Here is a 112,433-nt window from a genome sequence, read left to right as displayed (position 1 = left end):
CAAAAGCCGACTTGGCGACCCGGTCGCGGTCCCACTCCCCGGTACCGCCGCCCTCGACGAAGCGCGAGCCGACGACGACGTCCAGCGTCTCGTCGCCCTCCAGCGCGTCGAGCATCCGCGGCAGCAGCGTCTCGTCATGCTGCATGTCGCCGTCGATCACCGCGACGACCGGCGCGGCGGTGGCGCACATGCCCTCGATACAGGCCGAGGACAGGCCGCGCCGGCCGATCCGCTGGATCACCCGCACGCGCGGATCGGACCGGCCCAGCTCGCGGGCAATATCGGCGGTGCCGTCGGGACTGTTGTCGTCGACGAAGATCGCTTCCCAGGACCGCCCCGCCAGTGCCTGGTCCAGCTTCGCAACCAGCGCGGCGACGTTCGCGCTCTCGTTGAACGTCGGGACGACGACTGCGAGTTCCAGACGGTCAGGGATCACACGAGCGCCCGCATCACGACGTCGCCCATCTCGCGCGTCGACAGGTTGCCGCCCAGGTCCGCGGTCCGCGCGCCGGTGTCGAGCGCGGCCGCCACCGCCGCCTCGATCCGCTGCGCCGATGCCTCGTCGTCCAGCGAGTGGCGGACCAGCATCGCCGCCGACAGGATCGCGGCACAGGGATTGGCCTTGCCCTGCCCGGCAATGTCGGGCGCCGATCCGTGGATCGGCTCGTACATGCCGGTATCGCCCGACCAGGCGCGCAGCGAGGCCGAGGGCAGCATGCCGATCGATCCGGCGCACATGCTCGCCTGGTCCGACAGGATGTCGCCGAACAGATTGCCGGTGACGATCACGTCGAACTGGGTCGGCGCCCGCACCATCTGCATCGCGGCATTGTCGACATACATGTGGGTCAGCGTAACGTCGGGATAGTCCGCCGCCATCGACGTCACCACGTCGCGCCAGACCTGCGAGGTCTCCAGCACGTTCGCCTTGTCGACCGAGCACAGCTTGCCCTTGCGGCGCTTCGCCATCTCGAACCCGACCGTGGCGATGCGGCGGATCTCGCTTTCGTCATAGCGCATCAGGTCGTGGCCCTCGCGAAGGCCGGCCGCATTGGTGCGCTGACCCTTTTCGCCGAAATAGACGTCGCCGGTCAGCTCGCGGACGATGACGATGTCGAGGCCGTCGACCACCTCGGGCTTCAGCGTGGACTCGCTCGCCAGCGCGGGAAAGATCGTTGCCGGGCGGATATTGGCGAACAGGCCGAGTTCGGACCGCAGCGAAAGCAGCGCCGCCTCGGGGCGAAGCGCGCGCTCCAGCTTCTCGAAGCGCGGATCGCCGATCGCGCCGAACAGCACGGCGTCGGACCGCTTCGCCAGATCCAGCGTGGCTTCGGGAAGCGGATGGCCCGACGCGAGATATCCCGCGCCCCCGACCGGCGCCTCCTGATAGTCCAGTCCGGGCCTCACCGCCTCAAGGATGCGCCGCGCCTCCGCGGTCACTTCGGGCCCGATGCCGTCTCCGGCCAGCACAGCGATCAGCGTCATCGACACTCCTTCACTCGTCTGCCCGCCCCGCACCGGGGCGGTGAATTTCCCGAGCGCCCTTTGCCGATCCCGCGGCGTTAGGCAACCGCCCGCTTCAGCCGGTCGACCAGCCGTGACCGCGCCGCGAGCACTTCGGCATCCCGGCCGATCAGCACATCGCGTTCGAGGAAATGGCCGGTGATGCGCAGGCCCGCCAGGATATCGTCCCATTCCGCCGCGCCGCCCTGAGTCAGGAAGCCGGGGAGCGGGAACAGCCGATCCTCATAGCCATAGGCGCCGCCGACGCTCACCGCGCTCCCGCTGCGCGGGCTGACAAAGGCGAGATCGCTCGTGGCGCCGGTCGCGGCGCAGCGCTCCAGGTCGAGGCCGAACCCCAAATCTGCCAGCAGCAGCAGTTCGTACCGAACCAGCGCCACTGCCCAGCCCCGGGCGGCGGGCGCAGCCTCGACGGCCGAGAGCACCCCGTCCAGCGCGCTGTGGAGACGCGGATAGGGCTGGCCGTCGGGAAGCGCCGCGGCGGTAAGCGCGGTCGCCCAGTCGAGGGCAGCGGCTGGCAGCGGCTCGCGGAACAGCGGCGCGCGACTGTGGATGAGCTCGACGGTCAGGCCCGGCAGCTGATCCTCGGTCCGCGCGCGCCAGTCGCCCAGGATCAGGTTCGCCGGCTGGAGAATGGGCCGCAACGCCCGCGACCGACCGCCGCGGACATAGCCCGGCTGCAACCCGTCGCTTTCGGTAAGCGCCCGGACGATGGCGCCATGTTCGCCGTGCGCGCGTATTGCGAGGACGATGGCTTCGGATCGAAGATGCATCGGATCGGCCGCGTCCCTGCCGCAGCCGCCCGGTCAGCTGCCGGTGGCGGCCGTCTTCGGCGTCGCCGTCAGCTTGTCCTCATTGTCCTTCATCAGCTTGTACGCCTGCTCGTACCACTGGGTGCCGGGATAGTTGGCGCCAAGGACGGCGGCCGACTTCTGGGCCTCTTCCGGCACGCCGAGCGCGAGATAGGACTCGGTCAGGCGCATCAGCGCCTCGGGCGCATGGGTCGTCGTCTGATATTGTTCGACCACCGTGCGGAAGCGCATCGCCGCCGCCAGCCACTGGCCGCGACGCTGATAGAAGCGGCCGATCTCCATTTCCTTGCCGCCCAGGTGATCGCGCACAAGATCGATCTTGAGGCGCGCGTCGGCGGCATAGCGGGTGTTGGGATAGCGGCGGATCAGCTCGCCCAGCGAATCGAGCGCCTGCTGCGTGATCTTCTGGTCGCGGGTGACGTCGCTGATCTGCTCGTAATAGCTGATGCCGATCAGATAATAGGCATAGGGCGCATCGCGGTTGCCCGGGTGCACCGCCAGGAAGCGCTGCGAGCTCTGGATCGCCTGCTGATACTCGCCGCCCAGATAATAGCTGAACGCGCCCATCAGCTGCGCGCGGCGCGCCCAGACCGAATAGGGATGCTGACGCTCGACCTCGTCGAACAGCGCCGCGGCAAGCTTGTACTGATGCTTGTCGAGCCGATCCTTCGCCGCGCTGTAGAGCGTACCGACGTCGCGCGCGACATAGGGGGTATCGCCCCGTCCGCCGCCAGGGCGCGCACAGCCGGCAAGGGAAAGCGCGACGGCGGCAGTTGCGGTCAGGGCAAACGCACGGGACATGGGAATTCGCATGGCGCCTTTCCTAGCAGAGCTTCTTTTGCGAACAACTGGAATCGCGCGGCCTTTTCGGGGCCTTTTTGAGGCGGCATGCGTTCGCCTCCGGACGATCTGACCTGGAGAAATCTGTGACTGCCACGATGCTCGCTACCCACCGTGTCGAGAAGCCCTGGGGCCGGATGCGCCTGTATCCCGGCTTCCCCGATCCCGCCGCGGACCAGGATCCGGTGGGCGAGATCTGGTTCCAGACGCCGGGCGACGCGACGCCCGACCTGTTGATCAAATATCTGTTCACCAGCGAGAAGCTGTCGGTCCAGGTCCATCCGAACGATGAACAGGCGCACGCCGCCGGCCTGCCGCGCGGCAAGGATGAGTGCTGGGTGATCCTCGATGCCGAGCCCGATTCGACGATCGCGCTAGGTACGAAGGAACCGATCAGCCGCGAACAGCTGCGCGAGGCGGCGCTCGACGGATCGATAGAGCATCTGCTCGACTGGAAGCCGGTAAAGGCGGGCGACTTCTTCTACTCCGCCTCCGGCACGATCCACGCGATCGGCGCCGGCATCACGCTGATCGAGGTGCAGCAGAACAGCGAGACCACCTATCGGCTCTATGACTATGGCCGCCCGCGCGAACTGCATCTGGACCAGGGCATCGCCGTGTCGGACCCGGTACCCTATCAGCCGCACCCGATGCCCGGCCGGGTCGAGGCCGACCGCACCATCCTGGTCGAGGGCCCGAAATTCGTGCTCGAACGCTGGCCGGGCGGACACCGCGCGATCACCCTGCCCGACGGCGTTACGGGCTGGCTGATCCCGGTCAGGGGCGAAGGGGTGGTCGACGGCATCCCGTGGCGCGCCGGCGACTGCGTGACGGTTCAGGGCGACGCTCAAATCCAGGCGGAGGTCGGCAGCGACCTGCTGTTCGCCTATCCCGGCGACTCGCGGCTCTGATCCCCTGCGGCATCTGTCCCCGACGTGAACGCGACGTCGTATCGCGTTCACGCAACGGGATATGATCCGGCACGTTGAGCACCCTATCGAAGACGAGGAGTGTTCAGATGCGTATCCTTCTTGCCGCCGCGATCGCCGCGGTGACGCTGCCGGCAGTACCGGCGATGGCACAGAGCTATAATCGCGAATATCGTCAGGACGTCAGAGAGGCACAGCGCGAATATCGGCGCGACATGCGCAACGCCGACAGCCGCCGCGACGTGCGCGAGGCACAGCGTGACTATCGCGAGAATATTCGCGACGCCCGCCAGGACCGCAACCGCGAATGGCGCCGCGATTGGCGCCGCTATCGCAACTACGACTATAACCGCCTGCCTCCCGGCGAGCGCGGCTATTGGGCCGACGACTATTATCGCGACGGTCGTTACTATCGCGAGCGCCGCCTGACCCGGAACGATCGGATCTATCGCGGCCGTGACGGGCGCTATTATTGCCGCCGCAACGACGGCACGACCGGCCTGATCGTGGGCGGCGTCGCCGGCGGCCTGTTCGGCAACGCGCTGTCGAACGGCCGCAACGCTACCATCGGCACGCTGCTCGGCGCCGCCCTGGGCGCCACCGTCGGCTCGCAGATCGATCGCGGCCAGGTTCGCTGCCGCTAACGCGCCTGCCGTCACGCAGGACCGGAAGGGGCCCGGGAAACGGGGCCCCTTCTTCGTTCGTCGTCCGCTTCAGCCGCCCCGCGGCTCGGTCATCTCGATGCTCGGCGCGGCGGCCGCGGCCCCCGCCCGCTGCAGCCAGCCATGATCGCGCCGCGTCCGATGGCCCGCCAGATGCGCCAGCGCGCGCAGGTCGCCAAGCGACCGCAACTCGATATGCATCCGCCGCCGCGCGATGAAGCCGGTCAGGTCGAGTTCGCGGAAGGTGCGGTTCATATGCACCGGCGTGATCCCCAGCAGATCCGCCAGTTCCGACTGGGTCAGCGGCAGGTCGAGCACCGCCGGACGATCCGCATCGATCAATCGCAACCGGTCATGGGTCTGGACAAGGAAGGCGGCCAGCCGGCTGATCGCGCGCGTCCGCCCGATCGAGGTCAACCGGTCCATCAGCGCCACCCGCTCGAGCTGCGAGCTGAGGAACAGCACCGCCCCCAGCCGCGGCGCCTCGCCGAACACCCTGCCGAAATCCTCGTAGCGGATGGCCCGTACGCTGATCGGCGTCAGCGCGGTCAAGGTTTCCGCGGCGCGCTCCACGACGATGCTGGGCGTGCCGAGCAGGTCGCCGGGCAAATGAATCTTCACGATCTGCTGCTCGCCGCCCGGCACCGCAACGTTGCTCGACACCCAGCCCCGCACCAGCAGATACATCCGACCGACGCGATCCCCCTGACGATGAAGCAACGCGCGCACGGGCAGATGCTCGACCCGCCCGCAGATCGAGTCGAGCAAGGCAAGTTCGGCAGGGTCGGGGTCGATGAATTCCTGGAAACGAAATAACGGCAAGGGGTCCAAGGTTGCGCGCCTCCTTGCCGGGATTTGGCAGTGCGCACGGGCACTTGGCACTATCGTAGGTTATCTGCGAATGTCGCTTCGGACATTCGCCTCCGACTTTTTCGCAACCATTGCCGCGGCGGACCGGATCATGGGAAAGGCCCCCTGTGACCCCGGCCCAAAACCCGTTACATCCGCGACCATAAACAGATCAGGGAGATGCAGGGATCATGAAATATCGGGTCACGATGGCGATCGCCGCCTGTCTGGCGGCCGGCGAAGCGGCTGCCCAGGTCACGCCGCCCGCCGCCGAAAAACCGGTGGCCCAGGGCCAGGCACCCGAGAATGACGTGATCGAGGCGCAGCAGCGGCGCGATGCCGGCCAGGCGGCGCCCACCCCGGCCCCGGCCCCCGCCGCCCCTCGCACGGCGGCACCCCCGACGGCCCCTGCCAAGCCTGCGAAATGGGACGTCAACGCGCCCGCCGGCCTGCGCACGCGCGAAGTCCGCATCGCAGTGAACGAGGGCACCTGGATGAACGTCGACGTGTCGCGCGACGGCAAGTGGATCGCGTTCGACCTGCTCGGCGACATCTATGTGATGCCGATCGCGGGCGGCACCCCCCGGCGCATTGCCGAGGGGTTGGCCTATGAACAGCAGCCACGCTTCTCCCCCGACGGCAGCCGCATCGCCTTCACCTCCGATCGCGGCGGCGGCGACAATATCTGGATCATGAACGTCGACGGCAGCGACAAGCGCCAGCTGACCAAGGAAGACTTCCGCCTGCTCAACCAGCCGAGCTGGAGCCCGGACGGCCGATTCATCGTCGCCAAGAAGCATTTCACCACCGGCCGCTCGCTCGGCACCGGCGAGGTATGGCTCTATCACGTCTCGGGCGGCGGCGGGGTCCAGCTGGTCAAGCGCGCCAGCGAACGGCTGCAGAAGGAGCTGGGCGAGCCGATCTACTCGGCCGACGGCCGCTCGATCTTCTATGTCCGCAACGTCACCCCCGGCCCGATCTTCGAATATGCGCAGAACTCGCGCACCGACCTGTTCGACATCGAGCGCTACGACATCGAGAGCGGCGAAGTCTCGACCGCGGTCTCCGGCGTCGGCGGATCGGTTCGCCCGACCCCGTCGCCCGACGGCAGGTCGATCGCCTTCGTCCGCCGCCACCAGGGCAAGACCACGCTGTGGGTCAAGGACCTGGTGACGGGCTCGGAGCGCCGCATCTACGACGCGCTCGACCGCGACGTCCAGGAGACCTGGGCGGTCACCGGCGTCTATCCGAACATGGGCTGGACCCCCGACAGCCGATCGCTGGTCTTCTGGGCCGGCGGCAAGATTCGCCGGATCGACGCCGATGGCGGCAACGCCCGCGAGATCGCGTTCCGCATCGACGATACCCGCGTCGTTGCCGAAGCGACGCACCCGGCAATCGAGGTCTCGCCCGACCGGATCGAGACGAAGATGCCGCGCTGGGCCAGCGTATCGCCCGACGGCCGCCAGGTCGTGTTCGAGACGCTCGGCAAGCTCTATATCCGGCCCGTCTCCGGCGGCACCGCCCGGCGCCTGACCAGCGGCACGGACGAGAGCCTCGAGCTGTGGCCCAGCTGGTCGCGCGACGGCCGCTCGATCGTGTTCGTCAACTGGACCGATGCGGGGCTCGGCCACATCCGCACCATCGCCGCGACCGGCGGCGCAGCGCGGACCGTGACTGCAGCCGAGGGCCATTATTCCCGCCCGGCCTTCTCCCCCGACGGCAGGACGATCGTGTTCGAGCGCGGCAGCGGCGGCGAACTGGTGTCGGCCCGTGCCGGTGACAATCCCGGCATCTATCGCATCGCCGCGACCGGCGGCGCCCCCGTCCGCGTCTACAAGGACGGCGCCCGCCCCCAATTCGGTGCCTCGAACGACCGGCTGTTCATGGTCGCCGACGATGACGGGAAACGCCAGCTGATCAGCACCGACCTGAGCGGCGGGGCGAAGCGCGTCCACGCCACGGGCGATCTCGCCAACGACTATATCGTCTCGCCCGCGGGCGACTATTTCGCCTTCCGCCAGAATTACGAGGCCTTCGTCATGCCGCTGATGCCCGGCACGCAGGGCGTCGAGGTCGGCCCGAAGGGCGGCCCGCTGCCCGCCACGCGCGTCAGCGCCGACGGCGCCGACTTCATCAACTGGTCCCAGGACGGGCGCCAGATCCACTGGTCGACCGGGCCGACATTGTTCACCGCGACCACCGCATCGCTGTTCCGCTCCTCGCCCGCGGGCGAGGACGCACCGAAGTTCGAACCGGTGCGCCAGGGCGTCTCGCTGTCGATGAGCGTTCCCGCCGATCGCCCGACCGGCACGGTGGCTCTCACCGGCGCGCGCGTCGTCACCATGGCGCAGGCGGATGGCGGCATCCTCGACGACGCGACGATCCTGATCCGCGGCGACCGCATCGTCGCGGTCGGCCCACGCGCCTCGGTCCCGATCCCGGCAGGGGCGAGGACGGTCGACGTCGCCGGCAAGACGATCATCCCCGGCTTCGTCGATGCGCACGCGCACGGCCTGCAGGGGGAGGACGACCTGGTCCCGCAGCAGAACTGGACCTCGATCGTCAACCTGGCGATGGGCACGACGACGATCCACGATCCCTCGTCGCGCGCGGCGGAGATCTTCGCCGCCGCCGAGCGGCAGCGCGCCGGCCGGAACCTGTCCCCGCGCATCTTCTCGACCGGCGAGATCATCTACGGCGCCAAGGCGGCGGACGTCTATGCCGAGATCAACAGCTATGACGACGCGCTGGCCGCGGTCCGCCGGCTGAAGGCTCAGGGCGCGCACAGCGTCAAGAACTACAACCAGCCGCGCCGCGAACAGCGCCAGATGGTCGTCGCCGCCGCCCAAGCCGAGAACATGCACGTCGTTCCCGAGGGCGGATCGCTCTACGCGCAGGACATCTCGCTGGTGCAGGACGGCAATTCGACCGTCGAGCACAACGTCCCCGTCGAGGTCTTCTACCAGGACGTGCTCAGCATGTGGGCCCAGACCAAGGTCAACTACACGCCCACCCTCGTCGTCGCCTATGGCGGGCTGGCGGGCGATCCCTATTGGCGCGCGCACAGCGAGGTGTGGCGCCATCCGCTGCTCTCGCGCCATGCCCCGCCGGCGTTGCTCGAGGCGCAGAATGCCCGCCGCCCGATCGCGCCCGAGGAGGATTATGTCGACGGCGAGACCGCGCGCGAGGCGAAGAAGCTCGCCGACCGCGGCATCCAGGTGTCGATCGGCGCGCACGGCCAGCAGCCGGGCCTCGGCGCGCACTGGGAATTGTGGAGCTTCGTGCGCGGCGGCTGGACCCCGATCGAAGCACTGCGCGCCGCGACGATCGCCCCCGCCACCTCGCTCGGCTATTCCAGGGACATCGGATCGATCGAGACGGGCAAGCTCGCCGACCTCGTCATCCTGGACGCCGATCCGACGCAGGACATCCGCAACAGCGACAAGATCAGCCGGGTGATGCTCGGCGGCCGCCTGTACGACGCGGCGACGATGAACGAGGTCGTCACCGGCACCGCGAAACGCGCCCCCTATTGGTGGGAAGGCGCCGGCGCCGATGCCGGGACGTCAGGTTTCGCCCGGATGCTCTCCCGCGGCGACGGCCACGGACATTCGGGGGACTGAGGGCGGGATCCTGTCAGGGGACGCGAAAAACTCCTTCTCCCCTTGTGGGAGAAGGAAGGGGCCCACCGCCAGAGGCGGTGGGAAGGATGAGGGGGACGAACCGAGAGCGAAACGCCCCGAACTCCCCCTCACCCTTCCGCCGGCTACGCCGGCTCCCTCCCTCTCCCACAGGGGGAGAGGGATTTATCAGAACCGCTTCCGCAGAAAAAACCGCCTGCTTCCGACCGGGTAATCCTCCATCGTCCCGAACAGCTCGAACCCCAGCTTCTCGTAGAACCCCCTCGCCTGGAACTCGAATGTGTCCAGCCACATCCCGACGCAGCCATGATCGCGCGCGATTCCCTCGGCCTGCCCCATCAGCGCGCTGCCGTAATTGCCGCCGCGTTGGCCCTCCGGAACCGACAGCAGTTCGACGAACAGCCAATCATAGGAACACCTGCCCCACAGACCCCCGACCTTCCGTCCGGCGTCATCGGTCAGAACCAGCGCGACCGGCTTGATGCGCGGATAACCTGCATGGCGGATATTGTAGGCGCGCAGCGGGGCAAGGATCGCCTCGCGGTCGGCCTCGGACGGGGTTTCGATCGGAACGATGGTCAAGGTCATGCGGCAACCATGACCGCTCGCCGTGCCAGGTTCAATCCAGTGCGGGCGACCTCTCGCGTCGCGCTACCGGGTGCCCAGGAAGGTGAACAGCGCGATCACCCCGACCACCGCGACGATCGCCCGCGCAATCCATGGCACGACCAGCCAGGTGGCGATGCCGCTCACCGCCTTGCCGGCGACGTCGCCATCGAGGCCGCGCCGTTGCCCGGCGACGGGATGACCGCATCCCGGACAGGCACTGGCCGCGGTCGAAATGCTGCGCCCGCATTCGGGACAAGGAACCAGCGCCATTCTATTCTCCCGGTGTTCCGGCCGACGGCAAGAGGATGATCTCGACCCGACGGTTCAACTGACGCCCTGCGGGATCGTCGCTCCCGTCGGGCTTCGCGTTCGGCGCGACGGGATCGCGCTCGCCGCGACCCTCGACCGCCGCGGCCCGGCTCTTGCCCGGCACCAGCCGCGCGGCGACACTGTTCGCACGCGCCAGCGACAGGCGGTCATTATAGGCATCGTCGCCCTTCGCATCGGTATAGCCGACGATCCTCAGCGGGGCCTTGGAATAGGCCGAGATCAGCCGCTGCGCCCGGGCCAGCGGCCCCTCCGCATCCGGCCTCAGCGTCGACTTGTCGAAATCGAACAGGATGTCGGCCGGCAGCGAGAAGCGGATCGCGCGGTCGCCGTCCTGTTTCGCCTCGAGTTCGGTCAGCAGCGTCCGGGTTTCCTCCAGCCGGTCGGGCGCGACCTCGGCAAGCCGGAAGTCGCTCTCCTCGCCCCCGGCGGGGCCAAAGCTGCTCTCCGGGATCGACGCGCCGGTGACGCTGTCATTGCCCGCGAGATCGAGCCGCGAGTCGACCGCGCCCTGGGCAGGCCGGAAATAGCCCTCCTGATCCTTCAGGCTCGGCAAGGGGGCGGCGGCGGGATCGCACCCGACCAGCGCCACCAGCGGGATCAACACCAACCCGGCGCGGCCGGGCCCGGCCTTCATTGCGCGCCTGCTTGAAGGTCGATCGGAATGTTCAGTCCCGGACCGGTGATCGCATTGCCGTCATTGCCGTCGTTGAGGACGAGGGTGATCGACTTGGCCGAGGGCGGCACCGCGCCCAGGAATACCAGTCGGCCGTCCATCTGCTGTCCCGCGCGGATCTTCAGATCCTCGTTGCCGGAAATCCGCTTCAGCATCAGCTTGTTGCCCTGCTCGTCGCGGATGAAGGTCTGGCTGAACGCCAGGTCGACATCGTTGCTCGTTGTGCCGCCATAGGAAGCGCTGACGTCCAGGATGGTCGCGTCCGCGCCCAGCTCGACGCCCTTTACCCGAACCGTCAGCCCGACCGGCGCGACGCCCTGCGCATTGACCGCAATCATGCGCGGCTGAGCAACTGCGCCCGCTGCTACCGGTTGCGCCGGCGCGGCGGCGCCGGCCGGCGACGGGGTGGCTGCACCGGCGGGCGCACTGGCGTTCGCAGCCTGCGTCGCCTGATCGTCCGCGTCCTTTACCGAACATCCGGCAAGCGCCGCTATCAGACCGATGCCACAGATCACGCCAAGCTTCATCATGTCCTCCAGAAACAACCGGGAGGAAAACCGATCCTGGACCATTCCGTTCCAGACGCGAAACAAGCCACTGATTTATCGAAAGATCTTCTCGATACGGTGTCGTGCCCAATCTGCGTGCGGCGCCGATGGCGTGAATTCAGCGCTCAGGCATCCTGCGGAAGCGCATCGCCGATCTCGTAATAGTCGCCCTTCTCCCCGACGAAGATATGGACCCTCGCCCGGGTGTGGGTGGGCGTGTCGAACGCCCCCATGGCGATCGCAGTCCAGTCGCGATGGGCGGGCTCCCAGAACAGCGACGATCCGCAATTGCCGCAAAAGCCGCGACGAACCTTATCGGACGAGGGATACCAACGCAGCGCGTCACCCCCCGTCACGGTCACGGCCGCCTTCGGCACGTCGGTCGACGCGAAGCAATGGCCGGACTGCTTGCGACATTTTCGGCAATGGCAAATGTCAGGCGGCGGCAAATTGCCCTCGACGGTGAAGGTGACTGCGCCGCAGAGGCAGGATCCGGCATGCATGGCATGGTCCTTCGAAGGTTTCGGCCCGTCCGGCAGGATGCCGGCGGATGCCGCCCGCCTGAAACACAGTCGGAAAGCCGCCCCGCCGCAAGCACTTTGCGGGCGGACCCGAACTCATTTGGCAGCGGGCGACACGGCCGCTATCCCCGTCCACCGACACGGGCACGCAGGGGGTTGCACCGGATGAGTGGATTCGAGTTCATCTTCTCGCTGTTCGGGCTGGTGCTCGGCCTGGCGCTTGCCGAGGGGCTGGGCGGACTCTCGCGAGCGATCAAGGCCAGCCACATGGTCCGCATCGGCTATCCGACCGCGCTGCTCGGCATCTTCGTGTCGTGCGACGTCGTTACCTTCTGGATGTATGGCTGGGCGCTGCGGGACAAGCTGCCGCTCAACTGGGCATTGATGTTCGGCGGGTTCATCGTGACGGCGATCTATTATGTGTCGACCTCGCTGATCTTCCCCGACCGTCCCGAGGAATGGACGGACCTCGACGCGCATTTCGACAAGCACGGCCGCAAGGTTCTGGTCGGCATATTGGTGTGCAACATCGCCCTGCTCGCGACGACTCACCTCCTGGTCGGCCTCTTGCCGCTGGATCTGCGAACCGCGATCCTAAGCTGGTCCTTCTTCCCCGTGATGGCGCTGGCCATCGCCAGCAAGACGCGCTGGATCCAGCTTGCCTGCTTGACCTGGCTGATCGCGCTATACCCGCTGTCGGCGGTCTGGATGTAAGCGGGTCGCCGCGGGATCGCGCGGTGACCGGTGGTTGTACGGAGGGCAAATGGTCCAGGATCCCAACTGGCTGATCGATCATAGCGGCATCGGCGTCTCCGATATCCGTCGCGCGGCCGCATTCTACGAGGCGGCACTGGCGCCGCTCGGCATGAGGGTCGTCGATCGAATCGGACCCGACATGGGCAGCGTGGCGACCGATGCCGCCGAGCTTGCCGGCGTCGCGTTCGGCATCGACTATCCGGTGTTCTGGATCGACATCTTCCATCCTGGCGGCGTGCGCCAGCACACCGCCTTTCGCGCGACGAGTCGGGCCAGCGTCGATGCATTCCACCGCGCGGGACTGCTGGCGGGAGGCACCGACAACGGCGCGCCCGGCCTTCGCGGTCGGGGATATCCATCCGGCTATTACGCCGCATTCCTGATCGATCCGGACGGCAACAATATCGAGGCGGTGTATCGCGAGCGCGGGTGAGCGGCGACCCGCAAGCGGGCCTGTCGCAGGATGCGATGGCGCTGCGACGGACTATTTTCCACCGACGGGACTCCCTGCACCCGCGACCATGGTTGGCACGTTGTCCAAGTCACACCCGACAGGAGCAGCCATGACGACCTATCCATTGAGCGAGCCGGCGACGATCCATGCGGCCGATGCGGCCGACATCGTGGCGACAGGGACGCTGGCCGAGTGCGCCGATCAGATCCAGCGGCTCTCCGCGGAGGCGAGAAGGTCCGCGCGCATCGAGATGGACGATATCGACCTCGAATTCGGCCCTGCGGAGATCGACGCGCTGGTGCAGTTTCTTCGCGAGGAGAGCGAGGGCCTGTCGGACCAGCAAATCTCGGCGATTCCTGAACGCGAAAGCTGAACCGACCGAATGCGTCCGGTGACTTCGCTTTCCACCATGTGAAAGAGGCCACCAGGCGACGCGCAAAGGCTGCGTGACGCCCGCGCCGCGCTGGCGCTACCCATATCAAAGCGTTGGTTGTCCCCGGCGGCGCGATCGGCCATTCGTGCTGCGGGCGTGCGGTCCCGGCGACCGCGACGGACGATGGGCAAGGGGACGAATGCATGGCCGATACGGCGGGTTTCGGGCTGGGCGAAGTCGTGGTGCTGCTCGCGGCCGGCGTGGTCGCGGTGCCGCTGTTCCGGCGGCTCGGCCTCGGATCGGTGCTCGGCTATCTCGCCGCCGGCCTGGCGATCGGGCCCTTCGGACTGCGCTTCTTCACCGATGCGGAATCGCTGCTGCACACCGCCGAACTCGGCGTGGTCATGTTCCTGTTCATCATCGGGCTGGAGATGCGACCGTCCAAATTATGGAAGCTCAGGCGCCAGATCTTCGGGCTGGGCGCGGCGCAGGTGCTGACCTGCGGCGTACTGCTCACCGGGGTCGGCTGGCTCGCCGGGCTGCCGCCTGCGGTCGCCGCAGTCGGCGCGATGGGGTTCGTCCTGTCTTCGACCGCGGTCATCATGCAGATGCTCGACGAGGGCGGCGAGCGGAACAGCGACGAGGGCCAGCGCGGGGTCGCGATCCTGTTGCTGGAGGATCTGGCGATCGTGCCGCTGCTTGCGCTCGTGGCACTGTGGGCGGCGTTCAACGGCGGCGGATCGGCTGAACCCGTGCCGGTATGGCAGAGCATCGGCATCGCCATCGCGGGGCTGGCCGCGGTGATCGCGGCGGGCCGATGGCTGCTCGATCCGCTGTTCGGGCTGATCGCGCGTGCCGGCGCGCGCGAGGTGCTGACCGCGGCGGCGCTGTTCGTCGTCCTCGGCTCGGCGCTGTTCATGCAATCGGTCGGCCTGTCGATGGCGATGGGCGCATTCCTGGCCGGTGTCCTGCTGTCCGAGAGCAATTACCGCCACCAGCTGGAAGCCGATATCGAGCCGTTCCGCGGCATCCTGCTCGGGCTGTTCTTCCTCAGCGTCGGCATGTCGCTGAACCTCGCCACCGTCCTCGGCGAATGGCGCATGGTCGTCGGCGGGGTCGTCGCGTTCATGGTCGTCAAGGCGATCGGCATCTACACCGTCGCGCGGCTGGCCGGATCCGACCACGCAGCCGCGGCGCATCGCTCCGCCCTGTTCGCGCAGGGCGGCGAGTTCGCCTTCGTGCTCTACGGCGCGGCGCTGGCGGTCGGGCTGTTCGATCCGCGCATCTCGGCGGTGATGACCGCAATCGTCATCCTGTCGATGGCGCTGACCCCGATCGTGATGATCGTCCAGCGCCGCGTGCAGCGCGACGCCCCGGTCTCGCTGGACGGCATCGACGAGGCGAAGGACCTGTCCGGCCGCGTCCTGTTCATCGGCTTCGGCCGCTTCGCCCAGGTCGCGACCCAGGTGCTGCTGGCGCGCGGCGTCGAGATGTCGCTGATCGAGACCGATGTCGACATGATCCGCGCGGCGGGCAATTTCGGGTTCAAGATCTATTATGGCGACGGCACCCGGCTCGACGTGCTCCACGCCTCGGGCGCGGGCCGGGCCGAGGCGATCCTGGTGTGCGTCGACAAGCCCGAGGCCGCCGATCACATCGTCGAGCTGTGCCGGTCGGAATTCCCGCTCGCCAAGCTGTATGTCCGCGCGTTCGATCGCGGCCATTCGCTGCGGCTGATCAAGGCCGGGGTCGACTATCAGATCCGCGAGACGTTCGAATCCGCGCTGGAGTTCGGCCGCACGGTCCTGACCGGACTCGGCTATGCCGACGAGCAGGCAAAGGATGCGGTCGAGGATGTGCGCGAGCGCGACGAGCAGCGGGTGGAGCTGGAACTGGTCGGCGGCGTCAGCGAGGCGCGCCGCCTGATGCGCGGCAACCTGCCGACGCCGCAGCCCGAACCCTTCTTCCCCGCGAAACCGGGCAAGGTGCGCGATCCGGCGACGGCGTCACGACCGTAGGATTTTTCCTATGGCCTTGCCGCGTGCCAGTTCGTCGATCAGCTTGTCGAGGTAGCGGACCTCGCGCATTACCGGGTCCTCGACTTCCTCGACGCGAACGCCGCACACGGTGCCGGTGATCAGCGACCGGGCCGGGTTCATCGCCGGCGCCTGAGCAAAGAAGTCCTCGAAGGTCGTACCGTCGGCGAGCACCGCGTCCAGCGATGCCTGGCCATGCCCGGTCAGCCAGCAGATGATCTCGTCGACCTCCGCCTTGGTCCGGCCCTTGCGTTCGGCCTTGGCGACATAGTGCGGATAGACGCTGGCGACGCTGGTCGAATAGATGCGGTGCTGGGTCATGCGAGCGGCTCCGTCCTGCGGATCGCAGGCTGACGCCGCTTGCGAGATTAGTCCAGCAATCCCGTCAGCCCGGGCATTTGGAAACGACCGGCCCCTTCATCGGCGCGGTCTTGCCCTCCAGCGTATCGAAGCGCATGCGCACCCCCTTCGAGAAATAGGCGTTGCCGCCAGGGCAGAAGCCCGACACGAACTGGTCCGAAATCTGCTGGACGCTGCGCGTGCCCCGCCAGCCTTTCGGCCCGTCGATCGTCAGCACGACGGTGTCGCCTTCGGCGGCGACCCCGGCAAGGGTCAGGCCGCTGGAAAAGGGGTGGCCGACCTTCGGCTGGAGCGCGGTGGCGATGTCGCCCGCGGTCTGGGCACAGGCCGGCGCGGCGAACGCCAGCGGGATCGCGAGGGCCGACACCATCAGAAAACGCTTGAACACAGACACACTCCTTCACGCGGTCCAATCAGAATATCATGACGAGATGAACCCGCGATTGCGGCGCAGGTTCAGCGCTTCTTTCCCTGATGCCGGATATTGGACGGACGCCCGCGCCGGGCGATCACCCGCTTGGGACCGCCCTTGCCCGGCTTGCCGCCCTTGCCGCGGCGGTCGAATGCGCTGCCGCCGCCCGAGCCCTTGCCGTCGGGCAGTTCGAAGCGAAGCGCACCCGACACCGGGTTCGCCTCGGCAAGGCGGAGTTCGAGCCGCTGCCCGAGCCGGAATTCCTCGCCGCTATGCTCGCCGACCAGGCGCTGGCCGGATTCATCGTAGCGGAAATACTCCGACCCGAGATCGCGCGCCGGCACCAGCCCGTCGCCGCCGATTCCCTCGACCGTGGCAAAGAAGCCGAAATTCTGCACGCCGGTGATCCGTGCCTCCAGCACTTCGCCGACATGCGCGGCGAGATAGGCGGCGACATAGCGGTCGACGGTGTCACGCTCGGCCTCCATCGCCCGGCGTTCCAGGCTGCTGATCGCCTCGCCGATCCGCTCCATCGTCGACTGGTCCTCGACCACCCCGCCCGGTCCCAGCGCATAGGCGGCGACCAGTCCGCGATGGACCACCAGATCGGCATAGCGCCGGATCGGCGAAGTGAAGTGCGCGTAACTGCCCAGCGACAGGCCGAAATGGCCGTGATTGCCGGGCCCGTAATAGGCCTGGGTCTGGGTTCGCAGCACCTGCTGCATCACGTCGGCGCGGAAGTCGGCATCGCCGACCCGCTCGAGGATGCGGTTGAAGGTGTGCGGCTTGATCACCTGTCCCAGCGCGAAGGCGACGTCGAGCGTCTCGAGATAGTCCTTCAGCGCGACCAGCTTCTCACGCGCGGGCGGTTCATGGACGCGGTACATGACCGGCGCCTTCTTGCCCTCGAGCGCCTTGGCCGCGGCGACGTTCGCCGCGATCATGTAATCCTCGATCAGCTTGTGCGCGTCGAGCCGCTCGCGCGGCGCGACCGAGAGGATGCGGCCCTTCTCGTCGAGCACGATGCGGCGCTCGGGCAGGTCGAGGTCGAGCGGCTCGCGCTTCGCCCGCGCCTTGTTCAGGGCATCCCAGCAATCCCACAGGGGACGCAGCGCCGCCTCGATCGTCGCATAGCGATCGGTGCCGCGACGCAGGTCCGCGTCCAGCATCTCGCGCGTCGGATCGCCCTTGCCGTCGAAGCCGTCGGCAATGGTCTGCGCGTCCTCATAGGCGATGTTCGCCGTGAGGCGTACGACCGATCGGGCGAAGCGCCACGACTTCAGCTCGCCATTGCTGCCGACCTGAAGGTGGCAGACCAGGGCCGCGCGATCGACATCCTCCTTGAGCGAGCAGACATCGGCCGAGAGAATCTCGGGCAGCATCGGCACGACCCGGTCGGGGAAATAGACCGAGTTGCCGCGCTTGCGCGCCTCGCGGTCCAGTTCGGAACCGGGGCGAACATAGAAACTGACATCGGCGATCGCGACGATCGCCTTCCACCCGCCCTCGTTCTTCGGATCGTCGTCGGGAGTCGCCCAGACGGCATCGTCATGGTCGCGCGCGTCGGCCGGGTCGATCGCCAGGATCGGCAGGTGACGCAGGTCCTCGCGCTCGCCCAGATCCTGCTTCGCGACCTTCTCCGCCTCGGCCAGCAATTCAGGCTGGAAGACGTTGGGAATGCCGTGCTTGTGGATCGCGATCAGCGAGAAGCTGCGCGGCTCGAACGGATCCCCCAGCCGCTCGGTCACCCGCGCGGTGATGCGCGGCGGCCGCCCGGCCTTTTCGGCGAGCACCAGATCGCCCTCGTCGGCGCCGCCGGCGTCGGAGACCAGCCAGTCGCGCCGTTCCTTCTTCTCGACGCCTTGCAGCCAGAGCTTGTCGCCCTCGCGCCGCAGCACGCCCAGCATCAGTTCCTCGCCCTTGGCGAGTTGCTTCATCGGATGCGCGATCCAGCCATTGCCAGCCTCTTCGGTGCGCGCGAGGATGCGGTCGCCCACGCCCAGCGCCGATCGCTTGCCGCGCTCGCGGACGCGCAGCCGCGGCACCGGGACGGCTTCCGCCTCCCAGCGTTCGGGCACGGCCCAGACGGTCCCGCCCTCGACATCGGTGATGCGCAGCACGGTGACCTTGGGCAGGCCGCCCATCTTGTGGAAGGCGCGGCCGGGAGCGCCATCGATCAGCCCCTCGTCGGCCATGTCCTTGAGGAGCGCCTTGAGCAGGATCTTGTCCTGCCCGTGCAACCCGAAGGCTCGCGCAATCTCGCGTTTTCCGGCCGGCGTGTCTGATGATGTGATGAAATCGATGATCTGCTGCCGTGTCGGCAGCCCGTTATTCGGTTTTGCTTTTGTCATTGACCCTCAAGATAGGAGGTTGCGCAGCGGTTCTCAACTTCTAGCTTGCACGGGTGACCTTCGACCTTCTCATCGCCGGCGGCGGCATCAACGGCTGCGCGATCGCACGCGAAGCGAGCCTGCTGGGGCTCAAGGTCCTGCTGGTCGAGAAGGACGACCTGGCCAGCCACACCTCATCGGCCTCGACCAAGCTGATCCATGGTGGGCTGCGCTATCTGGAGACCTTTGAATTCCGCCTGGTGCGCGAGGCACTTCACGAGCGCGAGCGGCTGCTGGCGGCGGCGCCGCACCTGATCCGGCCGATGACCTTCGTCCTGCCGCACGAGCATTCGGTGCGGCCCTGGTGGATGGTCCGGATGGGGCTGTGGCTGTACGATTTGCTTGCGGGACGATCCTCCCTGCCCAAGTCGCGCGGACTGAAGGCAGAGGACCGGGCGTTCACCGATCCGCTGAAGGGCGATCAGCGCGGCTTCGCCTATTCGGACGCCTGGGTCGACGATTCGCGGCTGACGGTGCTGAACGCGATGGACGCAGCCGCCAACGGCGCCGAGATCGCGACCCGGACCGAACTGCTCGACGCGCGGCGCGAGGGACTGGTGTGGCAGGCCGAGCTCGGCGACGGACGTACCGTAACCGCACGTGGGCTGGTCAACGCCGCCGGCCCGTGGGTGCGATCGATCCTCGACCGGGTGGCAGTGGACACGCGGTCGAACGTGCGGCTGGTGAAGGGCAGCCATATCGTCGTGCCCAGGCTGTTCGACGGCGACCACGCCTATATCCTGCAGCAACCCGACCGGCGCATCGTGTTCGCCATCCCCTATGAGGATGGCTTTACCGAGATCGGGACGACCGATGTGCAGGTCAACCGGCCCGAGGATGCGGTCTGCTCCGACGAGGAAGTCGCCTATCTGATCGAGGCGACCAACCGCTATTTCAAGCGCCAGACGACCGCGGCCGACGTCGTGACCACATGGTCGGGCGTCCGACCGCTCCACGATGACGGATCGGCGAAGGCGCAGTCGGTCACCCGCGACTATCTGCTGGAACTCGACGACTCCGGGGCGCCTTTGCTGTCGATCTTCGGCGGCAAGATCACGACCGCGCGCGCGCTGGCCGAGGAGGCGCTGGAGAAGCTGGCCCGTCCGCTGGGGTTCGAGCATCGTCCCGTCACCCGGGCGCGGGTGTTCCCCGGCGGCGCGATCGCCGATGTCGAGACCCATATCGCCAAGGTCGAGGCGCAGTGGCCGTCGCTGGGCGCCGCCCGCGCGCGGCGCATGGCGCATGCCTATGGGTCGATGCTGGGCGAGATGCTGGCGGATGTCCGCGATCCCGGCGAGGATCTGGGGGGCGGCCTGACCGCGGTCGAGGTGCGCTGGATGCGCGATCGCGAATGGGCGCGAACGAGCGAGGACGTACTGTGGCGACGCAGCAAGATCGGCCTGCACGCTCCCGAAACGGCGGCGCAAGTCGACCGGATCCTGCGAGAGCGACCGGAGTCGGCCTGACCTCGCCCCCGAGTCGCGACCCGATCCTGGCGCAAATATTTGCGGATTCGCGCGAATCCATCCGATCCGGCGACGAAATCGAGCCGCTCATCGCAGCCCTGCGTCATCGGACCGCAGGATTAACGTTCGTGACTTAAATCCTTGTTAAGCGACGTCCGGCAGTTTCGCGCCAGGGTGGGACAAGCAGATGGCGACACGGGCAACCCAGTATCGAACGGTAACACCGGCTCTGGTCGATCAGCGATCGGAGCATTGCCATTCGATTCTGATGGGCCATGGCCGCGCGCCGCAGAACGACAATGCGTCCGTCGAGGCGATGCTGCACGACCTGTCGGTCTATGGCTGCCGGCTTGCCTGTCGCGTCGCGCACGAGGCCGGCGAGAAAATCTGGCTGATGCTGACCGGCGACAAGTCGGTTGCAGCACAGGTGGTGTGGAACGACGGCGAGCATATCGGCTGCCGGTTCGAAACCCCGATCGAACGCAGCCTGATGCGCTCGCTGACGCTGGTCATCCGCTGAAGCTTTTTCTGGCATAACCCGCCGGGATCGCGCTATCGGGCCGGCCATGATCAAGCACGCCCTGAACGTCACGCGCGACGGCGATTTCGCGCAATGGTACCAGACCGTCATCACCGAGGCCGACATGGCCGAGGAGAGCGGCGTCCGCGGCTGCATGGTCATCCGGCCATGGGGCTATGGCATCTGGGAGCGCATCCAGCGCCTGCTCGACGATCGCATCAAGGCGACCGGGCACGAGAATTGCTATTTCCCGATCTTCATCCCGCTTTCCTATTTCGAGAAGGAAGCCGAGCATGTCGACGGCTTCGCCAAGGAGATGGCGGTCGTCACGCATCACCGGCTGATCCAGAAGGACGGCCGGCTGGTGCCCGATCCCGCCGCGAAGCTGGAGGAGCCGCTGGTCGTGCGTCCCACCTCGGAAACGGTGATCGGCGCCGCGTTCAGCCGCTGGGTCCAGTCGTGGCGCGACCTGCCCGTACTGATCAACCAGTGGGCGAACGTCGTCCGCTGGGAGATGCGCACCCGCATGTTCCTGCGCACCGCCGAGTTCCTCTGGCAGGAAGGCCATACCGCCCACGCGACGGTCGAGGAGGCGCGCGACGAGACGCTGAAGATGCTCGAAGTCTATCGCAGCTTCGCCGAGGATTGCGTCGCGATGCCGGTGATCGCCGGCGAGAAGCCCGAGAATGAGCGCTTCCCCGGCGCGGTCGAGACCTGGTCGATCGAGGCGATGATGCAGGACGGCAAGGCGCTGCAGGCCGGCACCAGCCATTTCCTGGGAACGACCTTCTCCAGCGCGCAGGACATCAAGTTCCAGAATGCGTCGGGTGAGCAGGAACTGGCGCAGACCACCAGCTGGGGCATGTCGACGCGCATGATCGGCGGGCTGATCATGACGCATGGCGACGATGACGGGCTGCGCGTGCCGCCGCGCGTTGCGCCGTGGCAGGTCGTGATCGTGCCGATGCTGCGCGACAATGACGATGACGCCGCGCTGATCGATTATTGCAAGTCGATCCAGCAGGAACTGGCGCAGCTGTCCGCCTTCGGCGAGCCGGTCCGCGCACTGCTGGACCTGAAGTCGGTCAAGGCGGTGACCAAGCGCTGGGGCTGGATCAAGAAGGGCGCGCCGATCGTCGTCGAGGTGGGCGGACGCGACATGGCGGGCGGCAACGTCTCCGTCATCCGCCGCGACCGACTGTACCGCGAGGACGGCAAGCTCGACAGCGCGATCGTCGCGCGCGGCGATTTCGTCGAAACCGCGACCGCGACGCTCAAGGGCATCCAGGACGCGCTGTTCGAACAGGCGAAGGCGCGGACCGAGGCCAACATCACCCGCGACGTCACGGACTTCGCCGGGCTGGAAGCCTTTTTCGAGAAGGGCGGCAAGACGCCGGGCTGGGTCGAGGTCAACTGGTCGAAGCCGACCGGCGCCGAACTGGACAAGGTGGTCGAGCGGCTGAAGGCGCTGAAGCTGACCTTCCGCAACGTGCCGATCGGCGCGGCGCCCGCGGAGGGCAGCTGCATCTTCACCGGCGCGCCTGCGGTCGAGCGGATCCTGGTCGCCAAGTCCTATTGACCCGGCCGGCGATGCGCACCCTGTTCGTCACCCAGCTGTACCAGGAGCCGCTGGGTGACGCCGCCCTGCTGGCCGAACTGGAAACGTCGTGCCTCCAACTGGCGCAGGACGATGGCGCCGGGCGACGCTGGTGCCGCGAACATGGCTATCGCGGCTATACCAGCTATGCGTCGCTAGACGACCTGCCGGTCCGCGACCCGGCATTCGCCGACCTCAAGCGGATGCTGGACAAACATGTCGCGCGCTATGCCGAAGCATGTGCGTTCAACCTGGGCGGTCGCAGGCTCAAGCTGGACAGCCTGTGGGTCAACGTGCTCGACGGCAAGGGCGGGCATAGCGGGCACCTTCACCCGCACAGCGTCGTGTCCGGCACGATCTATGTCGCGCTTCCGACGGGATCGCGCGGACTGAGGCTCGAGGATCCGCGGCTGGCGATGATGATGGCCGCCCCGCCCCGCCGCGAGGACGCGCCCGAGCCCCTGCAGAGCTTCGTCGAGATCACGCCCGAACCAGGCACGGTCCTGCTGTGGGAAAGCTGGCTGCGCCATGAGGTGCCGCCGGGCAGCGGCAGCGGCAAGCGGATCAGCATCAGCTTCAACTATCGCTGGTAGCCGCGCTTGATTTGCCCGACACGCGCTGATCTAAACGGGGCGATAGGGGATCGGCATCATGCGGCATCAAGGCGAGCGTAGCGGGATTTCGTCGGGATCGGTGATCCTGGGCGTCGCGATCCTGTTCCTGGTTCTGGTCGGCGGTGCCGGCATCTTCTACTGGCAGCAGTCGCAGGTAGCGAAGCGCAGCACGCCCGAAGCGGTGACCAACGAGATGCTGGGCGACCGCACCTTCGGGCGGATGTTCCGCACGCTTCAGAAAACCCATCCCACCGACTTTGCCGACCTTGTCTCGCGCATGTCGGAATTGAGAAGCCAGGGCGCGCCCGAGAGCCAGGTTCTGGCGCAGGGCCGCCAGATGATGGCGGCGAAGTCCACGGCCATGACCAAGACCCTGCCCCAGGCTCCCGCCAAGGAACTGGCCGCATTTCGCGACGGTCAGGTCGCGGTGATCGAATCGCTCCAGCGGCACGATGTCGATCAATGCGCGCGCTTCACCATGACGGGGCTGACGATCGATCAGGTCGACGACGCGGCAACCCGCCCGCTGCTGATCGATTCGGCGATCACCGTATTCGAGGCGTCCGCCGCCGCGCGCGACCGGCCCGCCAACCGCAAGTTCACCGGCCAGTTGAGCGACGCGGACTCGCTCGCGCTTGCCCAGGCGCTGCGCAAGCAGGGGATGACCGACGCCGACCTTCAGGCGTTCGTCACCCCCGGGGCGCTGATAAAGGCGCCCGCGGCCCAGCAATGTTCGATCGGCCTGCATCTGTGGCGCGGGATCAGCACGCTCGAAAGCGAGCAGGCCGGGCGGATCACTGCGCAGATCCTGGCACTGATCTGACTCGCGCAATTGTCTGCCGGGCCGCGCTCCCCTAGCGGGGGGGGCGTGACTTCGGATCGAATCCTGACCGGCGTCGGGCTCCGCCTGTTCGCGATCTTCTGCCTCGCCTCGATGGCGGCGATCATCAAGCTGGCCGAAGCGGGTGGCGCGGCGCTGGCCGAGATCATCTTCTTTCGCCAGCTGGTCGCGGTGCCGGTGGTGGTCGCCTGGCTGGCGATCGGACCGGGCATCGCGACCATCCGGACCCAGCGGTTCGGCGCGCATGTCAGTCGGACGCTGGTCGGGCTGGTCGGCATGGTATTCAACTTCGGTGCGATCGTGCTGCTGCCGCTGGCCGAGGCGACGACGCTGCAATTTACCGTACCGATCTTCGCGACGATTCTGGGTGCAGTCATCCTGCGCGAGGGCGTGGGGCTGCATCGCTGGGCGGCGGTCCTCACCGGTTTTGCCGGGGTGCTGATCGTCGCGCAGCCGGGCGGCGGGCACTTCCCGCTCCAGGGAACCGCGGTCGGGCTGACGGCCGCGTTCCTGGTTGCGCTGATCGCGATCCAGTTGCGCGCGCTGGGCCGCACCGAACCCTCCGGCACGACCGTCTTCTGGTTTTCGCTGTTGTCGGTGCCGATCGCGGGCATCCCCTATGCGTTCTTCGCGCAGCCGCACGACGCGGCGACCTGGGCCCTGCTGATCGCGCTGGGCGTGGTCGGCGGAATCGGGCAGCTGGCGCTGACCGCGTCGCTGCGCTTCGCACCGGTGTCCGCGGTGGTGCCGATGGATTATTCCAGCCTGATCTGGGCGACACTCTATGGCTGGCTGATCTTCGCGGTGCTGCCGACTGAGGCGACGTGGATCGGCGCGCCGATCATCATCGCCAGCGGCCTGTACATCGTGTGGCGCGAACATCGCCGGCATCAGGAAAAGCCGGTCGAACAGACGCTCTAGGCGTCGCGGCGGAACACCAGCATCAGATTGTTGGCCGGCATCGACACGATCCGGCGGAGCGTGAGGCGATTGTCCGCCGCGACGCGCGCCACGTCCTCGACATGGCGCAGGCCATAGTCGGGATTGCGCGCCTTCAATGACAGGTCGAACGCTTCGTTCGACGGCGCGGTCGGGACATCGCGCTGGCGATAGGGACCGTAGAGGATCAGCGGCGCGCCGGCATCGAGCAACTGCCCTGCCCCCGCCATCAGGCCCAGCGTCGCTGCCCAGGGGCTGATATGCACCATGTTGACGCACAGGATCGCGTCGGCCCGACCGACCGGCCATTCGTCGGCCGAGGCGTCGAGCCCCACCGGCGGCAGGACATTGGCGATGTCGGCGCACCAGTCGGCGATCGAGACCAGCGACTCGAGATCGGGATCGGTCGGTTGCCAGACGAGTTGCGGAAAGCGCTGGGCAAACCACGCGCAATGCTGACCGGTGCCGCTGGCGATCTCCAGGACGAGACCGGCATCCGGCAGGTCGTCCGCCAGGATATCCGCGATCGGATCGCGATTGCGGTCGGTGGCCGGGGCATGGCGCCTCATGCCGCGCGCGCCGCCTCGAGCAGGCGCTTCGCACGGATATACATTTCGAGCCGCTGTGCGCTGATCAGCCCCAGGGCGAAGGCAATCATCACGTCGGTGACCGTCATCACGTCCAGATGCCAAGTCGCCCCGCCCAAGGCGATGATCTCGCGCGCGGCATAGCGGATCAGGATCATCGCAAGCAGGAACAGCATCGCCCAGACCGATGCCTTCTGGCTGATCTCATGCGTCTTGGGATCGACCAGGATCTCCATCATCCGCCCGCGTTGCCAGCCGGCAAGCGCCCCGATCGCCAAGGCGGCGAGGCACCAGACGATGGTCAGCCCCTGCGGCGGGAAGCGCCAGTAGAGAAATCCGGTGATGAGAAGGAAGATCGCTGGCACGATCCACAATTGCTCGACCTTCAACGGCCGGTGGCGGCTCATCCGCCGCACGCGCAGGGTGAGGACCACCGCGATCACCACGAAGAAGATCGCGTAGCTGATCCAGCCCGCCTGCATCGCCTGATTGTCCATCGCGCGCTTCTTCCGCAGGCAATGCGACTTGGCAAGCGCGATGCGCGGCGGCACATGCAGCACGGGGCACAGGCAGGATCGGATGCGGGAGGGACGGATGAAGATCGAACAGGATAGCCCCGGAGTCGGGTTTCCCCCGCCTTTGGCCTTTGCCGGCACGCTGCTGGCCGGGCTTGCCATGGGCGGTTGGGGCATCCCGCTCGGCAGCAAGCTGGAGCATCTTCTCGGCTGGATCGCGCTGGTCGCGGGCGGATCGATCCTGCTGACCGCGATCGGGCTGTTTCGTCGTGCAGGGACCAATGCCCAGCCGTGGAAGTCGACCAGTCGGATCATCACGACCGGCGTCTATCGCTGGACGCGCAACCCGATGTATCTCGCCATGGCGCTGATCTATGTCGGGATCGCCCTGCTATACGACAGCGCGGTTTGCCTGGTCCTGCTCGTCCCTTTGCTGTTCGTGATCCAGCGCCAGGTGATCGAGCGCGAGGAAGCCTATCTGGAAGCGCGATTCGGCCAGCCCTATCGCGACTACAAATCCAGCGCCCGGCGCTGGTTCTGATCGATGACCAAGTCGATCTCGAAGACGCTTTCGCTCTGGCTGCGGCACGCGCCCGAACGGGCCGGGCTGACACTCGACAGCGCGGGCTGGGCCCCGGTCGATGGCGTGCTGGCGGCGCTCGCGCGGAAGCGCCTGCCCGATGACCCCGATACGCTGCATCGCGTCGTCGCGGACTGCGACAAACAGCGGTTCGAACTTTCGCCTGACGGCAGCCTGATCCGCGCGCGCCAAGGCCATTCGACTGCGGTGGACCTCGACTGGCCGGTTGCCGAGCCGCCCGAGCATCTGTTCCACGGCACGGTCGAGCGGTTCCTGCCGCAGATCCTGGCCGAGGGTCTGAAACCGATGGCGCGGCACCATGTCCATCTGTCGCCCGATATCGAGACCGCATCCCGGGTCGGCGCGCGGCGCGGCGAACCGCTGATCCTGCGCATCGCGGCTGGCGCGATGGCACGCGCCGGGCACGTCTTTCACCTGTCGAGCAACGGCGTGTGGCTGGCCGACGAAGTGCCACCGGAATTCATCGAGCGCAGTTGATCCGGCGGGGCGCGCCGCGGACCCCGCTGGCGCTGCCCGGCGGGCGCCCCTGCCCTAGCCAGTCGCCGGCCGCGACTGCCGGACGACTGGTTGTATCGCCGACAGGCTTATTCGGCCGCTTCGGCGGGCGCCGGATCCTTCCAGGCGAGGATCGGCTTGCGCGCGGCAAGCGTCTCGTCGAGGCGCCGGCGCGGTGCGAAGTGCGGTGCCGTCTTCACCGTGGGATCACCGTTCTTCGCTCGCGCCGCGACCGAGCGGAACGCGCCGATGAACTGATCGAGCGTTGCTTTGGACTCGGTCTCGGTCGGCTCGACCAGCATCGCGCCATGCACCACCAGCGGGAAGTATACCGTCATCGGGTGGAAGCCCTCGTCAATCAGCCCCTTGGCGATGTCGATCGTCGAGAAGCCCTCGGGCAGGCCCTTATCGGAGAAGATCGCCTCGTGCATGCACGGCCCGCTCGTCGCGAAGGGCGCATCGAGCACATCCTCCATCGCGCGCAGGATATAGTTGGCGTTCAGCACCGAATCCTCGGCGACCTGACGCAGGCCGTCGGCGCCGTGGCTGAGGATATAGGTCAGCGCGCGGGTGAACATGCCCATCTGACCCTGGAAGGCAGTCATCCGGCCGAAGGTGCCGGCATGATGCTCGTCGACATTCTCCTCCTCGACCAGGCGGAAGCCGTCGCCGCTCTTCTCGACGAAGGGCAGCGGGGCATAGGGCGCCAGCGCCGCCGACAGCACGACCGGGCCGGACCCCGGGCCGCCGCCGCCATGCGGGGTCGAGAAGGTCTTGTGCAGGTTGATGTGCATCGCGTCGATGCCGAGGTCGCCCGGGCGGACGCGACCGACGATCGCGTTGAAGTTCGCTCCGTCACAATAGACGTAGCCGCCCGCCGCATGGACCGCGTCCGAGATCGCCTTCATGTCGCGCTCGAACAGGCCGCAGGTGTTGGGGTTGGTGATCATCACCCCGGCGATGTCAGGCCCCAGCCGTGCCTTCAGCGCTTCCAGGTCGACGCGCCCCTCCGCGGTCGCGGGAATGTCCTCGACGCTGAAGCCGGCAAAGGCGGCCGTCGCCGGGTTGGTGCCGTGCGCGCTGGTCGGGACCAGCAGGATGCGGCGGCCTTCCTCACCTTGGGCGTCGAGGGCCGAGCGGATCGCCAGGATGCCGCACAGCTCGCCATGCGCGCCCGCCTTGGGGCTCATCGCGACGGCGTCCATGCCGGTCAGGGTGATCAGCCAGTGCGCCAGCTGGTCAATGACCTCCAGCGCGCCCTGCACCGTATCGACCGGCTGGAGCGGGTGGATGTCGGCGAAGCCGGGCAGCCGCGCCATCCGCTCGTTGAGGCGCGGATTATGCTTCATCGTGCACGACCCCAGCGGGAACAGGCCCAGGTCGATCGCATAATTCTGGCGGCTGAGGCGCGTATAGTGCCGCACCGTCTCGGGCTCGGACAGGCCCGGCAGGCCGATCGGCTTGCCGCGCTCCAGCCCGCCCAGGCGCGACTTGCCCGAGGGCACCTCGCCGAAATCGACGCCGGTGGTCTCGGCCGATCCGATCTCGAAGATCAGCGCTTCCTCGAGCATCAGCGCCCGGTTCCCGGTGAAGGTTGCGGTCGAGCCCTCGCTCGCTTGCGGCGCGGTGGGGCGCCAGCCCGACTGGTTGATCGTGCTCATGCCAGCACCTCCTCGAGCGCGGAGGCAAGCGTCTCGACGTCTTCCTCCGTGGTGGTTTCGGTGACCGCGACGACCAGCCCGTTCTGCAGGTCGGTCGCGCCGGGATAGAGGCGACCGAGCGAGACGCCGGCCAATATGCCCTTGTCCGCCAGGGTGCGGACGACGGGGCGCGCCTCCTTCGACAGCTTCAGCGTGAATTCGTTGAAGAAGCGGTCGGTGACCAGCTCGACGCCCGCTACCTCGGCCAGGCGATCGGCGGCTGCGCTGGCGCCGACATGGTTCAGTTCGGCCAGCTGGCGCAGGCCCTTCTCGCCCAGCAGCGTCATGTGGACCGACATGGCAAGCGCGCACAGCACCGAGCTGGTGCAGATGTTCGACGTCGCCTTCTCGCGGCGGATATGCTGCTCGCGGGTGGACAGCGTCAGCACATAGCCGCGCTTGCCCTCGGCATCGACGGTCTCGCCGCACAGGCGGCCCGGCATCTGGCGGACCAGCTTGTCCGAACAGGCGAACAGTCCGACATAGGGACCGCCGAACTGAAGACCGACGCCCAGCGACTGGCCTTCGCCGACGACGATGTCCGCACCCATCTCGCCCGGCGAACGGATCGCGCCCAGCGCGACCGGCTCGGTGACGACCGCGACCAGCAGCGCCTTCTTCGCGTGGCACGCCTCGGCAAGCGCCGACATGTCCTCGATCCGGCCGAGAATGTCGGGATACTGGACCACGACGCACGAGGTGTCGTCGTCGATCGCGTCGATCAGGTCGAGCGTGTCGGGCTCGGGGCTGAAGGTCGGCAGGCCGGTGACGAGCTGGTCGCCGGTGAAGCGGGCCATCGTCTTGGCGACCGAGACATAGTGCGGGTGGAGGCCGCCCGACAGGATCGCCTTGCCGCGTCGGGTGACGCGGCGGGCCATGGTGATCGCCTCCCAGCAGGCGGTCGAGCCGTCGTACATCGACGCGTTGGCGACGTCGCAGCCCAGCAGGCGCGCGACCTGGCTCTGGAACTCGAACATCATCTGCAGCGTGCCCTGCGCGATCTCGGGCTGGTAGGGCGTATAGGCGGTCAGGAACTCGCCACGCTGGATCAGGTGATCGACCGACGCCGGCACATGGTGGCGATAGGCGCCTGCCCCCAGGAAGAAGGGCGCGTCACCCGCCGCCAGATTCTTGCGGGCAAGCGCGCTCATATGGCGCTCGACGGCAAGTTCGGAGGCGTGCATCGGCAGCCCGGCGATCGGGCCGGACAATTTCGCGGCCTCGGGCACGTCGACGAACAGGTCGTCGATCGACTGCGCGCCGATGACGCCGAGCATCTCCCGGCGATCGGTATCGGTAAGGGGCAGGTAGCGCATTCTGAGTCCTTCTCCCCTCCCGCTTGCGGGAGGGGTCGGGGGAGGGCCTGTCAGAGGAAGGGCGCGTGTGTGGACACGCCCTCCCCTGGCCCCTCCCGCAAGCGGGAGGGGGAATTTACAGCTTGCTGACGAACTCGCGATAGGCGGGCTCGTCCATCAGCTTCTCGACTTCGCTGGGGTCGCTCAGCGTCAGCTTGAAGAACCAGCCATCGCCTTCGGGATCCTCGTTCACCAGCTCGGGCGTGTCGGCCAGCGCTGCATTGCCCTCGATCACGGTGCCGGTGACGGGCGAATAGACGTCGGAGGCGGCCTTGACCGATTCGACCACGGCGGCTTCGTCGCCCTTGGTCACTTCGCGGCCCTCATCGGGCACTTCGACGAACACGATGTCGCCCAGCTGGCCCTGGGCATAGTCGCTGATGCCGACCGTTCCGGTGTCGCCATCGACTTCGACCCATTCGTGATCTTCGGTATAGTAGCGGCTCATGTCAGGCTCCCTTTCGGACATAGCGGTGGGGGACGAAGGGCATCGGGACGACCTCCGCGTGATGGATCTTGCCGCGCTGCGCGAGCGTGACGCGCGTGCCCGGCGCGGCAAGCGCGGCGGGGACATAGGCCATCGCGATCGGCTTCTGCGCGGTGGGGGCGAAACCGCCGCTCGTCACCTTGCCGATCTCGCTGCCCTCGTCGTCGACCACGGTTGCGCCTTCGCGGACCGGCTGGCGACCCTCGACGACCAGGCCGACGCGCTTGAGGATCGCGCCCTGGTCGCGCTCGATCATGATCCGCTCGTGACCGGGAAAGCCGCCTTCCTCGCGGCGGCGCTTCGACAGCGCGAAGCCGAGATCGGCGGCGACCGGCGTGGTCTCCAGGTCCAGGTCGTGGCCATAGAGCGGCAGGCCCGCCTCGAGCCGCAGCGAATCGCGCGCGCCCAGGCCGATCGGCCTGACCTCGTCCTGCGCGACCAGCGCATCGGCGAACTCGGCCGCGACGTCGCCGGGCAGCGAGATCTCGAACCCGTCCTCGCCGGTATAGCCCGACCGGCTGACCCAGAGCGGATTGCCGTTCCAGTCGAACGCGGCGGCGGTCATGAACACCAGCTTTTCGACGCCGGGCAGGATGCGCGACAGCGCGGTCACCGCTTCGGGCCCCTGCAGCGCCAGCAGCGCCTGGTCCTCGAGATGGTTGATCGTCACCTCGTCCGCGAGGCCCTCGCGCAGCACGCCGAGGTCGTCCCACTTGGTCGCACCGTTGACGACCATATAGAGCGCGCCGCCATCGATCTCGAACGCATTGTCGGCGGGCAGGCGCGTGATCATCAGATCGTCATGGATGCCGCCATTGTCGGCCAGCAACAGCGAGTAGCGCATCCGCCCCTCGCCCAGTCCGACGATGTCGCCGGGCAACAGCGTCTCCAGCCCGGTGTCGAACGCCGCACCGCTGAACAGCAGCTGGCCCATATGGCTGACGTCGAACAGGCCCGCATGCTCGCGCGTCCAGAGATGCTCGGCCATGATGCCTTCATACTGGACGGGCATTTCATAGCCGGCGAACGGGACCATGCGGCCGCCGCGATCGCGGTGCCACCGATCGAGCGGAAGCGGCTGCAGCGCGATCTCGCCATCGGCGTCGTCGGGGCCGCCATCGGCGGTCTGATCCTGATTGTGCTGACTCATCAAGGCGCTCCGGAACTCGAGGGGAATTCGACGGATCCGGAACACGCAGTCGCCCGCGCCTTCGATCCGTCGCCCCCTCTGTCACGGGAACCTGAGAGCTTTCGCCCCTGCCGAAGACCGGCGCGGGCTTACCCCTTCGGTGGCCACCTCACCGAGGTGGCGCTTTCCAGAGTGTCCTGACGCGCGCGGTCCCTGATGCCTGAGAGATTCCGGGGCGGTTGCTCCTTCGGCGGAGGCAGTCGCCTGCCCCACTCTCCCTCGCGCGTCCGTCGCGGCGAACCGCTACAGACGGGCGCAGCCTTGGCCGCGCCCCTGAGTCGAGTCAACGGCCTTCGTCGGCCGTCAGCCCCCGATCAGCGCGTAACGTTGTACTTCAGCTGGTCCTCGGTCAGCTGGAAGCCCACCAGCGCCTCGAACGTGGCGGACTGAACCGACTGGCGGATCGCAGGATCGGCCAGCGGATCCATCGCTGCATCCTCCTGGCCCGCCTTGCGCTTGCGGGTCAGCCTCTCGCGCACATCGGCCGGAAGCGTGGCCGATGCCTTGGCGATCTGGGTGCTGCCGGCGCCCTTGGCGCTGGCGCGAAGCTGGCCGGCCTCGAAATGGACGGTCACCTGGGCGACGCGCTTCGCGACGACCGCGGATCCGCCGCGCACGACCGTGATGAAATAGGGAATGGTGATGTCGCGCGGGCCGTCGGCACTGGCGCGACGCGCCAGCACATCGAAAGTCACGTTGGTGACGACCTGATCGGTCGCATAGTCGCAGGTCGACTGGACGTTGGTCATCGTCGCGACCACATCGATTGCCTGCGCCTCACGGCTCGCAGGCGGATTGAAGGTCGTGATGTCCCCCGTACCCGCCGGAATTGCGACATGCGGGCAAGGCGAGCGCAACGTGGTGATGCCGACTCCGCCCACGGCATCGATCTCACCGGTACGGCTGCAGCCCGCGAGCAGGGCAATGGCGGCGAGGGGAAGGACGATCCTTGCAGGCGACACGGGCAACCTTTCAAAACAGTCGAGCCGGCGGCAGTATCGCCCCGGCCCGAAACGCGCGGCACCATAGGAAGCGCCTTCCGCCGGTGCAAGCAATCGCGTAGGGACGGGCCATGTCCGGAATAAGGCCGCCCCTGAACCTCCTCATCGCCGCCCCGCGCGGCTTCTGCGCCGGCGTCGACCGCGCGATTCGCATCGTCGAGCTGGCGATCGAGAAATATGGCGCGCCGGTCTATGTCCGGCACGAGATCGTCCATAACAAGTTCGTCGTCGACACGCTGAAGGCGAAGGGCGCGATCTTCGTCGACGAACTCGACGAAGTGCCCGACGACGCGCCGGTCGTCTTCTCCGCGCATGGCGTGCCCAAGGCGGTGCCGGCAAAGGCGGCCGAGCGCGGCCTGTCCTATCTCGACGCGACCTGCCCACTCGTCTCCAAGGTCCATCGTCAGGCGGAGCGGCTGGTCAACCAGGGCAGGCATATCCTGTTCATCGGCCATGCCGGCCACCCCGAGGTGATCGGCACCTTCGGCCAGGTGCCCGAAGGCGCGATGACGCTGATCGAGACGGTCGAGGATGCCGAGACGGTCAATCCGGCCGATCCGTCGAACCTCGCCTTCCTGACGCAGACGACGCTGTCGGTGGACGACACCGCTGCGGTCCTCGATGCGCTGAAGCGCCGTTTCCCGGAAATCCTGGCGCCCGGCCCCGACGACATCTGCTACGCGACCTCGAACCGTCAGGGCGCGGTCAAGGCGATTGCGCCGATGGTCGACCTGGTCCTGGTGATCGGCGCGCCCAACTCGTCGAACTCGCTGCGGCTGGTCGAGGTGTCCAAGCGTTCCGGCACTCCGGCGAAGCTGGTCCAGAGGGCGGCCGACCTGGACTTCGCCTGGCTGGAGAACATCAAGTCGGTCGGGATCACCGCGGGCGCCTCCGCCCCCGAACTGCTGGTGCGCGAACTGGTGGACCGGATCGGCGAGCGGTTCGAGATCACCGAGCGCGAAGTCGAGACGGTCGAGGAAACGGTGGTCTTCAAGCTGCCACGCGGGCTCGAAGCGGCCTGACGCATGGCGGTCTACACGCAGGTTTCGGCGGAAGCGCTCTCGGCGTTTCTCGCACGGTTCGACGTCGGCGCCCTCGTCTCAGCCAAGGGCATCGCCGAGGGGGTCGAGAATTCCAACTATCTGGTCGACACCACCGACGCGCGCTTCATCCTGACGCTGTACGAAAAGCGGGTCGCCGCCGATGACCTGCCCTATTTCATGGCACTGCTCGACCATCTGGCGAACGCGGGCAACCCGGTCCCGCCGGCGATCCCCGATCGCGACGGCCGCCTGATCCACGAGCTGGAAGGGCGTCCCGCCTGCCTGATCCAGTTCCTGTCGGGCGTGTCGGTGACCCGGCCGACCCCGACCCAGGCCCGCGCCGCGGCCGAGGCGATGGGCCGGATGCATGCGAGCCTCTCCGGTTTTTCGCTGGACCGACCGAACTCGATGGGCGTCGAGACCTGGGCGGACCAGCTTGCCCGTTGCGGCCGCGACCTGGACGGGATCGAGGCCGGCCTTTTCGACCGGCTTTCCTCTGCGCTGGACCGGATCCTGTCGCGCTGGCCGCGCCATCTGGCGACCAGCGCGATCCACGCCGATCTGTTTCCCGACAATGTGCTGATGCTGGACGACCGGGTCACCGGGCTGATCGACTTCTATTTCGCCTGCACCGACATCCGCGCCTATGACGTCGCGGTCATGCACGGCGCCTGGGCATTCGACGGCACCGGTCGCGTGCACGATGCGGAGGTCGGCGACGCCTTGCTCGCGGGCTATCAGTCCAGCTTCGGCCTGTCCGACGACGAACGGGCGGCGCTGCCGATCCTGGCCGAGGGCGCGGCGCTGCGCTTCCTGCTCAGTCGCGCCTGGGACTGGCTCAATACCCCCGCCGACGCGATGGTGACGCGCAAGGACCCGCTCGCCTATCTGCGCCGGCTGGACTTCTACCAGACCCATGGAGCGACGATCTTCGCATGACCGAATTACAGCATGTCGAGATCGCAACCGACGGCGCGTGCAAGGGCAATCCCGGCCGCGGCGGCTGGGGCGTCGTGCTGCGCACCGGCGGGGTCGAGAAGGAATTGTCGGGCGGCGAGCGCGAGACGACCAACAATCGCATGGAGCTGATGGCGGCGATCGAGGGCCTGAACGCGCTCAAGCGCCCCTGCCGGGTGACGCTGTCGACCGACAGCCGCTATGTCATGGACGGACTCACCAAGTGGATCCATGGCTGGCTGAAGAATGGCTGGAAGACGGCGGATCGCAAGCCGGTCAAGAATGCCGATCTCTGGCAGAAGCTGCTGGACGCCGCCAAGCCGCACCGCGTCGAGTGGAAATGGGTGAAGGGCCATGCCGGCCACCCCGACAATGAACGCGCCGACCGACTCGCGAGCGACGCGGCACTGGCTCAATAGGGCCGGCTCGGCCGGCCGCCGGATCAGGCCTCGGCCGGCTTCACGAAGAAGCGGTCGATCACGTCGCGCGCCAGCCGCGCCGGGCGCAGTGTTTCCGCATCGACGCAGCACCAGCTCGACTTCACCTCGGCCAGCACTTCGGAGCCGCGGGTGATCACCGTCTCGTAGAAGGCACGCGCGCCCTGTACGCGCTCGAGCAGAACCGTCGCGACCACGTCATCGTCCAGAAAAGCGGGCCGGCGATAGGTGATCTCGTGCTTCAGCGCGACCCACAGATGCTGCGCCACAGCCTCGACCGGGGCAAGCGCCTGCCAGTGGCTGATCACTGCGGCCTGCACCCATTTCAGATAGCTGGCATTGTTCACATGCCCCATGAAATCGATATCGTCGGCAGCGACGTCGATTGGAAAGTCGTAAGGCTGGGCATGGCTGGTCATCGTGCGCAGTCCTAGCATGACGGGCACGTAAAGGCGAGGAAAACCGCGAAAATCCGCGGTTTGCGAAAGGGCGTCTGCCGTAGCGTCAGACCATCCGACCGCCGCGCGCGGTCAGCGGACGATCTGCCGCGTCACCCCTCGACGGCTGCGCCGGGACCGTTCTTCAATATCGATTCGATCGCATTCTGGGCGCCGGCTTTCGAGGCATAGCCCTCGGTCCAGAATATCGTCTCGCTGTTATATTTGAACTTGGCGACATACTCGCCTGCCTTGTTCTGCTCGATCACGAACTTGTGCGCCATGACCCACTCCCGTGGCTAAGGAGCCGCATTCTTACCGCATGAACCGGTCGGGTGCATAGCGATCCGCGTCGATATGCGCGACCGCGTCGGCGGGCTGCCGGCCCAGCAGCAACGCCGCCGCCAGCATCGCCGCGGCGGCCGAGGTCTGAATGCCGAAGCCCCCCTGCCCCGCGCACCAGAAGAAGCCCGGAACTGCCGGATCGAAGCCATAGACCGGCAGTCGGTCGGGCGCGAAGCTGCGCAAGCCGGCCCAGCGATGCTCGACCCGCTCGACCCGCCAATCAACGCACCGTTCGAACCGGTCGATCGCGATCGCGACATCGATCTCCTCGGGCTGGGCATCGCACGGGTCGGTCGCGGTCTCGTCATGCGGGCTCAGCCACAGCCGCCCGCCCGGCTCGGGCTTGAAGTAGAACTCGCCGCCAATGTGCCCGACATGGGTCAGGTCCGCGGGCGGCGCGGGATCGGTCTTCAACTGAACCATCGTGCGGCGATAGGGCTGGATCCCGAGCGGCGCGACGCCCGCGACGCGAGCGATGGAGTCCGCCCAGGCGCCGGCGGCATCGACAACGACATCGGCCGCGATCGGACCGGCGCGCGTTTCGATTCGCCAGCTTCCCGCCGCGCGCCCGATCGCCGCGACGCCGGCGCCAAGTCGAAGCTCGGCACCCGCGCGCCTGGCGGTCGCCAGATAGCCCGCATGGAGTCCCGCCACGTCGATATAGGCGACGTTCGGCTCGAACGCGCACCATCGCCATTCGTCGCGAAGCCCCGGGATGCGCTCGCGCGGATCGACATCCTCCAGCACCACCCCGCTGTCCGCGAACTCGGCAAGATAGGCGTCGATCAAGCCGCGCTCGTCGCGGCGGGCGATGTGATGCGAACCGAGCGGCTGGAGGAAGGGGCGAAGCGCCGGCCCCGACGCACTGGTCAGCGGCTGGACGTGCGGTCCGCCATAGGTTTCCGACCAATAAGCGGCCGAGCGCCCGGTCGAATGATAGCCGGGCTGGTCCTCAGCCTCGAGAATGACGACGCGGGCATGCGGCGCCAGCTCGGCCGCGAGACTGGCGCCAGCGATGCCTCCGCCGATGATCGCGATGTCGACTCGGTTCAACGCGGCTGTGCTCGCGCCTGAAGGAAACCGTCGATCTCGCCCATGGCTCGGTCGCGAACTGCGTCGCCTTCGCGCAGCAGTTCGTGCGCGGCTTCCTTGCCGAATCGGACGACCCGGACATCCGGCAGCGACGGCGCGATCGCCAGTGCCGATCTGGGCTCGACCAGCCCGTCGGCATCGGCGACCAGCATCAGTGTCGGGACCCGCATCTCCCCCAGCTTGGGCGAGGCCCGCAGTTCGCGCATCGACCGGAACGCCTCGATCACCCAGCGCCAGCTGGGCGGGCCGGTTACGGTGTCCGGATTGGCCAGCTGCCAGAACAGCTCGTCCTCGTATCGCGCACGATCATGGGTCAGCAGCGCGGCGCGCGTTTCGGTGGTGTAGGGCTTTTCATTGCCGCGCCAGGCGGGTCGCGAATCGTCCCCGGCCCCGCCCATCAGCCGCGCCAGCCGTTCCCCCATCGCCTGGCCGAACGGGCTTTTCACGCCCAGCATCGGGGCGATCAGCACCGCCGCATCGGGATGCACCGCGCCCTCCACCAGGGCGCGCAACAGGATATGTCCGCCCATCGAATGGCCCATCGCGACATGGGGGCCGGGCGTCGCCGCCTGCCACTCGTCGTAGAAGGCGCGCAGATCCCCGACGAACGCGCCGAAATCCTCAATATGGCCGCAATTTCCGGCGGCGCTCAGCCTGCCCGACCCGCCCTGGCCGCGCCAGTCGAACGAGGTGATCGACCATCCCTGATCATGCCAGTGGCCGAAAGCCTCCAGATATTTCTCGAACACGTCGCCGCGCCCGCCCTGGAACAGGATCGAGCCGCGCGGCTGCGGCACCTCGGCAGCCCAGGAGAAGACCCGCAGCGCCCAGCGGTCCGGCGCGCTCCACTGATGGATCTGCGCGCGTGGGGGAATCGCGCGACGGTCGTACGGAGAAACACTCATGCGCCGTGGTTACGTTTTGGAAAGCCGGTCCGTCTAGGGACTTGGCGGCATGGGGGATCTCTCAGCCACCTTTCCGCTGGTCGCGCTCGGCCTGCTCCTGGTTTCCGCGGGGGTCGAGGACGCGCGAACACGCGAGATCGCCAACTGGAAAAACCTCGCGATCGCGCTGATCGCGCCGCTCTGGTGGTGGCATCAGGGCCTGGCGCTCTGGCCCGACATCGCGATGCAGGTCGGGCTGGCCGGTATCGTCTTCGCCTTCTTCCTGGCGGCCTACGGGGTCGGCCAGATGGGCGGCGGCGACGTCAAGATGATCGGCGCACTCGCGCTGTGGCTGCCGCTGCAACCACTGCTGTGGATGCTGATCCTGATGTCGCTGCTGGGCGGGGTGCTGACGCTGGTCATGCTGGGCGAGAAATGGCTGCGCAAGAAGGGCGAGCCGCTGGAGATTCCGTACGGCGTGGCCATCGCGATCGCCACCCTCCTCGTCCTTCGCGAACCGATCATTAACCAATTTGCGTGAGAGTCGGGATCGGAAACATCCGATCCGGTCTGGTGGGAACTGAAGCGTCATGGATGCACGGAAGATCATTCTACTCGTCGGGGCGCTGATCGTCGCCGCGATCACAGCGTTCATGGCGCGATCGATGGTGCTCGGCTCGTCTTCTCCGGAAGCCGGCGCTGCGCCGGTGGTCAACGGCCAGCCCCAGCCTGCGCAGAACACCGTGCAGGTGCTGGTCGCGACCCGCGCCCTGCCAGTCGGCACGATCCTCGATCCCGAGGCGATGAAATTCGTCCCTTGGCCCAAGGACCTGATCGAAGGCGCCTATTACCAGCAGGGCGAGGTCGACCTGAAATCACTGAACGGAACCGTGGTCCGCTTCGCCATTCCGGCGGGCCAGCCGCTGACGCAGGGCGCACTCGTCAAGCCCGGCGATCGAGGCTTCCTTGCCGCCGCACTCGGACCCGGCATGCGCGCCGTGACCGTCCCGGTCGATGCCAAGGGATCGGTCGCGGGCTTCGTCTTTCCGGGCGACCGCGTCGACCTGATCCTGACCCAGGAAGTCGCCGGCGGCGGCGACGGACCGTCGCTGAAGGCCGCCGAGACGGTGCTGCGCAATGTCCGCGTTCTGGCGACCGACCAGCGGACCGACAAGCAGACCGACGAGAAGGGCAACACCGTCGTCACGACCTATTCGACCGTGACGATCGAGGCGACGCCCAAGATCGCCGAGGAAATCGCCGTCGCCCAGACGGTCGGCACCATCTCGCTGTCGCTTCGATCGATCGCCGACAATCAGGGCGAACTCGAGGAGGCAATCGCCAATGGCGATGTCGACGTGCCCGAGAATGGCGACGCCAAGGGCGAAAAGGCGATGCTGGCGCGCGTGGCCGCTCGTCCCAGCGCCGGTGCCGGCAGCGTCTCGACCGGTGCCGATGTGTCCCGGTTCCAGCGCCGCACCGTGCCCGGCAAGGCCAGGGACGACCGCGGCGATTCCGCGCCGCCGGCCACCGGCCAGACAAATTATCCGGGTGCCGCGGCGCCCGTCGCGCAGGGCCCGGTGGTCAAGGTGTCGCGCGGCAACAGCGTGACCGTGGTACCGGTCGGGGGGAAGAATTAAGATGCGCAGTTACAAGCCGTTGCGGCTGACGATCGCGATGCTGGCGGCAGCCGCCGGCATCGGCGGGATCGCCGCCCCCGCCGCCGCCCAGACGGTGTCGGCATCCGCCGGATCGCCCGTGATGCAGCTGAACACCGGTCGCGGGCGGCTGGTCCAGCTCGACGCCGCGATGTCCGACGTGTTCGTCGCCAACGAGCAGGTCGCCGACGTCCAGGTACGCTCACCCACCCAGCTCTATGTCTTCGGCAAGGGGCCGGGCGAGACGACCCTGTCGGTCACCAACAAGGCGGGCCGGGTGATCTACGCGGCGACGATCCGGGTCGGCAACAATATCGACTCGATCGATTCGATGCTGCGTCTCGCCATGCCCGAAGCCGAAGTCACCGCGACGCCGATGAACGGACTGGTGCTGCTGACCGGGACGGTGGCGAGCCCGGGCGACGCCGCCGAAGCCGAGCGGCTGGTCCAGGCGTTCGTGGGCGACCAGACCAAGATCGTCAGCCGCCTGCGCACCGCGACCCCGCTGCAGGTGATGCTGCAGGTTCGCTTTGCCGAGGTCAGCCGCAGCTTCATGAAGAATGTCGGCGTCAACCTGATGACCCGCGACAATGGCAGCGGCATCTCGATCGGCGTCGGATCGGGCACGCGCAGCAATTTCGGGACGATCGGAAAGATCGACACGACCGGGCTTCCCGTCCTCGACGCCTCGTCCAAATTCGGCTTTCCGGCAGGTACGATCGCGCTGCCGTTCGATCCGGCACGCGGCGACTTCGTCTATCCCGGTGGTGTCGCGAACACCGTCACCAAGAGTCCCAACCATTTCTCGACCCTTGGGATCGCCGGGCGATTGCTGGGCCTCGACGTGCTGTCGGCAATCGATCTGGGCGAGCGCATCGGCCAGGTGACCACGCTGGCCACGCCGAACCTGACCGCGCTTTCGGGGGAGACCGCGACCTTCCTGGCGGGCGGAGAGATTCCGATCCCGATCAGCCAGGGCCTGGGCGCCGTGTCGGTCGAGTACAAGCAATATGGCGTCAGCCTGGCCTTCACTCCGACGGTGATGTCCGACGGCCGCATCTCGCTGCGCGTCCGCCCCGAAGTGTCGCAGCTGTCCGAGGCAGGCGCGGTAACGATCGGCGGCGCGTCGATCCCCGCCCTCACCACCCGCCGCACCGAGACCAGCATCGAGCTGGGATCGGGCGAGAGCATGATGATCGCCGGCCTGGTCCAGAACACGCACAATAATGTGATCGACAAGGCACCGGGCCTTGGCGACGTGCCGGTGCTGGGTGCGCTGTTCCGCTCGAACGCGTTCCAGCGCAACGAGACCGAGCTGGTGATCGTGATCACCCCCTATCTGGTGAAGCCGGTCAATGGCAGCGAGATCCGCCTGCCAACCGACGGCTATCAGGCGCCGAACGATTTCGACCGCATCCTGGGCGGCCAGATCAGCGGCTCGTCCAAGACACCGGACCGGCCGAAGCCCAGCATGGCTGCTCCCGCCGGGGCGATCGGCTCGACCGACCTGCCCCCCGCCCCCGGCGCTCCGGCGCCACAACAGGCGATGACCGCGCCGCCGGCCACGCCGCGCGGTGACGATCGCGGTCTGCAATCCCGCAAATCCCGGACGGTGGCGACCGCCGCGCCGGGCTTCGGCCAGTGACTCAGCGTCCCAGGGAGATCTTCATGTCCAAGCGCATCGCCCTTCCCGCCCTTTTCGTCCCGGCACTGCTGCTGGGCGGGTGCGGCAGCCATAATGGCGGCATGGAATCGGTGTACCAGCCGGTTGTCCAGCGCAGCGATTACGTCCTCGACCTCCAGGCGCAGGGCTATGCCCTGGCCCCGGGCGAGGCCCAGCGCCTCGCCGGCTGGATGCAGGCGATGAACCTGCGTTACGGCGACCGCGTCGGGATCGACGATGGCGGCGACGGCGCGGTGGGCCGCGAAGAGGTTCGCGCCGCGGCAGGCCGCTATGGCCTGCTGCTGGCCGACCGTCCGCCGACCACCGTCGGCCAGGTCGCACCCGGCACGGTCCGCGTCGTCGTGACCCGCATGACGGCGTCCGTCCCGAACTGCCCCGATCGCGCGGGGAATGCTCAGCCCGACTTCAGCGCCAGCACGTCGTCCAACTATGGCTGCGCGGTCAATTCGAACCTCGCCGCGATGATCGCCGATCCCAACGACCTCGTCCGCGGTGCCCCCGGTTCGGCCACCAGCGATCCCGCCGCCGCCAGCAAGGCGATCAAGGTCTATCGCGATGCGCCGCCCACCGGCACCGGCGGGCTGAAAACCTCCGGCACGGGAGGCGGCACCAAGTGAACGCCCCCTTCAATCCGGGCCGTGTCGGCCAGCGTGATCCCTTCGTCGCCTTCGTCTGCGACGAGACGACGGCAGAGGCGCTGCGTCCGATCGCGGTCGAACTCGGCTGGAGCCCCGAAAAGGTCAACAAGGGCGGCCTGCGCAATGCGGTTCAGACGCTTTCGGTTTCGGCCAGCCCGCATGTCCTGTTCGTCGACCTGTCCGAATCGGGCGATCCGCTCAACGACATCAACGCGCTCGCCGAAGTCTGCGAACCCGGCACGGTGGTGATAGCGTCGGGCCAGGTCAACGACGTGCGGCTCTATCGCGACCTGCTGGCCAGCGGCCTGCAGGACTATCTGCTCAAGCCGCTGAACCCGGATGCGCTGCGCGACGCCTTCGCCCATGCCCAAGCCATGCTGAGCGCGCCGAAGGCGCCAGAGGCGGGATCGGACCGGCCGCATTGCGCGGTGGCGGTGATCGGCGCCCGCGGCGGCGTCGGCGCCTCGACCATCGCCACCTCGCTGTCGTGGCTGACCAGCGAGAAGCACAAGCGGGCGACCGCCTTGCTCGATCTCGACGTGCATTTCGGCACCGGGGCGCTCGCCCTCGATCTCGAGCCTGGCCGCGGCCTGACCGATGCGATCGAGAATCCCAGCCGCATCGACGGCCTGTTCATCGAACGGGCAATGGTGAAGGCGTCTGACCTGCTTGCGGTCCTGTCGGCCGAGGCACCGATCAACTCGCCGGTGCTCACCGACGGCGCCGCCTTCTATCAGCTGCAGGAGGAACTCCGCAGCGCGTTCGAGACGAGCGTGACCGATCTGCCGCGCAACATGCTGGTGCTTCATCCGCACCTGATCAGCGACGTCCAGGTCGCGGTGCTGGTGACCGATTTTACCCTGGCCGCGGCGCGCGACACGATCCGCATCCTCAGCTGGTTCCGCTCGAACGCGCCGCAGACCCAGGTGATCGTCGTCGCCAACAAGGTCCATCCCGCCGCCATGCTGGAGATCAGCCGCAAGGATTTCGAGGGGTCGATCGAGCGCAAGGTCGACTTCGTCCTTCCCTTCGACGCCAGGATCGCATCGCAATCGGCGAAACTGGGCAAGCCCTTCGCCGAGGCGGCGAAAGGCGCGAAGGCCTTCGCCGGGCTGGCCGAACTCGCCAATCGCGTCGCGGCGATCGCGGATGCCGGCGAGCGCGACGACGCCCCGGCCAAGGCCAGGTCGGTGCCGGGCAAGCCGGGTAGCAAGCCGCCGGGCAGCACCTCGCTGTTCGACCGGCTGAAGATCAGGGTCCCGCGCAAGGGCAAGTAATCGCCGTCGGGGCGGGCGGGTTGCCCGGCCCGCCACGGGCATCCTAATCGGAGAGTGACGCGGCATGGACTTGTTGCCGTACATCATGGTCGGGGGCGGCGCCTTTACGGTGCTGGCGCTGATGATCTTCGCCTTTGCCGGCCCGTCGGCGGAGCGTGCGGGCGCGCGCCGGCTGTCCGGCCTGCGCGAGCGCCATACGGTCAGCCCGGTCGGCGCCAATGCGATGGAAGCGCAGCTGCGCAAGATCACGACCAGCCGCGCCAATCGGATGGACACGCTCGCGGTCCTGCTGCTGCCCAACCCCGCCCAGTTGCAAAAGCGACTGGCCATGACGGGCAAGCCGTGGACCGTCGGCAAATATGGCCTGGCGACGCTGGGCCTGTTCGCAGTCCCCGCGGCGTTGCTGCTGCTTCAGGGCGCTCCGGTGTGGCTGGCGCTGTTCCTCGCGCTGTTCGTCGGCGCGGGCCTGCCGCATTTCGTCGTCGGCTTCTTCATCGGCCGGCGCGTCAACCAGTTCACCGTGAAATTTCCCGACGCGATCGAGTTGCTGGTCCGCGGTCTTCGCTCAGGCCTGCCGATCACCGAGACGATCACGGTCGTCGCCCAGGAGCTTGACGGCCCGGTCGGCGAAGAATTCCGGATGATCGCCGACAAGATGAAGATCGGGCGGACGCTTGACGCGGCGCTTCAAGAGACAGCGGATCGGCTGGGAACGCCCGAGTTCCAGTTCTTCACCATCACGATCGCGATCCAGCGCGAGACCGGTGGCAATCTGGCCGAAACGCTGTCGAACCTGTCCGAAGTGCTGCGCAAGCGCGCCCAGATGAAGCTGAAGATCAAGGCGATGTCGTCGGAATCCAAGGCGTCGGCGCTGATCGTCGGCTGTCTGCCCTTCATCGTGTTCGGGATGATCTGGTTCATCAACAACGGCTACATGCTGAAATTCTTCACCGACGAACGGCTGATGGTGGCTGGCGGCGGCGGCCTGATCTGGATGGCGCTGGGCGCCTTCATCATGGCCAAGATGGTCAATTTCGAGATTTGAGGGTGACATGACCGCTGCATCCGGACCCACGATCCTGGGCATCGATGTCCTCTGGGTGGCGACACTGCTCGCCGCCGTCGCCGCGCTGGCGATGATGGTCGCCGTCTATGCCGCCACCACGGTGCGCGACCCGATGACGAAGCGGGTAAAGGCGCTGAACGAGCGCCGCGAACAGTTGAAGGCGGGCATCACCGCCTCGACCTCGAAGCGCCGCGCCAAGCTGGTCCAGCGCAACGAGAATGCCGACAAGATCCGCGCCTTCCTGTCCTTGCTCAAGGTGTTGCAGGACAGCCAGGTCAAGCAGGCGCAGCTCAAGCTGATGCAGGCCGGCATCCGGTCTAAGGAATGGGCGCCGGCGGTGATCTTCGGCCGTCTGGTGCTGCCGATCCTGATCGGCGGGCCGATGATCTGGCTGGTCTATTTCACGCCCGTCTTCGCCGACTGGACCCCGATGAAGCAATATGGCCTCGTCGCGGTCAGCTTCATCCTGTCGTACAAGTTTCCGGACCTGTATCTGAAGAACAAGATCCAGAAGCGCAGCCACGCGATCCGCAAGGGGCTGCCCGATGCGCTCGACCTGCTGGTCATCTGCGCCGAGGCCGGGCTGACCGTCGACGCCGCCTTCGGTCGGGTCGCCCGCGAACTGGGACGCGCCTATCCGGAGCTGGGTGAGGAATTCCAGCTCACTTCGATCGAGCTCGGCTTCCTGACGGACCGGCGCAACGCGTTCGAAAATCTGGCGATGCGGATCGACCTGGATGCCGTCCGTGGCGTCGTGACCACCATGATCCAGACCGAGAAATACGGGACGCCGCTCGCCTCTGCGCTGCGCGTGCTGTCGGCCGAATTCCGCAACGAGCGGATGATGCGCGCCGAGGAAAAGGCGGCGCGCCTGCCGGCGATCATGACGATTCCGCTGATCTGCTTCATCCTGCCGGTGCTGTTCATCGTCATTCTCGGCCCGGCGGCCTGTTCGATCAACGACAGCTTCATCAACCGCTGACGCAACGAAGCCCGCGGCGCGCCGCGACCCGCCTCAAGGGCCAGGTCGCGGCGCGTCAGGTCATTTCTTCAGCAATGCGGCCTGTGCCGCGGCAAGCCGCGCGATCGGAACGCGATAGGGCGAGGCGGAGACATAATCGAGCCCGACGCTCTCGCAGAACGCGATCGAGGCGGGATCGCCGCCATGCTCGCCACAGATGCCCAGCTTGATGTCAGGACGCGTCGAGCGCCCGCGCTCGGCCGCCAGGCTGATCAGTTCGCCGACACCCTCGACGTCGATCGAGACGAACGGGTCCTTCGCGTAGATGCCCTTCTCGACATAGGTCGTCAGGAACCGGCCGGCATCGTCGCGGCTGACGCCCAGCGTGGTCTGGGTCAGGTCGTTGGTGCCGAAGCTGAAGAACTCGCCGACCTCGGCGATCTCCGCGGCGCGCAGCGCGGCCCGCGGTAACTCGATCATCGTGCCGACCAGATATTCGATCGTCCGGCCCTGTTCGGCGAACACCGTCTGCGCCGCCTTGTCGACGACCGCCTTCATCAGTTCCAGCTCGCGCCGGGTGGCGACCAGCGGGATCATGACTTCGGGAATCGGCGCGTCGCCCGATTTCTCCGCGACCAGCACCGCCGCCTCGAAAATGGCGCGCGCCTGCATCTCGTAGATTTCGGGATAGGTCACGCCCAGCCGGCAGCCGCGATGGCCCAGCATCGGATTGAACTCGTGCAGTTCGGCGGCGCGGCGCTTCAGCGTCTCGACGTCCAGTCCGGCGGCCTGCGCCACCTCGGCGAACTCGCTCTCCTCGTGCGGCAGGAATTCGTGCAGCGGCGGGTCGAGCAGGCGGATCGTGCAGGGAAGCCCCGCCATCACCTCGAAGATCTCGACAAAGTCGCGGCGCTGCTCGGGCAGCAGCTTGTCGAGCGCGATGCGGCGGCCGGCCTCGTCCTCCGCCAGGATCATCTGGCGCACCGCGGTGATCCGCGCCGCGTCGAAGAACATGTGCTCCGTCCGGCACAGGCCGATTCCCTCCGCGCCGAAGTCGCGCGCGGTGCGGCAGTCGAGCGGCGTTTCCGCATTGGTGCGCACCTTCAGGCGGCGGCCCTCGTCGGCCCACACCATCAGCGTGCCGAAATCGCCGGCCAGTTCGGGCTGGACCGTCGGCACCGCGCCCAGCATCACCTCGCCGGTCGCGCCGTCGATCGTGATGATGTCGCCCTCGCGGACCTCGCGGCTGCCGATGCGGAACAGCTTCTCCTTGGCGATGATCGACAGCGTGCCGGCGCCCGAAACGCACGGCCGGCCCATGCCGCGTGCGACGACCGCGGCGTGACTTGTCATGCCGCCGCGCGCGGTCAGGATACCGCGGGCCGCATGCATGCCGTGAATGTCCTCCGGGCTGGTCTCGACCCGCACCAGGATCACCGACTCGCCCGCGGCATTGGCCTTCTCCGCCGTGTCGGCGTCGAACACCACCTTGCCCGACGCCGCGCCCGGCGATGCCGGCAGCCCCTTGGTCAGCACGTCGCGCGCCGCGTTGGGATCGAGCGTCGGGTGGAGCAGCTGGTCCAGCGCCTGCGGATCGACGCGCAGGATCGCCTCCTCGCGCGTGATCAGCCCTTCATTCGCCATGTCGACCGCGATCTTCAGCGCGGCCTTCGCCGTTCGCTTGCCCGCGCGCGTCTGGAGCATCCACAGCTTGCCGCGTTCGACGGTGAACTCAATGTCCTGCATGTCGCGGTAATGGCGCTCGAGCAGGTCGAAGACCCGGGCGAGCTGGCCATAGACCTCGGGCATCGCCTCTTCCATCGACAGCGGCTTGGCCCCTGCCGTTTCGCGCGCCGCCCTGGTCAGATATTGCGGCGTACGAATGCCGGCGACGACGTCCTCGCCCTGCGCGTTGATCAGGAACTCGCCATAATAGGCGTTGTCGCCCTTGGCCGGATCGCGGGTGAAGGCGACGCCGGTGGCCGACGTGTCGCCCATGTTACCGAACACCATCGCCTGGACGTTGACCGCGGTGCCCCATTCGGCCGGGATGTCGTTCAGCCGGCGATAAACCTTGGCGCGCTCCGACTGCCATGATCCGAAGACCGCACCGATCGCGCCCCACAACTGGTCGTGCACATCCTGCGGAAACTGCTTGCCGTCCCACAGCTCGACCACCAGCGCCTTGTACTCCGCGACCAGCGTACGCCAGTCGTCGGCGGTCATCTCGGTGTCGAGCGTATAGCCGCGATCTTCCTTGGCGATCTCCAGCGCTTCCTCGAAGCGGCCATGATCGAGCTCGAGCACGACGTCGGAATACATCTGGATGAAGCGGCGATAGCTGTCCCAGGCGAAGCGGGCATCGCCCGAGATCGCGGCGAGCCCATCGACCGTATCGTCGTTCAGGCCGAGGTTCAGGACCGTGTCCATCATGCCCGGCATCGATGCGCGCGCGCCCGAGCGGACCGAGACGAGCAGCGGATCGGCGGCAACGCCGAATTTCTTGCCGGTGATCCCTTCGATATGCGCGATGCCGTTGGCGACCTCCGCCCTCAGGCTGTCCGGGAAGACGCCGCCCTGTTCGTAATAGACGGTGCACATCGGCGTGCTGATCGTGAACCCGGGAGGGACCGGCAGGCCGATCGACGCCATGCCGTCAAGATTGGCGCCCTTGCCCCCCAGCAGGTTCTTGTCGCCATTGCCCCCGTCGGAAACCCCACCGCCGAAGCGATACACATATTGCGTCATTCGACTTCCCTTCGCCCGCCGCTAGCGGATGAGCCGCGCCTACCGCAGGTGCGGAGAGTGGGAAAGCCGCTGACCGCGTTGTCAGGGGCAAGTTTTGTTTGTCAGGCGAGAAAGCTGCCGGAATCAGCCCTCGATTCGCGAGAAATCCGCGACCTTGTGCACCGCATCACGCATCCGCGCGAGCAGCGCCAGACGTGCGGCACGCTTGTCAGGATCGGCGTCGTTCACCGTGACCTGCTCGAAGAACGCATCGATCGGCGCGCGCAGCATCGACAGGGCGGCCATGGCGCCTTCGAAATCCTCTCCCTCGATCGCCTCGGCGGCGCGAGGCTCGGCTGCGTCGAGCGCATCCGACAGCGCCTTCTCGGCCGGCTCGGTCGCGGCGTTCACCGCGCCTGTCGAATACGCCTCCTTCTTGAGGATATTCGCCGCGCGCTTGTAGCCCGCCAGCAGGTTCCTGCCGTCCTCAGTCCCGACGAACGCCTGCAGCGCTTGAACCCGGGCGAGGAGGCGGACGAAGTCATCCTCGCCGCCCAGCGCGAAGACCGCATCGATCAGGTCATGGCGAACCCCGGCCTCGCGCTGCTGCACCTTCAGCCGGTCCGCGAAGAAGTCGAGCACGTCGCGCTCGACCGCACGGCCCAGCGGAAAGCGCAGGCCATTGTCGAGGATCAGCGCGATCACGCCCAGCGCCGAGCGGCGCAGCGCGAACGGATCCTTCGACCCGCTCGGCTTGAGATCGACCGCGAAGAAACGGGTGATGCTGTCCAGCTTGTCGGCGAGGCTGACGGCGACCGTCGCGCCTGCGGTCGGCACGGAATCGCCCTGCCCTGCCGGCTTGTAATGATCGCGGATCGCCTCCGCGACCGAAGCCGGCTCGCCCTGCGCCGCGGCGTAATAGCCGCCGATCAGGCCCTGAAGCTCGGGGAACTCGCCGACCATGCCGGTGACGAGATCCGCCTTGGCAAGCCGCGCCGCACGCTCGGTCTCGGCCGCATCGGCGCCCGTGACGATCCCCTCCTCGACCAGCCAGCGCGCCAGCGTCGCGACGCGGTCGACCTTGTCGGCGACCGTGCCCAGCCTTTCGTGAAAGACGATCTTCTCCAGCCTTGCCGCCTGCTCGGCCAGCGAGACCTTCAGGTCAGTGTCGTAGAAGAAGCGCGCGTCGCTCAGGCGGGCAGCGAGCACCTTCTGGTTGCCTGCGACGATCCGCTCGCCGCCGTCGGCCGCGTCGATGTTCGCGACGCAGACAAAGGCGTTGGCCAGCTTGCCGACACCATCGCGGCAGACGAAGTACTTCTGGTTCACGCGCGCGGTCAGCTGGATAACCTCGGGCGGCACGTCGAGGAACGCCTCGTCGAAGCGGCCGAGCAGCGGCATCGGCCATTCGGTCAGGCCGGCATTTTCGAACAACAGGCCGTCATCCTCGACCAGCTCGAGTCCGGCCTTCTGCGCGGCCAGCTTGGCACCCAGCGCGATGATGCCGCGACGCTCGGCGCCGTCGACCACGACGTGGCAGGCGCGCAGCTTCTCGACATAGTCGTTGGCGCCGCCGATCGTGATGATGTCGGGATGGTGGAAACGATGCCCGACCGTTGCCGCGCCGCTGGTCAGTCCGGCGGCCTCGAACGGCACGACATCGTCGCCGAAGATCGCGACGATGCCCTGCAGCGGACGGACCCAGCGCTGGCTCTCGGTCGAGGTGGACGTCGCCCCCCAGCGCATAGACTTGGGCCAGGGAAAGGCGCGGATCACCGCCGGCACCGCTTCGGCCAGCACCTGCGCCGTCGGGCGACCCGGCTTGTCGAGCACCGCGTAGAGCACGCCGTCGCGCTCGACCAGCTGGTCGGCGCTCAGCCCGGTCTTGCGCAGGAAGCCTTCCAGCGCCTGGGGCGGCGCACCCGCGCGCGGCCCCTTGATCTCCTCGCTGACTGCGGCCGTCTCGGCCGGCAGACCGCGTGCGATCAGCGCCAGCCGGCGCGGCGTCGCATAGGTGACCGTGTCGGCCGCCTTCAGGCCGGCCTTGTCGAGTTCCGCGGCGAACAGGCGCGCCAGATCCTCGCGCGCCTTTTCCTGCATGCGCGCCGGGATTTCCTCGGAGCGGAGTTCGAGAAGAAAATCGCTCACGCCGCCCACCCGTTCTTTTCCATCCATGCCGCGCAACTGCCCTTGGCCAGGTCGCGGACGCGCCCGATATAGGCCTGGCGCTCGGCGACCGAGATCACACCGCGCGCGTTCAGCAGGTTGAAGATATGGCTCGCCTCGATCGCCTGCTCATAGGCCGGGATCGGCAGCTTCGCGTCCAGGCAGTTCTCGCATTCAGCCGCCGCCTTGCGGAACAGGTCGAACAGCGTGTCGGTGTCGGCGACCTCGAAATTCCACTTCGACATCTCGCGCTCATTCTCGAGGAAGACGTCGCCATAGGTCATCTGCGGCACGCCCGGCTGCGCGTCGTTGAACGCCAGGTCGTACACGCTGTCCTTGTTCTGGATATACATCGCCAGCCGCTCAAGGCCGTAGGTCAGCTCGCCCGCCACCGGCTTGCAGTCGAACCCGCCCATCTGCTGGAAATAAGTGAACTGGGTCACCTCCATCCCGTCGCACCACACTTCCCAGCCCAGGCCCCAGGCGCCCAGCGTCGGCGATTCCCAATCGTCCTCGACGAAGCGGATGTCGTGCTGGGTGAAGTCGATTCCGATCGCCTTCAGGCTGCCAAGGTACAGTTCCTGAAGGTCGGGCGGGCTGGGCTTCAGGATCACCTGATACTGGTAGTAATGCTGCAACCGGTTCGGGTTCTCGCCATAGCGGCCGTCGGTCGGACGACGGCATGGCTGGACGAACGCGGCGTTCCACGGATCGGGACCCAGCGCGCGCAGCGTCGTCGCGGTGTGGAACGTGCCCGCGCCCATGCGCATGTCATAGGGCTGAAGGATCAGGCAGCCGCGAGCGCTCCAATAGTCGTGGAGCGTCAGGATCATGCGCTGGAAGCTGAGGGGATCGGACACGTTATTATCCAGTGGCGAAAATTCGGCCCGCTTTGGCGCAGCCTCCCCGGGGGGTCAATGGCGCGACGCGCTGGTTCAAACTACCCATGCGGGCTAGTTTCGGGGTGTCCGTCGCCACCGCCCTCGACTAGAAAGCGTCATGTTCCGCAACCTGCTCTGGCTTCTCGCCCCGCTGGCCCTTCTCTCCTGCGCCGCGAAGGCGCCCGAACGCGACGTCGACCCGGCCCTGTGGGTGGTCCGCGACCGGGACACGACCATCTATCTCTTCGGGTCGGTCCACGCGCTGCGACCCGGGCTGAGCTGGTTCGACGAGGCGGTCAAGAACGCGTTCGATCATAGCCGCGAGCTGGTGGTGGAGGTAGTGATGCCGCCCCAGGCGGAAACCGCGGCGATGCTGCGCGAGCTGGGCGAGCTTCCCGCCGGCACCAGATTGAGTGAACAGCTTCCACCCGAACTTGCGAAGCGGGTCCGCGAGGCGCTCAAGCGTGCCGGACAGCGCGAGGACCTGGTCGAAAAATACGAGCCCTGGCTGGCCGCGATCCAGCTCGCCGTGCTGCCTAACCGGGCCGAGGGTTATGACAGCGCCTATGGCGTAGAAAGCGTCCTGACCGCCGCGGCCAGGAAGTCGAAGAAGAAGGTGTCGGGCCTGGAGACGCCGCGTCAGCAGTTCGGCTATTTCGACAGCCTGTCCCCCACGGCGCAGCAGGTCCTGCTGGGCGAGACGCTGGACAGCATGACGACCGCCGGGACGACGCTGGACCAGATCGTCACCGCCTGGGGCAAGGGCGATACCGACACACTTGCGCGGGTAATGAACGAGGACCTGTCCAAGTCGCCCGAACTTACCCAGGCACTGCTGATCCAGCGCAACCGCAACTGGGCCGGCTGGGTGGCAACCCGGATGCGCCGGCCGGGCGTGGTCTTCGTCGCGGTCGGCGCAGGCCATCTGGCAGGCGAGAACAGCGTCCAGCGCGAGCTTCAGCGGCGCGGACTCAGGGTCACGCGTATCCGCTACTGATGCCGGGCCAGCCGGGCAGCCGCGCGCTGCTTGCTCTGCGCGACCCTTTCCGTTATGGGCCCACGCTTGCTTGGCAGGGTCATCCCTGGAGGCCTGTCCGGCAAGACGCACATAACCATCTAGCGCAACAGGAATTCGACACATGAGCGATACGCTTACGCTGTCGGCCGAGACGCGCGACCGGGTTGGCAAGGGAGCCTCCCGTGCGCTTCGTCGTGAAGGCCGCGTACCCGCCGTCATCTATGGCAACAAGGCAGACCCCGTTGGCATCCACGTCAACGAGCGCGAGCTGACCAAGCTGCTGATGACCGGCCACTTCTTCAACTCGGTCGTCATGGTCAACGGCGAGCGCACGCTGCCGAAGGACGTCACCTTCGACGTCGTGACCGACCGTCCGGTCCATGTCGATTTCCTGCGCATCAGCGAGCACGCGACTGTCACCGTCGCGGTGCCGATCATCTTCTCGGACGAGGAAGAGGCCCCGGGCATCAAGCGCGGCGGCGTCCTGAACATCGTTCGCCACGAGCTCGAGCTGGTGGTCGACGCGGCGCAGATCCCCGACGACATCACGATCTCGCTCAAGGGCCTGGAAGTCGGCGATTCGATCCACATCTCGGCGATCACGCTGCCCAAGGGCGCGACCTCGGCGATCACCGACCGCGATTTCACCATCGCGACCGTGGTTGCTCCGTCGGCGCTGAAGTCGAGCGAAGGCGATACCCAGACCGAAGCCGGCGAGGGCGAAGCCGAAGCCGAGTAATCGCGCTTCGAACTTCACGGTTCAAAAGATCGCCTCCGCGCCCTAGGTGCGGGGGCGATCTTCATTTTGGGGAATATGATGCAGCTCTGGGTCGGCCTCGGCAATCCGGGCCCGCAATATGCGATGCACCGGCACAATGTCGGCTTCATGGCGATCGACGCGATCGGCGAGGTCCACGACTTCCCGGCACCGAAGAAGCAGTTCCAGGGCTGGACCCAGGACGGCCGTATCGGCACCGAGAAGCTGGTGCTGCTGAAGCCCGGCACCTTCATGAACGAGAGCGGCCGGTCGATCCGAGCCGCGATGGATTTCTACAAGCTGACGCCGGCCGACGTCACCGTCTTCCACGACGAACTCGATCTTGCCCAGTTCAAGGTGAAGGTGAAGACAGGTGGCGGCACCGCAGGTCATAATGGCCTGCGCTCGACCGACCAGCATATCGGCCCCGACTTCCGCCGCGTCCGCCTGGGGATCGGCCATCCGGGTCACAAGGACCGGGTCACCGGCTATGTGCTGGGCAATTACGCCAAAGCCGAGATCGAGGACCTGACCGACATGCTCGGCGCGATCGCGGCTGAAGTGCCGTGGCTGGCGGCTGGCAACGACGCGAGGTTCATGAGCGACATTGCGGTGCGCCTGCAGCGCGACTGACGCTTGGCCCGACAATGCCAAAAAAGGCCCGGCGCTTTGCGCCAGGCCTTTTCATCTTCATCCTTACCGCAACGGCAGGGAGCGCAGCTTAGCTGCTGCGCTTGCCCACAACTGCAGCGCTGAGGGTGTAGTCGTCGCCACCGAACGTGCCCGAGCTGGCGAAAGTGAAGCCGATCTGCTCGCCGGCGCTGCCGAAGAAGCTGCCCTGGATCGAGCCGGCCAGTTGCGATCCGGACGTTGAAGGACCGTTGAACTCGGTCGTCCCGACAGGCGTAGAGCCCGAACCCACATAGGTCGCGAAAGGCGTCTGCGTGCCATCCGCCGCGATCGTGACCAGATTGATGGTGACGCTTACCAGGCCGGTGGCCCAGTTGGATGTTACGGTTAACGCACCACCGATCTTCTGGTTTCGACCAGCGCCGCTGCTGCCGGTGGCGACGCGCACGATGCGACCGGAGATGCGGGCGGTATAGGTCGCGCTTCCCGTAGTCGGCAGGTCTCTCAGCAGGGTCGGATACCCGTAAATCGCACTCGTGATACGAGTCGCTCCGGTCAGACTGTCCGCCCGCTGCCAATTCGCATACGTCACGCGCGACAATGCCAGCGAGCTGTCGCTGGTGAACTTGCTCGGGACGGTATTGTTGAGGAACGCGACCTCATTATAGCGACCCGGGACGGGAGTCGGCGTCGGCGTCGGTGATGTAGTAGAGGTCGGCGTCGGGGTAGGCGTCTGACGGAACACGAACTCGGTCACGGTCGGCGTCGGCGCAACGATCAGATCACCCGCGGACAGGCGCGCTTCCTCGGTATTTTCGCGAATCACATAAGGCAAGGACGTAGTGGCGGCCGTGGGATCTGCCGTTCCATAGCCTACCCGCACGCGCTGCGAGGCCGGTCCAACCCCTGCAACGCCCAGCGTGACAGGTCCGGTATCCAGATTGCCGGTGTAGCTCGCGAAACTGGTGATCGTGACGAACTCGGCTGCGCCGCTCAGCGGAAAGGTCGCATAGCTCGGCGACGCGGTCGGCGTCGGCGATGCGCTGGAAGTCGGAGAGGGCGACGGCGTGGCATTGTCATCGCCGCCACCGCATGCAGCAAGCGCAAAGGCGAGCGGCAGCACAGCGGCACTCATCACATACGAACGGCGAATCATAAAAACCCTGCTCCTTAGGAATCCCTGTTGGCACCGAAAGGCCGGTTCGCCTGTACCGCGGATGAACAAGCCGCGTCGAGCCTCATTCAGGACAGACGGTTCCGTCAGTCAGTTGCGCCGGTAGCACGGATCATGCGGCTATACCTCCCCTCCATCGGCATTCCTGCTCCGGTGGAACGTCATTAACCCTGACCGGCAACGCTCCCGCAAGGCACGGATGCTAGATCAACCCGGATTGGCGGCGATTTCGCCATGTCGGAGAGCGGAAAGCGCATGACCGCGGAAGTCTTCATTCGGCGCTGGCTGGGATTGTTCGCCCTTCTGGCAGGGCTGGTCATATTCTCTCCCTTCCTGATCCAGGCAGTGCTCGCCCATTCGGGCTGCAGCGCGATCAGCGGCCGTTGCGACATCCTGGCCGGAGCGCTCGATCATTACTGCAACGCGCTCATGCTCGCGCTGATCCTGATACCGCTGCTCGTCGCGATTGCGGGACGCAGCCTCGCGGTCGGCATGTTCGCCTTCGCCTTCCCGTTCCTGCTGCTGGTCACCGCCGGCGCCCTGCCGCTGCTCCAGTCGCTGGGCCATGTCGCCCGGCCGGGATTTCTCGACGAAACCGGCGTGATGCAGGGTGCCACCCAGTTGCTGTTCCTCCTGGTCGGGCTGGTATGCCTCAGCGTGGCGGGCGACGATCAGGAAGGCGCCAGCGGTGCGTGGAAGGCAGTGCTCGGCTTCGTGATGCTTTCCGCCGGCTTCGTGACCGCGCCGTCCTGGCTCGCGGGGTTTGCCCTGCTCCCTTACGCATCGCACCTCGTGCCGCCGCTGGCCCTTTTCATCGGCCGTGCGCACGCGGCGCTCGGGATCACCGACCTGCTTCCGATGCTCCAGACCCAGATCCTGGTCGCCATGACCCTGGGCACGGCGGGGCTGATGTTCTCTCGCGCCCGGACCGATGCGCCCGCGCGCAAGCGATCCTGGGCCTGAGTCCCTAGCAATCCGCCGGGGAAGCCTCTATCGGGACCGCCTTTCCCCGATTTCACGAACAGGCATTCTCCCATGGGTTTCCGCTGCGGCATCGTCGGTCTTCCGAACGTCGGCAAGTCCACGCTCTTCAACGCGCTGACCGAGACCGCGGCGGCGCAGGCAGCCAATTATCCGTTCTGCACGATCGAGCCCAATGTCGGCAACGTCGCCGTTCCCGATCCGCGCCTGGACAAGCTGGCCGCGATCGCCGGTTCGGCGAAGATCATCGAGACGCAGCTGGGCTTCGTCGACATTGCCGGCCTGGTGCGCGGCGCCAGCAAGGGCGAGGGTCTCGGCAACCAGTTCCTGGGCAACATCCGCGAGGTGGACGCGATCGTCCACGTCCTGCGCTGCTTCGAGAATGACGACATCCAGCATGTCGACAACAAGGTCGATCCGATCGCCGATGCCGAGACGGTCGAGACCGAGCTGATGCTCGCCGACCTCGAAAGCCTCGAGAAGCGCGTGCCGGCCTTCCAGAAAAAGGCATCGCAGGGCGACAAGGATGCGAAGGTCGCCGCCAGCGTGCTGGGCCAGGCGCTCGACCTGCTGCGCGACGGCAAGCCCGCGCGCCTGACCGAGCCGAAGGATGCCGAGGAAGCGCGCGTCTTCGCCCAGGCGCAGCTGCTGACCGGCAAGCCCGTCCTCTATGTCTGCAACGTCAACGAGGAGGATGCGGCGAACGGCAACGCCTTCTCCGCGCGCGTGTTCGAAAAGGCCAAGGCCGAGGGCGCGGAGGCGGTAGTCGTCTCCGCCGCGATCGAGGCCGAGATCGCCACCATGCCGCCGGAGGAGCGCGGCGAGTTCCTGTCCGAACTCGGCCTTGAGGAAACCGGCCTCGCCCGCGTGATCCGCGCCGGCTACAAGCTGCTTCATCTGCTGACCTTCTTCACCGTCGGCCCTAAAGAGGCCCGCGCCTGGACCGTCGAGGTCGGCGCCAAGGCGCCGCAGGCGGCGGGCGCGATCCATTCGGATTTCGAGCGCGGCTTCATCCGTGCCGAGACGATCGCGTTCGACGACTATATCCAGTTCAAGGGGGAAGCCGGCGCGCGCGACAATGGCAAGCTGCGCTCCGAGGGCAAGGAATATGTCGTCCATGACGGCGACGTCCTGCTGTTCCGCTTCAACGTCTGACCCCCGCCCGGCCGGTGCCGCATTCCCATGGGGTTGGAGCGGCGGCCCCGGCACGCTAGATTGGCCTCGATGCTGCTTCGCCTGCTCCTTGCCCTGCTGATCGCGCTGCCGATGCCGGCCATGGCGTCGTGCCAGGATGCGCCGCGGGCAGAGATGCAGATGCCGGCAGACATGGCGGGCATGCATGCCATGGGCGACCATACGCATCACGCCCCGGCGAAGCCGGAGCCGATCAAGCAGATGCCGGCCGAAGGATTGTGCATCGGCTGCGTAGCACCCGCGACGATCCGCCCGGCGATGATGGCCGTGCCGCTGCGCCACGCACTCATCCTCGACGCGCCCCGGCGCGTGACCGGCGATGCGATCGCCGCCCCTGCCCCCGACACGCCCCCTCCGCGATCCCACGCGTGACGACCTGCGCCCCAGGCGCATCCTCACGTTTTCCGGAGACCAACATGTCGAAGACCATCTTGCTCGCGGCTGCCGCCGCGGGCGCGCTCATGGCGACGTCCGCCATGGCGCAGGACCATCAGGGCCATGACGGCCATACCATGCCGACCACCGAGCCGGCACCAGCAGCCGCCCCGCCCCCGACGCCGTCCCCGCCGATGCAGGACCATAGCGCGCATCAGGGCCATCGCCCCGCCCAAGATCACAGCCAGCATCAGGGGCACGACGCCCCTGAAGTGCCCAACCGGACCGACCCGTCCGCATGGCCCGCCTATGGCGCCGGATCGGGCACCGCACGGCTGCCCGGTGCCGATGGGCGAATGACGGGCGTCCACCTGACCTCGGGCGACTGGATGGTCATGGCCCATGGCTATGTCTGGGGCGCCTATACCAACCAGGGCGGTCCGCGCGGTGACGACATGGCGTTCGTCCAGTCGATGGCGATGATCACCGCCGATCGCGATTTCGGCGGGGCGAAGCTCCAGTTGCGCTCGATGCTCAGCCTCGAGCCTTTGATGGGCGCGCGGGGCTATCCCAACCTGTTCGCAACCGGCGAAACCGCCAACGGCCAGTCGCTGGTCGACCGGCAGCATCCGCACGACCTGTTCATGGAACTGGCCGCGCGGGTCGACGTGCCCGTCGCACGGGATATGTCGCTGTTCCTGTATGGCGGCCCGGTCGCCGAGCCGGCGCTCGGCCCCTCCGCCTTCATGCACCGGCGCTCGGCACGCTACCTGCCCCAGGCGCCGATCACCCATCACTGGTTCGACAGCACCCACATCACCTATGGCGTGATCACCGCCGGCCTCGCCTCGTCGCTGTTCCAGCTCGAAGGCTCCGCCTTTCGCGGGCGCGAGCCGGACGAGGCGCGCTGGGATATCGAGACCCCGAAACTCGACAGCTGGAGCGTTCGCGCCACGCTGACCCCAACGCCGAACTGGGCGCTGCAGGTCAGCCATGGCCGGCTGAAGGACCCCGAGGCGCTTCACCCGGGCCAGGACGAGGCCCGGACCACGGCGAGCGTCCAGTATTCGAACGCCAAGCTCAGCGGTCTCGTCGCCTTCTCGGCGAAAAACCGCCTCCCGGGCCGGACGCTGACGGCATGGCTGGCGGAGGCGAACTGGAACCCGGTCGGCGGCCATAACCTGTTCGGCCGGATCGAGAACGTCGCCAATGACGAGCTGTTTCCCGACCATTCGGATCCGCTTCACGACACGGCATTCCGCGTGACCCGGTTCGAGGCGGGCTATGCCCACCGCTTCCGCCTGACGAAGGACGTGAACCTGGCACTGGGTGGCTCGGTCGCGACCTTCGCCAAGCCTGCGGCACTCGATTCCGCCTATGGCCGCGCGCCGTTCGCCTATACGCTGTTCGCCCGGCTGTCGCTGGGCGATTAGACATCAACCGGTAACTCGAGGCTGGCAAGCGGCGGCGATGCGTTCGACCTTTTACATCGCCGCCGCTGCTCTTGTGGTCCTCGCGTCCGCCTGCGCACCGATTGCCGCGACGCCGCCCCAGGCGGTCGTCGCGGCCCCGGCAGAGGCCCGGGCACCGATCACGATCCTGATCTCGATCGACGGCTTCCGGCCGGATTATCTCGATCGCGGCGTCACGCCGAACCTGTCGCGCCTTGCAGCCGCCGGCGCCACCGGCCCGATGCGCCCCAGCTTCCCGTCCAAGACCTTTCCAAACCACTGGACGCTGGTCACCGGCCTGCGCCCCGACCGCAACGGCATCACCGCCAATAAGATGGAGGACAAGGCACGGCCGGGCGAGGTTTTCACCATGGCCACCGACGATCCCTTCTGGTGGAACGAGGCGATGCCGATCTGGGTCGATGCAGAGAAGGCGGGTATCCGCACCGGAACGATGTTCTGGCCCGGGTCGAACGTCGCCGCCGGCGGGCAGAAGGCGACCTCATGGCCCTATGACATCACCGGCGGAACGCGCCCGAGCGACTGGGCACAGTTCAACCAGGCCATCGACGGCCAACAACGCGTGCTGGGCGTCCTCGACTGGGCACGCCGCCCCGCTTCGATCCGGCCCAGGCTCATCACGACCTATTTCGACGCCGTCGATACCGCCGGCCATAGATGGGGCCCCGACGGGCAAGGCACCATCGAGGCGGTGGCCCAGGTCGATCGCTGGATCGGCCTGCTGGTCGACGGCCTCGCTTCCATGGGCCAGCCCGCCAATATCGTCATCACCGCCGATCACGGCATGGCGGCGACCAGCAGCGCCCGCACCGTGGTGCTGAACGCGATCCTCGCTCCCGGCAGCTACCGCGTGGTCGAAAGCGGCCCCTATGCGACGATCGAGCCTGCCGCCGGGCAGGAAGCGAGGGTCGAGAAAGCGTTGCTCGGAAGGCGACCGCACATGGAGTGCTGGCGCAAGAGCGAGATTCCCGAGCGCTTCCACTATGGTGCCAACCCGCGCATCCCCCCGATCCTGTGCCTGGCCGAAACCGGCTGGTCGATCGCGGAAAAGCCACCCTCGGAGAGCGTTTCGGGCGGCAATCACGGCTATGATAATTTCGCGCCGGACATGACCGCGCTGTTCATCGCCAACGGGCCCGCCTTCCGCGCTGCGAAACTGCCTGCATTCGACAATGTCGATGTCTATCCCCTGTTGCGCATCCTGATCGGGCTGCCGCCGGTCGAGGGCAAGGACGGCAGCAGCGCCGTGTTCGGCGACGCGCTGGCCAGGTGACCGCAAGGGGGCTTGCGTGATTTGGGTTTCCGGTCGAAACCGACTTCATGCTCTATTTCGACGATATCGAAGTCGGCGCGACTCGCAGCTTCGGCCGTTACGAAGTCACCCGCGAGGAAGTGCTGGACTTCGCCGCCAAATATGATCCCCAGCCCTTCCATCTTTCGGACGAGGCCGCTGCCCAGACTCATTTCGGGCGGCTTGCGGCCAGCGGCTGGCACACCTGCTCGATGGCGATGGCGATGTTCGTCGCCGAGATGAAGGCGCACCCCCAGGCTGCTCTTGGCGCCGCCGGGGTCGACGAACTGCGGTGGCTGAAACCGGTCTATCCCGGGGACACGCTTCGCTGCGAGAGCGAGGTGCTCGAGAAAAAGGCTTCGCAAAGCCGTGCCGAGATGGGGAGCCTGCGCAACCGGATGACGGTATACAACCAGAATGACGAGCCGGTCCTGCGTTTCGTTGCGCTCGCCCTGATCCGTCGCCGGCCGGCATGATCGGATCGCGATGATCGAGATCATTGACGCGGCGTTCGCTTAGGTCTTGGATCGCTCGCGAAGGAGTATGTTCCCGATGCGTAAGTCCACGATCCTGATCGCTGCCCTCGCCGTTACCTCCCCGGCCATAGCGCAGGATTTCTCGCCCCCGCTGGCCGGCCCCTATTACAATACCGGCGGCAACGAGACTGCCTACAGCTTCGCCGCCGGCGGCACCGCCAAGCGTACCGGCGACACGGCAGCGATGACGCGCGTGGTGATGTTCGTCACCGCTCGCGACATCGAAGGGGTACAGGTCGGTCGCCTCGACACGGTGATGGAATATCAATGCGAGAAGGCGCAGATGCGTCCCACGCTGATTGCCGCCCGTGGCCTCGACAATGCGGTGCTCAAGCTGATCCCCCGCCCCGGCGAGGAATGGGAGTCGATCCCGGCGAGCAACGCGTCTGCCGCCTATGAGCTCGAACTCGCCTGCAACGGCATCGCGCCGAAGGACCGGCCAGCCTTTCCGAACATCGACGACCGCATCAAGCGCTTTCGCGACTCCGGCCAGTAAGGCCGGGTTTTCGCCAGTCCGGTCCCCGATGATCGTGGGACCGGACGATCAATGGCCGTCGAACGTCACCAGGGTGGTGACGTCGATGCCATCGCTCCGCAGCGCATCCGCGCCGCCGAGTTCAGGCAGATCGATCACGAACGCCGCCTGCACCACATCCGCACCCGCCTTGCGCAGCAGCCGCACCGCAGCGCGGGCAGTGCCACCCGTCGCGATCAGGTCGTCCACCAGAAGCACCCGGGCGCCGGGAGCGCAGGCATCGGCATGGATGGCGATGCGGTCGCTGCCATATTCCAGCGCATAATCCTCGGCGATCGTTGCCCCCGGCAATTTCCCGTCCTTGCGAACCAGCAGCACGCCGACACCCAGCTTCACCGCCAGGGCAGCGCCGAACAGGAAACCGCGCGCCTCCAGGACGGCGACCAGGTCGACCTCGCCATCGACCTGCTCGGCCATGCGATCGATCGTGAGCGCAAATGCCGCGCCGTTGAGCAGCAGCGTGGTGATGTCGCGGAACTGGATGCCCGGCTTGGGGAAGTCGGGGATGGTGCGGATATGCGCGCGCAGGTCGGCATTCGCATCGCGGGTCGTCGCGGTCATGATCCATCTCCGCTGGACATGAAAAAGGGCCCCGCGGAGGTGGATACCTCCGCGGGGCCCCGAAAAGCGATCAGTGCTTCACGCCTGCCCAGACGCTGCGATAGGCACCGAAGGCCAGGATCGAAGCAATCAGCAGGAAGCCCAGCACGGCCCAGCCGGTCTGCTTGCGCGACTGCGAATGGGGCTCGGCGCTCCAGATCAGGAAGGCCGATACGTCCTTCGCCATCTGGTCGACCGTTGCCGGAGTGCCGTCGTCATAAGTCACCTGACCGTCCGACGCCAGGGGCGGCGGCATCGACAGGTTGAGGTTGGCGAAATACGGGTTGTAGTGCAGCCCGTCGGGCGTCTTCGCGCTCGGGAACTTCTTGAGCAGCTCGGCCGGCTGATCGGTATAGCCGGTCAGCAGCGAGTAGACATAGGCACCGCCGTCGTGGCGCGCCTTGGTCATCAGCGACAGGTCCGGCGGCGTGCCCGCACCCGCATAGGGGATGTGCGGGAAACGGTCGGACGGCAGGTTGCTGCGCTCCGCGCGATCGCCGGTCACCGGGTTGTAGGTCGGCTGCTTGGCCTTCTCGTCGAACTTCTTGGCCAGATTCTTCACCTGCGCCTCGTTGTAGCCGAGCATGCCGAGCTCGCGGAACGACACCATGCTGAGCGAGTGGCAGGCGGCGCAGACCTCTTCATAGACCTTGTAGCCGCGCTGCAGCTGCGCCTGGTCGAACTTGCCGAAGGGGCCGTCGGACGCGAAGTGCACTTCCTTGGGATGCTTGTGGAACTCATGCTCGGCGGTCGGCGTCGGCGCCTCGGCCAGCACGGTCCACAGCAGCGACCACATCAGCACGCCGACAAAGGCGAGCCCCACCAGGAATTTGATCGAGCGAACGAAAAGCGGAAGCATGTCTGGTTATCCCCTTACGCGCTCAGAGCGGTTTCGCTGACGCGGGTCCCACCCTTGCCTGCGAGCACTGCTTCGGTGATCGAGCCCGGCAGCGGAAGCGGACGCTCGAGCCGCGAAATGATCGGCACGATGATCAGGAAGTGCGCGAAATAATAGGCGGCCGAGATCTGGCTCAGCACGATGTAGAAGGGCGTCGCCTCCGCACCGCCGCACCAGCCAAGCACCAGCACGTCGACCACCAGCACCCAGAAGGCGATCCGGTACATCGGGCGATAATTGCCCGAGCGGACCGGTGACTTGTCGAGCCACGGCAGGAAGAACAGCAGCAGGATCGAGCCGAACATCGCCAGCACGCCCCACAGCTTCGCCGGCAGGATGAAGTCCGAGGTGAAGGCGCGCAGGATCGCGTAGAACGGCCAGAAATACCATTCCGGGACGATGTGCGCCGGCGTCGAGAGCGGGTTCGCCGCGACATAATTGTCTGGGTGACCCAGCGCGTCGGGGAAGAAGAACACCAGGGCGGCGAGGATGAACAGGAAGATCGCCAGTCCGAAGCCGTCCTTCGCCGTGTAATAGGGGTGGAACGGGACCGTGTCCTGCTCGCCCTTCACTTCGACGCCGGTCGGGTTGTTCGACCCCGGAATGTGCAGCGCCCAGATGTGCAGGACGATGACGCCCGCGATCACGAACGGCAGCAGATAGTGGAGCGAGAAGAAGCGGTTCAGCGCTGCATCGTCCGGCGCATAGCCGCCCAGCAGCCAGATGCGGATCCACTCGCCGACGACCGGGATCGCGGAGAAGAAGCCGGTGATGACCTGCGCACCCCAGAAGCTCATCTGGCCCCAGGGAAGGACGTAGCCCATGAACGCCGTCGCCATCATCAGCAGGAAGATGACCACGCCGAGCAGCCACACCATCTCGCGCGGCGCCTTGTACGACCCGTAATACAGGCCGCGGAAGATGTGCAGATAGACGACGATGAAGAACATCGAGGCGCCGTTGGCGTGCGCGAAGCGCAGCAGCCAGCCCGAGTTGACATCGCGCATGATGCCGATGTTGACCGAGTTGAACGCTTCGGCCGCGCTGGAGTGGAAGTGCATCGCCAGCACGATGCCGGTGACGATCTGGATCGCCAGCGCTGCACCGGCGAGGACGCCGAAATTCCAGAAATAGTTGAGGTTGCGCGGCACGGGATAGCCGGCGCCGATCGCATTATAGACGAAGCGCGGAAGGGGCAGACGGTCGTCCACCCACTTCATCACCGGATTCTTCGGCTCGTAATGGCGTGCCCAGGGGAAGCTCATCGCGTTTTCCTTAACCCACCACGATCACGGTATCGGACGTGAATTGATAATCGGGGACCGCCAGATTGCTCGGCGCCGGACCCTTACGGATGCGCGCGGCCGTATCGTAGTGCGACCCGTGGCACGGGCAGAAATATCCGCCGAAATCGCCCTTGGCCTCGCCCTCGCCGGCGCCCAGGGGCACGCAGCCCAGATGGGTGCAGACGCCCAGCGTCACGAGCCACTGCGCCTTGCCTTCCTTGGTCCGTTCGGCGAGCGTCTGCGGATCGCGCAGCGACGAGACCTGCACCGCATTGGCCTCGTCGATCTCGGCCTGGGTGAGATGCCGCACGAACAGCGGCTGTTTGCGGAAACTTGCCTTGATCGCCTGACCCGCCTCGATCGCCGAGATGTCGACCTCGGTCGTCGACAGTGCAAGCACGTCGGCAGACGGGTTCATCTGGTTGATCAGCGGCAGGACGGCAACCGCGCCGCCCACGCCGGCGAACGCAACCGCAGCATATTGGAGGTAGTCACGACGACGGGGATTCTCGAGACCATGATCCTGGTCGACAGTCACACCATCTTCAAGCGTTGCCATGCGTTAAGCCCTTGCACTTCAGAACCCTGGGACGCGGACGCGCGAACTGAACCGGACACGGACGCATACATGCGCCCATCACCTTTCCCGGTTGCCCCCGGTGGCTCATCGGCGCTGATAGACGGGCAAACGCGGCTTTGCCAACTGCATTTTGACGCGTCCGTGACGAGTCTCGGACAAGCGGGGCTCGCGGCGAATGCGCCAGCCTGTATGAGCAGGCGGATGCGCATCGCCCTTCACCAGCCCGATATCGCCGGCAATGTCGGCACGATCCTGCGGCTTTCCGCCTGTCTCGGAACGGCCGTCGATCTGATCGAACCGATGGGCTTTCCCTGGGCCGAACGCGCGCTGCAGCGCTCCGGAATGGACTATGCCCGACAGGCCGAGATCGTCCGCCATGCCGACTGGGACGCGTTCCTGAAGACGGTCACGGGACGGATCATTCTCTTCACCACCCGCGCCGCCATCCGCCTCGACGCCGCGCGGTTCGATCCTGACGACATCCTGCTGTTCGGCGCCGAAGGCAGCGGCGTGCCCGATGCGGTGCACGACCGGGCCGATCTGAGGGTACGGATTCCGCTGCGCGACGGCTTCCGGTCCTTGAACGTCGCGGTTTCCGCAGGCATCGGGCTTGCCGAAGCGCTTCGGCAAACCAACGGATGGCCCGCATGAACGATCTCGACGACCAGCAGCAGGCGGCGCGCGACTGGTTCGAATCGCTGCGCGATTCGATCTGCGCCGAGTTCGAGGCGATCGAGCGCGAGGCGGGGTCCGATGCCGCCTTCGACTATATCCCCTGGGATCGGGTCGATCCATCGGGCGCGCCGGGCGGCGGCGGCGTGCGCGGGGTGATGAAGGGGCGCGTCTTCGAGAAGGTCGGCGTCAACGTCTCCACCGTCGGCGGCACGTTCGAGGGCGATTTTGCGAAGACGATACACGGCGCGGACGAGAAGCCCGATTTCTTCGCGACCGGAATCAGCCTGGTCGCGCACATGGCGAATCCGCATGTGCCTGCGGTGCACATGAACACCCGCTTCCTGTGCACGACGAAGCGCTGGTTCGGCGGCGGGGCCGACCTGAACCCGCCCTTGCCGATCGAGGAGGATACCGCCGATTTCCACGCGACGCTGAAGGCGGCGTGCGATTCGCACGACGCCGACCACTATCCGCGCTTCAGGCAGTGGGCCGACGATTATTTCTACATCCCCCACCGCAAGGTGCATCGCGGCGTCGGCGGAATCTTCTACGATCATCTCGAGAGGGACTGGGCAGCGGACTTCGCCTTCACGCAGGATGTCGGCCGCGCCTTTCTGGACACCTATCCCAGGATCGTCCGGCGCCGAATGGACCAGCCCTTCACCGACGCGGACCTCCAGCAGATGCGCGTCTGGCGCGGCCGCTATGCCGAGTTCAACCTCGTCTATGACCGCGGCACGCTGTTCGGTTTGAAAACGGGCGGCAATATCGACGCGATCCTGATGAGCCTGCCGCCGGTCGCCGCATGGGACTGATCCCGGTCGCCAACGACCAGATCGCCACGGTCGTCACCTCGCTCGAGATGCTGACGAAGCCGACGCCGCGGCCGACCCCGCCCTCACCGTTCCGCCTGGTCCGGTGGGAAGCGCCCGAATCGGAACGCTACCGCACGCTGTTCCGCCGTGTCGGAGAACCTTGGATGTGGTTTTCGCGGCTGGTGGTGGCCGAGGAACGGCTGCGCGGCATCCTCGACGATCCCGCGGTCGAGATCTACGCCGTCGCCGATCGCGGCGGGATCGAGATCGGCATGCTCGAACTCGATTTCCGCGTCGAAGGGGTCTGCGAATTGTCGTTCTTCGGGCTGGTCCCGGAACTGGCGGGCAAGGGCCATGGCGGCTGGCTGATGGGCCACGCGCTCAACCTCGGCTGGCGTGCAGGAATCTCGCGGATGTGGGTGCATACCTGCACGCTCGACCACCCCGCCGCGCTCGGCTTCTATCGGCGCCACGGCTTCGCGCCCTATCGCCGCGAGGTCGAGACCTTCGCCGACCCACGCGTCTCAGGGCTGCTGCCGCGCGACGCCGCACCTCACATTCCCTGCCTGGTCAGTCCGCGATAGGCTGACGCCTGGACCAGCGTGGTGGCCAGCGCCGCCAGGGCCCCCGCCCCGGCGACGAGCACCAGCACCACGCCCGACAGCACGGGCGACCCCGCGCCGGCTGCGTCCAGGAGCGGCGCCAGCAGGTTCGACACCATGAAATTGGCCAAGAACACCGTCATATAGGCGGCGGCGATCATCCAGCCATGGCCGCGGGTGCGCTCGATGCTGGCGACGAACGCGGGAAAGAGCCTGCTCCGTTCCGCGACCGAGATCGGTATTGCCAGGAAAGTCCGGCCCAGCAGATAGAGACCGGGAATGACCAGCGGAAAGAACCCGGCAAAGCACACCAGCGACACCATCGACCACAGGCCGAACAGCGGCACGATCCGCCGCACGGCCAGGATCAGCGCGTCGCGGAGGCTGATCCGCCCGGGCGTCAGCAGCAAGGTCAGGATCGCGACGGTGCCGATCAACTGCACCGCGGAGCCGATCAGAAACCACGGCCAGTTCGCTGCCCAGGCGAGGATCGCGTCGCGCTGCGCATCCGGTTGCAGTCCGGCAAGCCTGGGTGCGGGCACGAACATCAGCAACGCCAGGATCGGCAGCAGATAGAAGACGCCCGCAATCGCGAGCAGCAGGTCGCGGTTGGTCCGCCACAGGGCTGCCGCATCTTCGAACAGGGCGGCGAATCGGAGTTTGGTCACGCCGCTCCATGCTCCGGGACGCGCCCGAGGTACAGCATTGCCGTGAACAGCGGCGCCAGCACGCAGAAGCCGGTCTGGACCGCGGCGACCGCGATCGAGGTGAGGATGCTCGCCAGGCTGAACGGCGCCGCATCCTCCATGATCAGCGCGAGCACCGATCCGAACACGGTCTGCGCCGCCAGCGCGGCGACGTTGGATACGATGATATAGAGAATGCCGACGCCCATCAGGCGCCAGCTCAGCCCGGCGGTCAGGCGGAAGCTGCGTCCGATCGCCCCGATCCCGAGCCGGTCTCCCACGATTGCCGAATTGATCAGCGCAAGCCGGGCACTCAACCAGAAGCTCACCGCAAGCATCGCAAGGAAATAGAGTGCCATTGCCCAGCCCAGTCCGGCGCCGATCGAAACCGTCCCGGGCATCGGCCGGATGCCCGTCGGATCGATCCCGGCTAGCGCGAGCCCGATCCCCAGCGGCGCGACAAGCGCCGCCAGCAGGACAAAGAGGAGCAGCCAGACCAGCAATGCCGGCCCGAGGCAGCGCAGCGCGGTGCGAGGCGCATCGCCGTTCGGGCGGACCACCATCGCGGTCAACGCCAGCGATCCCCACAGCGCCAGGACCGACAGCGCGACCATCACCAGCAGCAGCACGAGGCTCAGTCTCATATCGGCCTGGTCGAGCAGCGGACTCAGATTTCCGGTGATCGAGAAGGGAATGAAGAACGCGACGAGCGCCACCGGCAAGATGCGCGACAGATTGTCCGCAACGAAATCCGAGGTACGGTCCCAGACCGTTCCCATCTTCACCCCGGCCATGACCGCTTTCCCCTCTCGCTGGTCGCTCGGCGTGTAGCTGCGTGACCCGTCCCTTGCCAATGCTTGCGCAAATCGGCCGGCAGGCGCAATCGCACCGCAATGATACAGGCTCCGGATCGGATCGAATGGCGCGTTTCACCCGAACGCGTCCCCTATGACGTCGCGCTCGCCGAGATGCAGGCGCGCGCCGACGCGGTGCGCGAACGACAGGCGCGCGAACTCGTCTGGCTGCTCGAGCATCCGCCGGTCTATACGGCGGGGACCAGCGCCGATCCCGCCGAGCTGCTCGATCCGCGTTTCCCGGTCCATGCCACCGGCCGTGGCGGTCGCTATACCTATCATGGCCCGGGACAACGCATCGGCTATGTGGTGCTCGACCTGCGCGAGCGCCGGCGCGACGTGCGCAACTATGTCCACGCACTGGAAGGCTGGGTGATCGACGCGCTTGGCCTGCTCGACATCGAAGCGTTCCGGGCGCCGGGCCGCATCGGCATCTGGACGCTCGATCATGGGCAGGAAGCGAAGATCGGCGCGATCGGCGTACGCATCCGGCAATGGGTCACGCTGCACGGCTTTGCGATAAACCTCGACCCCGACCTGAGTCATTTCACCGGGATCGTGCCCTGCGGCATCCCCGACTACCCGGTGACCAGCGCCGCGGCCCTCGGCAAAACCGTCACATCCGATCGCCTAGATTCTGCCTTAAATGCCACATTTTTGCCTTTTTTGGCCAATTTGGTCGAAATTGGCCTTGAGGGTGTGGGGGCAAGCGACTAATACCCAGCCAAGTTCGGGAGATTGCGGCATGAGCCGTCCGGACTTTTATCTAGGGAGCTCTAAATGCGTGCAATTCTTTCGAAAGTCGCTGCCGTCTCGATGATCGCCGGTGCCGGCCTGGTTGTCGCAGCATGCGGCGGCACGACCCCCGCGACCGTCAACAACACCGTCGACCCGGCCCCGATCGAGAACATCGGCGCAGCCGACGACATGACCGGCGGCATCGACGCTGCGAACGCAACCGAGAATGGTTCGGTCATCACGACCACCAACTCGATGGACATGGGCACTTCGAACGCGATGTAATTCGCGTCCGAACGTGACGACCAGAAGGGGCCGTCCGGGCGACCGGGCGGCCCTTTTCCGTCGGGACGGCCGGCACGGACCGCCGGCGTTCTGCACCGGCGATCGGACGGCATGCGGTGAATTGCGCGATAAATGGAAAAAGGGTCTTGGGGCTGCCCTAAAAAATCCGTAACGAATCGGCTAACCAGTTTGGGATCCTAAAAAAAATGAGGGGCAGGATGCTCGTTCCGCGTTTCGCCATCGCACTTGCCGGCATGGCCGGCCTGTGTGCCGCCGCGCCGGCCTCGGCGCAGTTTTTCATGAAACCGATGAGCCTCGCCGGCGAGAGGACGCTTGGCGACGAGCCCGGCATGGTCGGCCCGGCCCTGCCGGGGGCAAGCCGCGACGAACTGCGCGCCGCACTCGTGTGGAACCTGCGCGCCGCGCTGAACGTCGCCGCGCTCCAGTGCCAGTTCGAGCCGACGCTGCTGACCCTGGACAATTACAACGCGATCCTGCGCGATCACGAAGGCGAGCTGCGCAGCTCCTATTCGACGCTGGAGAAATATTTCGTTCGCCAGGCGAAGAACAACAAGAAGGCCGGCCAGACCGAGCTCGATCGCTTCGGCACGCGGGTCTATTCCGGCTTCTCGACCGTCTCGGCGCAGCATACTTTCTGCGCGACTGCCGGCGATATCGGGCATGATGCGCTCTACGTGAAGCCGGGTGCACTGGGCGACCTCGCCCAGGACCGCATGCGCGAACTGCGCAACAGCCTGGTGCCGCGCGGCGAGCAGCAGTTCATCAATGCCCGGCGCCAGCCGCAATATCAGAGCTATCGCTTCCCCAACTTCGCCGACAAGAAGTGCTGGAAGAAGGACGTCTACGTCACGAAGCGCTGCCCTGCCCCGGGTCTGTCCTGACACTGCGCGGGGCTGCGGTCAGCGCAGCCCCAGCAGCTTGTGCGTCTGTAGCGAAAGCCGCCAGCGCGGCCGCTCCAGCGCGAAGGCGACCGCCGCCGCCTGATTGTCCGCCGCATGCACGTCGTCCATCGGCTGGACGAGGAAATGGCGGAAGTCCCAGGTCTCGATCGATGCGACGTCGGTGCCCGCCTGCGGCCAGACCAGCTTCAGCTCGTCGCCGGAACGCTGGACGACGCTGCTACCCGCTTTGGGGCTGATGCAGACCCAGTCGATCCCCGGATGAACCGCCAGCGTCCCGTTGCTCTCGATCGCGATCCGAAAGCCCCGCGCGTGCAGCGCGTCGACCAGCGCATCGTCCACCTGCAGCATCGGCTCGCCCCCGGTCAGCACGACGAAGCGCGCCTCGGCGCCCTCCCCCCAATGCCCGGCAACCGCCTCAGCCAGCGCAGCGCCATCGGCGAACTTCCCGCCGCCTGCGCCATCGGTGCCGACGAAGTCGGTATCGCAAAAGCGGCAGACGGCGGTAGCGCGATCCTGCTCGCGCCCGCTCCACAGGTTGCATCCGGCAAAGCGGACGAATACCGCGCGTGCGCCGGCATTGACCCCCTCCCCCTGCAGGGTGAGGAACATCTCCTTGACCGCGTAGATCATCGCCCCGCCCTTACGGCTTCACCGCATAGGCGGTGGGATCGGGCAGGCCGGCCTCCTCGAACCCGCGCGAACGCAGCCGACAGCTGTCGCACAGCCCGCAATGCAGCCCGCCCGGTGCCGGATCATAGCATGACCAGCTGAGCCCCGCATCCAGGCCGAGGCGCGCCGCTTCCTTCGCGATATCCGCCTTGGTCATATGTTGCAGCGGCGCCTGGATGCGGAACCCCTCCCCCTGTGCTCCGGCCCGGGTCGCCAGTTCGGCAAGCTTCTCGAACCCGGCGATGAATTCGGGCCGGCAGTCGGGATAGCCGGAATAATCGAGCGCGTTGACGCCGATATAGAGGTCGCGCGCGCCCGCCGCCTCAGCCCAGCCCAGCGCCAGGCTGAGGAAGATGGTGTTTCGCGCCGGCACATAGGTAACCGGAATGTCGTTCTCGACGACGCCGGTCTTTGGCACCTCGATATCGTCGGTCAATGCCGACCCGCCAAAGGCCCGCAGGTCGAGCGGCAGGACGATGTGGCGCTTCGCGCCCAGCATTGCGGCGATCCGGCGCGCGGCGGCAAGCTCCACCTGGTGCCGCTGATTATAGTCGATCGAAAGCGCCAGGATGTCGAAGCCGTCCTCGCGCGCCCGCGCGGCGGACACCATCGAGTCGAGGCCCCCCGACACCAGCACCACTGCCAAAGCCTTGCTCATCGCCGCAGGGCTAGAGGTTTTTTGCATTGCGTCAAACCACCAAAGAAAAGGGCCGCGAGATGCGGCCCGGATGCAGGGCGCCCCGCCGCGGCGGGGCGCCTGTCATGATGTCGGGATCAGCCGCAGCTTCCGACCTTGCGGCCTTCCAGTTCGTTCGAGAAAGGCGAACCGTCCCGCACGCCGGCAGTCGTGACGACCACCAGCTTCGACGTCTCGACCGTGATGCTGGTACGCCCCCAGCCATGGCTGGGGCAGGTATAGTGGACCGCGGCACTGTCCTTGCCGTTCTCCAGCACGACCTGGTTGCACTGGGCGCCGGGGTGATTGATCTGGATGAGCGCCGCCGGGTTGCGCAGGCACATCTTCTGCACCTCGCGCCCGCCTTCGCGAAACACCCACTGACCGCCCTCGATCCCGTTCAGCGCGGTCAGGCCGCTGCGCTGCTGCGCATAGGCACCGCCCGCGCCGACCCCGGCGAGGACCGCAAGACCGGCCAATGCCGCAAAACCCGTCTTCCTGACCGTCATCGTTCCCGTCTCTCGCCCGCGCCATGGCCGCCTGCCCGGCGACCGATCCCAGTTCATCGTTCGTAACGCACGATATGGCGCAGAAACGGGGCATTACAATGTCGGCGATGTGAAATCCGACAAGCGCACAGGGAATTTGGTGGAGCAGAAGGCGCAATCGACGGTGATGATCCCGTTCTCGTCCGCCATCTCCGCGCGATCCTCCTCCGGAAACTTGGCGATCACCTGGGTGATATAGTCGATGTCGCAGCGGCACCCGCGCACGAGCAGCGCATCGCTTACCACGCGGACCTCGTCCTCCTCGTTGAAGAGGCGCCACACCAGCGTCTCCAGCGGCACGGCCGGATCGGTAAGCTCGTCGACCCCCATGGTCGAGCCCAGCGCCTCGACATGATCCCATTCGGGATATTGCACTTCGCGCGCATGGAGCCGCTCGCGCCCCTCCTCGCCTTCGGGAAGATATTGCAGCAGCATGCCGCCGGCGATCAGCTTGCCGTCGTCGCCCCGCATCGTGCCGAGACGCACCAGGCTGGGGATCTGCTCGGACTGGTCGAAATAGCTCTCGGCCGCCGCCGCGATCGACTCCCCGTCGAGCGGCACGATGCCCTGATAGCGCTCCCCCGTCGTCGCCTGGTCGAAGGTGATCGCCAGATAGGCCTGATTGAACAGCGCCGACAGCGTCGGGTTCTTGCCAAGCCGCGACAGCTTCTCGGCATCATACTGGACATAGCCGCGCAGCTCGCCGCCCTTATAGTCGGCGACCAGCAGGCTCACGATTCCCCGCGCGGCCTGGACCTGCATCGTCATCTGCCCCTCGCCGCCCTTCATCGTCGAGCCCAGCAGCGCAGTGAGCGTCAGCGCCTCCGCAAGCACGCGTTCGATGCAGGCGGGATAGGCGTGCGCCGACAGGATCTGGTCGAGCACCGGGCCCAGCCGCGCCATTCGCCCGCGGGCATGGCGCGCCGGCAGGGTGAAGCCGATCGCCCGATCGAAATCGTCGCCGGCGGGAGTGGGCAGGTTTGCAGTGTCGGTCACAACAACTTCCTCGTCATCCTGGCGCATGCCGGAGTCTGGTGGCCCTGTCGGGCTGCACATGTGAATGGGAGCGCCGGCATGTCACCGGCGCCCAATATGTAGGGATCGGGCGCGCGCAGACAACTGCGGCGCGAGGGCGAGGGTCAGCCGATCTGGCCGAAGCACCAGCGCAGCACCGACTTCTGGGCATGGAGGCGGTTCTCCGCCTCCGGCCAGATCAGCGACTGCGGTCCGTCGATCACCTCGTCGGTCACTTCCTCGCCGCGATGCGCGGGCAGGCAGTGGAGGAACTTCGCGTCAGGCTTGGCCGCGGCCATCAGGTCGGCAGTGACCTGATAGGGCATCATTGCCGCCAGCTTCGTGTCGGCATGGGCCTGGCCCATCGAGATCCAGGTGTCGGTGACGATGATGTCCGCCCCCTCGACCGCCTCGCGCGGATCGCCCACCACCCGTGCCCGGCCCTGGCCGCGCGCGACATCGGCGTCGCTCGGCTGGAACCCCTGGGGACAGGCTGCGACCACGTCGAACTGCATCAGCGCGCCGGCCTCGATGATCGAGGCGAGCACGTTGTTGCCGTCGCCCAGCCACGCGACCTTGAGCCCGGGCAGCGACCGGCCGCTTTCGATGATCGTCAGCAGGTCGGCCATGATCTGGCACGGATGCGACGCATCGGTCAGGCCGTTGATCACCGGCACGCTGGCATAGTCCGCCATCTCGATCAGCTTGGCATGATCGTCGGTGCGGACCATGATCGCGTCGCAATAGCCCGAGAGCACGCGCGCGGTGTCCGCCACCGTCTCGCCCCGGCCAAGCTGGGTCGTCCCGGAATCCAGCACGACCGAGCTGCCGCCCAGCTGGCGGATCGCCATGTCGAACGAGACGCGGGTTCGCGTCGAATTCTTCTCGAACACCATCGCCAGCGTATGGCCGGCCAGCGGCGCGTCGGCGTCCGCCCTGCCCTTGGCAAAGCCCGCGCGCGCCGCCTTGCGGTCCAGCGCGTCGTTCAGCATCGCGGCGATCCCGTCAGGGCCCGCGTCGGAAAGGTCCAGGAAATTGCGATAGGTCATGTGAGCGTTCCCCCTGTCGACCGGCCCCGCCCGGGCGCATCCGCCCCGGCGGGCCGTGACGCTCAGTCGTCGCTGGGCGGCGCGTAGCTGCGCGCGCCTGCGCTCAGCTTCTCGATCGCCTCGTTGATGTGCGCGTCCTCGATCACCAGCGGTGGCAGCACGCGGAACACGTTCTCGCCCGCGGCCACGGTCAGCAGGCCGTGATTGTCGCGCAGATGCGCCACGAAGCTGCGCGCCTCGGCCGGCTGCTTGAGCTTGATGCCCAGCATCAGGCCCTTGCCGCGAATCTCGTCGAACAGGTGATCATGGTTCGGGATCAGCTGCTCGAACGCCGCGCGCAGGCGCTCGCCCATCTTGGTCACGCGCTCGAAGAAGCCCGGCTCGAGCATCACGTCGAGGATTGCCGATCCGGCAGCCATGGCGAGCGGATTGCCGCCATAGGTCGAGCCGTGCGTACCGAACACCATGCCCTTGGCCGCTTCCTCGGTCGCCAGGCACGCGCCCAGCGGGAAGCCGCCGCCGATGCCCTTCGCCACGGTCATGATGTCGGGGATGATGCCGTAATGCTCATGCGCAAAGAACTTGCCGGTGCGGCCGTAACCGCACTGGATCTCGTCGAGGATCAGCAGCATGCCGCGCTCGTCGCAGGCCTTGCGCAGGCCCTGGATGAACTCGGGCGTGCCCGCGGTCATCCCGCCCTCGCCCTGCACCGTCTCGACCATGAAGCCGGCGGTATCGTCGTCGACCAGCGCCAGGGCGGCCTCGAGATCGTTGAACGGCGCATAGTCGAAGCCCGGCAGCAGCGGCTCGAACCCGTCGCGCATCTTCGCCTGGTTGGTCGCCGAGATCGCCCCCATCGTCCGCCCGTGAAAGGCGTTGTGGAAGGTGATGATCTTGGTCTTGTTCGGATTGCCGCTGACATAATGATAGCGGCGCGCGGTCTTGATCGCGCACTCGATCGCCTCGGCGCCCGAATTGGTGAAGAACACCGTGTCGGCAAAGCTGTTGTCGACGATGCGCTTCGCCAGTGCCTCGCCCTGGGGCGAGCCGTACAGGTTCGACACGTGCATCAGCGTCGCTGCCTGTTCCTGGATCGCCTTGGTCAGGTGCGGATGGCCATGGCCCAGCGCATTGACCGCGATGCCGGCGGCGAAGTCGAGATAGCGCTCGCCTCTTTCGCCGATCAGGTAGCAGCCCTCGCCTCGCACCGGACGCACATCGCACCGCGGATAGACGGGCATGAGCGGGGTGATGGTCATCGGACTGCTCCTCGTTTGAAACGAAAATGGCGGCCCGATGCGGACCGCCGGAGGGCGCATTTACTTGGGGAGTGTCCATAGCGTCAACACCGCGGTGACGGAGTGTCGATCGGCCATGCCAAAGGGTTATGGGCAGCCCGGCGCCGCCTAGAAATACCAGACCAGCTTCCGCACCTTGAACGGAGCCGGCGCGGTGAACACCGCGATGAGGACGTCGCCCGGCCTTGCCGTCATCGCGACAGGGCGCCGCGGATCGAGTCGGATTGCGGGCCTGGCGTTGAAATTATCGTCCAGCCGCGCACGATAGACGCCGACCAGCCTGGCACCTGGCAGCGTCGTCCGGATGCTGCCGACGAACCGCCCACTGATCGGTCCGGCCTTGGGCAACTGGTCGCTATGTCCAGTATCGTCGGCGACCATCCCATCGCACCGGGTGGTGCGCGGATCGATCCGGTCGCAATGATAGGCGCGATCGGGATGGAGCGGCGCCCGGCCCTCGACCGCGAGCGTCACCATCGCGATTTCCCGTTCCCCGATCAGCCGCTCGATTTCGAAGGGTTCGCAGGCGGCGGGATTCTCGTTCGCCGGATCAGCAAGGTAGTCGTAAAGCCGCGGCAATGCCTGCAAAGGCGGTTCGTTCTCCACGGTGGAGCGCAGCGTCTCGAACTGCGGCAGATAGGGGCAGGCCGCATCCTGCGCCGACGCAGTCCGCCCTGCGCATGAGACAAGGGCGATCGCGATACCCACAAGCCATTGCCATATCCGGCTCATATGACTGGCCCTCCCCTACGCAACGCGATCGATCTAGGCTCGCGCAAGGCGAGTCGCCGATGCGCCACCCGCTTTCCAGTCAGGACTATCACAAATGACCTCGCCGATCTCGCTGGCTCCCTCGACCACTCCGCCGGTCCGCAATGCCACCCGGCTGCTGACGATGGTCCATGAACTGCACAAGGCGGGCTATCAGCGCATCCGGATCAGTCCGGGCATGTCGCCGAGCGGGGTCTATTGGCGCTGCTCGATCACGCACATCGGCGCAATGGACGCGGATGGGCGGCGGGTCGCGCCGGGTGCGGCGGCGGACCAGGTCGCCTTCTACACGTCGGGCGCAGAGGATCGCTATTTCGACTGGCCCGACGCGAGAGCCAGGTCCGGCCGCGAGCTTGCCGTTCGATTCATCGAGCGGTTCCCGCAGATCGCGCAGCCCGGGCTGGGGCGCGACTGGGCCTATGCGGGCTGGCTGACCGAGATATTGGGCCGGGCCGAACTCGGGCGGCTTCCGGTTTTCTTCGCCGATTATCCGCTGAGCTTTGAGGACGGCGACCTGCCGCCCGCCCCGGCCACCGCTCCCTCCGCCTGACGCCCGCCGCAGCTCACTTCTCGCGGTGGATAGCGCACAGCTTGTTGCCGTCCGGATCGCGGACATAGGCCAGGTTGATCCGGCCCATGACGCTGTCGCGCGGTCCGGGCGCATCCTCGATCGACGTGCCGCCATGCGCCACCGCGACGTCATGAAATTCGCGGACCTGGTCGAGCGAGCTGCACTTGAACCCGATCGTGCTGCCATTACCGAAGGTGGCCGGCGCGTCGTCGATCGGCTCGCTGACGCAGAAGGTGCTGCCGTCGTGCCGGTAGAACAGGCGCACATGGCCGCTGCCGGCAACATTGCGGAGCGGCTCGCCCGCGCCGAGCACGCCGAGCACCGCATCGTAGAAGCGCTTCGCGCGCTCGATGTCGGTTGCCCCGACCATCACATGGTTCAGCATCGATTCTCTCCTGATGCGGGCCGCCGGCGCATGCCGGCGCGCCCTAGTTCTTCAGCTTCCATCCCTTGCGCAGCAGCGCGTAGCACAGCAGCGCCATCGCCACGTCGGTCGCCAGCAGGATCAGGCTTCCGGCAAGCACCGGCGAGTCAGCGACTCCCAGGAAGCCGTAGCGGAAGCCCGAGATGATGTAGAAAAACGGGTTGGCGTGACTGATCGCCTGGAACGTCGGCGACAGCTTTTCCACCGAATAGAAGGTCCCCGACAGCAGCGACAGCGGCGCGACGACGAAGTTGGTCACTGCCGCGGCATGATCGAACTTCTCCGCCCAGATCGACGTCAGCACGCCGAGCAGCGCGAGGAAGGTCGACCCCAGCAGTCCGAACCACAACACTGCCCAGAGATGCTGTGGCGTGACGTTCACGCCCGGCCAGATGGCCATCGCCACCCACACCGCAGCGCCGACGCAAAAGGCGCGGGTCACTGCGCCGCCGGTCAACGCCGCCAGCAACTCGGCGGTCGACAGCGGCGGCATCAGATAGTCGACGATCGTCCCCTGGATCTTGCCGACCAGCAGCGAGAAGCTGGCATTGGCGAACGCGTTCTGGAGCATGCCCATCACGATCAGGCCCGGGGCGATGAAATCGGCGAAGTGGACCTCGCGCCCCTGGAGCGGAACGGTGCGCCCGCCACCGCCCAGCGCGACGGTGAAAATGACCAGAAACAACAGCGTCGTGACCGCAGGCGCCCAGACAGTCTGGAGCTGCACCTTGAAGAAACGGCGCACCTCCTTCACATATAGGGTCCTGAGCCCTCCCCAATTGACGTTGCGGATCACCGGTACGCCCTGTTGGGGCAGTTGGGCTTGACCGATTTCGGGGTGGCTGCTCATGGCTGTGCGGGTAACCGCTGCCGCCGCCGCCCGCAAGTTGAAGGACGAAGATGAGCTGGACTGAAGAGCGTATCGATACGCTGAGGAAGATGTGGAACAGCGGGCTGACCGCGACGCAGATCGCCGAGGAACTGGGCGGCGTCAGCCGCAACGCGGTGATCGGCAAGGCGCATCGCCTGGGCCTGCCGTCGCGTCCTTCGCCGGTGAAGTCGAGCGAGGCGAAGACCGCGGCTGCCGCTGCACCGGCCGCGCCGGTCGAGCCGAAGCCGGCACCCCCGCCCAAGGTTGCCGCCCCGGCACCCGAGGTCGTGCGCGCACCGGTCGAGCGTGCGCCCGCACCCGCCGCGCCCGCGCCCGTCACCGCCGAGCCTGCGGCCGCCCCGGTCGAGCCGCGCCCGGTTCCCGATGGTCCGGTGCTGCGCTCGGTCGGCCCCGGTGGTTTCGTTCGCCAGAATCCCGGCGAGCAGGCGCCCCCGGCCCAGCCCGCGCCGCCGCGCCGCCTGGTCCCGGCCAAGCCTTCGGATGCGATCGCTGGCAAGACCAGCCTGCTCGATCTGAACGACAAGATTTGCAAATGGCCGCTGGGCCATCCGGGCGAGCCCGACTTCCACTTCTGTGGCGACAAGGTGAACCCGGGCTTCCCCTATTGCGTCGCGCATTGCGGCCACGCCTATCAGGCACAGTTGCCGCGCCGCGACCGGCGCCCGCCGCCGCCGCTGCCGTTCGGCGGCCCGCGGGTTCGCTGATCTTCCCTTCACGGGCATGAAAAAAGGGCCGGTGGATCGCTCCACCGGCCCTTTTCCTTTGCGTCAACGCGGGATCAGAAGCGGAAGGCCGCCGTCGCGCGAATGGCGTGATGATCGAAACGGTTGTCCGAACGGATCAGGTCGGTGCCGCCGGCGCCGCCCAGCAGGAACGGGCTGGTCGGAACCGCAGTACCCGCACCGACGCGGACATTGTAGTCGTCATCATTGTAGCGGGTGTAGAGATACTCGACACCGACCGAGAAGTTGCGGCCGATCTTCTGCTCGACACCGCCGCCGGCAGCCCAGCCCCACACGTCGTCCTTGCCGGTCGCCGTGAAGCTGTTGACCGTATTGGTGGTCGAGAAGCTGTGATCGACCTTGGCATAGGCGCCACCGCCAGTTGCGTAGAACAGCGTCTTGCCGCCTGCCGCATAACCGGCGCGCAGGCGCAGGCCGGCGTTCCAGTCGATCTCGCGGGTCATCGTGTACGCAGCCGGCGTGGTGCTGAATGCGCTGACGCTGTCGCGGATGTCGGTCTTGCCGATATCGCCGACGACACCGAATACCAGGTTGCCAGACTGGAAGTCCCAGCCGACGCGGGCGGCGTAGTTGATGCCGTCCTTGTCGTTGGCGCAGGCAACGTTCGCGCTCGAAGTGGCTGCGCCGTTGCAGAAGCCCGGCGAGAAGGCGTTGGCGCCGCCCGAGGTGACGACGGTATCGCCGAACGAACCGTTCAGGTCGCGATCGAACAGGATCGATTCGCCGACGTCATTTCCCTGGAACGAATAGCCGACGGAAGCGCCGATATAGGGACCGCTGAATTCCTGCTCGGGGGCATCCTGGGCAAAGGCGGGGGATGCAGCAAGAACCAGCGCGCCGGTGGCGGCGCCCATCAGGGTACGCAGATACATGGGGAACTCCATTCATATACAGGGAGTGGGAGAACGCAGTTCGACCCTTTGATATCCCGCACCTGCGAAACGATTTGTGCAGTGTGTCATTTCGACAACAGGTCCGTTCTGGATCAAATCCGCCGGTCGTGCCGCGCGCTCCCCAGGATCGGCGCGCCCTTTGCGTGCCAGCCGTTCACCCCCTATACGTTCCGCCATGGCCACAAAGTCCGACGACGATCTGTTCGCTGCCCCCACCCCGGTAGCCGGCACCTATGACGCTTCCTCGATCGAGGTGCTGGAAGGGCTGGAGCCCGTCCGTCGCCGGCCCGGCATGTATATCGGCGGCACCGACGAGCGCGCCTTCCATCACCTCGCCGCCGAAGTGCTCGACAATGCGATGGACGAGGCGGTGGCAGGCCATGCCAGCCGGATCGAGATCGTGCTCGACAAGGGCAACCGGCTGACCATCATCGACAATGGCCGCGGCATCCCGACCGATCCGCACCCCAAATTTCCCGACAAGTCGGCGCTCGAGGTGATCCTGTCGACGCTGCATTCGGGCGGCAAATTCTCGGGTAAGGCCTATGCGACCTCGGGCGGCCTGCACGGTGTCGGCATCAGCGTGGTCAACGCATTGTCGATCGAGACGATCGTCGAGGTCGCGCGCGACAAGCAACTCTATCGCCAGCGCTTCAGCCAGGGCCAGACGCTGGGGCCGATCGAGCATGTCGGCCCGACCCAGAATCGCCGGGGCACCAGCGTCATCTTCACCCCCGATCCCGAGATCTTCGGCCCGGAGATGCACTTCAAGCCGGCCCGGCTGTACAAGCTGGCCCGGTCAAAGGCCTATCTGTTCGCGGGCGTCGAGATTCGCTGGAAGTGCGACCCGTCGGTCATCACCGACGATACCCCGGCCGAGGCGGTGTTCCAGTTCCCCGGCGGACTGGCCGATCATCTCAAGGAGCAACTCGGCAAGCGTGACTGCGCGACCAGCGACTTCTTCTCGGGATCGCAGGAGTTCCCCGGCGAGAATCAGGGCCGCGTCGAATGGGCGGTCGCCTGGCCGCTTTGGAGCGACGGGTCGTACAGCTGGTATTGCAACACCATCCCCACCCCCGATGGCGGCACGCACGAGGCCGGCCTGCGCGCCGCGCTGACCAAGGGCATCCGCGCCTTCGGCGACCTGGTCGGGCAGAAAAAGGCCAAGGACATCACCGCGGACGACGTGATGACGGGCAGCGAGTTGATGCTGTCGGTGTTCGTGCGCGATCCGCAGTTCCAGTCGCAGACCAAGGACCGGCTGACCTCACCCGAGGCGGCGGGGCTGGTCGAGAAGGCGGTGCGCGACCATTTCGACCATTTCCTTGCCGACAACATGGACCGCGGCAAGGCGCTGCTGGGCTATGTGCTCGAGAAAATGGACGACCGCCTGCGCCGCAAGCAGGAACGCGAGGTCAAGCGCAAGACCGCGACCTCGGGCCGCAAGCTGCGCCTGCCGGGCAAGCTGACCGATTGCTCCGCGGACGATCCCGCCAATACCGAGCTGTTCATCGTCGAGGGCGATTCGGCCGGCGGCAGCGCCAAGCAGGCGCGCGACCGCAAGACCCAGGCAATCCTGCCGATCCGCGGCAAGATCCTGAACGTCGCCTCGGCGACCAGCGCGAAGATCCTGGCCAATCAGGAGATCGCCGACCTGATCCTCGCCATGGGCTGCGGCACGCGCAAGGACTGCCAGCCGGACAATCTGCGCTACGAACGCATCATCATCATGACCGACGCGGACGTCGACGGCGCCCATATCGCGACGTTGCTGATGACCTTCTTCTTCCAAGAGATGCCCGATCTGGTCCGGCGCGGGCACCTCTATCTGGCGCAGCCGCCGCTCTATCGACTCACTGTGGGCGCGAAGAGCATCTACGCCCGCGACGATGCGCACCGCGCGCAGATCGAGAAGAAGGACTTCAAGGGCAAGAAGGTCGAGGTAAGCCGCTTCAAGGGTCTGGGCGAGATGAACCCCAACCAGTTGAAGGAAACCACGATGGACCCGAAGACGCGCGGCCTGCTGCGCGTCACGCTGCCGCAGGAATATGAAGAACGCGCGGGCGTGAAGGATCTGGTCGATCGGCTGATGGGCAACAACCCCGCCCACCGCTTCGCCTTCATCCAGGAAAATGCGGCGCGACTGGAGGAAGACGCGATCGACGCCTGATCGGTCGCCACGCCGCCCGTCAGCGTCCGCCTAGAGCGACGCGAAGTCGATCGGGCCGTTGCGGTCCAGCGTGCGCGACTGATCCGCCATCGGGTATTTCAACCCGGTCGCGCAGTTGAACAGCAGCACCTTGTCGTCGGGAGCGACCAGTCCTTCGGCCAGCGCGTTCCGCCATGCGGCGAGCGTCGCGCCACCCTCCGGGCAGAGCAGCAGGCCATCGGTGCGCGCGGCATCGTCCACCGCCTGCAGGATCGCGGCATCGCTGACCGCCAGCGCGGCGCCGTTCGACTGGCGTACGGCATCGAGGATCAGGAAGTCGCCTACCGCTTGCGGCACGCGGATGCCCGCCGCGACGGTATGCGCATCCTCCCAGCGGGTGGCATGGCGCTCGCCCTGCTGCCAGGCGCGCACCATCGGCGCACAGCCCTCGGCCTGGACGGCGTACATGCGCGGCCGCTTCGACCCGATCCAGCCGAGCGCCTCCATCTCGTCGAACGCCTTCCACATGCCGATCAACCCGGTGCCGCCGCCGGTGGGATAGAAGATCGCGTCGGGCAGTTCCCAGCCGAACTGCTCGGCCAGTTCGAGGCCCATCGTCTTCTTGCCCTCGATCCGGTACGGCTCCTTCAGCGTCGACAGGTCGAACCAGCCGCGCGCCTTCGCACCCTGCCCCACCAGCTTGCCGCAATCGTCGATCAGGCCGTTGACCCGATAGACGCGCGCGCCCTGTGCGGCGATCTCGCGCACGTTGATCTCGGGCGTATCGGCGGGGCAGAAGATCACCGCCTCGATCCCGACGCGGCTGGCATAGGCAGCGGCCGCTGCGCCGGCATTGCCGTTGGTCGGCATCGCGATGGTGGTGACGCCCAGCTCCCGGGCCATCGCGATCGCCATGACGAGGCCACGCGCCTTGAACGATCCGGTCGGCAGCCGCCCCTCGTCCTTCACCCACAGGTTCGACGCACCGGCCGCGCGTGCCACCGCGGGCAAATCGACGATCGGCGTCGCGATCTCGCCCAGGCTGACGATATTCTCCGTCCGGCGAACCGGCAGGATCTCGCGGTAGCGCCACAGGTCGGCCGGTCGCCCGGCCAGCACCTCGGGGGTCAGCGCCCGGGCTGCCGCCGCCAGATCATAGCGTACCAGCAACGGCCGGCCGACCGCCGACAGTCCGTGCAGGCGATCGGCCTCATAGCGCTCGCCGGTCATCGAACATTCGAGATGGGTGACGAAGGTCGGGCGATCCGCCGTCAGATTATCGTCATGGCGCATGCGGTCAGCCGCCCGCCTTGCACGCCATGATTTGCGCCGCCTGCCCCATTGCCGGCGCGGAATCGGGCTGGCGCGACCCTTCGCGGACCTCGTACAGTTCGGGCCAGCGCTTGCCGGTCAGGAACAGCCGCTTGCCCGCGGGATCATAGGCGATGCCGTTGGGAACCGCATCCGGGTCGCTGGTCTGCGGCCCGAGACCGGTCACATCGAGGAAGCTCGTCACCTTGCCGGTCGCCGGATCGATCCGCGCGATCAGCTTGGTCTGCCAGATATTGGCATAGATCTCGCCATCGACCCATTCGAGCTCGTTGAGCTCCTCGACGGGGCAGCCGTTTGCGGTGACGGTCAGCTTCGACACTTCCTTCATCGTGGCGGGATCGAGAAAGCGGAGCACCGGCGTTCCGTCGCTGAGGATGATGTTCTTGTCGTTGCGGGTCAGGCCCCAGCCCTCGCCCTCATAGGAAAAGCCCGGCTGCGGGGTGAAATCCTTGATCGTGTAGGTGAAGCCCTGCTGGTTCTTCCACGTGACCTGATGGACGCGGTCGCCCCAGTCGACGATGCCTTCGCCGAAATAGGCCGGGCTCAGATCCTGCTGCTGCAGCACCTTGCCGGTCGCCGGATCGACCTTGCGCAGGTTCGACGTCCCCTCGCCGCCCGTGCTCTCGTAGAAATGGCCGTCGCGGTAGAACAGGCCCTGGGTGAAGGCGTCGGGATCGTGCGGCATCGTCTTGACCACGGTGACCGCATAGACCGGCGGCGTGCCCGATCCCCTGAAGAACAGGAACCAGGCCGCCGCCGCAAGCGCAACCACGCCGAGAAGAATCAGGATCAGGCGCCGCATCGGTCCTCGCATGTCTGTGCCGGCCCCTTTTGGCCGGAGTCCCCAGCGTTATGCCGACTGGCCGCGCAGCCGCCAAGCTGCACGGCGAGAAATCGGATGCGCCCCGGCGCGCTCGACGCGCCGGTTAGGGCGCCTCGGCCGCCTGCCCCTTGTCCGCGGCCTGCGGCACCGCCAGCAGATCCCATTCGATCTTGTCGTCCTCCGCGACTTCGGGCACGCCGTTCGGGCCAGGCACGATCCCGTCGCGGTGAATGAAATCATAGCCCCGCGCGCGCAGGAAGTCGTAGATCTCGACATAGTCATAGCCGGCGCGACGCATCCAATAGGGCGAGATCTCGATGAAGATCGTCGGACGATCACGCGAGATCGTCTCCGCCATCCCCTTCAGCACGTAAAGTTCATAGGCTTGAACGTCGATCTTCACGAAGCGGACCGGCCGCCCCTCCAGATGCTGCGGCAGGAGCGTGTCGAGCGTATGAACCGCCACGCGCTCGCCTCGCGCGTCCTCAGCGTCGTTTTCGGTGTCGACCGCCAGCGCGCCGAAATTATGATCTCCGTCATAATCGACCGAGAACATGGTGACGCTGCCCTCCTCGGCACCGGCGGCGGCGTGGATGGGCAGGATATTGTACCGGCGGTTCAGCGCCGCATTGGCGTGCACCAGCCGGTACATCAGCGACTGGGCCTCGATCGCGATCACCCGTCCCGCGTCGCCGACCAGCTTTGAGAAGACGACCGAGTGGTGCCCGAAATTGGCGCCGACATCGAGGACGACATCGCCCTCCCCGATATGTTGCTGGAACAGCTCGATGTCCCGCGGCGCCCAGGCGCCCTCGCGAACGATCGCGCCGGGTATCACCTCGTCGCTCGCCAGCACCAGGAACTCGCCCCAGTCGCCGTACACGATCTTGGTCCACTGGTTCAGGAGCAGCGAACGCGACACCGGCTGGGCTACCCCATCGAACATCACGCCGAGCAGCCAGGCCTCGCACCGCTCCGGCTCGCGCCCCGATACCGCGATCGATTCGATGCTGACCTCGAAGTCGCGATCATGCTTCGGCAGCCTGGCCTCGACGATCTCGCCGCCATGATCGCGCGACAGCGACACCAGCTCGGAGCCGGCGTCGGTCTTGATGATCACCGCCCCGCTCCATTCATGCGCCAGGAACTGGAGCGCTGTCGTCTCGGCAGAGCACATCAGCACCAGCGGCTCGCCGAAGCGATAGGTGCGAAGCGCGTCCGCGCCGAGCGCGGGGTTGGGAATCCGCTCCCATCCGGTCGCCCGGATGGTGCGGCACACGCCCTGCGAGAGCGCTTCAGCGATAGGCTGCCTTAAAGTCATCGTCCCTCTTTCCAATGTTCCCGAGCGTTCAGGCGCCGGCCGAAGCCAGCTGCATGCGCTTCATTTGATCCGATCCCGACGGCGCCTCGATCGCGGTGCCTCGTTCCTCGCGGACTCCCATCCGCACGAAGGCAGCCAGAAAGTCCCGCACCATGACGGCGTCGGTAAAGCGGGTTTCGTAATGGCGCCGCGCATTCGCTCCCAGGCGCGATCGGAGCAGCGGATCGGCGAGCAATCGCTCCAGTGCGGCGCCCAGCGCGACCGAATCACCGGGCGGGACCAGCAGACCACTTTCGCCATCGGTCACCACCTCGGGCCCGCCGCCCGCGTCGCCGGCGATCACCGGCTTGCCGAACACCATCGCCTCCAGGAAGACCAGTCCGAAGGATTCATACCGCGACGGCGCGACGAAGATGTCGCACTTCTGGTAGAAGCGGCGCAGTTCGTCTTCCTCGACCCGGCCATGAAAGCGGATCCGGCTCGCCACCGCCATGGGCAGCTTCCGCTTGAGAAACTCGCCCTTGTAGGTCGTGCCGTCGGGGCGCGGGATCGTGTCGTCGCCGACGATGTCGAGAATAGCGTTCGGATAGGCCTGAAGCACCTGGGGGATCGCCTCGAGCAGGACGTCGATGCCCTTGCGCGATTCCAGTCGCCCGACGAACAGCATCCGCGTTTCGCCTCCCGTGGCGGGCGGCGCCGGCTCCATGCCCTGCGACCAGTCCTCCATGCCATGCGGGGAGTAGAACAGGCGGTCTTCGGGCAGCGCCAGACCATATTGCTCGCGGATGTCGCGCACGATCGCCCGGCTGTTCGCATGCATCATGCCGGCGTTCTGGAGGATCAGTTCCTCCATCGCCAGGATCGGTCGACCGAACTCACGCATCCATTCGGCATCGGCGACCTTCAACGGCTGGCTCTCCAGCCAGAACCGCATCGTCGTCTGGAGCGCGACGATCAGCGGAAACTCGCCGCTCAGCAGGAAGGCCAGCGGCTCGCAGTCCCAGAGCGGGCAATAGACGATGTCCACCTTGTGCTTGGCGTCGATCGCCCGAACCTCCGCCAGCATGGTCTGGCCATAATTCCAGATGTGCGACGGCACGGCATGCGGCGCGATCGGCGACGGGCTGGGTTCGGGGAAGTGCCGCATCTCGACCCGGTGGACCCAGACGCCGTCCTCGAAATCGAGCGTCCCCGTCCCGCGCGACTTCGTCAGCACATGGACCTGATGCCCTTCGGCGGCGAAGGAACGCGCCAGCTGTGCGACGTTGCGCGCGATGCCGCCATTCTGGCCCGGCGGATAATCCTGCGTCACGAAACAGATGGTCGAACGATCCTCGTCCGGCAGGATCACCGGATAGCGGCTGAAGTCCGACCGATACGCCACCCGCGTCGCTTCGCTCAGCATCTTGGCCGGCTCGCTCGCGCGGGCCTGGCCGTCGCGGACAGCGCGCTCGGCTTCGTCGTAGAAACGCACCACCTCTTCGGCACTATAGTCGCCCGACTGCCGGCCGCACTCGATGCCGTGCTCCCAACCGCGCGCATCGGCCAGGCCGGCTTCGACCACCTCGTGCTTGCTGTGATGGTTCAACCCGTTGCGCAGTCCGAAATAGATCCGGTTCTTCAGCAGCGGATACCAGTTGCGCACGATCTTGCGTTCGTCGCGCAGATGGCTGGGCGCATATTTGTGATGCACGAATGCGTTGGACAGCTGGGCGATGCGATAGCCGGCGTCGTTGATCCGGCAACAGACATCGGTTTCGTCGAGGAAATATTCGAACTCCTCGTCGAACCCGCCAATCTCCAGCAGCGCCGACCGCCGGAACGAGCAATTGGTGCCGAGCAGGTGCGGATAATCGAGCGCAAACGGAAAGTTGATGTGCGGCGCCGGGACATTCCAGTCGGTGGGATAGCCCAGTCGGTTGGTGGTGACGTAGCGCGCCTGGAAGTTCACGCCGCTATTGTCATAGACGAAGCCGCCCGCGGCACCGACATCGGGATCGCGATACGCCTCGGCGAGGTCGCCGAGCCATTCGGGCTCCGGCACCGCGTCGTCGTCGATGAAGCAGACGACATCGCCCGCCGCCATCGCGATGCCGATGTTGCGCGACATCGACAGGATGCGTTCGGGGCAATGGGCGACCTTTATCTCGCCCTTCAGCGTCTCGAGATATTCGCGCGTGCCATCGGGCGTCGGCCCGGCGACCACGCACACCTCGAAATTGCGATATCTCGAATAGCGCAGCCCGCCCAGGGTGCGCTTGAGATAGTCCAGCCGGTTGTCGGTATTGATCACGACCGAGAAGGAAACCGAAGCTTCCTCCGCATTCTCAAAACCCGTCTTGGCCAAGTTGGTCATCATCGAATTCTTCCATCAGGTGCCTGAGGCCACCAGCAACATCTGTCCGCGCCAGGCCGGGTGCACTGGCATTGCGAAGGTCAGGACTCGTTCGACCGCTGCCCCGACGACGCCTGCGGGTTCGCCGTGCCCTGCCGGCGTTCCAGATCCGCGAGACGCCCCGCCACATCCTCCACCATGGCTTCGATCCGCAGCAGATCGGCCTTGAGATCCGTCATGGTGTCGGTGTCGCGGCGGTCGATTCCCCGGTCAGGCGCGACGGCGGCATCCCCATTCGGACCCCGCCCGACTGCGTCGCCGCTCTGCCCTTCGATCTGGTCGACGCGCCGCGACAGCCGGAGCACGACCCGGCTCATGCCGCGCAACGCCATGCTGAGGCTGCCGATCGAACTGTCGGCATAGGCCTTGGCTTCCTGAGATGCGAGCAAGGCGCGCGCCTCGATCCGCCGGCCGCTGTCGTCCGGAGCCGACCGGAGGGTCGCCAGCCGATGATCGACATAGGCTTCAGCATGCCGGGCGCCCACATTGCCCACTTCCTCGATACGGCGCGCCAGGTCCGCCAGGGTCAGTGACGAGGGGCCGCGGATCGCGCCCGGAGCCCCGGCAGAACCAGTCCGCCGCCCCAGTATCCGTCCGATGCCCCGGCTCACTTGCCGCCCCAGTTACGCGGTCGGGTGGAGAAGATCACCAGTTCCGAGATTTCGACGAGCACGCCGTGATGGACATAAAGCCGCACTTCCGTCCGCTCGGCGCGCTCATCGACCGAGAACTCGACCGTCAGGAATGCCAATGTGTCCTCGAACAGCGTCTCGGTCGAGACGGTGCGGTGCGCCAGCACCTCGCGGCCGGCGACGAACACGTCGAAATCGATCTGGCCGCGCGAGGAACCCGGAAGCTTTCGGACATAATAGCCTGCGACATAGGTGCCCGGGTCGAGCGTGGCATAGGGGCCGAAGCACAGATGCCCGGCCCGGCCGTCGGACACCCGCGACCCGCTCGGCAGATCGGACCCGACCGCACGCGGCAGCGTGGCGCCATCGTAGCGCGCGTAAGACGTCAAGAAAAAATCCTTCGTTCAAGAATTGCACGGACGGCGGAATGCCCGGTCGCCCGGTGTCGAGCCGGACGATGCGGAGATCCCGTCATGCGATGGTCCCGGTTGCGCATCGATCAGTTGAGCGCATTGCCGATCGCGATCGTGGAGAAAGCGAGATTGGACAGCGTCGACAGGAACTTCTGAAGATCGACGCCGGGGGCGTTCGAGACATAGAGGATGTCGTCGTCGCGGATCGCGAAGTTCTGGGCCACGAAGAAGCTCGAGGCGTTCGACAGGTTCAGGCGGTAGATGACCGGGATCTTGCCGTCCAACGTCTTGCGGGCGGTGGCGGCGACCGCGGGATCGAGTGCGCTGGGATCCTCCATCCGGAAGATGAACACGCCCTTCACATCGGCCCGATCGTCGCGAAGCCCGCCGATCCGGCCCAGCGCCTGCGCCAGGGTCAGGCCCGATCCCTCGAACGGAACCTCGGCATTCTGCGTCACCGCGCCCAGCGCGATGAAGCTGTAGGGCTGGAACAGCACCGTCACCACATCGTCGGGGCGAAGGCGGATATTCTGGCTGGAGTCGCGGATCACCGTCTCCAGCGGCATGACCGCTGCAGTGGAGCCACGCGACACCTGCACCGTCGTCTTGCCAACCGGCTGCTTGCTCCCGCCCGCAGCCGCCAGCACGTCGAGCAGGCGTTCGCCGCGCGAACTCAGCGGCACGCGGCGGTTGTTTGCCACCTCGCCGATGACGGTGACGTTGCGGGCCTCGTTCTGGACCAGTCGCACGACGGCCTGCGGACCATGTGCCTTGCCGGTCAGCCGGCGCACGATCTCCCGCTCGACCTCGGCGGTCGAGCGTCCGGCGACGACGACAGTTCCGACGAACGGGATCGACACCCTGCCGTCATCGCCGACCATCTGCTGGGGGATCGATGCGCTCTGTGCGACGAGCGGGTTGGCTGCCAGCCGCGCATCGACGCTGGTCACGCCGAACAGGACCGCCGGCGGCGCCTCCCAGATGGCGATATCGACGACGTCGCCACGACCGATGATCGTCCCCATCGGCGCCGCGTCGCCGAAGACTTCGGAGAAGCGCCGCGACACGCCAAAGGCCGAAACGCGTTCGACCACCTGATCGTCGAGATCGACCAGCTTGATCGATCCGGCGGCATAATTCTGATCGGCGGCACGCTTCACGGCCCCGGTCGAGGGGCCCGGCGCACCCAGCGTGGTGCAACCGGCAAGAGCCAGGGCAAGCAGCGCGATCGAGAACGGGCGTCGCGACCTGCGGGCCATTTCCAGAGCGCCTTCAAAAGCGGACATGCGTCTTTCCATTCGTTTGTATTCGTTTCGCATCAGCGGAACCGCCGGTAGAGACCGTCCAGCCGCTCGCGATAGGCAGCGGGGCTGAACTGCGCGGCCTGGGCGACACCGCGACGGCCAAGATCGTCCCTCAGCCCTTCGTCCGCATCGACCGTCCGGATCGCCGATGTCAGCGCGACGGTATCATAGGGGTCAACCATGAACGCCGCGTCGCCCGCGACCTCCGGCAACGAAGAGGTGTTCGAACAGATCACCGGCGTTCCAAGCAGCATCGCTTCCAGCGCCGGCAGGCCGAACCCCTCGTAGAGCGACGGGAACAGCGCCGCGCGGGCGCCGCGGATCAGGCTGACCAGCAGCCCGAACGACGCATAGGGCAGTCGGACGATGCGTTTCCCGGCATCGACGCCGGGACCCGTCTCGGCACTGCCGAGCAGCTTGAGCTCGCCCTTGGATCGCCATGCCTGGGCACCGATGATGACCAGCGGCGCATCGACCTTGCTGACCAGATAGGCCTCGATCATCCGGCCGATATTCTTCTTCGGCTCGATCGATCCCCAGAATAGGAAATAGCCCTTGTACGGAACCCCGGCCAGGCCCTCGACCTCCCGCGCGACCTGCGCCTCGGACTTTTCCCTCAGCGACGCGGGGATGTCCACCGACTGGTAGGTGTTGGTGATCCGGTCGGGCGAGATCCCCAGGATTTCGACCATGTCGCGCTTGGAACATTCTGACACCGTGACGAAATGATCGGCCGACCTGTCCAGCTTGCGCAGAAGCTGGAGATAGCGGCGCTTGTGGTCCAGCGTCGTATAGGGAAGCCGGAGCGGCACGATGTCGTGCACCGTGTAGAGGTTCGGCCTGCCCGCCACCGTCAGCGGCAGCGGATAGGTCCAGTGCACCAGGTCGGGATCGTCGTCGACCCGGACGCGCGACAGGCCGCCCCACAGCTTGAAGGCGCTCTGCGACCGCTTGAACACGTCCGACGCATTCAGCATCCGGTCGAAATAGGGAAGCCGCGCCTCGAAGGTTCGCGAGATGACCGCGCCGGTCATGGGCACTGCGGCGGCGCTGTGGCCGAGCGGCCCGCGAACGGCGTGCTGGACCTGGGTGAGGATATCGACGATCCCGCGCCGCTCTTCGGCCCCGTCGAAGAACGACACCTCGCGCAACAACCCGTCCTTGGCCGACGAGGCGTGGTTGCCATACAGCACCGATACCGAGTGACCGAGATTGTGAAGCTCGTAGCTCAGGTTGCGGGCATAGGTGGCCACGCCCGTGCCCTTCTCGAGCCCGAGATTATAGCCATCGATCAGGATCTTCATCGCCGTCATCGCCGTGGCAACGGCTTGCGCACGACGATCCCGAACGACGTCGTCACCCACTGATCGATGCGCAGCTTGAGGTGATTGTCGACGCTGTACGGAGCAACGTCGATATGCTTGTCCAGCGGCTGTTCCCCGAGTTCGAAGTTGAATGCCAGGTGGCATCCCTTCGCGGCCAGCCGGTTGGCCAGTTCCAGGAAGTCGCGCTTGCGGAACAGCACGGTCGACGCATCGTCCAGCGTATCGTCGTCGGACTCGCAGTTGAACTCGGTCGTATGCACCGCCAGCCCGCCGGGCTTCAGGCAATCGACCGAGTGCTCGATGAACTCCAGCCCCTGGCGGATCGACCCGAGATGCTCCAGCGCGCAGGCCGACCAGCAGAAATCGAACTCGCCCGCCAGGTCGGAGCCGATCGCGTTCATGTCCATGAAGCGGAAATCGACCAGCGCGTCGAACGTCGCCGGGTCGCACAGGCCGCGATCGTTGAGCGCCTCCTTCCCCGAGGCGTGCTGCGCCGTATCCACCCAGCCTTCCTCTGCCGCCCGCTGCGGTTCCAGGTCGGTCGCGAGGATCGACGCGCCTCGCGCGGCGAACACGGCCGCCAGCGGTTCGCCGCCCACGCCGAAGCCCAGACCGCGCAGGCCGGGCGCCAGCATCCCATAGCGCGCCAGAACCTGCAGGATGTAGCAGAATTCCCATTGCTTGCGGTGCATGCGGGGCACTTCCGCGATGCGCGCGCACCAATAGGCATAGGCAGGATCGATCATCTGATCCTGGGTGCAGGCCTGCGACACCGGCCGGTACAGGTTGGGGGGAACCTTGTCCTGACGAACGACCACGGACCCGTGGCGGCGGGGAAACAGGGAAAGCTTCACGCAGTAGATACCTCGACATGCGGCCAGCCCGGAGGGGGCTTCCAGCCAATCAGTTCCTTGAAGTCGGCATAGGCCAGCTCGAAATCGTCGTAGAGCACCAGCTTGCCGTCATGCAGCACCCCCCAGCGATTGCAGTGATCGCGGATATAGGCCGCATCGTGCGAGATGATGATCATCGCCCGATCCGCGCGCTTCTCGAACAGCTCGTAATCGCACCGCGCGTGGAACCGCGCATCGCCGACCGCACCGATCTCGTCGATCAGGAAGCAGTCGAATTCGATGATCATCGAGATCGCGAACGCCAGACGCGCGCGCATGCCGGACGAATAGGTGCGAACCGGTTCGCGCAGATACGGCCCGAGTTCGGCAAACTCCTCGACAAAGGCAAGGTTGCTCTTGAAGTCCTGGGCATAGATCCGGCTGATGAACCGGATATTGTCGACGCCCGTCAGCTGGTGCTGAAACGCGCCCCCGAATGCCAGCGGCCAGGAAACCGACATCTGCCGGTCGATCGTTCCCCCGGTCGGACGCTCCGCGCCGCTGACCAGGCGGATCATGGTCGACTTGCCCGCACCGTTGCGGCCAAGCACCCCGAACCGCTCGCCCATGCGCAGGTCGAAGCTGACCCCGTCCAGCACGAGATTCTCGCCGAACCGCGTCGGATAGATTTTGCGGATGTCGCGGACCGTGATCATTCCGGCACCACCCGTCGGGCGACCGAGCGCACCAGCATCATCGCGATGAAGCTGAGTATCAGGGTGAACGGGATGACATAGCCGAGGTCGTAATGCGCATGCGCCCGCGATCCGAAATAGCCTTCGCGGACGATCTCCACCCCGTGGACCATCGGGATGTAGAGCACGATCTCCTGTGCGATCGGCGGCAGCGCGTCGACCATGAAGGCGGCACCCGACAGGGGGAAGATGAGGTACGACGCCGGATGCCACAGCTTGTCGACAAGTTCGCTCTCATGCGACAGCGCGCCCAGCGTGATCGCAAGCACCGATCCGAACCAGGCGATCAGCAGCCAGCCGGCCACCACTTCCATGAAGTCCTCGGGCGGCGACAGCCACCCCAGCGAGATGAACACGATGCTGAGCGTCGTGAACGAAATCGTCGCGCCGCCGAATTCGAGCAGCAGGCGCGCGACATAGATGTCGAGCACCTTGATGTTGCGATGGTACATCAGCGCCAGGTTGTTCCACAGCGCGCCGATGCAGCGGCCCGGCATGTTGCGCCACAACAGCACGCTCGAATAGCCGGTCAGCGCAAAGGCGACGATCGGCAGATCGCTGCCATGGACTGACTTGGTTGCGGTCCACAATGCGGTGACCCCGAGCGTGAAGATCATCGGCTCGACGAACAGCCACAGGAAGCCGATATTGTGCCGGCCATAGCGGGTCAGCATCTCGCGGATGAGCAGCGCGCTCAGGATCCGGATCTGGACCCTGCCACTTTCCCGGAGCGACGGCTGGCTGGAAACCTCGCGCTCCATCAGTCGCGGTGCTCCCGCACACCGACCATCAGCATCGACACGACACCCCAGACGAGCAGGCCGAGGATGAAGGTCGCGATGATGCCGCGATAGCGACGCGGCTCGACCGCATAGTCGGGCAGGCTCGGGTTCGCGATCCGCTCGATATAGGCACGCTTGCGGCGCGCTTCCGCCTGCGCGTCCTGCAGCGAGACGAGCGTGGCGGCGAGCTGCTTCTCGGCGAATTGCGAGGTCAGTTGCAGCTCCTGATAGCGAACAGCCGCCGAGGACAGCGATCGATTGCCGCCGGCGACACCGGCCGTCTGCTGGTCGATTTCACGCTGCAGCGCCGCCACCCGCACGCGCAGGAACGAGATCTGCGATGCCTCGGGGGTGTATGTCTGGAGCTGCTGCAACTGGGTACGGGCCGAGATCAGCTCGTCCTGAAGCTTGGAGATCATCTGCAGGCGGGCGGTCGCCTGCTGCTCGGGATTGATCACGCCCTGCTGGTTCCGGAAGCGCGACAGCGCAATGGCCGCGTCCTGCGCCACCCGCTTGGCATCATTCACCTCGCCGGTCGCGATCGCGATCGAATCCGCCCTGGCGCGCTCCGACAGGCTGTTCACCAGCGCCTCGGACCGTTCGAGCAGTCGGGCGTTGATCCGTTGCGCATCCTGCGGGGTAAAGGCACGGACCGTCAGCTTGGTGACATGGGTGGTCGTGCCCTGTTCGACCGCGACCTTGGTCTGGAAATATTTGTACAGTTGCTCGCGCGACGTTCCCGACGTGCCGCCGAAGCGATCGAACCAGAAGATGCCCGGATTACCATAGGCATTGCGGACGAGGGCGTCGGTATCCGTCTCGGCAAGCGCGCGGCGCGATTCGAGATATTCGGAAACGGCGTTGCTCTCTTCGCTGGCCCCGGTCAGTCCGCCGCCGCTCAGCACCATGCCAAGCGGCGAGATGCTGCTCTTGCTCGGGCTGCGGACCACGAACCGCGATTCCGAAAGATACACGTCATTGGCGAAGAGTCCGAAATACAGGACGGCAATGGCGGTCGGCATGACCACCAGGAGCAGGAACAGGGGGCTCGCGATTTTGTAACGTTGCAGCACGTCGGGTTCTATTCTCGCAATAGGGTCGGGTCAGCGGTCGATCGGGGTGGGATGCAGTCCGGCAACGAACCCCGTGTCGGGCGGGCGCCCCATCCAGCCGGACGTCTCGGACCGGGGGACATCATGGTCATGGAGGTCGAGCGCCGGCACGGGTCCGGACCTTGTGGTACCGCTCCATGACGACAGCGTTTCAAGCCATGCCTCCACTCCGGCGAAGTGGTCGCTCCACCGATAGGGTCGGAATCCCGCCATGAGCCCCAGCTGGCGATATCTGTCGCCCCCGTCGCCGGAAAAGCTGCGGATGGCGCCCTCCCAGGCGTCGAGATCATGCGGGTCGAGCAGCGTCGGTATTCCCTGCCCGAGCTCGCGGAAACAGGGCAGGTCGCTGGCGATGACCGGCGTGCCGAGCTCGAGCGCCTCGACCAGCGGCAAGCCGAACCCCTCCGCCAGGGTCGGCATCAGCAGCGCCTCGGCACCGGACACCAGGCGCGCCATGTCCCCGTCGGCGCAGCGATCGATGATCGTCACATGATCGCGAAGCCGGCCGTTGGTCCTCAGCGTTGCGCGTACCGGATCGGATCCGCTGCCCCATTGGCCGATGACCACGAGCCGCGGCGCGAGATCGCCCAGCCGCGCGACCAGTCGGTCCCAGAGCTGGAGCAGGGCCAGATGATTCTTCCTGGGCTCGATTGTCCCGACGCACACGAAATAGGGGTCGGCAGCTGCCGCGGTTGCGGCCTGGTGCTGCAGCGGGGCGCCCGCCAGCGGTGCGGTCAGCACCGACGGCAACCTTACGCCCTGAGACGCCGCGAAGCTGGCGAGATCCTCGGCGGTCGCAGCCGAGTTCACGATGATCCCGGCCCCAGTCGCCAGCGCGTTGAGCACTCGCCCGCGGTGACGGCGAACGGCGTGCGGCCGACAGAAATGCGGGTGGGTTATCGGAATGAGATCGTGCAACAGATAGACCGGCCGCAGGTCGGACGCCCGCGTCCAGCCGATATGATCGCTCAGGTCGAAGTCGGTGTGACTGACATTCAGGTAGATTGCCTGGCGACCATCGACCCGCGGTGCCGCCGTCGCAATGGCGCGAGGCGCGAAGGTCATCATCCGGCTGCGAAACTGGCTGTCGGGCCCGGTCAGCATCGCGAACAACGTATCGGAGTGTCGTGGCGTCAGGACCCGCAGGACGCCGCGATGCTGCACCACCGCCTGCGCGCGGGGACCGAACTGGTCGAGATAGGCGTAGCAGACCCGGTCGATCCCGGTCGAATAGCGCCGCGTCCAGCTGCGCGAAACCAGACGCGTCACATCGAGCAGGACCGGCCTGGCGATCATGCGCGAAAGCCCGGCATCGTGGCGACCGGCTGCGTGACCGTCAGGACGTCATGGCGTTCGGCAGAGTGGTGAACGGCCTGCGCCGCCGCGCGTCCGCGCACCCCCGGACCATCGACGTCGATCGACCACGCCGCATCCATATCCAGGGTTGCCGTGCAACAGCCATGCGCCGGAGGCCGCCTGCGCGCCGGCGGGCTTCCGCGGCGCTCGGCGCCTCGCATTAGTTCTAACAGTGGAATTTCGGCGACCGGCGTGATCGGCTTCGATTCCGAAACCGCTCGCAACCTGCCGCTGAAGCCCCCTGCCAGGATTACCGGATCCATAGGCACAGGTCCCGAAACATGGAACGATCTAGGGCTCGCACTGCAATCAGCTCGCGACGCGACCATCTTCCATGAGACAGGCGTTGACATCCGCCGCCATGACGAAGCCTTCGTCACCCGTGGCATGGCCGCGAACAACTTCATGAACCGAGCTCCGCGCGGAGTCCGTTTCGGGATCGTGGACTACCCGCTGGATCAGCGAGCTTGTGCAGTTGCCAACGCCGATCACTGCCACCCCGATACAATTCATGTACGCCACTTCCTACACCCAACCTGAAACAAGGCTACAGTTGGAATACACCCGAAGACTGGCCCACATTAACCGATTATGAACAGCCTCCACCTCCTGCCGGCATCGACGGATCGAAGACTGAAGACTGAACGATGACAAAATGCGACCACGATTGCGGACACGCTGCCCGCAATTCACCTCTATGTCGTGAATTTCAATTTTGTTAGCAAATCGCGCCTTTTGGTATCCAACGCAACCCTCAATCGTTCCACTCGGTCCAGATGGGCAGATCTGGTCGCGCAATTCGCACCTTCCGGCGGCTGCGTGGAAAGGGCCGTGGCGGTCGCCCGGGAATGGGTTATTGCCCACGACGTTGCAGCCGGAGTAGCGACGCGAGTGAGCACCATCTGCATCGACTGCCGATATATCCGCGAACGCCCGAGCGGGATCGGGGAAGTGGTCCAGGGGCTTGTCGATTTCATCCCTGCCCTGGCCCCCGATCTCGATTTCGTGCTGCTGCGCCACCCGTCGCTCGATCGCCCGCTGAGCGATCGAGCCAATGTTGTGGAACGCGTCGTCCGGCAACCGGCCAATGGCCCTGCGACGATGTGGTGGCTGCCGCAAGTTGTCGACCTGTCCGGCATCGACCTGTTCCACGCACCGGCGAACATCATGCCGGCAAGGCTGCCCGTGCCCTGCCTGGTCACGGTTCACGACGTCATGTGGCTGACCGCGCCGCACTTGTGCACGTCCCGGCCGCGCGGCCTGATCGACCGAGCCTTTTATGGCCATGGGATCCGCCGTGCGCTACGCGACGCGGCGGCGATCGCCACGGTGAGCGCGGCAAGCCGCGACGAGATCGTTGCGCTCGCGCCGGAGCGCGGCGACCGAGTCCATGTGACGCTGTCGGGTGTGTCGCCTGAATTCCGCCCCACACCCATGACCGCTGATATGCGCTCGCGGCTGGCCCTGCCCGATAATCGCCGCTTCGTCCTGACGGTCGGCCAGAATGCGCCCTACAAGAATCATGAAGGCGCGATTCGAGCCTTCGCTGCCGCCTTTTCCAGAGATGCCGGCATCGATCTGGTCCTCGTTCAGCGAATGGGCCGCGGTGCCGATGCACTGCTTCGCCTGGCCACAACCCTCGGCATCGCGGACCGAATTCACTTCCTGCCCGCCATCACCCGCCAGGACCTTGTCGAACTGTATTCCTCGGCGGCCGCCCTGCTCCATCCTTCCTTTTGCGAGGGTTTCGGCAATCCGCTGGCAGAGGCAATGGCCTGTGGGTGTCCCGTCGTGACCAGCGCGCGATCGGCGATGCCCGAGGTGACGGCGGGTGCCGCCAGGCTGGTCGATCCGGGCGACGTGGCGTCGATCGCGCAGGGCCTGCGCGAGGTGGTCGGCGATCCGGACCGCGCCGCGATGATGCGGAAGGCCGGTCTGGCACGCGCTGCCGAGCTCAGTTGGCCGGCTTTCGCCGCCGCCAATCTGGCCCTGTACCGCATGCTGCTGGCGTCGATCTGAACGAGATCTTCTGGCCGCGGCACGTCGCGACGCTGCACTGCAGAATGAACCAGACGGCACGGCATACGGTATCGGCGCCATCCAGGACAGGCCGCTCCGGATGCAGCGCCAGTCCCAAAACCGTGGCGCTGCAATATGGTTACGCCTGACACCGATGGCCGCGATCCGCCGCAGGTGGGGCGCCGTCGGTCGTATTCGATGCCGGGTTCATCCGTTTACGACCAGAGTGGTCTTGCACTGCAGCAAAGCCTTTCATAGACGCGACCCCGGCGGCTACCCACGACCGCCCTGTGGAGCTTGCGCGTTTTGGCCGGTATCGCGATCCTGTTTTCCAGTGAGGCGACCGCGAACCAGGTGGTCGCCGGCGTTCCGGCGGCGGCACGCGCGGCACATCAGGCATCGATCGCACTGCGCAAGCGCCCCTTTTCGCAAGGGCACGGCCTGGTGCTGGTCGCGGGCGGCTGGCAGCCCAGCCCGCTATGCCGGGCGGAACTGATGCGGCTCGCGCCCGAATTCGCGGTAGGCCACGGCGTGCCGGGCGCGCTTTGGGCGAATCCGTCCTGCGTCGTTCTCCAGGGCGAGGCGTTGGTCGAGACCGCAGATATCGAGCGGCTTCTCGATAATCCCAATGCCCCGGTCGCGGGGAGCTATCGCTGTCCACGCGACCTGATCACCGGCGGCGCTCGGGAATCGGCGACGATCCAGCGCGAGCGACTTGAGCGTGCCGGCGATACGATCATCGCCGCCACGGCCAAGCCGACCGACGGCATCGTGTCACGCCACCTCAATCGCCCCGTATCGCAGGCAATGACGCGCTCGCTGCTTCGCTTCCCCGGGGTCGAGCCCATTCACGCGACGCTTGCCGCCGCGGCGATCGGGATCGTCATGGCGATCTGCCTGTTCCTGGGCGGTCCGGGCGGACTCGTCGCCGGCGCGATCCTGTTTCAGCTCGCCTCGATCGTCGACGGCGTGGACGGCGAAGTGGCGCGCGCCACCTTCCGGACCTCGCGCACCGGGGCGATGCTCGACAGCGTCACCGACGCCCTGACCAATCTCGCCTTCCTTGCCGGAGTCAGCGCAAATCTGTGGATCCAGGGCGACTACGGCCCGGCCACCGCCGGCACCGTCGGCCTGATGCTGCTGGTGACCGGCCTCTACCTGATCGGCGCCACCGCGCGGGCGAGGGGCGGCCCGTTCACCTTCGATGCGGTCAAGCAACGGGTCAATGCACGCAAGTCGGTGATCATGCAGTGGCTGACCTGGCTCACCATGCGTGATTTCTTCGCGGCCGCCTGCGCCGTGATGATCATCCTCGACCAGGCCGGGATCATGCTGGTCCTCTTCGCCATCGTCACCGCCGGCTGGCTTCTCGTCACCCTCGCCGTACTGGCGCGCCCGGTGCCGGAACGGCTGGCGCTGCAGCCGGCGCGGCAACCCGTATCGATCGCACGGGCCGGACGCCCCGGTCCGGGGGACATTCGAGCTTTCCGCTGACCTCGCGACCGCCCTGCCCCGATCAACCAGCAGGCGTCAGATAGTTCGCTTCCAGTTCGCGCAGCTGGTCGTTTCGCGCGCGATAATGGTTGATGACGCAATCCTCGCCGGCGAGTCCCTGCGCGGTGCCATAGCCGAACACCGATCCGACGATGTCGCAGTCCGCGCCGATGAATGCCTCCCAATGCTTCTGCGCCTCGGCCAGGCTGGCGGCCGCCGCCTTGTAGTCGGTTCCCTCGGGGCCCTTGCCGGCCAGCCTGCCGCCGATCCGGGTCAGCAGCGCCTTTTGCTGCTCCTGCAAGGCGCTGCGATGATCGACCATGCATTTGGCCATGCCCAGCGTCGAGCCATTCTCCTTCATGCACTGCGCCAGCCATGCCGGATCCGCCTGACCGGAATCCTGGGCGGCGGCGCGGCTCGTCTGTCCCGACGCGGGCTGTCCGGCGGCGGCGAGGATCAACAGGCTGGGGAGCAGAAGGTTCATGAGATCGATCGCCTTTCGATTGATGTGCCGGCCCCGAACGCATGACGACGCCAATGGGTCATTGCGCCGCGTACAGGTGCGGGCGCGGCCTGTCGTACGGTCCTCGGACCCGGCATTCAACGGTGCCCGACGCCGCTTGCGGGGCATTGTGGCGTTTACTGGCCGAATCGGCTAAAGCCCCACCACCTCAGTGACGACCGGAAAGGGGGCGCGGACATGACCGATTTTCTTGCGCGCTGCCCGGCGATCCTCCGGGTAGGCGGCCTGCTGCACCAGCGCGCCAAAACCCGCCACGCATTTCGACCGACCCGCTGACCTGAGGACCGTGCGCGATCGCACGGGGGACATTCGATGACCGACGACGATCTTTTTCCGCGCGCCTCGGTGCTGCGCAAGGTGCTGGGCTTCACCTTCCGCCTCTGGGCCCGCACGCCCCTGCCGGCACTTGCCTGCGCCTCCGCGATGATGCTCGCGACGCTGACCGAAGTCTTCGTCCCGCTCTATGCCGGGCGGATGATCGACGCCGTCGGCAGCGGCAACGGCGCCCTTGCCTGGTGGAGCTTCGGCGCGATCACTGCCCTGGGATGCGCGATGGTGGTCCTGCGCCACCTCGGCTGGTGGTCGATCGTCCCGCTGACGCTGACCATGATGGGCACCGTCACCCGGGAAGCGTTCGCCCGGGTCCAGCGTCTCTCCACCGACTGGCATGCCAACGCCTTTTCGGGATCGACCGTGCGGCGGATCACGCGCGGCATGTGGGCGCTCGATACGCTGAACGACGTGCTGCTGCTCGCGCTGCTGCCCTCACTGACGGTTCTGGTCGGCACCGTGCTGCTGCTCGCCGCGCACTGGCCGCTCCTCGGGCTGGTGATGGGCATCGGCGCGCTTGCCTATATCGCGCTGACCGTGGCGCTCGCCACGCGCGTGCTCGCTCCCCGGGCACGCCTGTCCAACCAATGGGACACCCGGCTTGGCGGCGTGCTGGCCGATGCGATCGGGACCAACGCCGTCGTGAAGGCCTTCGGCGCCGAGGATCGCGAGGAGCAGTTGCTCGGCCGGACGGTCGGCAAGTGGCGCCGGCGCACCCGCCGCACCTGGATGGCCTTCACCTGGGCAGGCTCCGGCCAGCTCGCGCTGCTCTGGCTGATCCGGATCGCGACGACGGGCACTGCGCTGCTGCTCTGGGCGCGTGGCCAGGCGAGCGCCGGCGACATGGCCTATGTCCTCACCAGCTATCTGGTGCTGAACGGCTATCTTCGCGAGATCGGCCAATATGTGCACCAGCTTCAGCGCGCGGTGAACGAGATGGAGGAACTGGTCCAGCTCCATGACGAACCGCTCGGCGTCGCCGATCGTCCGGGTGCCCGACCGATCCGGATCGAGGGCGGCGCGATCGGCTTCGACGCCGTGCGCTTCCGCTATCCGGGACAGGATCATCCGCTTTACGACGGCCTGTCCGTCACCATCCCGGCGGGACAGCGCGTCGGCCTCGTCGGCCCGTCTGGCTCGGGAAAGACCAGCTTCGTCAAGCTGATCCAGCGGCTCTACGATATCGACGCCGGACAGGTGACGATCGACGGGCAGGACGTGGCAGGGGCGACGCAGGCGTCGCTCCGCCGCCAGGTCGCGATCGTCCCGCAGGAATCGGTGCTGTTCCACCGCTCGCTGGCCGACAATATCGGCTATGGCCGGCCCGGCGCGACCCAGGCCGAGATCGAGCAGGCGGCGCGCCTGGCCAACGCCCATGACTTCATAATGGCGCTGCCCAAGGGCTATCGCACCCTGGTCGGCGAGCGCGGCGTGAAGCTTTCAGGCGGCGAGCGTCAGCGCGTGGCGATCGCGCGCGCCTTCCTTGCCGACGCGCCGATCCTGATCCTCGACGAGGCCACGTCCAGCCTCGATTCCGAATCCGAGGCCGCGATCCAGCAGGCGATGGAGCGGCTGATGGTCGGGCGGACGGCGATCGTCATCGCCCACCGCCTGTCGACCGTCCGCGCGCTCGACCGCATCCTGGTGTTCGCGGGCGGACGGATCGTCGAGGATGGCAGCCATGACGCGCTGCTCGCTGCGCAAGACGGCCAGTATCGCCGCCTGTTCGAGCGCCAGGCCGGCACCGCCGCACCGGAGATCGTCGCGTGAGCGAGATGCGCGGCGGCGCGGTCCCGTCGCATCCGTTGACGCGCGGCCGGGGGCACCGATAGGCTGACGGCATGAAGCATCTGACACCCTTCGCCGTCCTGGTCCTGTTCGGAATGATCGGCCTGCTCACCGGCAAGTTCGGGCTCTGGTTCCCGCTGGGCTTCCTCGCCTGCATCATCGTCGCAGTCGCGCAGAACGCACGTCAGCCCAAATAGGCCGGCAAGAGCGTCGCTTCGATCTCGTCGAGCAACCTCTCGGCCCGTCCCGGTCGCGACATCACGGCCGGGGACCGGAGCCGTGCCACGGTTATGACATCTTGCAGGTTACAGCCGACATCAAGTCGAACTGCGGAGTCACCGGCCCGAGGCGCGTGAGCCTTTTCGTGTCCGGAACGTTGTGATCGTCGCATTGGCAAACACCATCCGAGGAATCTGTGACCGCGACGCCACCGACCGAGCCGGATGCAAATGCCCGGCTGCTATCCGGCGCGCGCGCCAGCCGCCTGTTCACGGCCGGGGCTGCGCTGCTCGCGCTCCTGGCATTTGCCGCGCTGCTCTGGCAGCTCCGCCCGGTCCTGCTGCTCCTGTTCGCGGCGACACTGGTCGCGATCGTGCTCGGCGCGCTGACCCGCCTGATCTGCCGGTTCGTGCCCGTGCCCCGTCCGGTTGCGCTGGCGGTCGCGGCGATCACCCTGTTCGGCAGCATCTTCGCGATCGCCGGACTGTTCGGCACCGAGCTTGTCAATCAGGTCAACCAGCTGGCCAGGCTCGTCCCGGGCGGATGGCAGGATCTGAGCGACCGCGTCGGCGAAGAGCGGCTGAACCATATCGTCGAGCAATTCTCCCCGTCAGGCAACAATATCGTCTCGATCGTCCGGTCGATCCTGTCCTTCGTCAGCGGGATGCTGTCGGCAACGCTGCTCGCGATGCTCGGCGGCGTATTCCTGGCAGCCCAGCCCTCGACCTATCGCGCCGGATTCCGGATGCTGCTGCCCCGCACATGGGAAGAACGCGGTGACGAGACGCTGCACGAGCTGGGCGTGGCGCTTCGCCGGTTCCTCCTGGGACAGACCGTCTCGGTCATCTTCGTCGGCGTCACGATCTTCCTGGGGATGTGGCTGATCGGCGCGCCCTCGCCGCTTGCGCTTGCGGTCATCGCCGCCATTCTCGGGTTCATTCCGGTCATCGGTCCGCTGATGGCGGCGGCGCCTGCGGTCCTGATCGGCCTGACCATGGGCGGGGACGCGGTGTGGAAGATCGCCGCGATCTATTTCGTCGTGCAGCAGACCGACGGCAATCTGGTGAACGCGCTGGTCATGCGGCATTCGGTCAAGATCCCGCCTGCGGTGACCATGTTCTCACTTTTCTCGATCGGCGTGATCTTCGGACCGGCCGGACTGATCCTGGGCGGCCCGCTGACCGTCCTGTGCTTCGTGCTGATTCGAAAGCTGTGGATCGAGGGGCGGCTGGGCAAGCCGGTCGATCCATGATGCGGCGCGATCCAGGCGCGCAGCCATACGGGTTCTGCGCCGTCCGCCACAATAGCTGGAACTTCGGATCGGCCGCGTCGTTGGCTTGAGAACATATAGCGAACGAGGCCATTCACATGACGGACGATCTGCACAACCCGAAGCTCGACGAGCATCCCGGCTCCAACGCGGAAAAGGACCCGGCAGATTGGGTGTCGGGCGATGAGCCCATTACCGGCGCACAGGCGAGCTATCTCACGACGCTGAGCGGGGAAGCCCGAGAGCCTGCACCGCCCGAGGGACTTACCAAGGCCGAGGCATCGCAGCGGATCGATGCGCTGAAGGCTCAGCTCGGCCGCTGACCACGGCCCCGGACTCGTCGGTCGTCAACAGGGGCCGGACATCGCGGCCTGCCGCAATCCTGTCCGGTCCACCTTGCCGATCGCGGTCAGGGGAAGCGCGTCGCGGACCGCCACGCTGCGCGGCGTCAGGTGCCGTGCCACCCGCCCGGCCAACCAGCCGAGCAGCATGTCGGCGTCCAGGTCGAAGCCGCTGTGCGGCACCACGAACGCGACCAGCCGCTGCCCATAGTCACGATCCGCGACGCCCACGGCCGCAGCCTGAGCGACGTGCGGATGCGTCAACAGAACCGTCTCCAGCTCCCACGGATCGACATTCTCCCCGCCCGAGACGATCATGTCGTCGGTTTGCCCGCGAATGAACAACCGGCCGGCGGCGTCGCGGTGCGCGAGATCGCCGGTGGCGATCCAGCTTTCGCGGGTGATCGAGGCAGCGCTGCGCACCCACAGGGCACCCTCGTCAGCGGACCCGCCCTCGTCGCCCAGGCGGATCTGCGCGCCCCAGATCGGACGCCCGATCGTGCCGGGCGCAGCCGCCAGATCGTCGGGCAGGGCAAGCGCGGCCAGCCCGGCTTCGCTCGTGCCGTACAGATTGAAGAGGATCTCGCCCAGCCGCGCACGCGTGTCCTGCACCAGCTCGGCATCGAGGGCAGCGCCCCCCGAGACGACACATTGCAGCGGACCCAGCGCATCCGGAACCGCGAGCAGGCGCCGCAACATCGTCGGCACCACCACCAGCGTGTCGATCCGCTCGGCGCCGATCAGCGCGGCGGCAGGGCCCGCCTCGAATCTGGGCCGCAGATGCACCGTCCGCCCGAGCGCCAGCGCGACGATCAGCGACGCAAGGCCGAAACCATGAAACAGCGGCACCGCCACGAAGACCGCGCGCCGCCGCTCCAGCTGCAATGCGGCGACCAGATGCAGGAACAGCCGCAGCACGCTCCCCGGCGCCACCGCCCGGCCGGCAGGCTTGGGCAAGCCCGTCGTCCCGCCCGTCAGCACCACGATCTCGCCCGACGACTGCCGGGGCGGAGCGACCGGCGGGCGTCCGCCCGAGCGCAGAAGATCATCCGGATCGAGCGTCGCGACCCCGTCCATCGCCTCGACCGTATCCTTCGCCGCGAGAAGGAGCGAGACGCCGTGCCGATCCAGGAGCTGCGAGGCCTGCAAGGGCGGCAGCGCGGGATTGATCAGCACTGCGCGCGCACCAAGTCGCGACAGCGCAAGCAGCGCGCGCACGAAGCCCAGGCCGTTCGCCCCCGTGATCGCGACGGCCGTCCCCCGCCCCACGCCATGTCCAGCGTGCAGCATGGCGGCGATCCGCTCCGCCTGGTCGGCAAGCACACCGAACGCCACGCGCTCGCGCCCGTCCTCGATCGCCGCGTCCGCACGGATCCGTGCGCCCAGCCGGACCAGCGCGACCAGGTTGATGCCCGACCGCATCACCGCGCCCGCAAGCGCCAGCAGCGGGCCCGGCGCGAACAGGCCCGATCGCAGCATTCGTGCGGCGATCCACCGGCGCGAAGGCTGGCGACCGTTCAGCGCACCGCGCTCTGCGCCCGGTGCTCGGCCAGCGGCTCCCACGCACTTCCCGCCAGCGCGGCCGCGAGCTGCACGGGCGGCAACCACCAGGGCCGCCAGCGCCGCGACCGCGTCAGTATGGCCGCGGCGACATGGTGCGCGGCATGCTCCGGCGACATCGCCGGCACGCGATCATAGCTGCGCGTCGGCGCGATCATTCGGGTCCGCACCAGCGGCAGGTAGATCGAACTCACCGCCACGCCGACCGCGCGCAACTCGGGCGCGGCGCTGCGCAGCCATTGGTCGAACGCGGTCTTCGACGCCTGGTAGGCGGCCCAGCCCGGAGCAGGCGGCAGCAGCACATTCGCCGCCGACACGTTGATGATCTGCCCCTTCCGCGCCACCAGCCCGGGCATCGCCGCCAGCGCGAGGCGGCAAGGCGCCAGATAATTGATTGCGCCGGTACGGGTGACATCCTGGGGCCGGCCGAGCGACGCCAGTATCGGTCGCCGGATCGACTTGCCCGCGTTGCTGACGAAGATGTCGACTGCGGGGAGCGCCGCCGCCAGCCGCTCGACCGCCGCGCCGTCGCTGAAATCGCAGGGCAGACCCTGCGCGATCCCGCCATCCGCGGCGATGTCGGCCGCAACCTCCTCCAGCCGGCTCGCGGTACGCGCGACGAGCAGCACCCGTGCCCCCGCCCTGCCCGCGATCCGCGCCACCTGTTCGCCAATCCCGAAGCTGGCGCCCGTCACGAGGACGGTCCGGCCCTCGAGCCTGCGCCCAAGCGCCGCCAGGTCCAGGCGGGGTGCCGGAAAGAGCAATCGTTCGATGAAACTGGGCACCCCGCCACCATGCAGCGCCGACCCGACAAGTAAAGGCCGCGCAGAGTGGTGCGGAACCTGCCGGGGGCGGAAAGGTCCGGCATCTTAATCCTGTTGAGGACACTCGACTTCGCGCTAAGAGACCGTTTTGAAATGCGCCTGTTGGCGCATTGCGGTGCCTTGAAAATCGCTATTTCGCGATTTTCCAAACAGTCTCTAAGCCCTTAGCGCCTGTTCAGTTCATAGCTGTCCGGGCGAGAAGCGCGAACCGGGGGGTGGTTGGGTGCGGGGGCTGTCGAAACTCATCCTGGTCGGGGCGCTCATCCTCGTCTCGATCATCGCAGTCCCGTCGGCGAACGCGCTCGATCCCGCCCTCAGGCTCACACAGCTGAATCATCGGCGCTGGACGATGACCGACGGAGCGCCCTACGGCATCCGGGCGCTTGCGCAGACGCCTGACGGGTTCCTGTGGGTGGGAGGCGATACCGGCCTCTTCCGGTTCGACGGCATCCGGTTCGAGCGGATGCCGGGACTTCGTCACCACAACGCGCCGGACGAGGCGGTGTCGGCGTTGCTGGCCAGCCGGGACGGCGGACTCTGGATCGGCTATCAATCGGGACGCATTGCGGTCATCCGGCGCAATCGCCTCATCGACACCTCCCCCGCGAATAGCGAAAGATGGGTTTGGCAACTGCTTCAGGACCGAAGCGGTGCTGTCTGGGCGTCCACCGGAACGAAGCCGCGCCCCCTCTATCGATTCGGGAGAACTGGCTGGCAGACGATCGGGCCGGACTGGAACTTTCCATGGAGCGATACGGGTGCCTTGATGGTCGCACGCAGTGGCGCGATCTGGGCAAATCCCTCGCGCAGCCCGTTGCTGCTGCTGCGGCCTGGATCGACCCGGTTCGACTCCTTGCCGATCCAGCAGGAGGATGTCGGGCTGGCCGAGGCTCCTGACGGAAAGGTCTGGTCGTCGCACTGGATGAACGGGACCATGATGATCGCCGAAGGATACGTCGCAGCGGCGCCGAAGCAGGCCTACAGGATCCCCCCCGCCAGGCCCGGACGGCAGCTTCGACGCATCGCCTTCGACCGCGATGGCAACCTTTGGGGGGCGACGACCTCCGGCGTGTTCCGCATCGCTCGGCCCAACACGGTCTTCACCGGCGCAAAGCCGGAAGAGGACTGGTTTTCGGAGGCGAACGGACTGTCCTCCGACCATGCTCAGGCGATGCTGGAGGACCGCGAGGGCAATGTGTGGATCGGCACGTCCAACGGGCTGGACAGGTTCAGCGATCCCGCAATGATCCGCGACCTGGGTGTCCCGGGCAAATCGAGGCTAGGCTATATCCTGCTTGCGGGTCTGGACGGGTCGGTGTTCGCGGCGGATTCGGATTCCATTTACAGGATACCCGTTGGGGGCAGCGCCCAGCGCCTCGTCTCCGGGATCGATAACCCTCAGACGCTCTGCGAAGATAGGCAAGGCGCGCTCTGGGTGGGGGCCAACGACAATCTGAAGGTCATCCGCCCCGGCCGCCCACCGGCCGTGATCCCGAATACGGGGAAGGGCGCCTATCTCGATTGCATCGTCGGCGGTGACGGCAGCGTCTGGTTCAGTCGATTCCGGGCGCTGCAGCGCCGGTTCGGCGACAGGTGGGCGACATCACCCTATGCGGGAAGCGCGATGGCAACCGTCATGCTGGCCGAACCCGCCGGCAGCATTCTCGTCTATCTTCAACGGGAGGGCCTCTACCGCCTGACCCCTCTGGACGCGCGGCTGATCTGGAAGTCGGCGGACATTCCCGGTCGCATCAATGTCATGCACCGCATCGACAATCGGGTGTTGATCGGAACTGCCTCCGGGCTCGCCAAGCTCGAACATGGGCGAATTACCGTCCTGGCGCGCGGCTATCCATGGCTCAGCGGCCTTGCCGGAATCACCGACACGCCCGACGGAGCCGTGTGGCTGCTCTCCAGCGTCGGCGTCGTGCGCCTCTCCGCTACCGAGCTGGAAAAGGCGTTCTCCGACCCCAGCCATACACTCGAGCCCCGCATCCTCAGCTTCGAGGACGGGATGCCGGGCCCCGCTGCGGTCGGCTATTCGAAAAACGGGGCGGTGCGGGGCGGTGATGGCAGGCTGTGGTTCGTGACGACCCAAGGTCTGGTGACCATCGACCCGGCCCGGATACCCCGCAACGACGTGGCGCCGCCCGTCCGTATCGTCGCGATCGCCCATAATGGCGTTCGCCTCCGCGACCCCGCATCGATCGAGCTGCCGGCGGGTACGCCGGGCCTGCAACTCGACTATACGGCCCTCAGCCTGACCCTGCCGGAGCGTGTCCGCTTCAGATATCGCCTCGCCGGCGCGGACCCCGACTGGGTCGACGCCGGAACCCGGCGCCAGGCTTTCTACACCAATCTCGCGCCGGGGACCTACCGGTTCCAGGTGATCGCCTCGAACAATGACGGCGTCTGGAACGAGGAAGGGGCGTCGCTCGACATCACCATTCCGCCCACCTTCCTTCAGTCCGTCTGGTTCAAGCTGCTGCTCGGCCTGATGGCCCTGCTCTTCCTCGGACTCGTTTACCTGCTTCGCGTACGACAGGTGCTGGGGCGTGTGCGGAGCCGCTTCGAGGTCCGGATCGCGGAGCGCGAGCGGATCGCCCGCGAGCTTCACGACACCTTGCTGCAGGGCATGCAGGCGCTGCTGCTCCACGTGAGGGTGGCCGCCAACACCATTCCGGAGGAAACCGGCGCCCGCCAGCCGCTCGAACAGGCTCTGGTTCATGTCCAGGGCGTGCTTGTCGAGGGCAGGGATCGGGTCCGCGACCTTCGAAGCGGAGATGCGGCGACCGACCTGTCCGAGGCGCTGGCGGCGTTGGCCGCGACGCTTGCCGTCGGGAGCGGAAAGGAAAGCCGCCTGACGGTCGAAGGGACACCGCGAGACCTGAATCCCATGGTGCGCGAGGAACTGCACCGGATCGCCGAAGAAGCGATCCGCAACACGGTCCATCACTCCGGCGCAACCACGATCGACATCGTTCTCGACTGGCATCGGCGCGGATTGCGCATGGCGGTTCGTGACGATGGAGTCGGGATCCCCTCACCCGTTCTGGAACGTGGCGAGCGCCCGGGCCATTTTGGCCTGACCGGAATGCATGAGCGTGCAAACCGGATCGCGGGGCGACTGACCATCGCGGGCGCCCCGGGCCGAGGGACCGAGGTGTCGATAATGGTCCCGGCGCGTACCGCGTACCGCGAAGGCACCATCCGCATGAAGGACCGTCTGATGCGTCGCCTGGCCAGGTGGCGGCGGGACGGCGGCAAGTGAGGCGACGCTTGCGGGGCTGAACACGCCCCAACGTTGAACGAGACGGACTCTTCGGGTGCGCTGGAAGCGATCGTCGCCAGACACTGCAACCAGGCTTCAGATCGCCTCGATCGGGCTCACCATCCTGGATCCGCTAGTCAACCGCCAGACGAATGAACCGGACGCGAACCCCGCCCTGTTCTCCAGCATCAACGCCTGGGCATCATCGGGCCCTGCCGGCGTATCGCGGATCGCGCCGATCCGCGTGGTCGCTAGGCGCCGGCCAAGCCTTTCGGGCGGCCCTGTGGGCGGCCCTGCGTGCCGTGTGTGACGTATGGCGTGCGTTGGGCACAAAAAAACCGCCTGCGGTGGATACCGAGGCGGTTGTGATGTGTGTCGCGTTGGTTGCGGGAGCAGGATCTCTATCATCATCAGAATCTAGGCAGGCCATTGATTATATTCGATAATTTCTCTGTGGTGAGGCTAGAATACCCCCGCTGGTACCCCAGCCATGTTCGGATAGCGACAAATGGGGGTATTTTCGCGTCGAGCGGAGATGATCGAAATCCGCAACGGTTTGAGCGCGTGAACTCGACCCGCGCGGCAGACGCGTTACTCAGCCCTTCAATCCGATTTATGAGTTCACGACCTATTGAACGGGTTGAGTGGATACCGACATCGACAAAGCCACCCTAGAGTAACTAACTCCCTCCCCCGGCGCTGGTTGCCGCTTTAGCTCATCGAATGCGTAGACTACTTCAACCTTGTGCCCTTCTACGAAAAAACAGATGTCTGAAGGGTCATTTATATAAATGCCTATTTCCTCCCGCACACCTTCATTTGTCACAATCTCGATCATATTGTTTGGGCCGTCCCCACCCGGCCCGACATAGTAAGCCCGTTCGATAGTGCCGCAAATTTTCTTCGATGGAGTAGATCCCGATTCAATACTCGCCCACCACTCCGCCGAACCGAATAGCCCTTTATTACCTCTAAGCCCAAAATCTGGCTTGCCGGCATTGAAGGTAAGAGCCTGCGTCAACGCCACTCGGTTTGGGTCGCGACGAAGTTCTTCAGCAAGCTCAAAAACTTTCTTCATTTTAATTTCCATTTTTCATTTCGCGAATTTTCCACCATTACCGCCTAACACGCTCTGCAATTATTAGGCCCTGATTGAAAATCTCTAGCGCCCTCCCCTTGCCCAATTGGGTAGTCATCTGACCTTTTTCTACCTTGAACCTAGCATTGGTGTCCATCCAAGGGCCATTTCGTGTGGACATGTTGGGAAACTCGGCAGCAGCCGGCTCGTTTGCGGCAATACCAATCTCCTGCAAACGGGCGGAAGTGCCAGGTGCAGTCATCATCCTCATCGTCACCCCACCCTTTAACGTATATTTGCCGCCCGCGGCGGACTGGCGGCTCACGACCCATAACCTGACGGTCTACATGTGAGCTGAGACATTCTTACCTTGGAGCGTCAGGGCACTGATGTATGCCGCCCACTCGCCGAGCATGCGCCGCCTGGGCGTAAGGTACAGCGCGGAGTTATAGGCGCTACGCACATCGTCACGGTCGGCATGGGCAAGCGCCATCTCGATCCAATCGGAGCGATAGCACTCAGCCTCGTTAGCCCAGGTCGACGCAAGCCCACGAAACCCATGCACCGTCTGCCGCCCACGATAACCCATGCGGTAACAGCCATAGATCATCGTGTTCTGCGAGATCGGCTGACCGAGCTTGTCGCCGCCAAAGACATAGCCGCCGGTCGAGTAAGCGCGCACCTCCCCCAGCAGCTTGACGACATCGGGCGCCAACGGCACAAGATGCTCACGTTCCATCTTCATCCGCTCGGCAGGCACCCGCCAAAGCGGTTCGGCACCATCCAGCCCCTCAAACTCATCCCAGCGGGCTAGCCGGGTCTCATTGGTGCGCGCCCAGGTCAGCAGCGTAAACAGCAGCGCAGCGCGAGTAACCGCCCGCCGCCGCGGCGTCTCGTCGCCATCATAGCCATCGATCGCGCGCACCAGCTGCGGCAGCTCCTGCAGCCCCACACGCGCCATATGCTTGGTGCGCGGCTTGGGCTTCAGCAGCCCGCTGAGGCATGCGGCAGGATCATTGTCCGCCCACCCTTGCGGGATCGAGAAGCGAAAGATCTGGCTGACATGCTGCTTGAGCCTACGGCTGACGTCGAGCGCGCCGCGGGCCTCCACGCTCCGGACCATGCCAAGCACATCGGCACTGGTGATGCTCCGCAGGTCACGAGCGCCAAGCGCCGGAAAGGCATCCCGCTCGAGGCGCGTCATCAGCCGAGAGGCATGCCCCGGATCAAGCGAGGCGCAGCGATTGGCATGCCACTCGCGCGCGGCAGCTTCAAAGGTCGTGACGGGTTCGGCGACTTCACGAGCGCCCGGATCGCGCCCCTGCCCCAGCGCCACCTTGGCCTCGGCGCGGCGCAGCCGCGCATCGGCGAGGCTGACGTCGGGATAACGGCCAAAGGAGAGCAGCTTCTCCTTGTCGGCAAAGCGATATTTCATGCGCCAGGGCTGGATCCGTTGGCGCGCACGAGCAGATAGAGGCCTTCGCCGTCGGCCAGCTTATAGTCCTTGGCACGCCTGGTGGCGTAGCGCGCTTCCAGCTCCTTGAGGGGCATTGGGGGTACTCCTGCGGGTTGCAGGGGTATTACCCCGAAAAATACCCCCGAATGCAAACCGACGTCCTGGCATTTCCGGCGATCCGGTGAGATGCTCGGAAAGGCTCTGGGAGACGCTAAGTCACGCAAAAACGGCACAAAAAAAACGTCCCGGGAGATCCTGAGACGGTTTGGTATATGTCGCGTTGGTTGCGGGAGCAGGATTTGAACCTGCGACCTTCAGGTTATGAGCCTGACGAGCTACCGGGCTGCTCCATCCCGCGACAACGGGGGTTTGCCGTTCCCTTTTGGGGAGGGCGAC

At 66.6% G+C, this 112,433-nt stretch carries 114 protein-coding genes, 1 tRNA gene and 2 riboswitches (1 of these 117 running past the window's edge); of the genes, 52 read left to right on the top strand and 63 right to left on the bottom strand.

Annotation, left to right across the window (positions count from 1 at the left end):
• The 4 genes from TPR58_RS19465 to TPR58_RS19450 form a co-directional block, all read right to left on the bottom strand.
• Nucleotides 1-436, bottom strand: partial view of a glycosyltransferase family 2 protein gene (locus TPR58_RS19465; protein WP_428835738.1) — the start only. It extends 668 nt beyond the left edge of the window; 436 of the gene's 1,104 nt are visible here — the first part of the coding sequence; its start codon is at nt 434-436; its stop codon lies beyond the left edge, outside the window.
• Entirely contained in the window at nt 433-1,485 is a 1,053-nt protein-coding gene (leuB, locus tag TPR58_RS19460) for a 3-isopropylmalate dehydrogenase (RefSeq protein WP_346248416.1), read from the bottom strand. Before leuB ends, TPR58_RS19465 begins: the two co-directional genes overlap by 4 nt.
• A 77-nt stretch (nt 1,486-1,562) precedes the next feature.
• Complete coding sequence (recO, locus tag TPR58_RS19455) at nt 1,563-2,294, bottom strand: DNA repair protein RecO (RefSeq protein ID WP_346248415.1); 732 nt, start codon at nt 2,292-2,294, stop codon at nt 1,563-1,565.
• A 33-nt stretch (nt 2,295-2,327) separates the two neighbouring features.
• Entirely contained in the window at nt 2,328-3,146 is an 819-nt protein-coding gene (locus tag TPR58_RS19450; RefSeq protein WP_346248414.1) for an outer membrane protein assembly factor BamD, read from the bottom strand.
• 113 nt (nt 3,147-3,259) lie between these two features.
• Here TPR58_RS19450 and TPR58_RS19445 point away from each other — a divergent pair, with 113 nt between their 5' ends.
• Entirely contained in the window at nt 3,260-4,084 is an 825-nt protein-coding gene (locus TPR58_RS19445) for a class I mannose-6-phosphate isomerase (protein WP_346248413.1), read from the top strand.
• 107 nt (nt 4,085-4,191) lie between these two features.
• Nucleotides 4,192-4,746 carry a glycine zipper 2TM domain-containing protein gene (locus TPR58_RS19440; RefSeq protein ID WP_346248412.1) on the top strand — a complete coding sequence of 185 codons (555 nt, stop codon included), beginning with the start codon at nt 4,192-4,194 and terminating at the stop codon, nt 4,744-4,746.
• Between the two features lie 69 nt (nt 4,747-4,815).
• On the opposite strand, the gene TPR58_RS19435 is transcribed toward TPR58_RS19440, so the two are convergent.
• The gene (locus TPR58_RS19435) at nt 4,816-5,586 is read right to left on the bottom strand and encodes a Crp/Fnr family transcriptional regulator (RefSeq protein ID WP_346248411.1); all 771 of its coding nucleotides are present in this window, start codon (nt 5,584-5,586) and stop codon (nt 4,816-4,818) included.
• Between the two features lie 218 nt (nt 5,587-5,804).
• Here TPR58_RS19435 and TPR58_RS19430 point away from each other — a divergent pair, with 218 nt between their 5' ends.
• A complete protein-coding gene (locus TPR58_RS19430; protein WP_346248410.1) occupies nt 5,805-9,239 on the top strand; it encodes an amidohydrolase family protein in 3,435 nt (1,144 codons plus the stop codon).
• Nucleotides 9,240-9,425: 186 nt separating this feature from the next.
• Here TPR58_RS19430 and TPR58_RS19425 read toward each other — a convergent pair whose 3' ends face one another.
• From TPR58_RS19425 to TPR58_RS19405, 5 genes are all read right to left on the bottom strand, one after another.
• Nucleotides 9,426-9,845, bottom strand: coding sequence for a GNAT family N-acetyltransferase (locus TPR58_RS19425; RefSeq protein ID WP_346248409.1), 420 nt, complete (start codon nt 9,843-9,845; stop codon nt 9,426-9,428).
• Between the two features lie 63 nt (nt 9,846-9,908).
• Nucleotides 9,909-10,136 (bottom strand): hypothetical protein, encoded by a 228-nt coding sequence (locus TPR58_RS19420; protein ID WP_346248408.1) that lies wholly within the window; start codon nt 10,134-10,136, stop codon nt 9,909-9,911.
• Between the two features lies 1 nt (nt 10,137).
• Complete coding sequence (locus TPR58_RS19415; RefSeq protein ID WP_346248407.1) at nt 10,138-10,830, bottom strand: OmpA family protein; 693 nt, start codon at nt 10,828-10,830, stop codon at nt 10,138-10,140.
• Entirely contained in the window at nt 10,827-11,396 is a 570-nt protein-coding gene (locus TPR58_RS19410) for a hypothetical protein (protein ID WP_346248406.1), read from the bottom strand. Before TPR58_RS19410 ends, TPR58_RS19415 begins: the two co-directional genes overlap by 4 nt.
• A 146-nt stretch (nt 11,397-11,542) precedes the next feature.
• The gene (locus tag TPR58_RS19405; RefSeq protein ID WP_346248405.1) at nt 11,543-11,920 is read right to left on the bottom strand and encodes a GFA family protein; all 378 of its coding nucleotides are present in this window, start codon (nt 11,918-11,920) and stop codon (nt 11,543-11,545) included.
• 183 nt (nt 11,921-12,103) lie between these two features.
• On the opposite strand from TPR58_RS19405, the gene TPR58_RS19400 reads away from it, so the two are divergent.
• The 4 genes from TPR58_RS19400 (at nt 12,104) to TPR58_RS19385 (ending at nt 15,539) form a co-directional block, all read left to right on the top strand.
• Complete coding sequence (locus TPR58_RS19400) at nt 12,104-12,652, top strand: hypothetical protein (protein WP_346248404.1); 549 nt, start codon at nt 12,104-12,106, stop codon at nt 12,650-12,652.
• Nucleotides 12,653-12,701: 49 nt separating this feature from the next.
• Nucleotides 12,702-13,127 carry a VOC family protein gene (locus tag TPR58_RS19395; protein WP_346248403.1) on the top strand — a complete coding sequence of 142 codons (426 nt, stop codon included), beginning with the start codon at nt 12,702-12,704 and terminating at the stop codon, nt 13,125-13,127.
• Nucleotides 13,128-13,257: 130 nt separating this feature from the next.
• Nucleotides 13,258-13,521, top strand: coding sequence for a hypothetical protein (locus TPR58_RS19390; RefSeq protein WP_346248402.1), 264 nt, complete (start codon nt 13,258-13,260; stop codon nt 13,519-13,521).
• 203 nt (nt 13,522-13,724) lie between these two features.
• Nucleotides 13,725-15,539, top strand: a complete 1,815-nt coding sequence (locus tag TPR58_RS19385) for a monovalent cation:proton antiporter-2 (CPA2) family protein (protein ID WP_346248401.1) — start codon at nt 13,725-13,727, stop codon at nt 15,537-15,539.
• On the opposite strand, the gene TPR58_RS19380 is transcribed toward TPR58_RS19385, so the two are convergent.
• The 3 genes from TPR58_RS19380 to TPR58_RS19370 form a co-directional block, all read right to left on the bottom strand.
• Nucleotides 15,528-15,878, bottom strand: coding sequence for a DUF2200 domain-containing protein (locus TPR58_RS19380; protein WP_346248400.1), 351 nt, complete (start codon nt 15,876-15,878; stop codon nt 15,528-15,530). The genes TPR58_RS19385 and TPR58_RS19380 overlap by 12 nt on opposite strands.
• Nucleotides 15,879-15,942: 64 nt before the next feature.
• The gene (locus TPR58_RS19375) at nt 15,943-16,305 is read right to left on the bottom strand and encodes a hypothetical protein (RefSeq protein ID WP_346248399.1); all 363 of its coding nucleotides are present in this window, start codon (nt 16,303-16,305) and stop codon (nt 15,943-15,945) included.
• A gap of 68 nt (nt 16,306-16,373) precedes the next feature.
• Nucleotides 16,374-18,680 (bottom strand): ribonuclease R family protein, encoded by a 2,307-nt coding sequence (locus TPR58_RS19370; protein WP_346248398.1) that lies wholly within the window; start codon nt 18,678-18,680, stop codon nt 16,374-16,376.
• 53 nt (nt 18,681-18,733) lie between these two features.
• Between TPR58_RS19370 and glpD the strand changes: the two genes are divergently transcribed.
• From glpD to TPR58_RS19340, 6 genes are all read left to right on the top strand, one after another.
• Nucleotides 18,734-20,185 carry a glycerol-3-phosphate dehydrogenase gene (glpD, locus tag TPR58_RS19365; protein ID WP_346248397.1) on the top strand — a complete coding sequence of 484 codons (1,452 nt, stop codon included), beginning with the start codon at nt 18,734-18,736 and terminating at the stop codon, nt 20,183-20,185.
• Nucleotides 20,186-20,372: 187 nt separating this feature from the next.
• Nucleotides 20,373-20,705: a PilZ domain-containing protein gene (locus TPR58_RS19360; protein ID WP_346248396.1), complete on the top strand. Its 333-nt coding sequence runs from the start codon at nt 20,373-20,375 to the stop codon at nt 20,703-20,705.
• Nucleotides 20,706-20,751: 46 nt separating this feature from the next.
• Nucleotides 20,752-22,284, top strand: a complete 1,533-nt coding sequence (proS, locus tag TPR58_RS19355; RefSeq protein ID WP_346248395.1) for a proline--tRNA ligase — start codon at nt 20,752-20,754, stop codon at nt 22,282-22,284.
• 11 nt (nt 22,285-22,295) lie between these two features.
• Nucleotides 22,296-22,895, top strand: a complete 600-nt coding sequence (locus tag TPR58_RS19350; protein WP_346248394.1) for a TIGR02466 family protein — start codon at nt 22,296-22,298, stop codon at nt 22,893-22,895.
• Nucleotides 22,896-22,953: 58 nt separating this feature from the next.
• A complete protein-coding gene (locus TPR58_RS19345) occupies nt 22,954-23,739 on the top strand; it encodes a hypothetical protein (RefSeq protein ID WP_346248393.1) in 786 nt (261 codons plus the stop codon).
• A 45-nt stretch (nt 23,740-23,784) separates the two neighbouring features.
• On the top strand, nt 23,785-24,678 hold the full coding sequence (locus TPR58_RS19340; protein WP_346248392.1) for a DMT family transporter: 894 nt from the start codon (nt 23,785-23,787) through the stop codon (nt 24,676-24,678).
• Here the strand turns inward: TPR58_RS19340 and TPR58_RS19335 are convergent.
• Nucleotides 24,675-25,265, bottom strand: coding sequence for a DUF938 domain-containing protein (locus TPR58_RS19335; RefSeq protein ID WP_346248391.1), 591 nt, complete (start codon nt 25,263-25,265; stop codon nt 24,675-24,677). The two genes, TPR58_RS19340 and TPR58_RS19335, sit on opposite strands and share 4 nt — an antisense overlap.
• Nucleotides 25,262-25,780, bottom strand: a complete 519-nt coding sequence (locus TPR58_RS19330; RefSeq protein ID WP_346248390.1) for a CcdC protein domain-containing protein — start codon at nt 25,778-25,780, stop codon at nt 25,262-25,264. The genes TPR58_RS19335 and TPR58_RS19330 overlap by 4 nt, the downstream gene beginning before the upstream one ends.
• Before the next feature lie 97 nt (nt 25,781-25,877).
• Here TPR58_RS19330 and TPR58_RS19325 point away from each other — a divergent pair, with 97 nt between their 5' ends.
• Nucleotides 25,878-26,339 (top strand): methyltransferase family protein, encoded by a 462-nt coding sequence (locus TPR58_RS19325; RefSeq protein ID WP_346248389.1) that lies wholly within the window; start codon nt 25,878-25,880, stop codon nt 26,337-26,339.
• A 3-nt stretch (nt 26,340-26,342) separates the two neighbouring features.
• Entirely contained in the window at nt 26,343-26,876 is a 534-nt protein-coding gene (locus tag TPR58_RS19320; RefSeq protein WP_346248388.1) for an RNA 2'-phosphotransferase, read from the top strand.
• A 107-nt stretch (nt 26,877-26,983) separates the two neighbouring features.
• Here TPR58_RS19320 and gcvPB read toward each other — a convergent pair whose 3' ends face one another.
• From gcvPB to TPR58_RS19295, 5 genes are all read right to left on the bottom strand, one after another.
• Nucleotides 26,984-28,555 carry an aminomethyl-transferring glycine dehydrogenase subunit GcvPB gene (gene gcvPB / locus TPR58_RS19315; RefSeq protein WP_346248387.1) on the bottom strand — a complete coding sequence of 524 codons (1,572 nt, stop codon included), beginning with the start codon at nt 28,553-28,555 and terminating at the stop codon, nt 26,984-26,986.
• A complete protein-coding gene (gene gcvPA, locus TPR58_RS19310) occupies nt 28,552-29,910 on the bottom strand; it encodes an aminomethyl-transferring glycine dehydrogenase subunit GcvPA (RefSeq protein WP_346248386.1) in 1,359 nt (452 codons plus the stop codon). The genes gcvPB and gcvPA overlap by 4 nt, the downstream gene beginning before the upstream one ends.
• Nucleotides 29,911-30,025: 115 nt before the next feature.
• A complete protein-coding gene (gene gcvH, locus TPR58_RS19305; RefSeq protein WP_346248385.1) occupies nt 30,026-30,397 on the bottom strand; it encodes a glycine cleavage system protein GcvH in 372 nt (123 codons plus the stop codon).
• Between the two features lies 1 nt (nt 30,398).
• Entirely contained in the window at nt 30,399-31,586 is a 1,188-nt protein-coding gene (gene gcvT / locus TPR58_RS19300; protein WP_346248384.1) for a glycine cleavage system aminomethyltransferase GcvT, read from the bottom strand.
• Nucleotides 31,587-31,654: 68 nt separating this feature from the next.
• A riboswitch (glycine riboswitch) is annotated at nt 31,655-31,762 on the bottom strand.
• A riboswitch (glycine riboswitch) is annotated at nt 31,763-31,855 on the bottom strand.
• Between the two features lie 84 nt (nt 31,856-31,939).
• On the bottom strand, nt 31,940-32,587 hold the full coding sequence (locus TPR58_RS19295) for a hypothetical protein (protein ID WP_346248383.1): 648 nt from the start codon (nt 32,585-32,587) through the stop codon (nt 31,940-31,942).
• Nucleotides 32,588-32,697: 110 nt separating this feature from the next.
• On the opposite strand from TPR58_RS19295, the gene ispH reads away from it, so the two are divergent.
• The 3 genes from ispH to rnhA are packed head-to-tail and all read left to right on the top strand — an operon-like array spanning nt 32,698 to nt 35,045.
• Nucleotides 32,698-33,648 carry a 4-hydroxy-3-methylbut-2-enyl diphosphate reductase gene (ispH, locus tag TPR58_RS19290; protein ID WP_346248382.1) on the top strand — a complete coding sequence of 317 codons (951 nt, stop codon included), beginning with the start codon at nt 32,698-32,700 and terminating at the stop codon, nt 33,646-33,648.
• A gap of 3 nt (nt 33,649-33,651) precedes the next feature.
• Nucleotides 33,652-34,608, top strand: a complete 957-nt coding sequence (gene thrB, locus TPR58_RS19285) for a homoserine kinase (RefSeq protein ID WP_346248381.1) — start codon at nt 33,652-33,654, stop codon at nt 34,606-34,608.
• Nucleotides 34,605-35,045 carry a ribonuclease HI gene (gene rnhA / locus TPR58_RS19280; RefSeq protein ID WP_346248380.1) on the top strand — a complete coding sequence of 147 codons (441 nt, stop codon included), beginning with the start codon at nt 34,605-34,607 and terminating at the stop codon, nt 35,043-35,045. The genes thrB and rnhA overlap by 4 nt, the downstream gene beginning before the upstream one ends.
• A 23-nt stretch (nt 35,046-35,068) precedes the next feature.
• Here the strand turns inward: rnhA and TPR58_RS19275 are convergent, their stop codons facing one another.
• From TPR58_RS19275 to TPR58_RS19260, 4 genes are all read right to left on the bottom strand, one after another.
• Nucleotides 35,069-35,482: an acyl-CoA thioesterase gene (locus tag TPR58_RS19275; protein WP_346248379.1), complete on the bottom strand. Its 414-nt coding sequence runs from the start codon at nt 35,480-35,482 to the stop codon at nt 35,069-35,071.
• Between the two features lie 131 nt (nt 35,483-35,613).
• Complete coding sequence (locus TPR58_RS19270; RefSeq protein ID WP_110148959.1) at nt 35,614-35,784, bottom strand: YegP family protein; 171 nt, start codon at nt 35,782-35,784, stop codon at nt 35,614-35,616.
• 31 nt (nt 35,785-35,815) lie between these two features.
• The gene (locus TPR58_RS19265) at nt 35,816-36,898 is read right to left on the bottom strand and encodes an NAD(P)/FAD-dependent oxidoreductase (protein ID WP_346248378.1); all 1,083 of its coding nucleotides are present in this window, start codon (nt 36,896-36,898) and stop codon (nt 35,816-35,818) included.
• Nucleotides 36,895-37,842, bottom strand: coding sequence for an alpha/beta fold hydrolase (locus TPR58_RS19260; protein ID WP_346248377.1), 948 nt, complete (start codon nt 37,840-37,842; stop codon nt 36,895-36,897). Before TPR58_RS19260 ends, TPR58_RS19265 begins: the two co-directional genes overlap by 4 nt.
• A gap of 49 nt (nt 37,843-37,891) precedes the next feature.
• On the opposite strand from TPR58_RS19260, the gene TPR58_RS19255 reads away from it, so the two are divergent.
• The 7 genes from TPR58_RS19255 (at nt 37,892) to TPR58_RS19225 (ending at nt 45,126) form a co-directional block, all read left to right on the top strand.
• On the top strand, nt 37,892-38,362 hold the full coding sequence (locus TPR58_RS19255) for an A24 family peptidase (protein WP_346248376.1): 471 nt from the start codon (nt 37,892-37,894) through the stop codon (nt 38,360-38,362).
• A 49-nt stretch (nt 38,363-38,411) separates the two neighbouring features.
• Complete coding sequence (gene cpaB / locus TPR58_RS19250; RefSeq protein WP_346248375.1) at nt 38,412-39,461, top strand: Flp pilus assembly protein CpaB; 1,050 nt, start codon at nt 38,412-38,414, stop codon at nt 39,459-39,461.
• Between the two features lies 1 nt (nt 39,462).
• Nucleotides 39,463-41,124, top strand: coding sequence for a type II and III secretion system protein family protein (locus TPR58_RS19245; RefSeq protein ID WP_346248374.1), 1,662 nt, complete (start codon nt 39,463-39,465; stop codon nt 41,122-41,124).
• 23 nt (nt 41,125-41,147) lie between these two features.
• On the top strand, nt 41,148-41,780 hold the full coding sequence (locus tag TPR58_RS19240; RefSeq protein ID WP_346248373.1) for a CpaD family pilus assembly protein: 633 nt from the start codon (nt 41,148-41,150) through the stop codon (nt 41,778-41,780).
• Nucleotides 41,777-43,078, top strand: a complete 1,302-nt coding sequence (locus TPR58_RS19235; protein WP_346248372.1) for a CpaE/TadZ family protein — start codon at nt 41,777-41,779, stop codon at nt 43,076-43,078. Before TPR58_RS19240 ends, TPR58_RS19235 begins: the two co-directional genes overlap by 4 nt.
• 64 nt (nt 43,079-43,142) lie before the next feature.
• A complete protein-coding gene (locus TPR58_RS19230; RefSeq protein WP_346248371.1) occupies nt 43,143-44,123 on the top strand; it encodes a type II secretion system F family protein in 981 nt (326 codons plus the stop codon).
• Nucleotides 44,124-44,130: 7 nt separating this feature from the next.
• Complete coding sequence (locus tag TPR58_RS19225; RefSeq protein WP_346248370.1) at nt 44,131-45,126, top strand: type II secretion system F family protein; 996 nt, start codon at nt 44,131-44,133, stop codon at nt 45,124-45,126.
• Between the two features lie 60 nt (nt 45,127-45,186).
• Here the strand turns inward: TPR58_RS19225 and ppdK are convergent, their stop codons facing one another.
• The 3 genes from ppdK to TPR58_RS19210 form a co-directional block, all read right to left on the bottom strand.
• The gene (gene ppdK / locus TPR58_RS19220) at nt 45,187-47,853 is read right to left on the bottom strand and encodes a pyruvate, phosphate dikinase (protein ID WP_346248369.1); all 2,667 of its coding nucleotides are present in this window, start codon (nt 47,851-47,853) and stop codon (nt 45,187-45,189) included.
• A 123-nt stretch (nt 47,854-47,976) separates the two neighbouring features.
• On the bottom strand, nt 47,977-49,980 hold the full coding sequence (gene glyS / locus TPR58_RS19215) for a glycine--tRNA ligase subunit beta (protein WP_346248368.1): 2,004 nt from the start codon (nt 49,978-49,980) through the stop codon (nt 47,977-47,979).
• Nucleotides 49,977-50,831, bottom strand: a complete 855-nt coding sequence (locus TPR58_RS19210; protein ID WP_346248482.1) for a glycine--tRNA ligase subunit alpha — start codon at nt 50,829-50,831, stop codon at nt 49,977-49,979. Before TPR58_RS19210 ends, glyS begins: the two co-directional genes overlap by 4 nt.
• Before the next feature lie 166 nt (nt 50,832-50,997).
• Between TPR58_RS19210 and TPR58_RS19205 the strand changes: the two genes are divergently transcribed.
• The 3 genes from TPR58_RS19205 to pth all read left to right on the top strand — a co-directional run bounded on the left by TPR58_RS19205 (nt 50,998) and on the right by pth (nt 53,287).
• Nucleotides 50,998-51,876 (top strand): TraB/GumN family protein, encoded by an 879-nt coding sequence (locus tag TPR58_RS19205; protein WP_346248367.1) that lies wholly within the window; start codon nt 50,998-51,000, stop codon nt 51,874-51,876.
• Nucleotides 51,877-52,018: 142 nt separating this feature from the next.
• The gene (locus TPR58_RS19200; protein ID WP_346248366.1) at nt 52,019-52,636 is read left to right on the top strand and encodes a 50S ribosomal protein L25/general stress protein Ctc; all 618 of its coding nucleotides are present in this window, start codon (nt 52,019-52,021) and stop codon (nt 52,634-52,636) included.
• Nucleotides 52,637-52,714: 78 nt separating this feature from the next.
• The gene (gene pth / locus TPR58_RS19195; RefSeq protein WP_346248365.1) at nt 52,715-53,287 is read left to right on the top strand and encodes an aminoacyl-tRNA hydrolase; all 573 of its coding nucleotides are present in this window, start codon (nt 52,715-52,717) and stop codon (nt 53,285-53,287) included.
• Between the two features lie 88 nt (nt 53,288-53,375).
• On the opposite strand, the gene TPR58_RS19190 is transcribed toward pth, so the two are convergent.
• The gene (locus TPR58_RS19190) at nt 53,376-54,440 is read right to left on the bottom strand and encodes a hypothetical protein (RefSeq protein WP_346248364.1); all 1,065 of its coding nucleotides are present in this window, start codon (nt 54,438-54,440) and stop codon (nt 53,376-53,378) included.
• 273 nt (nt 54,441-54,713) lie between these two features.
• Between TPR58_RS19190 and TPR58_RS19185 the strand changes: the two genes are divergently transcribed.
• From TPR58_RS19185 to TPR58_RS19155, 7 genes are all read left to right on the top strand, one after another.
• A complete protein-coding gene (locus TPR58_RS19185; protein WP_346248363.1) occupies nt 54,714-55,421 on the top strand; it encodes a hypothetical protein in 708 nt (235 codons plus the stop codon).
• Between the two features lie 72 nt (nt 55,422-55,493).
• On the top strand, nt 55,494-56,594 hold the full coding sequence (gene ychF / locus TPR58_RS19180) for a redox-regulated ATPase YchF (RefSeq protein WP_346248362.1): 1,101 nt from the start codon (nt 55,494-55,496) through the stop codon (nt 56,592-56,594).
• Nucleotides 56,595-56,663: 69 nt separating this feature from the next.
• Nucleotides 56,664-57,005 carry a hypothetical protein gene (locus TPR58_RS19175; RefSeq protein ID WP_346248361.1) on the top strand — a complete coding sequence of 114 codons (342 nt, stop codon included), beginning with the start codon at nt 56,664-56,666 and terminating at the stop codon, nt 57,003-57,005.
• 44 nt (nt 57,006-57,049) lie between these two features.
• A complete protein-coding gene (locus TPR58_RS19170; protein WP_346248360.1) occupies nt 57,050-58,441 on the top strand; it encodes a hypothetical protein in 1,392 nt (463 codons plus the stop codon).
• Nucleotides 58,442-58,478: 37 nt separating this feature from the next.
• Complete coding sequence (locus TPR58_RS19165; protein WP_346248359.1) at nt 58,479-59,753, top strand: alkaline phosphatase family protein; 1,275 nt, start codon at nt 58,479-58,481, stop codon at nt 59,751-59,753.
• A 47-nt stretch (nt 59,754-59,800) separates the two neighbouring features.
• Complete coding sequence (locus TPR58_RS19160) at nt 59,801-60,247, top strand: MaoC family dehydratase (RefSeq protein WP_346248358.1); 447 nt, start codon at nt 59,801-59,803, stop codon at nt 60,245-60,247.
• A gap of 76 nt (nt 60,248-60,323) precedes the next feature.
• The gene (locus tag TPR58_RS19155; RefSeq protein WP_346248357.1) at nt 60,324-60,803 is read left to right on the top strand and encodes a hypothetical protein; all 480 of its coding nucleotides are present in this window, start codon (nt 60,324-60,326) and stop codon (nt 60,801-60,803) included.
• A 48-nt stretch (nt 60,804-60,851) separates the two neighbouring features.
• Here the strand turns inward: TPR58_RS19155 and TPR58_RS19150 are convergent, their stop codons facing one another.
• The 4 genes from TPR58_RS19150 to petA all read right to left on the bottom strand — a co-directional run bounded on the left by TPR58_RS19150 (nt 60,852) and on the right by petA (nt 64,185).
• Nucleotides 60,852-61,403, bottom strand: a complete 552-nt coding sequence (locus TPR58_RS19150) for an adenine phosphoribosyltransferase (RefSeq protein WP_346248356.1) — start codon at nt 61,401-61,403, stop codon at nt 60,852-60,854.
• A 70-nt stretch (nt 61,404-61,473) separates the two neighbouring features.
• Nucleotides 61,474-62,301: a cytochrome c1 gene (locus TPR58_RS19145; RefSeq protein WP_346248355.1), complete on the bottom strand. Its 828-nt coding sequence runs from the start codon at nt 62,299-62,301 to the stop codon at nt 61,474-61,476.
• Nucleotides 62,302-62,315: 14 nt separating this feature from the next.
• Entirely contained in the window at nt 62,316-63,605 is a 1,290-nt protein-coding gene (locus tag TPR58_RS19140; protein WP_346248354.1) for a cytochrome b, read from the bottom strand.
• Between the two features lie 10 nt (nt 63,606-63,615).
• Nucleotides 63,616-64,185 (bottom strand): ubiquinol-cytochrome c reductase iron-sulfur subunit, encoded by a 570-nt coding sequence (petA, locus tag TPR58_RS19135; RefSeq protein WP_346248353.1) that lies wholly within the window; start codon nt 64,183-64,185, stop codon nt 63,616-63,618.
• Nucleotides 64,186-64,407: 222 nt separating this feature from the next.
• Here petA and TPR58_RS19130 point away from each other — a divergent pair, with 222 nt between their 5' ends.
• From TPR58_RS19130 to TPR58_RS19120, 3 genes are read left to right on the top strand one after another with little or no spacing between them, the layout of a single operon-like run.
• Nucleotides 64,408-64,857 carry a tRNA (cytidine(34)-2'-O)-methyltransferase gene (locus TPR58_RS19130; RefSeq protein WP_346248352.1) on the top strand — a complete coding sequence of 150 codons (450 nt, stop codon included), beginning with the start codon at nt 64,408-64,410 and terminating at the stop codon, nt 64,855-64,857.
• A complete protein-coding gene (hemF, locus tag TPR58_RS19125) occupies nt 64,854-65,696 on the top strand; it encodes an oxygen-dependent coproporphyrinogen oxidase (protein ID WP_346248351.1) in 843 nt (280 codons plus the stop codon). Before TPR58_RS19130 ends, hemF begins: the two co-directional genes overlap by 4 nt.
• Nucleotides 65,687-66,280: a GNAT family N-acetyltransferase gene (locus tag TPR58_RS19120; protein WP_346248350.1), complete on the top strand. Its 594-nt coding sequence runs from the start codon at nt 65,687-65,689 to the stop codon at nt 66,278-66,280. The genes hemF and TPR58_RS19120 overlap by 10 nt, the downstream gene beginning before the upstream one ends.
• Here TPR58_RS19120 and TPR58_RS19115 read toward each other — a convergent pair.
• Both TPR58_RS19115 and TPR58_RS19110 read right to left on the bottom strand, forming a co-directional pair.
• The gene (locus TPR58_RS19115) at nt 66,250-66,966 is read right to left on the bottom strand and encodes a hypothetical protein (RefSeq protein ID WP_346248349.1); all 717 of its coding nucleotides are present in this window, start codon (nt 66,964-66,966) and stop codon (nt 66,250-66,252) included. The genes TPR58_RS19120 and TPR58_RS19115 overlap by 31 nt on opposite strands.
• Nucleotides 66,963-67,778 carry a hypothetical protein gene (locus TPR58_RS19110; RefSeq protein ID WP_346248348.1) on the bottom strand — a complete coding sequence of 272 codons (816 nt, stop codon included), beginning with the start codon at nt 67,776-67,778 and terminating at the stop codon, nt 66,963-66,965. The genes TPR58_RS19115 and TPR58_RS19110 overlap by 4 nt, the downstream gene beginning before the upstream one ends.
• Nucleotides 67,779-67,877: 99 nt before the next feature.
• On the opposite strand from TPR58_RS19110, the gene lipB reads away from it, so the two are divergent.
• The 3 genes from lipB to TPR58_RS19095 all read left to right on the top strand — a co-directional run bounded on the left by lipB (nt 67,878) and on the right by TPR58_RS19095 (nt 69,763).
• Nucleotides 67,878-68,555, top strand: a complete 678-nt coding sequence (lipB, locus tag TPR58_RS19105; RefSeq protein ID WP_346248347.1) for a lipoyl(octanoyl) transferase LipB — start codon at nt 67,878-67,880, stop codon at nt 68,553-68,555.
• 63 nt (nt 68,556-68,618) lie between these two features.
• A complete protein-coding gene (locus tag TPR58_RS19100; RefSeq protein ID WP_346248346.1) occupies nt 68,619-68,861 on the top strand; it encodes a hypothetical protein in 243 nt (80 codons plus the stop codon).
• 218 nt (nt 68,862-69,079) lie between these two features.
• Nucleotides 69,080-69,763, top strand: a complete 684-nt coding sequence (locus TPR58_RS19095; protein ID WP_346248345.1) for a hypothetical protein — start codon at nt 69,080-69,082, stop codon at nt 69,761-69,763.
• An 18-nt stretch (nt 69,764-69,781) separates the two neighbouring features.
• Here TPR58_RS19095 and queE read toward each other — a convergent pair whose 3' ends face one another.
• The 7 genes from queE to TPR58_RS19060 form a co-directional block, all read right to left on the bottom strand.
• Entirely contained in the window at nt 69,782-70,414 is a 633-nt protein-coding gene (gene queE, locus TPR58_RS19090; protein WP_346248344.1) for a 7-carboxy-7-deazaguanine synthase, read from the bottom strand.
• A gap of 10 nt (nt 70,415-70,424) precedes the next feature.
• Entirely contained in the window at nt 70,425-71,111 is a 687-nt protein-coding gene (queC, locus tag TPR58_RS19085) for a 7-cyano-7-deazaguanine synthase QueC (protein WP_346248343.1), read from the bottom strand.
• 116 nt (nt 71,112-71,227) lie between these two features.
• Complete coding sequence (locus TPR58_RS19080; protein WP_346248341.1) at nt 71,228-71,638, bottom strand: hypothetical protein; 411 nt, start codon at nt 71,636-71,638, stop codon at nt 71,228-71,230.
• 93 nt (nt 71,639-71,731) lie between these two features.
• Entirely contained in the window at nt 71,732-72,673 is a 942-nt protein-coding gene (hslO, locus tag TPR58_RS19075; protein WP_346248340.1) for an Hsp33 family molecular chaperone HslO, read from the bottom strand.
• Nucleotides 72,674-72,816: 143 nt separating this feature from the next.
• Nucleotides 72,817-73,740, bottom strand: a complete 924-nt coding sequence (gene argF / locus TPR58_RS19070; protein WP_346248339.1) for an ornithine carbamoyltransferase — start codon at nt 73,738-73,740, stop codon at nt 72,817-72,819.
• A gap of 62 nt (nt 73,741-73,802) precedes the next feature.
• Nucleotides 73,803-74,999 (bottom strand): aspartate aminotransferase family protein, encoded by a 1,197-nt coding sequence (locus TPR58_RS19065; protein WP_346248338.1) that lies wholly within the window; start codon nt 74,997-74,999, stop codon nt 73,803-73,805.
• A 147-nt stretch (nt 75,000-75,146) separates the two neighbouring features.
• Nucleotides 75,147-75,770: a hypothetical protein gene (locus TPR58_RS19060; protein ID WP_346248337.1), complete on the bottom strand. Its 624-nt coding sequence runs from the start codon at nt 75,768-75,770 to the stop codon at nt 75,147-75,149.
• A gap of 94 nt (nt 75,771-75,864) precedes the next feature.
• On the opposite strand from TPR58_RS19060, the gene TPR58_RS19055 reads away from it, so the two are divergent.
• Nucleotides 75,865-76,359: a hypothetical protein gene (locus tag TPR58_RS19055; RefSeq protein ID WP_346248336.1), complete on the top strand. Its 495-nt coding sequence runs from the start codon at nt 75,865-75,867 to the stop codon at nt 76,357-76,359.
• A gap of 13 nt (nt 76,360-76,372) precedes the next feature.
• Here the strand turns inward: TPR58_RS19055 and TPR58_RS19050 are convergent, their stop codons facing one another.
• Together TPR58_RS19050 and TPR58_RS19045 are read right to left on the bottom strand one after the other, a co-directional pair.
• Complete coding sequence (locus tag TPR58_RS19050; protein WP_346248335.1) at nt 76,373-76,765, bottom strand: VOC family protein; 393 nt, start codon at nt 76,763-76,765, stop codon at nt 76,373-76,375.
• A 43-nt stretch (nt 76,766-76,808) separates the two neighbouring features.
• Entirely contained in the window at nt 76,809-77,654 is an 846-nt protein-coding gene (locus tag TPR58_RS19045) for an ABC transporter permease (RefSeq protein ID WP_346248334.1), read from the bottom strand.
• A 50-nt stretch (nt 77,655-77,704) separates the two neighbouring features.
• On the opposite strand from TPR58_RS19045, the gene TPR58_RS19040 reads away from it, so the two are divergent.
• A complete protein-coding gene (locus TPR58_RS19040; protein WP_346248333.1) occupies nt 77,705-78,400 on the top strand; it encodes a GcrA family cell cycle regulator in 696 nt (231 codons plus the stop codon).
• 74 nt (nt 78,401-78,474) lie between these two features.
• Here the strand turns inward: TPR58_RS19040 and TPR58_RS19035 are convergent, their stop codons facing one another.
• Complete coding sequence (locus tag TPR58_RS19035; protein ID WP_346248332.1) at nt 78,475-79,311, bottom strand: outer membrane protein; 837 nt, start codon at nt 79,309-79,311, stop codon at nt 78,475-78,477.
• Nucleotides 79,312-79,507: 196 nt separating this feature from the next.
• On the opposite strand from TPR58_RS19035, the gene parE reads away from it, so the two are divergent.
• Nucleotides 79,508-81,502, top strand: a complete 1,995-nt coding sequence (gene parE / locus TPR58_RS19030) for a DNA topoisomerase IV subunit B (protein ID WP_346248331.1) — start codon at nt 79,508-79,510, stop codon at nt 81,500-81,502.
• A gap of 30 nt (nt 81,503-81,532) precedes the next feature.
• Here the strand turns inward: parE and TPR58_RS19025 are convergent, their stop codons facing one another.
• The 13 genes from TPR58_RS19025 to TPR58_RS18965 all read right to left on the bottom strand — a co-directional run bounded on the left by TPR58_RS19025 (nt 81,533) and on the right by TPR58_RS18965 (nt 95,804).
• Entirely contained in the window at nt 81,533-82,774 is a 1,242-nt protein-coding gene (locus TPR58_RS19025; protein ID WP_346248330.1) for a threonine synthase, read from the bottom strand.
• A gap of 4 nt (nt 82,775-82,778) precedes the next feature.
• Nucleotides 82,779-83,615 (bottom strand): glutaminyl-peptide cyclotransferase, encoded by an 837-nt coding sequence (locus TPR58_RS19020; protein WP_346248329.1) that lies wholly within the window; start codon nt 83,613-83,615, stop codon nt 82,779-82,781.
• 124 nt (nt 83,616-83,739) lie between these two features.
• Entirely contained in the window at nt 83,740-84,957 is a 1,218-nt protein-coding gene (locus tag TPR58_RS19015; protein ID WP_346248328.1) for an FkbM family methyltransferase, read from the bottom strand.
• A 28-nt stretch (nt 84,958-84,985) separates the two neighbouring features.
• Nucleotides 84,986-87,316, bottom strand: coding sequence for a glycosyltransferase (locus TPR58_RS19010; protein WP_346248327.1), 2,331 nt, complete (start codon nt 87,314-87,316; stop codon nt 84,986-84,988).
• Between the two features lie 77 nt (nt 87,317-87,393).
• Nucleotides 87,394-87,963 (bottom strand): hypothetical protein, encoded by a 570-nt coding sequence (locus tag TPR58_RS19005; protein WP_346248326.1) that lies wholly within the window; start codon nt 87,961-87,963, stop codon nt 87,394-87,396.
• Nucleotides 87,960-88,373, bottom strand: a complete 414-nt coding sequence (locus TPR58_RS19000; protein ID WP_346248325.1) for a hypothetical protein — start codon at nt 88,371-88,373, stop codon at nt 87,960-87,962. The genes TPR58_RS19005 and TPR58_RS19000 overlap by 4 nt, the downstream gene beginning before the upstream one ends.
• A gap of 110 nt (nt 88,374-88,483) precedes the next feature.
• On the bottom strand, nt 88,484-89,683 hold the full coding sequence (locus TPR58_RS18995; RefSeq protein WP_346248324.1) for a polysaccharide biosynthesis/export family protein: 1,200 nt from the start codon (nt 89,681-89,683) through the stop codon (nt 88,484-88,486).
• A 32-nt stretch (nt 89,684-89,715) separates the two neighbouring features.
• A complete protein-coding gene (locus tag TPR58_RS18990; protein ID WP_346248323.1) occupies nt 89,716-91,005 on the bottom strand; it encodes a glycosyltransferase family 4 protein in 1,290 nt (429 codons plus the stop codon).
• A gap of 5 nt (nt 91,006-91,010) precedes the next feature.
• Complete coding sequence (locus TPR58_RS18985; protein WP_346248322.1) at nt 91,011-91,880, bottom strand: SAM-dependent methyltransferase; 870 nt, start codon at nt 91,878-91,880, stop codon at nt 91,011-91,013.
• Nucleotides 91,877-92,575 (bottom strand): ABC transporter ATP-binding protein, encoded by a 699-nt coding sequence (locus TPR58_RS18980; RefSeq protein ID WP_346248321.1) that lies wholly within the window; start codon nt 92,573-92,575, stop codon nt 91,877-91,879. The genes TPR58_RS18985 and TPR58_RS18980 overlap by 4 nt, the downstream gene beginning before the upstream one ends.
• The gene (locus TPR58_RS18975; protein ID WP_346248320.1) at nt 92,572-93,375 is read right to left on the bottom strand and encodes an ABC transporter permease; all 804 of its coding nucleotides are present in this window, start codon (nt 93,373-93,375) and stop codon (nt 92,572-92,574) included. The genes TPR58_RS18980 and TPR58_RS18975 overlap by 4 nt, the downstream gene beginning before the upstream one ends.
• Nucleotides 93,375-94,469: a KpsE/RkpR family capsule polysaccharide export protein gene (locus tag TPR58_RS18970; protein WP_346248318.1), complete on the bottom strand. Its 1,095-nt coding sequence runs from the start codon at nt 94,467-94,469 to the stop codon at nt 93,375-93,377. Before TPR58_RS18970 ends, TPR58_RS18975 begins: the two co-directional genes overlap by 1 nt.
• A gap of 30 nt (nt 94,470-94,499) precedes the next feature.
• On the bottom strand, nt 94,500-95,804 hold the full coding sequence (locus tag TPR58_RS18965) for a glycosyltransferase family 4 protein (protein WP_346248317.1): 1,305 nt from the start codon (nt 95,802-95,804) through the stop codon (nt 94,500-94,502).
• Between the two features lie 252 nt (nt 95,805-96,056).
• On the opposite strand from TPR58_RS18965, the gene TPR58_RS18960 reads away from it, so the two are divergent.
• From TPR58_RS18960 to TPR58_RS18950, 3 genes are all read left to right on the top strand, one after another.
• Entirely contained in the window at nt 96,057-96,404 is a 348-nt protein-coding gene (locus tag TPR58_RS18960) for a hypothetical protein (protein ID WP_346248316.1), read from the top strand.
• A 351-nt stretch (nt 96,405-96,755) separates the two neighbouring features.
• Complete coding sequence (locus tag TPR58_RS18955) at nt 96,756-97,883, top strand: glycosyltransferase family 4 protein (RefSeq protein ID WP_346248315.1); 1,128 nt, start codon at nt 96,756-96,758, stop codon at nt 97,881-97,883.
• Nucleotides 97,884-98,189: 306 nt separating this feature from the next.
• A complete protein-coding gene (locus tag TPR58_RS18950) occupies nt 98,190-99,377 on the top strand; it encodes a CDP-alcohol phosphatidyltransferase family protein (RefSeq protein ID WP_346248314.1) in 1,188 nt (395 codons plus the stop codon).
• 22 nt (nt 99,378-99,399) lie between these two features.
• Here the strand turns inward: TPR58_RS18950 and TPR58_RS18945 are convergent, their stop codons facing one another.
• Complete coding sequence (locus tag TPR58_RS18945; protein ID WP_346248313.1) at nt 99,400-99,861, bottom strand: lysozyme inhibitor LprI family protein; 462 nt, start codon at nt 99,859-99,861, stop codon at nt 99,400-99,402.
• 351 nt (nt 99,862-100,212) lie between these two features.
• On the opposite strand from TPR58_RS18945, the gene TPR58_RS18940 reads away from it, so the two are divergent.
• The 4 genes from TPR58_RS18940 to TPR58_RS18925 all read left to right on the top strand — a co-directional run bounded on the left by TPR58_RS18940 (nt 100,213) and on the right by TPR58_RS18925 (nt 103,830).
• The gene (locus TPR58_RS18940; protein ID WP_346248312.1) at nt 100,213-102,000 is read left to right on the top strand and encodes an ABC transporter ATP-binding protein; all 1,788 of its coding nucleotides are present in this window, start codon (nt 100,213-100,215) and stop codon (nt 101,998-102,000) included.
• A gap of 71 nt (nt 102,001-102,071) precedes the next feature.
• Nucleotides 102,072-102,215, top strand: coding sequence for a hypothetical protein (locus tag TPR58_RS18935; RefSeq protein WP_346248311.1), 144 nt, complete (start codon nt 102,072-102,074; stop codon nt 102,213-102,215).
• 218 nt (nt 102,216-102,433) lie between these two features.
• Nucleotides 102,434-103,489 (top strand): AI-2E family transporter, encoded by a 1,056-nt coding sequence (locus TPR58_RS18930; protein ID WP_346248310.1) that lies wholly within the window; start codon nt 102,434-102,436, stop codon nt 103,487-103,489.
• Between the two features lie 116 nt (nt 103,490-103,605).
• A complete protein-coding gene (locus TPR58_RS18925) occupies nt 103,606-103,830 on the top strand; it encodes a DUF3072 domain-containing protein (RefSeq protein ID WP_346248309.1) in 225 nt (74 codons plus the stop codon).
• A gap of 24 nt (nt 103,831-103,854) precedes the next feature.
• Here the strand turns inward: TPR58_RS18925 and TPR58_RS18920 are convergent, their stop codons facing one another.
• Both TPR58_RS18920 and TPR58_RS18915 read right to left on the bottom strand, forming a co-directional pair.
• Nucleotides 103,855-105,327 carry a class I adenylate-forming enzyme family protein gene (locus TPR58_RS18920; protein ID WP_346248308.1) on the bottom strand — a complete coding sequence of 491 codons (1,473 nt, stop codon included), beginning with the start codon at nt 105,325-105,327 and terminating at the stop codon, nt 103,855-103,857.
• A gap of 38 nt (nt 105,328-105,365) precedes the next feature.
• Complete coding sequence (locus TPR58_RS18915; RefSeq protein WP_346248307.1) at nt 105,366-106,193, bottom strand: SDR family NAD(P)-dependent oxidoreductase; 828 nt, start codon at nt 106,191-106,193, stop codon at nt 105,366-105,368.
• A gap of 388 nt (nt 106,194-106,581) precedes the next feature.
• Between TPR58_RS18915 and TPR58_RS18910 the strand changes: the two genes are divergently transcribed.
• Nucleotides 106,582-109,503, top strand: a complete 2,922-nt coding sequence (locus tag TPR58_RS18910) for a sensor histidine kinase (RefSeq protein WP_346248306.1) — start codon at nt 106,582-106,584, stop codon at nt 109,501-109,503.
• A 628-nt stretch (nt 109,504-110,131) separates the two neighbouring features.
• On the opposite strand, the gene TPR58_RS18905 is transcribed toward TPR58_RS18910, so the two are convergent.
• The 3 genes from TPR58_RS18905 to TPR58_RS18895 form a co-directional block, all read right to left on the bottom strand.
• On the bottom strand, nt 110,132-110,581 hold the full coding sequence (locus TPR58_RS18905) for a hypothetical protein (RefSeq protein WP_346248305.1): 450 nt from the start codon (nt 110,579-110,581) through the stop codon (nt 110,132-110,134).
• Nucleotides 110,582-110,924: 343 nt separating this feature from the next.
• The gene (locus TPR58_RS18900; RefSeq protein ID WP_346248304.1) at nt 110,925-112,016 is read right to left on the bottom strand and encodes a tyrosine-type recombinase/integrase; all 1,092 of its coding nucleotides are present in this window, start codon (nt 112,014-112,016) and stop codon (nt 110,925-110,927) included.
• 302 nt (nt 112,017-112,318) lie between these two features.
• Nucleotides 112,319-112,395 (bottom strand) — tRNA-Met (locus tag TPR58_RS18895).
• Nucleotides 112,396-112,433: the final 38 nt, after the last annotated feature.

Source organism: Sphingomonas rustica, assembly GCF_039652585.1.
Taxonomy (GTDB): Bacteria; Pseudomonadota; Alphaproteobacteria; order Sphingomonadales; family Sphingomonadaceae; genus Sphingomonas; species Sphingomonas rustica.
Note: the sequence above shows the minus strand (reverse complement) of the source record. Positions and strands in the feature narration are given on the sequence as shown.

Coding starts and splice junctions, on each gene's coding strand:
- leuB (WP_346248416.1), bottom strand. CDS start 1,485: ATGACGCTGATCGCTGTGCTGGCCGGAGACGGCATCGGGCCCGAAGTG.
- recO (WP_346248415.1), bottom strand. CDS start 2,294: ATGCATCTTCGATCCGAAGCCATCGTCCTCGCAATACGCGCGCACGGC.
- TPR58_RS19450 (WP_346248414.1), bottom strand. CDS start 3,146: ATGCGAATTCCCATGTCCCGTGCGTTTGCCCTGACCGCAACTGCCGCC.
- TPR58_RS19440 (WP_346248412.1), top strand. CDS start 4,192: ATGCGTATCCTTCTTGCCGCCGCGATCGCCGCGGTGACGCTGCCGGCA.
- TPR58_RS19430 (WP_346248410.1), top strand. CDS start 5,805: ATGAAATATCGGGTCACGATGGCGATCGCCGCCTGTCTGGCGGCCGGC.
- TPR58_RS19425 (WP_346248409.1), bottom strand. CDS start 9,845: ATGACCTTGACCATCGTTCCGATCGAAACCCCGTCCGAGGCCGACCGC.
- TPR58_RS19420 (WP_346248408.1), bottom strand. CDS start 10,136: ATGGCGCTGGTTCCTTGTCCCGAATGCGGGCGCAGCATTTCGACCGCG.
- TPR58_RS19415 (WP_346248407.1), bottom strand. CDS start 10,830: ATGAAGGCCGGGCCCGGCCGCGCCGGGTTGGTGTTGATCCCGCTGGTG.
- TPR58_RS19410 (WP_346248406.1), bottom strand. CDS start 11,396: ATGAAGCTTGGCGTGATCTGTGGCATCGGTCTGATAGCGGCGCTTGCC.
- TPR58_RS19405 (WP_346248405.1), bottom strand. CDS start 11,920: ATGCATGCCGGATCCTGCCTCTGCGGCGCAGTCACCTTCACCGTCGAG.
- TPR58_RS19400 (WP_346248404.1), top strand. CDS start 12,104: ATGAGTGGATTCGAGTTCATCTTCTCGCTGTTCGGGCTGGTGCTCGGC.
- TPR58_RS19395 (WP_346248403.1), top strand. CDS start 12,702: ATGGTCCAGGATCCCAACTGGCTGATCGATCATAGCGGCATCGGCGTC.
- TPR58_RS19390 (WP_346248402.1), top strand. CDS start 13,258: ATGACGACCTATCCATTGAGCGAGCCGGCGACGATCCATGCGGCCGAT.
- TPR58_RS19385 (WP_346248401.1), top strand. CDS start 13,725: ATGGCCGATACGGCGGGTTTCGGGCTGGGCGAAGTCGTGGTGCTGCTC.
- TPR58_RS19380 (WP_346248400.1), bottom strand. CDS start 15,878: ATGACCCAGCACCGCATCTATTCGACCAGCGTCGCCAGCGTCTATCCG.
- TPR58_RS19370 (WP_346248398.1), bottom strand. CDS start 18,680: ATGACAAAAGCAAAACCGAATAACGGGCTGCCGACACGGCAGCAGATC.
- TPR58_RS19360 (WP_346248396.1), top strand. CDS start 20,373: ATGGCGACACGGGCAACCCAGTATCGAACGGTAACACCGGCTCTGGTC.
- proS (WP_346248395.1), top strand. CDS start 20,752: ATGATCAAGCACGCCCTGAACGTCACGCGCGACGGCGATTTCGCGCAA.
- TPR58_RS19350 (WP_346248394.1), top strand. CDS start 22,296: ATGCGCACCCTGTTCGTCACCCAGCTGTACCAGGAGCCGCTGGGTGAC.
- TPR58_RS19345 (WP_346248393.1), top strand. CDS start 22,954: ATGCGGCATCAAGGCGAGCGTAGCGGGATTTCGTCGGGATCGGTGATC.
- TPR58_RS19335 (WP_346248391.1), bottom strand. CDS start 25,265: ATGAGGCGCCATGCCCCGGCCACCGACCGCAATCGCGATCCGATCGCG.
- TPR58_RS19330 (WP_346248390.1), bottom strand. CDS start 25,780: ATGGACAATCAGGCGATGCAGGCGGGCTGGATCAGCTACGCGATCTTC.
- TPR58_RS19325 (WP_346248389.1), top strand. CDS start 25,878: ATGAAGATCGAACAGGATAGCCCCGGAGTCGGGTTTCCCCCGCCTTTG.
- TPR58_RS19320 (WP_346248388.1), top strand. CDS start 26,343: ATGACCAAGTCGATCTCGAAGACGCTTTCGCTCTGGCTGCGGCACGCG.
- gcvPB (WP_346248387.1), bottom strand. CDS start 28,555: ATGAGCACGATCAACCAGTCGGGCTGGCGCCCCACCGCGCCGCAAGCG.
- gcvPA (WP_346248386.1), bottom strand. CDS start 29,910: ATGCGCTACCTGCCCCTTACCGATACCGATCGCCGGGAGATGCTCGGC.
- gcvH (WP_346248385.1), bottom strand. CDS start 30,397: ATGAGCCGCTACTATACCGAAGATCACGAATGGGTCGAAGTCGATGGC.
- gcvT (WP_346248384.1), bottom strand. CDS start 31,586: ATGAGTCAGCACAATCAGGATCAGACCGCCGATGGCGGCCCCGACGAC.
- ispH (WP_346248382.1), top strand. CDS start 32,698: ATGTCCGGAATAAGGCCGCCCCTGAACCTCCTCATCGCCGCCCCGCGC.
- thrB (WP_346248381.1), top strand. CDS start 33,652: ATGGCGGTCTACACGCAGGTTTCGGCGGAAGCGCTCTCGGCGTTTCTC.
- rnhA (WP_346248380.1), top strand. CDS start 34,605: ATGACCGAATTACAGCATGTCGAGATCGCAACCGACGGCGCGTGCAAG.
- TPR58_RS19275 (WP_346248379.1), bottom strand. CDS start 35,482: ATGACCAGCCATGCCCAGCCTTACGACTTTCCAATCGACGTCGCTGCC.
- TPR58_RS19270 (WP_110148959.1), bottom strand. CDS start 35,784: ATGGCGCACAAGTTCGTGATCGAGCAGAACAAGGCAGGCGAGTATGTC.
- TPR58_RS19260 (WP_346248377.1), bottom strand. CDS start 37,842: ATGAGTGTTTCTCCGTACGACCGTCGCGCGATTCCCCCACGCGCGCAG.
- TPR58_RS19255 (WP_346248376.1), top strand. CDS start 37,892: ATGGGGGATCTCTCAGCCACCTTTCCGCTGGTCGCGCTCGGCCTGCTC.
- cpaB (WP_346248375.1), top strand. CDS start 38,412: ATGGATGCACGGAAGATCATTCTACTCGTCGGGGCGCTGATCGTCGCC.
- TPR58_RS19245 (WP_346248374.1), top strand. CDS start 39,463: ATGCGCAGTTACAAGCCGTTGCGGCTGACGATCGCGATGCTGGCGGCA.
- TPR58_RS19240 (WP_346248373.1), top strand. CDS start 41,148: ATGTCCAAGCGCATCGCCCTTCCCGCCCTTTTCGTCCCGGCACTGCTG.
- TPR58_RS19230 (WP_346248371.1), top strand. CDS start 43,143: ATGGACTTGTTGCCGTACATCATGGTCGGGGGCGGCGCCTTTACGGTG.
- TPR58_RS19225 (WP_346248370.1), top strand. CDS start 44,131: ATGACCGCTGCATCCGGACCCACGATCCTGGGCATCGATGTCCTCTGG.
- ppdK (WP_346248369.1), bottom strand. CDS start 47,853: ATGACGCAATATGTGTATCGCTTCGGCGGTGGGGTTTCCGACGGGGGC.
- TPR58_RS19210 (WP_346248482.1), bottom strand. CDS start 50,831: ATGATCCTGACGCTCCACGACTATTGGAGCGCTCGCGGCTGCCTGATC.
- TPR58_RS19205 (WP_346248367.1), top strand. CDS start 50,998: ATGTTCCGCAACCTGCTCTGGCTTCTCGCCCCGCTGGCCCTTCTCTCC.
- TPR58_RS19200 (WP_346248366.1), top strand. CDS start 52,019: ATGAGCGATACGCTTACGCTGTCGGCCGAGACGCGCGACCGGGTTGGC.
- pth (WP_346248365.1), top strand. CDS start 52,715: ATGCAGCTCTGGGTCGGCCTCGGCAATCCGGGCCCGCAATATGCGATG.
- TPR58_RS19190 (WP_346248364.1), bottom strand. CDS start 54,440: ATGATTCGCCGTTCGTATGTGATGAGTGCCGCTGTGCTGCCGCTCGCC.
- TPR58_RS19185 (WP_346248363.1), top strand. CDS start 54,714: ATGACCGCGGAAGTCTTCATTCGGCGCTGGCTGGGATTGTTCGCCCTT.
- ychF (WP_346248362.1), top strand. CDS start 55,494: ATGGGTTTCCGCTGCGGCATCGTCGGTCTTCCGAACGTCGGCAAGTCC.
- TPR58_RS19175 (WP_346248361.1), top strand. CDS start 56,664: ATGCTGCTTCGCCTGCTCCTTGCCCTGCTGATCGCGCTGCCGATGCCG.
- TPR58_RS19170 (WP_346248360.1), top strand. CDS start 57,050: ATGTCGAAGACCATCTTGCTCGCGGCTGCCGCCGCGGGCGCGCTCATG.
- TPR58_RS19165 (WP_346248359.1), top strand. CDS start 58,479: ATGCGTTCGACCTTTTACATCGCCGCCGCTGCTCTTGTGGTCCTCGCG.
- TPR58_RS19160 (WP_346248358.1), top strand. CDS start 59,801: ATGCTCTATTTCGACGATATCGAAGTCGGCGCGACTCGCAGCTTCGGC.
- TPR58_RS19155 (WP_346248357.1), top strand. CDS start 60,324: ATGCGTAAGTCCACGATCCTGATCGCTGCCCTCGCCGTTACCTCCCCG.
- TPR58_RS19150 (WP_346248356.1), bottom strand. CDS start 61,403: ATGACCGCGACGACCCGCGATGCGAATGCCGACCTGCGCGCGCATATC.
- TPR58_RS19145 (WP_346248355.1), bottom strand. CDS start 62,301: ATGCTTCCGCTTTTCGTTCGCTCGATCAAATTCCTGGTGGGGCTCGCC.
- TPR58_RS19140 (WP_346248354.1), bottom strand. CDS start 63,605: ATGAGCTTCCCCTGGGCACGCCATTACGAGCCGAAGAATCCGGTGATG.
- petA (WP_346248353.1), bottom strand. CDS start 64,185: ATGGCAACGCTTGAAGATGGTGTGACTGTCGACCAGGATCATGGTCTC.
- TPR58_RS19130 (WP_346248352.1), top strand. CDS start 64,408: ATGCGCATCGCCCTTCACCAGCCCGATATCGCCGGCAATGTCGGCACG.
- hemF (WP_346248351.1), top strand. CDS start 64,854: ATGAACGATCTCGACGACCAGCAGCAGGCGGCGCGCGACTGGTTCGAA.
- TPR58_RS19120 (WP_346248350.1), top strand. CDS start 65,687: ATGGGACTGATCCCGGTCGCCAACGACCAGATCGCCACGGTCGTCACC.
- TPR58_RS19110 (WP_346248348.1), bottom strand. CDS start 67,778: ATGGCCGGGGTGAAGATGGGAACGGTCTGGGACCGTACCTCGGATTTC.
- lipB (WP_346248347.1), top strand. CDS start 67,878: ATGATACAGGCTCCGGATCGGATCGAATGGCGCGTTTCACCCGAACGC.
- TPR58_RS19100 (WP_346248346.1), top strand. CDS start 68,619: ATGCGTGCAATTCTTTCGAAAGTCGCTGCCGTCTCGATGATCGCCGGT.
- TPR58_RS19095 (WP_346248345.1), top strand. CDS start 69,080: ATGCTCGTTCCGCGTTTCGCCATCGCACTTGCCGGCATGGCCGGCCTG.
- queE (WP_346248344.1), bottom strand. CDS start 70,414: ATGATCTACGCGGTCAAGGAGATGTTCCTCACCCTGCAGGGGGAGGGG.
- queC (WP_346248343.1), bottom strand. CDS start 71,111: ATGAGCAAGGCTTTGGCAGTGGTGCTGGTGTCGGGGGGCCTCGACTCG.
- TPR58_RS19080 (WP_346248341.1), bottom strand. CDS start 71,638: ATGACGGTCAGGAAGACGGGTTTTGCGGCATTGGCCGGTCTTGCGGTC.
- argF (WP_346248339.1), bottom strand. CDS start 73,740: ATGACCTATCGCAATTTCCTGGACCTTTCCGACGCGGGCCCTGACGGG.
- TPR58_RS19065 (WP_346248338.1), bottom strand. CDS start 74,999: ATGACCATCACCCCGCTCATGCCCGTCTATCCGCGGTGCGATGTGCGT.
- TPR58_RS19060 (WP_346248337.1), bottom strand. CDS start 75,770: ATGAGCCGGATATGGCAATGGCTTGTGGGTATCGCGATCGCCCTTGTC.
- TPR58_RS19055 (WP_346248336.1), top strand. CDS start 75,865: ATGACCTCGCCGATCTCGCTGGCTCCCTCGACCACTCCGCCGGTCCGC.
- TPR58_RS19050 (WP_346248335.1), bottom strand. CDS start 76,765: ATGCTGAACCATGTGATGGTCGGGGCAACCGACATCGAGCGCGCGAAG.
- TPR58_RS19045 (WP_346248334.1), bottom strand. CDS start 77,654: ATGAGCAGCCACCCCGAAATCGGTCAAGCCCAACTGCCCCAACAGGGC.
- TPR58_RS19040 (WP_346248333.1), top strand. CDS start 77,705: ATGAGCTGGACTGAAGAGCGTATCGATACGCTGAGGAAGATGTGGAAC.
- TPR58_RS19035 (WP_346248332.1), bottom strand. CDS start 79,311: ATGTATCTGCGTACCCTGATGGGCGCCGCCACCGGCGCGCTGGTTCTT.
- parE (WP_346248331.1), top strand. CDS start 79,508: ATGGCCACAAAGTCCGACGACGATCTGTTCGCTGCCCCCACCCCGGTA.
- TPR58_RS19025 (WP_346248330.1), bottom strand. CDS start 82,774: ATGCGCCATGACGATAATCTGACGGCGGATCGCCCGACCTTCGTCACC.
- TPR58_RS19020 (WP_346248329.1), bottom strand. CDS start 83,615: ATGCGGCGCCTGATCCTGATTCTTCTCGGCGTGGTTGCGCTTGCGGCG.
- TPR58_RS19015 (WP_346248328.1), bottom strand. CDS start 84,957: ATGACTTTAAGGCAGCCTATCGCTGAAGCGCTCTCGCAGGGCGTGTGC.
- TPR58_RS19010 (WP_346248327.1), bottom strand. CDS start 87,316: ATGATGACCAACTTGGCCAAGACGGGTTTTGAGAATGCGGAGGAAGCT.
- TPR58_RS18995 (WP_346248324.1), bottom strand. CDS start 89,683: ATGTCCGCTTTTGAAGGCGCTCTGGAAATGGCCCGCAGGTCGCGACGC.
- TPR58_RS18990 (WP_346248323.1), bottom strand. CDS start 91,005: ATGAAGATCCTGATCGATGGCTATAATCTCGGGCTCGAGAAGGGCACG.
- TPR58_RS18980 (WP_346248321.1), bottom strand. CDS start 92,575: ATGATCACGGTCCGCGACATCCGCAAAATCTATCCGACGCGGTTCGGC.
- TPR58_RS18975 (WP_346248320.1), bottom strand. CDS start 93,375: ATGGAGCGCGAGGTTTCCAGCCAGCCGTCGCTCCGGGAAAGTGGCAGG.
- TPR58_RS18965 (WP_346248317.1), bottom strand. CDS start 95,804: ATGATCGCCAGGCCGGTCCTGCTCGATGTGACGCGTCTGGTTTCGCGC.
- TPR58_RS18945 (WP_346248313.1), bottom strand. CDS start 99,861: ATGAACCTTCTGCTCCCCAGCCTGTTGATCCTCGCCGCCGCCGGACAG.
- TPR58_RS18940 (WP_346248312.1), top strand. CDS start 100,213: ATGACCGACGACGATCTTTTTCCGCGCGCCTCGGTGCTGCGCAAGGTG.
- TPR58_RS18935 (WP_346248311.1), top strand. CDS start 102,072: ATGAAGCATCTGACACCCTTCGCCGTCCTGGTCCTGTTCGGAATGATC.
- TPR58_RS18925 (WP_346248309.1), top strand. CDS start 103,606: ATGACGGACGATCTGCACAACCCGAAGCTCGACGAGCATCCCGGCTCC.
- TPR58_RS18920 (WP_346248308.1), bottom strand. CDS start 105,327: ATGCTGCGATCGGGCCTGTTCGCGCCGGGCCCGCTGCTGGCGCTTGCG.
- TPR58_RS18910 (WP_346248306.1), top strand. CDS start 106,582: ATGACCGACGGAGCGCCCTACGGCATCCGGGCGCTTGCGCAGACGCCT.
- TPR58_RS18905 (WP_346248305.1), bottom strand. CDS start 110,581: ATGAAGAAAGTTTTTGAGCTTGCTGAAGAACTTCGTCGCGACCCAAAC.
- TPR58_RS18900 (WP_346248304.1), bottom strand. CDS start 112,016: ATGAAATATCGCTTTGCCGACAAGGAGAAGCTGCTCTCCTTTGGCCGT.